The organism is Bacteroides sp. AM23-12 (assembly GCF_003434395.1).
GTDB classification, from domain to species: Bacteria; Bacteroidota; Bacteroidia; order Bacteroidales; family Bacteroidaceae; genus Bacteroides; species Bacteroides thetaiotaomicron.
This window is the reverse complement of sequence record NZ_QTLF01000011.1, coordinates 1-115,343: the sequence shown is the minus strand read 5'-3', so window position 1 is coordinate 115,343 and position 115,343 is coordinate 1. Positions and strand designations below refer to the sequence as shown.

The window sequence follows — 115,343 nt, the reverse complement described above, 5'->3', positions numbered from 1 at the left end:
TGTCTGAAACAATTGTCATACACCATTTTCGTGTTCTCGTTACCCCACTTGCTTTGGAAATAGGCGATAGCTCTTTCCAGATACTGAGGTGAGTCTCTGAGTGAAACTAGATTCATACGTTTATTGTATTGTTTATATTTAATATTGCCAAAGTTATAAAAGTATTTTTGAAAACCAATAGGTTGCCTGTTTTATCTGACTAATTCTGTATATTTGCAAGTATGTTCTGCTTATTAAATAACATCATAATATATATGGAGAATAAAGAATTGCGTGAAAGAATGCTTTCGGGAAAAATGTATAATGACTTGTCTGTAGAACTGGTTCAAAGAAGAGAACAAGCTGTTTTCCTGACCAATGATTATAATTCCACTTATGGAAAGCCTAAAGAAGTTCGGGAGGCATTGTTGCGTAAACTATTGAGGCGTATTGGCAGTAGTGTTCATTTTGAACCGAATTTCCGGTGTGGGTTTGGATTCAATATCAGTATCGGCAATAATTTCTTCGCCAATTTTGATTGCATCATGTTGGACGGAAATCTCATTACGATAGGTGACAATGTATTATTAGGGCCCCGTGTCGGTTTATATACGGCCAATCATGCGCTCGATCCGCAGGAACGTCTTATGGGCGGATGCTATGCCCATCCGATTGTCATTGAAGATAATGTGTGGGTAGGTGCCGGCGTTCATATAATGGGTGGGGTTACTGTCGGGAGAAATTCAGTAATCGGTGCGGGCAGTGTGGTGACAAAGAGCACTCCGGAGAATGTAATTGCCGCAGGTGTTCCCTGTAAAGTTATTCGGGAAATAACCGATGAAGACAAGACCGGTTTTCGGCTTTAGTATTCTACGGATGATCTAGCTCGCTACTTACTGAAATTTAAGGATCGCTACGCAATTCTTTGTCCCGCAATATGCGAAAGATTATTCGTCTGACTATAGTTGAACTTTCGTCTGACAGCTGTTTCTTTTTCGTCTAACAACTGTCAGACGAAAGTTCAACTATAGTCAGACGAATACTTTTATGTAATCTTGATGCTAGAGTTTAGCAAAGTCGTCCACAAGTTTCCTTGATTTTATCCTAACTATATATCCTTTGTTTAATGCTGATTACCATAATTTGCAATCTATCCATTCTAGTTTGTCGAATAGCCATAATTCAAAAAAGAACAAGATAAATGGGAGGACAATGATGAAGGCCATAGTCACTCCACTACTTTTCGAGTGTCGGTAATGATTGATAATAGCTCTTTTTCTGTCTTTACGGTAACGGAAAAATATGAAAATGTAAGGCAATAAAAGAATCAGTACTTGATAAAATATGACCGCATTGTCTCCAAAGTGATGGGTTACACTCGTTAATCCAAATGCCGGAAAAGCTACGATCATTATCCAATACTCCAGTAAAATGAATGCACCGGAGCATCTGAAGGCTTTCTTGCTCCATTGTTCACCCTTAAAATACAGATAATCGAAGAAATAATATCTGTATTTGGGAGGATGTAACCTTTGTTTTACACGTTCGAAATAATTATCTGTTTTATTCGTACCTTTTTTCATTTAATTGATTAATAGTAATTACATATTACAACTTACTCGACGTATTTAGTAAGTCTCTCTGTTTAAAAAAGAATTGAGCCATTTTTGAGAGAATTCTTCTTGCTCACGAGTATTCGGAAATTCTTGAATCTCTGCATAATCAAATATCGTTGCGATATCTTTTTTTAATGCAGGTTTTCCAAGAGTCAGGATATATACCTTATTGGAGGTACTCATCATTCCCGATTGATGTGCATTTCTCATAGCACCATAACATTTCATTCCAATACCTTTTGACAATAGTATATCTCGTAACTTTTGAAATGTCGGGAATATATCCTCTTCCTGTACTTCAAACAGATGATTGTCTAATGAAACAGACATGATAAATGAATCATCTTCTATGATGTTTATAGTTAGATCAAATACTGTATTATCTGATAACCTGACTGCTACTACTTTCTCTTCATATTCTTCCATATCATTTATTATTATGTTTTCGTCCTGGCCATTGATTCGCTTGTTATCGGTTTATTGGTTACTTATATCCGTAAATTACAAATGTATGTTCATCGGCTTTCTCAAAAGGTATATGGAATTTATGGAGAATGTCTAGTAACATACTTGATTTATCTATGATTTCAGGTTCCACTAACCTCCCTCTGCGAACGGCATATAAAGGCTGAATAGCAATCCATTCAATCTTAAAGAATGGTGGCAAACTATATTCATAGTTTTCATATATAAATTCCCAACTTCCCAAATATGTTGGTACTTGTTCAAATATTGGAGAGTATGTGATATTGTCTGTCAACAATTGAATATTATATGCCGGTTCAAACTCCGGTATAGACAAAATTGCAGTTTGCAGTTCCAGCCATTTAGTATCATTCATGACGGGAGATAGCTGCCTTTGTTCTATTATCTTGCTTGCTAATGCTTTCAAGTCTATATAGCTTGCTATAAACTCTTTATATTGGGTGTATACCTTATTTATATCATACTTTTCCATACATTTGTTTGTTTTGGATTACTGCTAATGGGTTTGTGAATAACTGACCGTTAGGGCAGTTCATTCGTTTGTTACCAATATTTCAATCTCCACTTACCCAAATTGTGTTTTTATCTATTATCATAGGACGCAAATTCTTAACAAACTCTATTATAATTTTCATTGATTGTTTCTCCGACGTCTTTATATAATCATTTGCCAAATTAATAAGTAATTCAAGATTTTGAGGTATCAATCTTATATCTCCATATTCATCAATACTCAATCCTGTCTTTGCATGAAACTGCGAAAAGACGGGTTGTAATATTCTCAATTCAACATCATTCAAAGCGAAGTGATGATTATTCATTGTATTGCTAAAATCTAACATTTCAATTATTTGTTTATTGGTAATGAATAAATAACCACACTCAACGAGTAGTGGTTATTCCAGTAACTGATACCTATAAGGTGCGTTTACTGAATTCTATTTTTCAATTCTATATATGCTACTGACAAAGTTATGAAACTATTAATGAAAAACAATCTAGCGTCCATTTTATTTTATTTACATGACGGACATCGTTATAATATGTATATATTAGCCATTCACTGAAAAAATGACCTTTTCTTAAAAAGAGGATATTTACACAGGCACTAAAGACCGTAATTACATACAGACTGAAAGGATATTTATCTTACCAATTCCACATCTTGTCTACAAATGAGGCGTGTTCGTCTCATTTGAAAGACCAGCAATGCAGTATCCCTTATCTTCGTGTCGAAATAAAAAACAGAATAAGTCATGAAGATGAATAAAACTATGTTGTTAGGGGAAGTAGCAAACCGTTCGGGGATTCCGGCAGATGAATGCGGAGTAGTACTTAAAACTTTTGAAAGAGTTCTTTGCGAAGAACTCACACGGAAACTGTACCGTTATGGAGGATGGATATTGCTGTTGATCGGTTTGTGTGTATCAGCCTTTGCTTTCGGGCAAACATCGGAGCGGAAAGGGCGTCCGGTCCAGACCATTCGTGGGGTGGTTGTTGACGGAGATTCCAAATATCCTATACCGTATGCGACAGTAAGATTGTCAGATAAAGAGGGGATGGGGACGACAACCGACAGTCTGGGACGTTTCACCATTCCGCAGGTTCCCGTCGGGAGACATACGATAGAGGCAGCGTTCATGGGATATGAACCCGGCATTTTCAGAGAAATACTGGTGACTTCCGCAAAGGAGGTCTATTTGGAAATACCTTTGAAAGAAAGCGTCAACGAACTGAGTGAAGTAGTGGTCCGTGCGCGGACGAACAAAGAAGAAGCGATGAATAAGATGGCAACTACCGGAGCACGTATGCTGAGCGTGGAAGAAGCGAGCCGTTATGCAGGCGGATTCGACGACCCTGCACGTCTGGTTTCCGCTTTTGCCGGAGTGGCGCCCAGCGTCTCTTCGAATGGCATTTCGATTCATAGCAATGCACCCCATCTGTTGCAATGGAGGCTGGAGGATGTAGAAATCCCGAATCCGAATCACTTTGCGGATATTGCCACATTGGGTGGAGGAATCCTTTCTTCCCTTAGCTCACAGGTACTCGGAAATTCCGATTTCTTCACCGGAGCTTTTCCGGCTGAATATGGAAATGCAGTGTCCGGCGTGTTCGACATGAAGCTGCGCAACGGTAACAATCAAAAGAACGAAAACACGATTCAAGTGGGAATCATGGGAATTGACGTTGCTTCCGAAGGTCCTTTGAGCAAGAAGCATAAAGCCTCGTATATCTTCAATTATCGTTACTCTACCACAGGACTACTGAATCTTGACGGTGGAACGATGGACTATCAGGACCTGAACTTCAAACTAAACTTTCCCACAAAGATGGCCGGGACTTTCTCGGTATGGGGAACCAGCCTGATAGACAAATTTAAGAGTGACATGGAGAGGAATCCTGAGAAATGGGAATATCTGGGCGACCGCAGCGAATCACGTGACAAGCAGTATATGGCCGCCGGAGGTATCAGTCACCGTTACTTTTTCAATAGTGACGCATCACTGAAAACAACCGTTGCCGCTACCTACTCGCAGTTGGACGGAGGCGCTTCCATGTTCAATCATGCGTTGGAATCGACTCCTTATATGGACCTTGAATCAAGGCATACCAACCTGATACTGACCAGCACCTTCAACCGTAAATTCAGCAACCGCTTTACCAATAAGACAGGATTTACTTATACTGCCATGTTTTATGACATGAACCTTGCCATAGCTCCATACGAAGCTCAGCTGCTGGAAACGGTATCGAAGGGAGATGGCAATACGAGTCTGATTTCTGCTTACAATAGTTCTTCTGTCGGACTGAGCGACCGTTGGGCTCTCAACGCCGGTATCTATGGACAATACCTGACGCTGAATAATAAATGGTCTGTCGAACCCCGTGCCGGACTGAAATGGCAAGCTACCCCGAAAGCGACCTTTGCTTTAGCTTACGGCATATACAGCCGAATGGAGAAAATGGACGTCTACTTTGTGAAAACGAAGAGCACGGGAAATCAATCCGTCAACAAGAACCTCGACTTCACCAAGGCGCAGCACATCATGTTGTCTTTCGGCTATAAGATTTCGGACCGCATGAATCTGAAAATAGAACCTTATGTACAGTTTCTGCACGATGTACCGGTAATGGCGGACAGTTCCTATTCCGTACTCAACCGCTCCGACTTTTATGTAGAAGATGCGCTTGTCAACAAAGGAAGAGGCCGGAATATCGGGATTGACATAACCCTCGAACGCTTTCTGGAAAAAGGACTTTATTACATGATCTCCGGTTCGTTGTTCGACTCCCGTTACCGTGGCGGAGACGGTGTATGGTACAACACGAAGTTCAACCGCAACTATGTCATCAACGGACTGATCGGCAAAGAATGGATGCTGGGACGCAACAAACAGAATATTTTTAGCATCAACCTGAAACTGACCTTGCAGGGCGGCGACCGCTATTCCCCGATTGATATGGAAGCAACCATGAAGCATCCGGACAAGGAAGTGCAGTACGACGAAAGGAAGGCATTCTCCAAACAGTATTCGCCCATGTTTATCGGCAATTATACCGTCAGCTATCGCATCAACAAGAAAAAAGTATCTCATGAATTTGCTGTGAAGGGCTTGAACTTTATGGGCACGAAAGAGCACTACGGACATGAGTATAACGTGAAAACCGGAAAGATAGACGCAACCGACGGCTCTACCGTTCTGACTAATGTGAGTTATAAGCTTGAATTTTAGATATCCGGTATAGAGACCTTAACGGAAAATGTTTTATCTTCGTACCCAATGAAGCATATGGCAACTGAAACAACTGCAGCAGGCAACGAATCGACCTTTTTATATAGATTGCTCGTAAGTCCGGCATTCCGATGGATGCGGTATCTGATACTTGTCATGGTGTTGGGCACTATCTCCTTCAATCAGGTGTTCATCATTTTTATGGACTATCGGGATATATTGGGCGTATGGATTTATGTGTTCACGTTTATATATATGCTCACATACGTCGGTGTTATCTGCCTGAATCTTTTCTGGTTATTCCCGAAATATTTATTGAAAAGGCATTATATGGCTTATCTGTCAGTGCTGTCTGTGGCGATGGTCATTGCGCTGCTGATACAGATGGTCATAGAATACCTTGCTTACTCCCATTGGCCGCAGCTTCATGCGCGGGGATCGTATTTCTCGGTTCCCATGCTGATGGACTACATTTCTTCTTTTATGCTGTCAACGCTTTGCATGATAGGAGGAACGATGACTTTGCTTCTGAAAGAATGGATGATTGAGAATCAGCGTGTTTCACAGATGGAAAAGGCGCACGTACTGTCCGAAGTGGAACAGCTCAAAGAACAGGTCAGCCCCGAACTTCTTTTCAAAACGTTGCATCATTCGGGTGAACTGACATTGACCAAGCCGGAAAAGGCTTCGAAGATGTTGATGAAGCTGAGCCAGTTGCTGCGCTATCAGTTATATGATTGCAGTCGGCGAAAAGTATTGCTCAGCAGTGAAATCACCTTCCTTACCAACTATCTGATGTTGGAGCAAAGCTCTCTTCCGCAATTCCGTTATCAGTTTACTTCGGAAGGGGAGGTGAACAGGATGCTGGTTCCTCCTTTGCTCTTCATTCCTTTCGTGCAGCATATCATGGGGTTGACGCACGAACAGCAGATATCACTTCCTGTCTCTCTGGACATTCATCTGAAAGCGGAGAAGGGTACGATTGTATTCACTTGTATGTGCCCGCAACTTAATCTCGTAAACAGGGGACTGGAACGGATCAGACAAAGGCTGGACTTATTATATGGCGAGCGCTACGGAATATCTTTGACTACAGAAGGTGTAAGACTGGAACTGAATGGAGGGGAACAATGAAAATAAATACAAACGATAAAAATACGCTTGACAGGAATCCCGATGACGGAACCATGAACGGCAAAAGTGTCACCGCTTTTCTGCTAAGTCCTCATTGCAGGATATACAGACATATCCTCTTGCAGATAGTTGTCCTGCTGATTACCATCAATGTCTTCTGGTACGAGCCTTTGCAGATGGTCTCTTTCTTGAAACGCTTTGGAGGCTGCCTTGTATATTTTTTGTCTATGAATGCGGTGATATATACCAATCTGTACGTCCTGGTTCCTTCTTTTCTGCTAAAGAACCGTTTGGGTGGTTATGTTCTGGCTGCGATAGTTACCAACTTAGTGGTCATCCTTTTCCTTTCAGTTACGCAGGGAATGCTTTTTGAAGTTATTTTGCCTGTCAGGAATCCCGATGGATTTGCTACTTTCATCAATACCTTTTCGGGGATACTCACTATGGGGTTTGTCACCGCAGGTTCGGCAGCTATTTCATTGTTCACTCATTGGCTGCGTCATAATCTGCGCATTGATCAGCTGGAATCTACCACTTTGCAATCGGAACTGAAGTTCCTTAAGAGCCAGATTAATCCGCACTTTCTGTTCAATATGCTGAATAACGCCAATGTACTGATAAAGCGGAATCCGGAAGAAGCTTCCAAAGTTCTTTTCAAACTGGAAGATTTGCTGCGGTATCAGATAAATGACAGTTCGCGCGAAAGGGTTGCTTTAGCCTCGGATATCCGTTTTCTGAACGACTATCTGAATCTGGAAAAGATACGCCGGGATCATTTTCAGTTTACAATGGAGCAGGAAGGGGACATTGACTCCATCTGGATTCAGCCGTTATTGTTTATCCCGTTTGTGGAGAATGCGGTAAAGCATAGTTTTGATAGCGAACATCCTTCGTCTGTACACCTTTCTTTTAAGGTAGAGGAGAATCAGTTGGAGTTCCGTTGTGAAAATACGATGCCGGCGGTTGCTGTCAGCAACAAGGTAGGAGGGATCGGACTTGCGAATATTCAGCGTAGATTAGGATTGTTATATCCCGATTGTTATGAATTGGAGCAGATAGAGAATGAAAATCGGTATATGGTAACTTTATGTATAACGTTATGAATTGTATTATTGTAGACGATGAACCATTGGCACGTGAGGCTATGAAATTGCTGATAGAGGAGGCGGAATGCCTTCAGCTGGTGGGAAGTTTTAACAGTGCCGCCACGGCTTCCGACTTTATGGAGCAGCACGTAGTAGACCTTGTCTTTCTGGATATTCAAATGCCCGGCATTACGGGAATTGAGTTTGCCCGTACCATTTCCAAACGGACATTGGTAATCTTTACCACTGCCTATACGGAGTATGCACTGGATAGCTACGAAGTGGACGCAATAGATTATCTGATAAAGCCAGTGGAGGCGGAGCGCTTTCAGAAGGCGGTTGAGAAGGCGCAGTCTTATCATTCTTTATTGTTACAGGAGGAAAAGGAAGCCATTGAGACGATTGTAGCAGCTGAGTATTTCTTTGTAAAGGCGGAACGCAGATACTTCAAGGTTAACTTTTCTGATATCCTTTTGGTGGAAGGTTTGAAAGATTATGTGATTCTACAGTTGGGCGAACAGCGCATCATCACCCGTATGAGTCTGAAAGCGGTCTTTGATTTATTGCCGAAGGACTCTTTTTTACGGGTTAATAAGTCGTATATAGTTAACACAACTCATATTGATTCGTTCGACAACAATGATATATTTATCAAGTCGTACGAGATTGCTATCGGGAATAGTTATCGGGATGACTTCTTTGAAGGATTCGTGATGAAACAACAAAGATGGTGACAGATCATTGAGATGTTTTTTATGTCATATATATCCGTTAGTCTTTAATCTGATACTATATCGGAAGATAAAGGGGAGCTTATAAAAGAACCTGTCCTCTGTCAGTCATAAAAATACTGATAGAGGGCAGTTACTTATCAAGAGAAAAAGTCGAAATTAGTTTATTTAGCTTCGTTGTTCTGTTTCAAAAGAAATTCGTCGATTGCTTTCTTCAACTGGTCTTTGGGCAAAGCCCCTTGCGTGATTCTCGGTTCTTCCTTCATCGGAATCAGTAACAGGGTGGGGATGCTGCGGATACCGAATGCGGCAGCCAGTTCCTTTTCCTGGTCCACATCAATCTGATAGATGTCCACCTTACCGCTATATTCTTTGCTCAGTTCTTCCAGAACAGGATGCAGCGCTTTACACGGTCCGCACCATGTTGCATAGAAATCGACGATTGCCGGACGTTTGCCTTCAAATTTCCAATCATTCGGATTGGCTTCAAAATCATATACTTTCTTTAAAAACTCTGCTTTATTTAATGATACTACTTCCATTTTATTGTCCTCCTTTGTTGGTTCATTACTCTTTTTATTTTCTCCGCCATTTCCCGCACAGGCTGTGGTGGCCAGTACGATAGCGAAAGCGCTCATAATGCTTTTAATCAGTTTCATAAATCTTTTCGGTTTATTTGTTTTCTATGTTGCAAAGGTAAGGCGAAATAGCTTCCCGTGAAATAGCGATTTGACTGGAACACTTGGCAAAATTTCCCATCACTGCTCCTTTAACGCTAAAAAATGTCTTTTTATCTTTGGAAGTAATAAAAATATGCACTACTTTTGTTGCGATAAAATGAGTATTCACCCTTTAAAATGATGGAAAGGGTATTAATTATGTTGGAGCTATAATATTTTCAAATTAGGACTAAGTTGTCTCGTCGGGAAGACGGGGCTTTGCGACATCTTGTTTTTTACGTTTACCGCAACTCTGCTGCTGGCGGTTATAGTTGATTAGTCCTGCAATCACATTTTTATTTTTCAAATTATTCACTTCAATGCTGTGGATGGATGTTTTGTATCCGTATCCGAAGCATTGGCATACTGTGTATAACCTTACTTTCTGCTGTTGAGGCGGACGGGGTGTAGTATGCGAACAGAAAAAAAGTATGGGGATACGATTAAAAGATTTAAGTAAACTGGGATATCGGGATAATGTAGCCCGTAGTCTGGTAGTAGACATTGTAGGCAAATATTGCAAACATGACACGAAGGAACAGATTGCAATGACTTTGAGCAATATACTCGAACATCCCGAATCTTATAAAAACAATGAAATATGGAGTAAGCTGGCGGAACGCCTGTCGCCTACTATTCTTGCGAAAGAGTTCGTAGCTTACGACTTACGGGAAGAGCCATTGATGTATAAAACTTATGGAGGTAAGTTTATCGAGACTCTTGCCAAACAACAGATGAATCTGGCTATGCGCCTGCCTGTAACGGTCGGCGGAGCGTTGATGCCCGATGCGCACGCCGGTTATGGATTGCCTATCGGTGGGGTGCTGGCTACTGATAATGCCGTGATACCGTATGCTGTCGGGGTTGATATCGGTTGCCGGATGAGTCTGACGGTATTTGATGCGAAAGCAGACTTCCTGAAACGATATTCTTATCAGATAAAGGAGGCTTTGAAAGACTTTACACATTTCGGAATGGATGGCGGCCTGGGCTTTGAACAGGAGCATGAAGTGCTGGACCGGGAAGAATTTCGGTTGACTCCTTTATTAAAGGATTTGCAAGGAAAGGCCGTGCGGCAACTCGGAAGCTCCGGAGGTGGGAATCACTTTGTGGAGTTCGGTGAAATTGCTTTGCAGGCGGATAATGTGCTGAATCTTCCGGAGGGGAGTTATGTTGCTTTGCTGTCTCATTCCGGTTCACGTGGCTTGGGTGCTGCTATTGCCAAACATTACAGTCTGTTGGCCCGTGAAGTCTGCAAACTTCCTCGGGAGGCGCAGCATTTTGCATGGCTGAGTCTGGACTCCGAAGAAGGGCAGGAGTATTGGATGAGTATGAATCTGGCAGGAGACTATGCCCGTGCCTGTCACGAGCGTATTCACCTGAATCTGGCTAAGGCATTGGGACTGAAACCTGTTGCGAATGTCAACAACCATCACAACTTTGCGTGGAAAGAGGAGATAGCTCCGGGACGTATGGCGATTGTGCATCGCAAAGGGGCAACTCCTGCACAAAAGGGACAGGCGGGTCTGATTCCCGGAAGTATGGCTACGGCAGGTTATCTGGTTTGTGGCAAAGGGGTGGAAGCATCCTTGTGCTCTGCTTCTCATGGAGCCGGAAGAGCGATGTCCCGTCAGAAAGCAAAGGAGAGTTTCACTCAGTCGGCTTTGAAAAAGATGCTGTCGCAGGCAGACGTGACATTGATAGGCGGAAGTATCGAGGAAATACCTCTGGCATATAAAGACATCGACCGCGTGATGTACACACAGGAGACTTTGGTGGAAGTGCAAGGTAGATTTATGCCTCGCATCGTACGAATGAATAAAGAATAAGGCGATGAAGGAGAAAGTCTATTTACAGATAACTTCCGGCAGGGGACCTGCGGAATGTTGCCGGGTGGTGGCATTGGTACTCGAAAGAATAGTAAGACAGGCGCAGGCAAGCGGACTGAAAGTAGAAATGGTAGAACGTGAAGTGGGGCCGGTCAACCGGACACTGCTTTCGGCTACCATTGCTCTTCAAGGCGCAGCGAGCGGAGAACTGGCGGATGAATGGGAGGGAACGGTGCAATGGATTGCCCAAAGCCCGTATCGCATTTATCACAAGCGGAAAAACTGGTTTGTCGGTGTGCATTCGTTTGTGTTGTCGGAGAGTCAGGAGGCTACAGAAAGAGATTTCCGCTATGAAACCTTACGGGCTTCCGGTCCGGGCGGGCAGCATGTCAACAAGACAGAGTCCGCGGTCCGTGCCGTTCACATCCCGTCCGGGATGAGTGTGGTAGCTTCCGACCAACGTTCACAATGGCAGAACAAGAAGCTGGCAACGGAACGCCTGTTGGTGAAACTTTCGTCATGGACGATGGAACAGGCGATGATTCAGGCGCAGGAAAACTGGAGTAATCATAATCATCTTCAACGGGGGAATCCCGTGAAGGTGATTCGGGAACCGCTGATTTAGCTGTGAGTAATAAAAAATATATAAAGTGACTAAAAAGTCGGTTCTATCTCCCATTCCCCTCCCTTCGGGAAGGAAGGGTGGCTGAAAGTCGGGGTGGTAGGTGGATGCATAGATTGATGATAATCAAAGTTATATGCTTACCTACCACCTCCCCCTGCGGGGACTCCTCCTTCCCGAAGGAGGAGAGTTTGAGGTTACTACCGACTTTTTAGTTCGCCTTTATGTATGCAGGATAATGTCACTATATCAAGGCGATAGTGTCATTATCCTGTTATTATTCTTTCGGGTGGTTAACTGAAAATATAAACGATAATTCCTGTAATCACCACATATGCCAGTGCATACGGGATAGCAGCTTTCAGTATTTCCCCTTCCTTTCCCTGCTGGTTTCCAGCAGAAGTCGCAATGGCGATACTTTGCGGAGAAATAATCTTACCGCCTGTCGCACCTACCGTATTTGCAGCTGACAGCCAGTCCGGACTGACATGAATCTGTCCTGCCACACTTGCCTGTAACTTTCCGAAAAGGATGTTGGAGGAGGTATCACTTCCTGTAATAAATGTCCCCAGGCAGCCGATGACCGGAGCAAACAGCGGATACAAGCTTCCGGTAGCAGTAGCCAGTGCCGTAGCGATGACAGCAATCATTCCCGAAGTATCCATAATGGTGGATAATCCCACGAGACAGATCACGGTAATAAAGGTTTTCTTTAATTGCTTCACCGTATTCCAAAGAACGATAAACAGCTCTTTGACTTTGGCACCCTGTATCAACCCACCGATAAAAGTACCGAGGAAGAGTAGTACACCTGCATGGGTCAACCACGAGATTGTATAGTTTACGGTAGTAGCATTGACAGGCAGACTGATTCTTGTAACCCAGTTATTCTCCAATGTACTTCTCAAACTCGGGAAAAGCGGACTGGTGAGGATGATCAGGAACAAAATCAGTAAATAGATGCTCCATGCATTCAGTATATCTTTGGTTTTCAGCGTACTTTTCCGAGCCTTTTCTTCTTTCGATGCGGTCAGTTTTCCATAGAGAACGATGACAATGATAGAAAGAATACTTCCGATAATGGCAGGCGATTCTGCCCCCATATATCTGGCAGCCAGATATTGTCCGACCAAAGAAACACCTCCGACCAGCAGGGCCAGAAATATATTCTTCGGGAGTGCTTTCAGTTTAGGATTGGTGAGGAAAAGCAAGACCAGCGGAATCAGAAACATGAGTACCGATAATTGCAATACAACGTTCGTACTGAGTTGTAGCACATCCAGATTCGTTTCCTTTGCCAACACCAATACCGGAGTTCCGATAGCACCGAAAGCCGTAGCGACACTGTTGGCTATCAGACTGACAGTCGCCGAAAATATCGGCTTGAATCCTAGACTGATAAGAATCGCCGCCGGAATAGCAACCGCCGTTCCGAATCCTGCCATCGCTTCCAGTAATCCTCCGAATCCCCAAGTCAGCAGCAATACCTGAATACTTTTATCCGTAGAGATGGAAGCGAACTGTTGTTTGATAATCTCCATCTTTTCCGTTTTCAGTAATACGTTATAACTGAAAATAGCCATCAGAATGATGATTAAAATAGGAGAGACCGCTTTCAGTGCTCCATATAAAAAGGAATAAAACAGATTGTCTACAGAAAAGGCAAAACCGAAAAGAGCGATCAGCATGGTTACAATCAACGAGATAATACTGCTCTTGTCGCCGGACATCTTGAAAAACGCCATCAATACAATTAATAGCAATACCGGAATAATAGCAAGGATTAGTGTCATAATTCTAAATTTTAAATAGTCAACTTTTGGTGAATACTTAATATAACAAAACAAAAGGTCGTTTTGATGGATATGTGACTCTAATTTTATCCAACTTCTTTTTGTGAATGTGTCAAAAATATATTCAGGCACGGATTTCACAGATTAACACGGTTTTAAGAGTTAGGTAACCCCAAACCGTGAAATCCGTGTAATCCGTGCCTGAAAAATCGTTTTAAGTGACTTCCGTCCCTTCTGCTATTACTTGCTCATTTTCATATTCATGATCTGTTGCAACTGTTTCAAGTTTGCCTGAGCAGCTTCATTTCCTAATTTGGCAGCTTGTTCAAAGGCTGCTGTAGCACGTTGAATATCTCCGTTTAAGAAGTTATACACGCCTGTATTATTCAGAAATTCGGCAGTGGTATGATCCGCTTTTTCCATATATTTCAATGCGGTATTGATATCCTTCTGTGACAAGGCGACAGCCGCTGCATTCAGATTGGCTACAGCATCCGTCGGATACATACGTACGGCAATATCAAATACATCTACAAAGTCCTTGCTGCCTTTCGGATAACTATTGGCTACCTGATACATCTCGTTCAGACTCAGATATTTCGGATTTTCACGGATGATGATACGTCCTTGTTCCACATCGAAGTTGACCACTGTGTAGTCGATTTTGCAGTTTACTTTACGCAGTCCCGGATAAATCTCTTTCAGCATAGTGCGATAAGGAGCGCCGCCGCCGACTTTCATGATTTCCTGTTTACGTTTCACGTCATTCGTTGTATTTTTGATGATATTCAGGAAGGTTTCCTTATCCTTCATCGAAGAGGATTCGAGAGCTTTCACCAGTCCGTCCCAGTTCTCTCCACCGAAAGTCACTTTATACAGTTTGGCAGATGCCTTTTCGTTCTTGACCAGATAATCTTTTAGAGCTTCCGCACGTTTTTTAGAGAGTTGCTCGTTGAAAGCCAGCGGCCCTTCGGGAGAAGCGAATCCTTCGATGCTGATGCTTTGTACGGTCAGATTCTTGTCATTCTGAATTTTATCAAACATAGAATGAATATTCACCAGTTCGGAGTGATTGTTCATGAAGTCGGTAAGGATGACAGATTTGTTGACGGGGAAGTCCAGATGAGCTTCGTATTGCTCACTGCGGTTTTTCACCACTTCCACTGTAGGCTGGATGTAGGCTACGATAGGAGACATGGCACTCAGTCGTTTGGCTTCGGTAGATACATCGTTCGTTATCAGTTCCTGCGCGTTCATTTCCTGATAGTTGCCGCATCCGCATAGGTTCTCTACCAGTTGCAGGGATGCGTTTGCCATCCATGGCTGATAAGGAATGACCTGCGTATAATTAAACGTTTCTCTTTTATTATAAGGTACGATGATAGCCGTGGGTTCCTGTTTGCTGATCGCTAGTCCACGTAGATAGGCTTTCTCGCGTCTTTTGCCGTTGACGATAATCTCCTGTAGCGGGATATTATGTTGTCCGTCCGTCAGCAGGGGGATCAGGCTGAGACTACGTGCCGAGCCGATGGTTAGGTTTGCCATGTCGACCGTCATGCCGACATAAAGCGAGTTTCCTTGTTGCCATAAGGATACATTCGAAAGCGTGAGCGCATCATTCAGAAATTTCTGTGCATGAGCCGGAAGTATGGTGGCTGCAAGAGCTATAAATAGATAGATAAGTTTTCTTTTCATCATTGTAAGTTTTAGAAAGTTCGATTATTTGATGACATAAATGAAGCTGAGGCCGATTTTGGTCGGACCGAAATAGTTGCGGGTGTTGTGCCCGAGTTTTTCACCTCCGTCACCGCGGGCATATTTATCATATTTCAGACGGGCGTAACCGACTCCGACGGTTGCTTCCATGCTCCAGCGTTTGCTGATAATCCACTGGTATCCGTAAGAGATGCCGGCTCCGTACAGACTGCCGTCATAGCGGTCGTGCCCCATTCCGAATATATTCAGGTTGCTGACATTCATTTCTCCGTAGTGTCCGTGCAGGCCGAAGAAACTTCCGTTGAAACGTTCGCAGAGCCAGTAGCGCAATTCCGGTTGTACGAGCCAGTGCTTGATCTGGCGGTCGTTGCCAAACTTCCACGGATTGTAGTTGCCGGATACATCGAGGGTGATTTTCTTTGCCAGTCCGACTTCGAATCCCAGGTTGGGAGTGCTCGTAGCCCAGTAGAGGGCATTGGTCTTGATGGCGAATTTGGGTAAATAGGTTTCATTCCGTTGTACTTGCGCATACGCACTTGTACCCAATACGAGCAGGAAACCGGCTGCTAATAAAAGTTTAATTGTTCTCATTTTTGTTAGGGTCTAGGTTTTATTAAAATGATATGCGATAAACACATGATTGTGTGACTTTGTTGTGTAAACCCGTAGAAAAGATTCCTTGCCCGTATCCGCCATAAAGATGTTTAAGGGCATAAATGCTAACAAATTCGGCAAATGATACGTTTACTATATAAAAATACCTTTGTGTAATCAATATGACAACTAATTAATTTATTACTGACTATTTTTACACATAACATTAATACAAACAGCCTATGAAAGAGCTTATCAAGAATCTGGAAGAACTGAACAGGAAAGCAGAAAAAGGTGGCGGGGATGCCCGTATTGAGAAACAGCACTCTGTGGGCAAACTGACCGCCCGTGAACGCATTGACTTACTTCTGGAAAAGGGGTCGTTTATCGAACTTGATAAACTGGTGACCCACCGGTGTACCGACTTCGGTATGGAAAAACAGAAATTCTCCGGTGACGGGGTAGTGACTGGTTACGGAATGATTGGCAAACGGCTGGTCTATGTTTTTGCACAGGACTTCACCGTATTCGGAGGGGCTCTTTCGGAGACACACGCCAAGAAGATTTGCAAAGTGATGGACATGGCGATGCAGATGGGAGCGCCTATTATCGGACTCAATGATTCCGGTGGTGCGCGCATTCAGGAAGGTGTCCGTTCTTTGGCAGGATATGCGGAGATTTTCCTTCGCAATTCCATGGCTTCGGGAGTCATTCCGCAGATCAGTGCTATCATGGGTCCGTGTGCCGGTGGTGCCGTTTATTCTCCTGCACTGACCGATTTTATTCTGATGGTCAAGAACTCCGGCTATATGTTTATCACCGGACCGGACGTAGTCAAGAGTGTGACACAGGAAGAAGTAAGCAAGGAAGATCTGGGTGGAGTGGGCATCCACATGACAAAGTCCGGCGTGGCGCATCTATCGGCCGAAAATGATATTGAATGTATCAATTACATCCGCGAACTTATTTCTTATCTGCCGGGCAACAATATGGAAGAGCCTCCTTTTGTTGTCACCAACGACTCGCCGACCCGCCTGACACCCGAACTGTCCGACTTGGTGCCTACCAATCCGAATCAACCTTATAATATAAAGGAGATGATAGAAGCGGTGGCCGACGATAATAACTTCTTTGAACTTCAGGCGGAATTTGCCGCGAACATCGTCACCGGATATATCCGTCTGAACGGAAAGACGATAGGGGTGGTAGCCAATCAGCCGCTGGTGCTGGCAGGAACACTGGACATCAATGCCTCTATAAAGGCTGCCCGTTTCGTTCGCTTCTGCGATGCTTTCAATATACCTTTGCTGACTCTGGTCGATGTTCCGGGATTCCTTCCGGGAGTAGATCAGGAATATGGCGGAATCATCCGTAATGGTGCGAAACTGCTTTATGCTTACTGCGAAGCTACCGTGCCGAAAGTGACCGTTATCACCCGTAAGGCTTACGGAGGCGCTTATGATGTGATGAGTTCCAAGCATATCCGTGGCGATGTCAATCTGGCTTTCCCCACTGCCGAAATCGCTGTGATGGGACCGGACGGGGCCGTAAATATCCTATTCAAGAAAGAGATCGAAAAGTCACAGACTCCCGAAGAAAGGCGAAAGGAACTTCAGAGCGATTATCGTGAAAAGTTTGCCAATCCTTACCGCGCAGCGGAACTGGGCTATGTGGATGAAGTGATCGATCCGGCCGTTACCCGTTTGCGCCTGATACGCAGTTTCGAAATGCTGGCCAACAAACGTCAGTCCAATCCGCCTAAGAAACACTCGAACATTCCACTTTAATAAATGGAAAATGGAAAGTTGAAAGTTGAAAATGGAGAGTGATAAATTAAAAGAAACAGATTATGATAAAGAAAATATTAGTTGCTAATCGTGGAGAGATAGCCATGCGCATCTTCCGTACTTGTCGGGTGATGGATATTTCGACGGTGGCTGTTTACACGCATGTAGACAGGGGGGCTTTGCATGTTCGCTATGCGGAGGAGGCTTATTGCATCTCCAATTCGCCGGAGGATACTTCTTATTTGAAGCCGGAGTTGATACTGGCCATTGCCAAAAAGACCGGAGCCGCCATTCATCCGGGATATGGGTTCTTGTCAGAGAATGCCGACTTTGCCCGTCGTTGCGAAGAAGAAGGAGTGATCTTTATCGGGCCCGGTGCCGATATTATTGCTAAGATGGGGATCAAGACTGAGGCACGCAAAATCATGCGTGAAGCGGGGCTGCCCATCGTTCCCGGAACGGAAACTCCCGTGCAGGGGATCGAAGAAGTGAAGAAGGTTGCTAAGGAAGTAGGTTATCCTATTATGTTGAAAGCGCTTGCCGGAGGAGGCGGAAAGGGGATGCGTCTGGTCCGTTCCGAAGAAGAAGCGGAAACGGCTCTTCGTTTGTCTCAGTCCGAGGCGGGTACTTCTTTTGGTAATGATGCGGTCTATATAGAGAAATATATCGAGAATCCGCACCATATCGAGGTGCAGATTATGGGAGATAAATATGGCAATGTGGTTCATCTGGGCGAGCGTGAATGTTCCATTCAGCGACGTAATCAGAAGGTAATCGAGGAGTCTCCGTCACCGTTTGTGAAAGACGAAACCCGTAAGAAGATGCTGAAAGTAGCCGTAGAGGCTTGCAAGCGGATCGGTTATTACAGTGCCGGCACGCTGGAGTTCATGATGGATAAAGACCAGAACTTCTATTTCCTTGAAATGAATACCCGTTTGCAGGTAGAACATCCGGTGACGGAGGAATGTACCGGCGTCGATCTGGTGCGTGACATGATCACGGTGGCTGCGGGCAATCCGTTGCCGTATAAGCAGGAAGATATAAAATTCAGCGGAGCTGCCATCGAATGCCGTATCTACGCCGAAGATCCGGAGAATAACTTTATGCCTTCTCCCGGAGTGATAACTGTTCGTGAAGCTCCCGAAGGCCGTAACCTCCGTCTGGACAGTGCCGCCTATGCCGGATTCGAAGTTTCACTGCATTATGATCCGATGATTGCCAAGCTCTGCTGCTGGGGGCGTACCCGTGAATCCGCCATCTCCAACATGGCACGTGCCTTGCGTGAGTATAAGATTCTGGGCATCAAGACGACGATTCCTTTCCATCAGCGTGTGTTGAAGAATGCCGCTTTCCTCGAAGGAAAATATGATACGACTTTTATCGATACCCGTTTTGACAAGGAGGACTTGAAGCGTCGTCAGAATACTGATCCGACTGTTGCCGTGATCGCTGCCGCCGTAAGGCATTACGAGAGGGAGAAAGAAGCTGCATCCCGTGCCACCACGCTCCCTGTAGTGGGCGAATCTCTCTGGAAGTATTATGGCAAGTTGCAGATGACTGCCAATAATTATTGAATAGGTGGAGAGTTGAGAGTTGAAAATTGAAAGTTAAGTTGGTCATTCATTAAAATTAGAAAGATATGGGTACATCGTTAGCGACTTATTATGCCAAGCTTCTGGATATGCCGGACAGTGAATATAAGGTAGAGATTCTGGAAGACGGACCGATCAAGAAAATAGCGGTCAACGGTAAAATATATGAGGTCGATTATAATATGGGAGGCGACTCCATTCATTCGATCATCATTGATCATCACTCGCATGGAGTGCAGATTTCCCCTTCTTCCAATAATTCTTATACCATTATGAATAAGGGTGAGCTTTATCAGATAGAGCTACAGGGAGAGATGGAAAAGATACATAATGCCCGTGCCGGTACGGAAGCCGTAGGGCGTCAGGTGGTACAGGCTCCGATGCCGGGGGTGATCCTGAAAATATATGTGAAGAAGGGAGACGAAGTCAAGCGTGGAGACCCGCTTTGCGTATTGGTGGCCATGAAAATGGAAAACGAGATTCGTTCTGTCACCGATGGAGTAGTGAAAGAAGTCTTTGTCGAAGCCGGTATGAAGGTCGGTTTGAACGACCGGATTATGGTGATTGAATGATTCTCAAAAAAAATAAAGGTGTTTTACGTACTTATCTCAAAAGTTTTCTTTACTTTTGGCAGATAAGTACGTATTTATATCCGGATGTCTTATGAACAACGAACAAACAAAAGAAGCACTGAAAGAGGAATTGGAGTTGCTTAGAAAAGAAAATGAGCAACTGAAGCGACAACTTCGATCTCTGGAACAGAATAAACAACCCGAAGAAAGCTCCACCAGCTTTCAGGAAAGGTATGCCGTTAAAATATTAAATTCCTTACCGGATATGCTGACTGTGTTCAACCACGACGAAGTGGGAATTGAAGTCGTATCCAATGAAGAAACCAATCATGTCGGGATATCCAACAAAGATTTTGAAGGAATGCACATGCGCCAGATGGTGCCTCCCGAAGCCTATCAGAACATCCATGCCAATATGCAGAAAGTGATCGCCACGCGGACTGTTTCGGCAGCGCATCACGACATGGATTTCAATGGCTCTCACCATTACTACGGGAACCGGATTTTTCCGTTGGATGAAGAATACGTTCTGATTATGTGTCGTGACATCACGGAGAGAGTGGCCACCCAGCAACAGCTGGAGATATTTAAAAGCGTACTCGACAAAGTCAGTGACAGCATTCTTGCCGTTTCCAGTGACGGAACGCTGGTATATGCCAACAAGCAATTTATGGAAGAGTATGGTGTCACCCAGCAGATGGGTACCCAGAAAATATACAACCTGCCCGTCTCTATGCGCACGCGCGGAGTTATGGGAAGCCAAACTGAAAGATATACGCGATAATGGCGGTAGCTTTTCATACCGTGCAGCGTATGTGCGCAAAGGTGAGGAGAAAAACAGAGTACACCAAGTCTCTACCTACCTTACACAGGAGGATGATACGGAGCTTATCTGGTTTTTTACGCAGGACATTACCGATGTAATAAAGAAGCGGGATGAACTTCGTGAATTGAATCTCCTGCTGGACGGTATTCTGAATAATATCCCTGTCTATCTGTATGTGAAAGATCCCGAGGACGATTTCAGATATCTGTATTGGAACAAGGCATTTGCCGAACATTCCAAGATTCCTGCCTCCCGGGCAATCGGCCGAACAGACTTTGAGATCTTTCCGGAGCGTGCAGATGCCGAAAGGTTCCGCAGGGATGATTTGGAATTGATCCGGACGCATGAACGGATCGATATGCAGGAGACCTACGTGGCGGCCACCGGCGAGACCCGTATTGTGCAGACACTGAAAGCGCTTGTCCCGATGGAAGGGCGCGAACCGCTTCTGATCGGTATCTCCTGGGATATCACTAACTTTCAGAATATCGAGCAGGAACTGATTAAGGCACGCATCAAGGCAGAGCAATCCGACAGATTAAAAACCGCCTTTCTTGCAAATATGAGCCATGAAATCCGGACACCGCTGAATGCGATTGTCGGTTTCTCCAATTTGTTGCCTTCTGCCGAAACCCTTGAAGAAGAAAAACTCTATTCGAGCATTATCAATCAGAACTCAGAGATCCTGTTGCAGCTGATTAATGACATCTTGGACTTGTCTAAGATAGAAGCCGGTACATTGGAATACGTCAGACAGCCGATGAACCTGGGTGAAATATGTCGGAATATCTATCAGATTCATAAGGATCGTGTGCAGGAAGGGGTTACCCTTATTCTGGATAATCAAGACGAAGACCTGATTATTGAAGAAGACCGGAACCGCATTGCGCAGGTTATCACTAACTTCCTCACCAATGCCGGTAAATTCACGCTTTCCGGTGAAATCCGCTTTGGCTTTAAAGTCAATAATCAATGTATCCGTTTTTATGTGAAGGATACAGGTATCGGAATAGCTCCCGATAAGGTGGGACATATTTTCGACCGTTTTGTCAAATTGAACTCATTTGCGCAGGGGACAGGTCTCGGACTTGCCATCTGCCGGATGATCATAGAAAAGATAGGAGGGGAGATCGGAGTCACTTCGGAAATAGGCAAAGGATCGACTTTCTACTTTACGATACCTTATAAAGAAAGCTCAGATGACCGTATTGCATTTTCCGAGGCTTCGGAAACGAAATACATCAGCCACACCATCAAGAGGATGCAGAAGATCAAGAAGATTCTGGTAGCTGAAGATGTGGACAGCAACTTTGTACTGATCAAGAATATGATTGGCAAAGATTACACTCTGTTATGGGCGAAAGATGGCTTTGAGGCGGTGGAGATGTATAAACAGTTCCAGCCGGATTTGATTCTGATGGATATCAAGATGCCTCGTATGGGTGGACTGGAGGCTACCCGCATCATTCGTTCCTATTCGAAGGAGATTCCTGTCATTGCGCTGACTGCCTATGCTTTCGAAGCGGACAAGGAGCAGGCTTTGGAAGCCGGCTGCAATGACTTTGTCACGAAGCCGGTTTCAAAAGCAGCATTGGAAGAGGCGTTGGGGAAGTGTTGCGGGTAGTAACTACAAGTGATTATATTATACTCATTTTCCTATTTCGGGAACTAATAAGAACTTTGTTTCCGGAAAGTACTTTTCGAGCCAAGCTCGTATAAACTCCATCGTATCATCTTGAATTGTTTTATCCTCTACCGTCGGATAGAGATTATAAAGTACTGTATCCAGCACAATGTCCCGTTTCTGTATGGCTTCAAGACTCAGAAGAGTATGATTGATGCTGCCTAGCTTTCCGGAAGTCACGAAGATAAGCGGATATTTCTCCTGTGCGATATATTCAATTGTCAGGAGCTCCGTAGTCAGAGGAACCATCAGACCGCCCGCGCCTTCAAGCAGAACACAGTCATACCGTTCGCTTAATACTTCGGTAGCATGCTTGATCTTGTCGAAATCAATGGGACGATGATCCAGTCGGGAAGCCAGATGGGGGGAGGCGGGATAAGAAAAGATCTCCGGCATGGTCAGCCCTTCCTGATCTTCCTGGGTGAAAGGGATTTCCATAATGCGCCGATGCAGGTCTATATCTTCGGAATGCCCCACATTTCCTGTTTGGATAAACTTCTGCGTAATGGTTCTTTTGCCGTTTTTATTCCATTCGCGTGCCAGGTAGCCGGTCGCGTAACTTTTGCCGGCATCGGTATCGATACCGCTTACAAAATATACATTCTGTTTCATACTTTTTTCTTTTTTGCTATGATATAAATAGGGTGATATGTCAGGGACACTGAAGTGCCCTGTGTAAATTCTTGTGTGTAACGTTCGCAAAAATGCTGCAAATCACGACGGGTCCAAGTCTGTTTCTCATGCTTCGGATAGAGGGATGATTGCGCTGACAAACCATTCACCCCCGTCTGCTTCAGATGATACAGCACTTTCATCGGATCCTCGAAAGAAAGGGGGATCAGCTCTTCTTCTGAGTACAGTATATCAAAGTGAAGAGACAGGGCTGCTTCAAGCTCTTCCCTTGAACGATAGGGTAGTCCCTTTCCGGTAAGCTCACGTATCTCTTTCATATTCTTTTTCCCAAAAGTACTGAAAGCAAAGTATCCCTGACTGTGAAGCAATGTATTACACCTTTTGAAGAACTCCTCCGGCGAGTCGAACCATTGCAAAGCGGAACAGGAAGTAATCAACGTACTTTTATCCGGAAAAGAAATCGTCTCCGCATCTCCGGAAAGAAAAGAGACTTGTTTCTCTCTTAATAAATCTTCGCAGCAATACCTCATCTCCGGACATAAGTCATTCAGAAGCAACTCTTCCGGACGAAGGGTGCGGAGCAACATTCGGGAGTAAATGCCCGTTCCGCATCCGAACTCAATCACTTTCGGACAGGGAGAGGGAATATGTTTCTGGAGCAGGCGGATCATTTTATTTGCTATCTGCCGTTGTACATTTGCTTCACGGGGATAGGTGGAGATGGCTTTTGAGAAACGTTCTGCAATAATTGTCTTATTCATTGATCAATGATTATTTAATGTTCATGATTACCTCATTAAAAAGCTCCTGCTGATAATGGGCAGCTTCGACGTGCAGGAGGGAGACTGCCTTGTTTCTCCATGCCTGCTCTTGATGGTCCGGAAGGAAAATCCGATCGTTATCTCCGATGATGGCTGTTTGCCAGACAAACTCCGAAGGGAGGGATGACAAGTATTGCTGCCGGATGGCGGCAAGCTCTTCTTTCAGTTCTTCAACCGGACGTTTGGGAGCTATTGTCTGAAAAGCCTTGTAATCAGCAGCAGAACCACACATTCTTCGCTGAAATTTCAGTAGGGTTTGTGCGTTCAGTCCTTGCAGGGTGCCTTCAAAAACGGATGGCGTAATTCCTTTCGTTTCGTGTATCGGATAAAGTGTTCCGTTGATGGCGGTACTTTGGGAAACAGGCAGGGAGGGATATTGCTTCATTACCTGCGAAGCCGCCCAGACTCCCATTGACCATGCGATCAGCGAAATCTTGGAATATGCCTGTATTAAAGTCGTATCGAATTCCAGCGAACGATAATCGTAACAAATCATCCAGTCACATTCCGCCGGATGGATATGTCGGAAAGGCGTTTCGTCCATTCCCCATCCTGCGAAGAATAGTAGAAGGTGCTTTCCATTGTTCCTGATAATAAAAGTCTGCTTCATCCGTTAATGATTTCTATAAGTGTATCGATTTCTTTTTCTGTGATGTCCGCTGTCAATGAGAAGCGGATACGGGAAGTCCCTTCGGGTACTGTAGGCGGGCGTACCGGCAGGGCATAGAATCCCTTGCGTTGCAATTCTTCTGCCTTCCTGATGGTATCTTCGCTTGCTCCGACCACCATCGGCACGATGTGGCTGACGGAAGGACAGTTATATCCTTTCTCGGTCAGTGCTTCTTTCAGTTTCCTGCTGATTTGCAGCAGATGCTCCCTTTTGCTCCGGAAATCAGCGAAGTGTTTCAGTACCCATGCGGTCCACTGGATATTGACAGGAGGAAGGGCCGTTGTGAAGATAAAGGTACGCATCTTATTGATCAGATATTCCCGGATGGTCTGTCGGCAGATGATATATGCGCCGGCGGATGCTGCCGCCTTCCCGAAAGTTCCTACCAGAAAGTCGATGTCGTTGATGCAGTTTTGTTCTTCGGCACATCCTAAGCCTTTCTCGCCCCGTGCTCCGAAAGCGTGGGCTTCGTCTACATAGAGAAGAAGGTTAGCGTAATCGTGTTTCAATCGTACCAGCGCTTGCAGGTCGGCTTCGTCTCCGTCCATGCTGAAGATACTCTCGGTAACGATGATTATCTTCTCATACATACCGTGGTTTTCTTCAAGAAGACGCCGGAGCTGGGCTAAGTCATTGTGCCGGTACCGGATACATTTGGCAGATGATAATCTGATTCCGTCTATCAGGCTGGCATGTACGAGTTTGTCCGCAAGGATCAATGTACGGGCATCACTGACGGCAGGAAGTATCCCTGTGTTGGCGTGGTATCCGCTATTGAACAGAAGGGCGCTTTCTGCTCCGAACATAGTGGCCAGTTGCTGTTCCAGTTCCTGATAGGCAGTGAAGTTGCCTGTCAGCAGGCGGGAGGAAGAGGAAGTGGGCAGAAAGGTTTCCGGAGTGATGGTCTTTAAGAACGCTTCTCTTAAAGACACCTCATTGGCTAACCCCAGATAATCATTGGATGATAAGTTCAGCATCCGTCGTCCGTCTACTGTCACGTCTCTTCCATTATGAATCAACTGTGGGAGAGAACGGTAATTCTTCTTCTCTTTTAAAGTCAGAAGTTCTTGATTGATAGAGTCTAAAATCATAATCTATTCATTTTTTGAGAAGATAGTTAAGTTACATCTCTCTGACTATTTTAAGTACTCCGGAAGTCAGTTTACTTAATTGCTCCGGAGAGATGATGAACGGGGGCATCAGGTAGACCAGTTTTCCGAACGGACGTACCCAGATACCTTCTTCTACGAAGCGGCGTTGCATATATGCCATGCTCACCGAACGTTCTGTCTGGATGACTCCTATGGCTCCTAATATCCGTACATCCGCTACTTGCGGAAACTTGCGGGCGGGAGCCAGTTCTTCTTTTAACTGAGCTTCGATTCGTTTCACATTCTCTGCCCAGCCGGAGTCGAGCAGCAACCGGACAGAAGCACACGCCACCGCACACGCGAGCGGATTCCCCATAAAGGTAGGACCGTGCATAAAAGCCTTTGGGGCATGATTGGAGATAGTATCTGCTATCTGATTGCTTGCCAATACTGCAGACAGTGTCATGTATCCTCCGGTCAGTGCCTTTCCGATGCACATGATGTCCGGTTCCACTCCGGCATGTTCCCAGGCAAAGAGTTTGCCGGTGCGTCCGAATCCTGTGGCTATTTCGTCGAAGATCAGGAGGATATCGTGTTCTTTGCAGAGTTTTTCCGCTTCACGCAGATACTGCGGGTGATAAAACCACATACCGCCTGCTCCCTGAACAATGGGTTCGAGGATGAGCGCCGCCAGTTCTTTGGAGTGTTTCTCTATCGTTTCCCGCAGGGGGATGATCTCGTCCGGATTCCATTCTCCGTCAAATCGCGAAGAGGGGGCCGGAACGAAATATCGGACAGGAAGCGATGAACCGAAAAGACTGTGCATCCCGGTAACGGGATCGCATACGGACATGGCATTCCAAGTGTCACCGTGATAACCGGAACGGATGGTTACGAAATTGTTTTTGTCGGGCTTTCCGGCTGCATACCAATATTGCACGGCCATCTTCAAGGCAACTTCTACCGCCACCGAACCGGAATCCGCATAAAATATCTTTTGCATGGATGGGGGAACCAAGGGCAACAGCAGTTTGCCTAACTCGATGGCCGGATCATGAGTCAGTCCTCCGAACATGACATGGGACATCTTGTCTAACTGGTCTTTTGCCGCCTGATTCAATACTGGATGATTGTATCCGTGCACAGCACACCACCAGGACGACATTCCCTCGATGAGTGTCCGCCCGTCTTCGAGTGTGATCGTTGCTCCGTCCGCCCGCTTTACTTTGTAGACAGGCAATGGATCGGTAGTAGAAGTATAAGGATGCCACAAATGCTCGCGGTCAAACTGGGAGTCGGCGAAGTGGTAACCTTCTTCCAGAATCATCTTCTTGTCGTCGGAAACCTTGGAACCGAGTGTGGTCAGCAAATCACCCACGATGGCGGAATTGATGCCGACAAACAAGGCTTTGCGCATGGCTTCGGGAGTGAGCTGCGAACGTCCTCCTGCGAAACGCAGGAAAGCGGTAGGATTGATGAAGCGGAACAGGGCGATGGTTCGCAGGATTTCTTCTTCGCTCAATGCCTTTTCATTTTCCAGTGGAGTTCCGGGGATCGGACTTAGCAGGTTGATGGGGATGGACTGTACATTCAATTCCGCCAAAGTGAAAGCAAATTCAATACGTTGTTCCATTGTTTCTCCCATGCCGATGATGCCACCGCAGCAGATATCCATCCCTACCCGGCGGGCGGCGTCGAGAGTGGCCAGCTTCTGCTCTTGTGTATGTGTGGAGCAGAGTGTGGGGAAATAGGAAGGAGCTGTTTCGAGGTTGCAGTGATAGCGGGTGATTCCGGCTGTGTGCAAGGCGCGGAGTTCTTCTTCGTTGAGTAATCCAAGGGATGCACAAAGTTGGATGGACGAATGTTTCCGCATAAGGCGGGCCGCATCGCAAAGTTGACTGATCTGTTTGGGAGAAGGTTTTCGTCCGCTGGTGACAAGGGAGAAACGGTTGACGTCTTGACTTTCGTTGTATTTTGCCTGTCGGAGACATTCTTCAGCGGGCAGGAGATCGTAAATCTCGGCTTGAGTCTTGTAGTGAGAGGATTGTGCGCACCATTTGCAGTTCTCCGGACACCGGCCGGACTTGGCGTTGATGATGGAACACATATCGAACTCGTGCGAAGCACAGGTGATGGTAATCTCATGCGCGGCGGCATAAAGCGCCTCGCTGTCGGCCATGTTGGCCAGCCAAGTGGCTTGGGCGGACGATATGTCGAAGCCTGCCAGTACTTGGTCTTTGATTTCTTGAAGTGTCATAAATGTATGATAAGGGATAGTAACTTTTGCATTCTGCTTGCGAAGAGCCACATCTACCACATTGGTATGCAGATGACCGATCTGAAATTCACGTCCCATACTCGCAAATGCGGCATAGTTCTTCCTGCCCCAGTAGCGGAAGCGGGAAAGAAGGGAACGTGTGGTCTGTATGTGGCGTTGTTTCTTCATCAGGTTCTTGTTTTTTGAAGTTAAGAACGGGGCAAATGTACAAAGATTCTTTGGATAAGCAAGCGATACAATAATATACTGCAAATATACACCCTTACCTTGTATCGTTTATACACATCCTTTATCTTGTATTTTTTCTTCTATACTCCTTGCGTAAATTGAAATTGAATCCGACGTATATCTGAAGCGTTCCGAACCCGTTGTCCAGTGAAAAATTATTCCGGTGGTAATTGTAGTTCTTTCCGACAAATGAAGTGCCGACGAAATATTTTCCGTTATTATAGACAACTCCCGCACGGATCAAAAAATCCAGGTTAAAATTGCCGTACCATGTCTTCCCTTCGTGGGTTTCTGCATCTACATCGGAGGCTTTGTAGGCTATGGCGGGAGTGAGAGACAGGCATGCCAGACAGTTGCGGGCAAATACCCAGTTATAGGCATAACCGAAACTGATATTGGCATTGGTGTATTTTATATTGTTGACTTTCATGGCAGGATTCATCGCTTCCAGTATGAAAGCCGGAAGTTCTGCATAGTCGAACTCAAGATTATGTTTTGAAATGGAAAAGCCTGCGATAAACGAACCTGCATTCCTGCGCTGATTGGTTGACTGGCTGAAAGCGGCAGGGTAGGAGAATTTGCGGTTGTTGAAGATATAGTATAGGTTCAATCCCTTGATATCTACTTTTATTCCATTGAACTTTTCGGAGTAATTGGCGGGGACATCTTCCGGGAAACCGTTGATCTTATGAATCTTATAGTTGTTACCTGTGCGACGGTAGAAGATGTCCACTCCCAGCTTGGAACTGTATAGACTTAAATCGAACTCTGTTCCCTTGTTCCTTCGGTTGGTCTTCCGGTAAATGTCGTCCACGTCTACAGACCATCCCAGGAAGATCCATCGCCAGCCGAAGTACAATCCTATCTTGTTATGCGGATTGGGAGAGAAACTCAGCTTCTGCGGTTGGGGCAGATTGCTGGTAACGGAATAATATTCAAAGTTGCTGAAATGGGTAGTCATCAATGCGTAATTATACCGGTTGGGACTGATGTAAAGGGTGTCGAAGTCACTGAAATTCATGAACTTCCTGATCGCTCTCTTAAAAGCGCTTGGTTTGGCCGGTATCACAGAATCAGTTTGCAGACTATCGCTCATAAGGGTATCTCTCCTTTCAGCCTGGGCCTGTAAGGAGAGTGACAGAAACAGAAAAAGAGATAGAACAATTTGCTTCATCCTGTGATTTTTCGTTGTTATGATTGATGCTGTTCGTTTCACGAATGTACTACCTTTCGTTGATTTATACTAATAATCGTCTAAAAAAATGTTTCGTTTCCTAAACAAATGAGATATGTATTCTGTTAGTTAGAACAAGCAAATAAATCCTAAGCCACAAAATTATGAGAATCTATTTACGTTTATTAGTGGCGTTTCTATTGCTTTCTGCCGGCAATGTAGTGTATGCAGAAGCACAACAAGAGAAACGCGTAACGGGTACTGTGACTTCTGAAGGAGAGCCTTTACCCGGTGTTTCCGTACAAGTGAAAGGGGCCTCTTCCGGCACCATTACCGATATCGATGGAAACTATTCAATTGAAGCCCCTGCCAATGGGACTATCGTGTTCCGCTTTGTAGGATTGCGGACAGTGGAACAAGCGGTGAACAACCGGAATGTGATCAATGTCACAATGGAATCGGAGAGCAAAGAACTGGAAGAAGTGATGGTTGTAGCTTATGCTACTGCCAAGAAATATAGTTTTACCGGAGCTGCCTCGACTATGAAGGCGGGAGAGATCGAGAAGTTACAGACTTCCAGCGTATCTCGTGTACTTGAAGGTACGGTATCCGGTGTGCAAGCCAGTGCTTCCAGCGGTCAGCCCGGTACGGATGCCGAAATCCGTATTCGTGGTATCGGTTCGATCAATGCCTCCAGTGCCCCGTTGTATGTGGTTGATGGCGTACCTTTTGATGGCAGCGTCAACTCGATCAATCCTGATGACATCGCTTCCATGACTGTACTGAAAGATGCTGCATCTGCTGCTCTGTACGGTTCGCGTGGTGCAAACGGTGTGATTATCATTACTACGAAACAAGGACAGCAGGACTCGAAAGCTACTGTCAAGGTGAAAGCTACACTGGGTGGTTCCAGTCGTGCGGTACGCGATTATGACCGTGTCAATACCAATCAGTATTTCGAACTTTACTGGGAAGCGCTTCGCAACCAGTATGCCAAGAGTTCTGATTATACCCCTGCCACCGCAGCTACGCAGGCTTCTAAAGACTTGGTTACAAAATTGATGGGAGGCGGTCCGAATCCTTACGGCACACAATATCCGCAACCTGTGGGGACAGACGGAAAGCTGGCAGCAGGTGCTCGTCCGTTATGGAACTCCGACTGGAGTGACGCGATGGAGCAGCAAGCGCTTCGTACCGAACTGAATCTGAGTGTTTCCGGTGGTGGAAAGGCTAATCAATACTTCTTTTCTGCCGGCTACCTGAACGATAAAGGTATTGCACTCGAATCCGGCTACCAACGTTTCAACCTTCGTTCGAACGTGACCAGTGAAATGACTTCCTGGCTGAAAGGAAGCATCAACCTGAGTTTTGCCCATTCCATGCAGAATTATCCGGTTTCTTCGGATTCCAAAACAAGCAACGTGATTACGGCAGGACGTACTATGCCCGGATTTTATCCTATTTGTGAAATGAATACGGACGGCAGCTACAAGCTGGATGACAATGGGGATCGTATCTACGATTTCGGTTCATACCGTCCTTCCGGTTCTATGGCTAACTGGAACTTGCCGGCTACCTTGCCTTTGGATAAATCGGAACGGATGAAAGATGAATTTTCCGGTCGTACTTATCTCGAAGCTACGATCATCGAAGGGCTGAAATTCAAGACAAGTTTCAACTTCGACCTGATCAACTATAATACGCTGGATTATACGAATCCGAAAATCGGTCCGGCTCTGGAAAACGGAGGTGGTTCCAGCCGCTTGAACTCACGTACTTTTTCATGGACATGGAACAACATCGCGTCGTATGATAAAACCATCGGTGATCATCACTTTAATGTGCTTGCCGGAATGGAAGCCTATTCGTACCGTTATGATGAACTGACTGCTTCACGTACGAAGATGGCACAGCCCGATATGCCCGAACTGGTAGTCGGCTCACAGTTGACAGGCGGTTCCGGTTATCGTATCGATTATGCTTTGGTGGGATATCTCACCCAGGCGCTTTATGACTATCAGAATAAATACTTTTTCTCCGCTTCCTTTCGTCGTGACGGTTCTTCCCGTTTTGCACCGGAGACTCGCTGGGGGAACTTCTGGTCTTTGGGAACTTCATGGCGTATCGACCGTGAAAGTTTTATGGCTTCCACTGCCAACTGGCTTTCTGCTCTGACATTAAAGATGAGCTACGGTGCACAGGGAAATGATAATCTGGGTACTTATTATGCAAGCAAGGGACTTTATACCATCGTTTCCAATCTCGGAGAGAATGCCTTGGTTTCCGACCGTATGGCTACTCCGAACCTGAAATGGGAGACGAACCTGAACTTTAACGTCGGCGTTGATTTCTCACTGTTTAACAACCGTTTTTCCGGTTCGTTCGACTTCTTTACGCGTCGTTCCAAAGACTTACTTTATTCCCGTCCGATCGCTCCTTCCTTAGGATATGGCTCTATTGATGAGAATGTAGGCGCATTGAAGAATACAGGTATTGAGATGGTGCTGAACGGAACCATTATCAATCAGAATGGATGGGTATGGAAACTCGGAATGAACCTGACGCATTATAAGAATAAGGTGACGGAACTTCCGCTGAAGGATATGCCGCAAAGTGGCGTAAATAAATTGCAGGTAGGACGGTCAGTCTATGACTTCTATATGAAAGAATGGGCGGGAGTAGACCCTGACAACGGTAATCCGCTGTGGTATATGGATGAGAAAGATGCCAATGATAATTTGACCGGAAAACGTGTCACAACAAGCGACTATGCTTCGGCAAATTATTATTACGTCAATAAATCTTCCCTCCCGAAAGTTTATGGTGGTTTCAATACATCGCTTTCATGGAAAGGGTTCGATCTGTCCGCCATCTTTGCTTATAGCATCGGCGGATATATCTACAACCGTGATATTACTATGATTCTGCACAACGGAAGTTTGGAAGGCCGTGACTGGTCTACGGAGATATTGAAGAGATGGACACCGGAAAACCGTTATACAGACGTGCCTGCTTTGAGCACTACTTCCAATAACTGGAACTCAGCTTCCACCCGTTTCTTGCAGAACAATTCATATATGAGACTGAAAAACCTGACGCTATCTTACGATCTGCCGAAACAGTGGATCAGCAAACTGGCATTGAGCAGTGTTCAGGTGTTTGTGCAGGGCGATAACCTGTTCACTATTCACCGGAATCAGGGACTTGACCCTGAACAGGGAATCACGGGTATCACTTATTACCGTTATCCGGCTATGCGAACTATTTCCGGAGGTATCAATCTATCTTTCTAAAATTACACGATATATGAAAAAGATAAAAATTCAATCTATACTTACTGCTGTTGCCGGACTGTTTCTGGCGACAAGTTGTAGCAGTAGCTTTCTGGATACGGAACCTACGGATGCGGTAAGCTCTGATCAGGTAGCAGTAGCCGGAAATGCAGAACGTCTCTTCAACGGAGCTTGGTATAACCTGTTTGAATACGGCACGACGTATGCCAATATTGGTTATCGGGCACTTCAATGTCAGGATGATATGATGGCAAGCGATGTTGTCTCCCGTCCGAAATATGGGTTCAATTCTTCCTATCAGTTTAATGATGTGGCGATTCCTTCCGATGGAAGAACTTCGTTTGCCTGGTATCTGATCTATAAGACAATTGATAACTGCAACACTGCCATTTCGATTAAGGGTGACTCCGAGGAACTGCGGCAGGCACAGGGACAGGCATTGGCTTTGCGTGCCTTTTGTTATCTGCATTTGGTACAGCATTATCAGTTTACATATTTGAAAGATAAAGATGCTCCCTGTGTGCCTATATATACGGAACCGACTACAAGCGGTACCAAGCCGAAAGGCAAATCGACAGTGGCGCAAGTTTATCAGCAGATCTTTGATGATTTGAATCTTGCACAGGATTATCTGACAAACTACGTCCGCAAGGGAGACGGGCAGAAATTCAAACCGAATACGGATGTTGTCAACGGTCTTATGGCACGTGCTTACTTATTGACAGGACAATGGGGAGAGGCCGCCAAAGCTGCCGAAGCTGCACGCAAAGGATATTCATTAATGACTACCACTGCCGAGTACGAAGGTTTTAATAATATTTCCAATAAGGAATGGATTTGGGGATCTCCTCAAACACTTTCGCAATCGGATGCAAGTTATAATTTCTACTATCTGGATGCAACGTATGTCGGAGCTTACAGTAGCTTTATGGCCGACCCGCACTTGATGGATACTTTTGTTAAAGGTGACATCCGTCTGCCTCTTTTCCAATGGATGCGTGAAGGATATCTGGGTTATAAGAAATTCCATATGCGTTCGGATGATACTGCAGATCTGGTACTGATGCGTTCGGCAGAAATGTATCTGATAGAAGCGGAAGCCAAGGTCAGAGATGGAGTAGCACTGGATCAGGCTGTTGCCCCATTGAATACATTACGTACTGCCCGTGGCGTAGGTAATTATGATGTGACAGGGAAAACAAAAGAGCAGGTGATTGACGAAATTCTGATGGAGCGCCGACGCGAACTTTGGGGAGAAGGATTCGGTATAACGGATGTACTCCGTAATCAGAAGGCGGTAGAACGCATGGCTTTATCTGAGGATATGCAGAAAACGGAAGTGGATTGCTGGCAGGAAGGCGGCAGTTTTGCGAAAAGAAATCCGTTAGGACATTGGTTCCTTAATTTTCCGGATGGTAAAGCGTTCTCAGCGAACAGTTCTTATTATCTGTATGCTATCCCTGAAAAAGAGATTAATGCAAACCCTAACTTATAAATAGCTCTCTTAATTTTTTGACTTTGACCTTAACTTGTAGACCGGTATACGTCGTGACGATGCATACCGGTCGTTTTTTTATACCTGTATCTTCTGTTTCTTTAAATTGGGCAAAAAGAACGTGACTAATCCCAATAACGGCATATAAGCGCAAACGTTATAAACCGACTCAATTCCAAATTTATCAGCCATATTGCCAAGTACAGCCGAAGCGATACCTGCTACTCCAAAGGCAAAACCAAAGAAAAGACCGGAAATCAACCCTAACTTGGTAGGGAGCAGCTCTTGCGCATAAAGCAGGATAGCCGGAAAAGCAGACGAAAGCATCAGCCCTACACAAAAACTTAAAATGATGGTCCATGCTAAAGTGGCATGCGGCATCAGTAAGCTAAAAGGTGCAGCTCCTAAGATAGAAGCCCAAATCACATATTTACGTCCTACACGGTCGCCGATAGGACCGCCGAGCAATGTTCCGATAGCAGTAGCTACCAGAAAAATAAATAAGTATAATTGAGATTCCTGTACAGTTACATTGAATTTATGAATCAAGTAGAATGTATAATAACTGGTAAGGCTTGCCATATAAATATACTTTGAGAAGATTAATATCAGTAGGATGCCGATAGATAAAGCAGTCTTATCCATCGGTAAAGGCAAATGTACAGCCTTTTTCACTGTAGCCTTTTGCTCTTTCATTCGGTTGAGATAAGATTTGTACCATTTGCAGATCGGGTACATGACACCGATAGCAGCCAAAGCAAAAAGCGCAAAAACGGCCAGATGCTCTCTGCCATAAGGAGCCACCAGCAAAGCTACCAATAAAGGACCTAGTGAACCTCCTAAATTGCCTCCTACCTGAAATAACGATTGTGCCAGTCCCCGTTTCCCACCCGAAGCAAGAAAAGTAATACGCGATGCCTCCGGATGCAAGACGGAAGAACCGATTCCGATCAGAAAAACAGAGATCAGCATCCAATAAAGATTGTTGGAGAATGCCAGATTGATCATTCCTATCATTGTAAAGCTCATTCCGATAGGTAGTGACCAGGCAACGGGATGTTTATCGAAGATGATTCCGGTGATTGGCTGGAATACCGAAGCCGAGAGTTGATAAACCAGTGTGATAAGGCCGATCTGTGCAAAGTTGAGTCCCAAATCGTCTTTGAATAATGGATAGGCTGCCGATATAACGGACTGCAAAAGATCATTGAGACAATGCGAAAGGCTTAATGCGATGAGGATAGAAAACGTAATTCTTCCTACGGGTTGTTCCTGATTCTGTACCATAATACCTATTCTTTTGAAATGTTCCTGAAAAAATGACTGCAAAGGTACGTAAACTTCCCGTTTCTCAATATATTTGTCACTATTAAATCTATAAGTAATGAAGAAAGTAGTAGTAGCGATGGATTCTTTCAAAGGGTGTCTTTCCTCATCAGAGGTGGAAAAGGCGGTGGAAGAAGGCATAAAGCTGGTTTGTCCGGATTGTGAAGTCATTCGTTTTCCGATAGCCGACGGAGGTGAGGGAATATTGACTGTCTTGGTAGAAGCAACACGAGGCACTTATCAGAAGATCATAGCGAATGATCCTTTGATGCGCCCGATAGAAACCACTTATGGAGTTTCGGGTGATAAACGCGTTGCTTTTATTGAGATGGCCACCGTGAATGGTCTGCCGCTATTATCAGAAACTGAACGAAATCCGATGCTGACCACTACTTATGGAACCGGTGAATTGATATTGCACGCTATTGAACAGGGATATCGGGAATTTGTCATTGGTATCGGAGGAAGTGCTACGAATGATGCCGGAGTAGGTATGTTACAAGCATTAGGAGCCCGATTTCTCAATAAGGATGGAGCAGTCTTGGGAGAAGGAGGCGAAATCCTGCATCGAATTGCCGCTATTGATTTTTCTTCCGTTCACCCTGCACTTGAAGATACTCGTTTCACGATAGCCTGTGATGTACGAAATCCCTTTTGTGGTCCGGAAGGCGCTGCGCATGTTTTTGCCCGGCAGAAGGGGGCGGATGATGCAATGATAGAGAAATTAGATGCGGGTATGCAGTCTTTTTCCCGATTGATCCATTCAACTACCGGAAGAGAAATCACTCACGTTCCCGGAGCAGGAGCTGCCGGAGGCTTGGGAGGTGCTTTTCTTGCTTTTCTGAATGCTGAACTAAAGCCCGGCATTGATTTACTGCTCCAAACATTGAAATTTAGTGAGAAAATAAAAGGTGCTGATCTGATCATAACCGGTGAGGGGAGAACAGACCGTCAATCTTTAATGGGAAAAGTACCTTCCGGAATATTAGAAGAGGCGAAACGACAAGGGATACCGGTCATTGTTGTGGCAGGCAGCATAGAGGATACGGAAATTCTGAATCAGGCAGGTTTTCAAGGTCTCTTTTCTATCATTCCTTCGCCCATGTCTTTAGAAACAGCCATGAAGCCGGAAGTCGCTAAGAAAAATATTTGCCGGACTGTTGCTCAAATTATCTCTTTAGTGAATTTATAGTGGCGTTTGGAGTGTAAATTGTCGTTAATTCATTTTTGACTTACTGAACTATTCGTGGTACCTGATGTTGTTAAATAAAAAAGGAGGATAAAATGGGCTTTATTTGGTATATTATTATTGGTATTATAGCCGGCTTTCTTGCAGGTAAGATAATGCGTGGCGGAGGTTTTGGCCTTATTATAAATTTGTTACTTGGTATTCTCGGAGGAGTGCTGGGCGGTTGGGTATTTGCCCTTTTCGGACTTGCGGCTTCGGGATTGATTGGAAGTTTGATAACTTCTACCGTAGGAGCTATTCTGGTATTATGGATTGCTTCTTTATTCTCGAAATCTAAATAAAGATTTTATATAATTTATTTTTAATCTAAAAACAGAACTTAATTATGGAATGTAGACATGGGAATTTCTGGATTGGACTTGGAATTGGTTCAATCCTTGGTGCAGTAGCTTATCGTCTTTCACGTACAGCAAAAGCCAGACAGTTGGAAAGTGATATTTATAACGCTATTCACCGTATCGGTCGTGATGCTGAAATAGCAGCAGCCGAAGCTGAAAGAAAAGCGATGAATCTTGGCTTAAAAGCTGTTGAAACAGGAGCTAAAGTCGCAGATAAAGTAGCTGAAGAGGCTGATAAAGCAGTTGGAAAAGCAAAAGAAAAATGGGAGAAATAATCATCCTTGAAAGTGGTAATCAGGTTTAAAATAACCGGTTATCACTTTTCTTTTATACTAATAGCTTTCTTCTTGAAAATTTACCTTAACCAAATACTGTCACTATCCCTCATATCTGTTTATGCATAAACAAATCAGTGTGTGCCCGTACACATTTTACCTTTTATATCCCTCTTTTTGTTTCTTTTCACAGATAAAAAGCTTTTCTGTCATGGTGTTTATTACCTCCCAAACATATATTTGATGGCTTTTTCCATTATTTTTCTTATGTTTAACAACATACGTATTACTTGCCTTCCTTTATTAAATATCTGAATATCATATTTATAGCATTTTTATAGTAGAACGTGTGTGCGCACACACTTTTGCTTAATTCAATAATTCATTTTACATTTGTCGTCGAAAAACAAGATACTTATCAGTAAATGGACAAAGAATTCTCAAATATTCGTATTGTAGACATCGCCAAGATGGCGGGAGTCTCTGTCGGTACGGTAGACCGGGTGATTCACAATCGTGGACGGGTATCTGAAGAGAACAGGAAGAAAGTTCAGACTATTCTGGAAATGGTTCATTATCAGCCGAATCTGATGGCGCGTTCGTTGGCATCTAAAAAACAATATCATTTTGTGGCAATTACTCCTTCTTTTACGCACGGAGAATATTGGGAAGCTATTTCCGATGGTATCGATAAGGCGGCTTCAGAGATGGAATCTTATAATATAACGATCACTAAACTCTTTTTCGATCAATACAATAACAAGACATTTGATGATATTGTCCGCAACCTGTTGGATGAAAAAGTAGATGGGGTATTGATTGCAACACTGTTTACCGACTCTGTTATACGGCTTTCGCAAGAGCTTGACAGGAATGAAATTCCCTATGTTTATGTTGACTCCAATATTGAAGGGCAACATCAGTTGGCATATTTCGGAACGGAGTCTTATGATGCCGGAGTGATTGCTGCGCGATTATTGACAGACAAGATTTCTTCGACTTCGGATATTCTGATGGCACGAATTATTCATAGTGGAAAAAACGACTCAAATCAAGGAAAAAACCGGAGAGAAGGCTTTTGTCATTATCTGAAAGAAACAGGATTTACCGGAAATTTGCATGAAGTAGAATTGAAAATCAATGATTCGGTTTACAATTTTATCAAACTGGATGAAATCTTTGAAGCGAATGCAACTATAGAAGGAGGAATCATCTTTAATTCAACTTGCTATATCTTAGGAAACTACCTGAAAGCAAGAGGAATGCAAAAAGTAAAATTGGTTGGCTACGATCTTATTGAAAGGAATACTCAACTGCTCTCCGATGGTGTTATCACTGCATTAGTTGCACAGCGCCCCGAACGACAGGGGTACGATGGCATTAAGTCATTGTGCAATCATTTGCTGTTCAAGCAGAACCCCGAAAAGGTGAACCTGATGCCGATTGATATTCTTCTAAAAGAAAATCTGAAATATTATCTGAACAATAAGTTATAAACCATATAAATAAAAGAACCATGAACGAATTATTTAACGTAAAGGACAAAGTTGTTGTTATCACCGGTGGAGCCGGAATCTTAGGTAAGGGTATCGCTGCATACTTAGCTAAAGAAGGAGCTAAAGTTGTTGTACTCGATAGAAGCGAAGAAGCAGGTAAGGCATTGGTAGAAAGTATCAAAGCTGAAGGAAATGAAGCTATGTTCCTGTATACGGACGTAATGGACAAAGAAGTGCTGGAAGGTAACAAAGTGGAGATCATGAAAGCCTATGGACGTATTGACGTATTGCTGAACGCTGCCGGAGGTAATATGGCAGGCGCAACAATTGCTCCGGACAAAACTTTCTTTGACTTGCAGATTGATGCCTTTAAGAAAGTGGTGGATCTGAATCTGTTTGGTACGGTATTGCCTACAATGGTATTTGCTGAAATCATGGTAGAACAGAAGAAAGGTTCTATCGTAAACTTCTGTTCCGAATCAGCTCTTCGTCCGTTGACACGTGTGGTTGGTTACGGAGCTGCAAAAGCTGCTATTGCTAACTTCACTAAATATATGGCTGGCGAACTGGCTTTGAAATTCGGTAACGGTCTTCGTGTAAATGCTATTGCCCCGGGATTCTTCCTGACTGACCAGAACCGTGCGCTGTTGACAAACCCTGATGGTTCTCTGACTGACCGTTCTAAGACAATTCTTGCTCATACTCCGTTCAATCGTTTCGGTGAACCGGAAGATCTTTACGGAACTATTCATTATCTGATCAGTGATGCTTCTAACTTCGTAACAGGTACAGTAGCTGTTATCGACGGAGGTTTCGACGCATTCTCCATTTAATACTTATTACTTATTACTTAATACTTATCATATTATGTATCTATGTGAACAAACTTGGCGCTGGTATGGTCCGAATGACCCAGTAAGCTTGTGGGATATCAAACAGGCAGGCGCTACCGGTATAGTAAACGCACTTCATCACATTCCGAACGGCGAAGTGTGGACAGTAGAAGAAATCATGAAGCGTAAGCAAATGATTGAAGAAGTGGGCCTGACTTGGTCTGTTGTAGAAAGTGTACCTGTGCACGAACATATCAAGACACAGACCGGTGATTTCTTGAAATATATTGAAAACTATAAGGAAAGCATCCGTAATCTGGCTAAATGTGGTGTAATGGTAGTTACCTATAACTTTATGCCTGTATTGGACTGGACACGTACGGACCTTGCCTATACAATGCCTGACGGTTCTAAGGCTCTTCGCTTTGAGAGGGCGGCCTTCCTTGCTTTCGACCTCTTTATTCTGAAACGTCCGAATGCTGAAAAAGACTATACTCCGGAAGAAATAGCTAAAGCAAAAGCCCGTTTCGAACAAATGAGTGAAGACGATAAGAAATTGTTGGTTCGTAATATGATTGCCGGACTTCCGGGATCGGAAGAAAGTTTCACTGTAGAACAGTTCCAGGAAGCATTGGATCGTTATAATGATATCGATGCTGAGAAACTTCGTTCTAACTTGATCTTCTTCCTGAAAGAAATTGCGCCTGTGGCTGATGAGGTAGGAGTGAAGCTGGTGATTCATCCGGACGATCCTCCTTATACAATTTTAGGTTTACCGCGTATTCTAAGTACGGAAGAAGACTTTAAAAAACTGATTGAAGCCGTTCCTAACGAATCTAACGGTCTTTGCTTGTGTACAGGTTCTTTCGGTGTACGTGCTGACAATGACCTTGCAGGTATGATGGAGCGTTTTGGCGATCGTGTCAACTTTGTACACTTGCGTAGTACGCAGCGTGACGAAGAAGGAAACTTCTATGAAGCTAACCACCTGGAAGGAAATGTAGATATGTACAACGTAATGAAGAGCCTGATTCTTCTGCAACAACGTCGTAAATGTTCTATCGCTATGCGTCCGGACCACGGTCATCAGATGATTGATGATCTGAAGAAGAAGACAAATCCGGGATATTCCTGCTTAGGCCGCCTGCGTGGATTGGCAGAACTTCGCGGTTTGGAAATGGGTATTGCAAAGTCTATTCTATAAGCAGAATTCATAATTAGCAATCTATTTTAAAGACACTACGGCTATTATTGACAGTAATAATAGTGGTAGTGTCTTTTATATTGCTCATTTACGGAGCTTTCGTATTAAAATAAGCTTCCGGTGTGCAAATCAACTTTTGGCTTTTTAGGCTCGGGGATGATGAGCAAGGCTATTTGTGCACAAGCCTCAGCATCGGCGAGAGCATGGTGATGATTGGTTAAATCATATCCGCATCGGGCTGCCACCGTATGTAGCTGATGATTGGGCAACTCTTTTCCAAACACTTTCCGTGAAGTGCGGCAAGTACAATAAAACTTATAATTGGGATAAGTCATTTCGTATAGCTCGTGAACAGCTTTCAGACAGCCCTCATCAAAAGGACTGTTGTGGGCAACAAGGGGAAGACCGTCTATAAGCGGTTTTATTTCTGCCCATACATCAGGAAAATCTTCCGCTTCTTCCGTATCTGCGTAAGTCAGTCCGTGAACAGCTGTTGTCCATTGCGTATAATAGTTGGGGCAAGGACGGATCAGACGATAGATTTTCTTAACGATTTTTCCGTTCCTCACGATGACAACCCCTACGCTGCATACGCTGGTGCGCTTTCCGTTGGCTGTTTCAAAGTCGATAGCTGCAAAGTCCTTCATGCGTTTTGCTGTTTTTTGAAACACAAATGTACATGATATTTTTTGCAAAATACATGAATTAGCATTTATTCTCTTTATATTTGCGTATAAAATAGACCGATGTACACAGAATATCAGCCCTCTCGTCTACTCGCTCCCTATATCGATAATTATTGGGAATTTAAGGGAACTCCGGAATATGGCATGCGTATCCATATTTTGCCGGATGGTTGTACCGATTTTATTTTTACGTTGGGAGAAGCAGTGAGTAAGGTAAAAGAAGAAACGCTGGTCATGCAGCCTTATCGTTCTTACTTTGTGGGTCCGATGACGAAATATTCGGAGCTTGTCACTTATGCCGAATTCGTTCATCAGTTTGGCGTTCGTTTTCTGCCTTGTGGGTTATCTGGATTTACAAAGTTGCCTTTGCATGAGTTTGCGAATTACAGAGTCAGTACGAATGAAATGCAGGCGGTTTTTGACAGTACCTTTATCGAGAGGTTATGTGAGCAGAATGATGTCCGGGGACGGATTCAGGTCGTTGAAGAATATCTCCTGGCGTATCTTGCACATAACTATCAGCCTGTTGATACCCAAGTTGCCGCAGCGGTGAATATAATCAATCAGTCCGCAGGGAAGCGTTCTGTTCGTAGTCTGATGGATGAGGTATGCCTGTGCCAGCGTCATTTTGAACGGAAGTTTAAATATAACACCGGATTCACCCCTAAAGAATATAGCCGCATTGTTAAATTCAAGAATGCAGTAGAATTACTGAGAAACACGACCTTTGTCAACCTGCTGACTACCGCCATCGACGCAGGATATTATGACCTGGCACATTTCTCAAAAGAAATCAAAACATTGTCGGGCAATACACCTTCATCATTCCTTTCGCTTACAGTTCCGGAGGATATAACGCTGACTTATATCGAACCTTAGCACCGGATTAGTAAAAGTCGATTTTTTACAATAGAACGGACATCTGTGCCGTTATCTTTGTGGCGAAATAAAATAAATACAATAAGATTATGTCAACAAAAACTATGAAAGAAAAAGCGGTGGAGTTATTGCAGAAATGCGAAGTTGTCACCCTTGCTTCTGTGAACAAGGAAGGCTATCCCCGTCCTGTGCCAATGAGTAAAATCGCAGCAGAAGGAATTTCCACTATCTGGATGTCCACCGGAGCGGATTCATTGAAGACTATTGATTTTTTATCGAATCCGAAAGCAGGATTATGTTTTCAGGAGAAGGGGGACAGTGTGGCATTGATGGGAGAAGTAGAAGTCGTGACAGACGAGAAACTGAAGCAGGAACTTTGGCAGGACTGGTTTATCGAACACTTTCCCGGTGGTCCTACAGATCCGGGTTATGTATTGCTAAAGTTTACCGCCAATCACGCAACCTACTGGATTGAAGGCACTTTTATTCATAAAAAGCTTGACTAATCTTGGTTTAGAGCGATTATAAAATTGACAGGTAACGGTACATTTGTGTACGAAAAAAGAGAAAGACATTCCCAAAGTAAGGATTGTTTTTCTCTTTTATGTTTAGGCTGGAAGACGTGGTTTTCGTCTATCTGACATTCATTTAGAATTCAAACTTTTCCAGTTTCATTTCAGCTAATTCCTGAATGATACCTACGTATTGTGCAAAATGAGCGGTTTTCTCGTGTGCAGCCAGTACTTCAGCATTCTGCCATGTTTCGCAAATCATGAAAACATCACGGCGGGTACTGCTTTCAAAAGTATCATAAGCAATGCATCCTTCTTCTTTCAAAGAGCAGGCAGTCAGTTCTTTTGCTGCCTCAATCGCTTTTTCGCGGTTTGTTTCGTTTACACGAACAAAAACATTTAATCTGATCATAGTTCTTTTATTATTTATGTGATTAAAAAGAATGGTTTCATCACTGTGTTTGTGAAGAACCGAAGGCAAAGATAGTATTTTTCTGTAGCTTCCCGCAGGCTGTTTTCAAATTTTCATATAAACTTCATATAATCATAAAAAATCGGTTATATTTGCATCTGAATTCTAAAAGCAACTATTTTGGGCACCATTCTTAAATTTGTTATAGCTTAATATTAGCCTCATAAACCACAGGCTAATTTCTTTCGTTTGAGTACTTCTACTTGAACCGGTTTTTCATTTTATCAATTTTATTATTCACTGCATCGTTTTTTAAAGACGAGTGCAATTTGGTATTCAGGCTTTTAGTCAGACTCCTTATGATGATTCGAAAGCTGTGGGTACATTGAGAATGAATGGAAAATTTCGTAAGAAATAGTAAGCTGAACATAGAAAAAGAAATTAAAAGGATTGAGCAACAGCCGATTGCCCCTCTTGAGCGGATAAAGCAGATAATAGATGTCATACAGACATCACTTACTTTGCTGAAAAGGGCAGTTGCCGAATATCAATTTCAGAACCCTGAAGAAGAAATTCAGTTCTTTAAAGTCTGGAAACCGCAGATTTCCGGCTTGCTGATGTTTTATATCCGTTTATATCAGATTGAAAAGAACCGTGTCGGCAAATCCCTGTCGGCTCAATGCAAATATTTAAAGATGGAACTGGAGAATATACAGAAGTCATTTTTGAATAATAGCTTCTATGATTATTATCGTGCCGGTCAGACCGAACTTGATAACCACTATTTTATCCGTGAGAATTATGATATTCTTTCCGATGTTCATTGTCATTTGCTGGACAGGGATCCTTCTTTTACCACCTTACACGATTCAAGCGTTGCAATGATTCTGGCGAATAGTCATTTGATAGAATATGTATCAGACGAGATCGATTCGCTGTCAGACAAACTGCATCTTAAATTCACCTCCATAGTAGACAGTAAATTGCTGCAATGGACGGATAGTAAAGTCGCCTTGGTTGAATTCATCTATGCGATCTATGCGGGCAAATGCTTTAATAATGGAAATACCAGTCTGAAAGACATCGCTTTTTGTTGCGAGGTACTTTTCAATATCGAGATTGGGGACTTTTATCGTATCTTCTTGGAAATCAGGAATCGGAAGAAGAACAGGACACAATTTCTTGATAAGTTGAAGGATAAAATACAGAAGATGATGGATGAGCTCGACAGATAAATTTCACGCCATCTTGTGACATCTTGTGAATTTTATAAATGGCTTATATCCAACTTTGCTTTATGGATACAACATTTACATGGGAGATAAAGGCAAAGAATTCTCCTTTATTAATTAAGAAATGCAGTCATTGCGATAGTGACCGGTTTTACTGCAGTGATAAGTTTAGAATGAATGCGCAGAAAAAGAACATCGATGTCTGGCTGATATATCGGTGTGTGAAATGCGATAATACTTGCAACATTACTTTGCTGTCACGTACCAAATCGGATTTGATAGATAAAGTCCTGTTTCATAGCTTTTCCATGAACGATCGGAAAGCAGTCTGGAAATATGCTTTTTCTGCCGAACTTGCCGGCAGGAATCATTTGAAAACGGATTATGATAGTGTAGAATATGAGGTTACGGATAACTTCTCGAAAGAAGATATAATCCGTGTGCCCGATGCAACCATAAAGATTCAAATCAAATATGAGTTTGAATTTAATCTGAAATTGTCGTCTTTATTAAAAAGGAATTTTCTTCTTTCCAGCACTCAGCTAAGGCGTCTGTTTGAACAGGGAGTGATTTCGCTTCTTTCCGGTAAAGAGCCGCAGAAATATAAAGTAAAGGACGGAGATATCCTGTTGATGGATAAAGAACATTTGCTTGTTATGATGGACTTTGTGGATAGCTTTATGGTAAAAACAGGCATTGATTGATTTTTTATTACTACATTTGTCTGATATGGGACAGGGAATTCAGAAACTAAGTACTATTATAAATTCAGAGATATGAGAAAGTTGTTTTTATTAGCTATTGTTTTATGTGTATGGAGTGTTGTTGCCGATGCTCAGGAGAGTGAGAGAAGATATATTGAGGTAACCGGTTCTTCTGAAATAGAAGTTGTGCCGGATGAGATTCATCTTTTGATTCAGATAAAGGAATATTGGAAAGAGGAATTTGTGCCGAATTCCAAGCCGGAAGATTATAAAACGAAAGTTCCGTTGGAATGGATTGAAAAAGATTTGCGTCGGGTGCTAAGTAGGGCAGGAATTTCGGATGAGGCTATTCGTGTGCAGGAAATTGGAGACTATTGGCGTCAGAAAGGAAAAGAATTTCTGATAGGTAAGCAACTGGACATCCGGTTTACTGACTTCGAAAAGATAAATGCCGTTATTAAGAAGATTGATACGAAAGGTATCGAGTCCATGCGTATCGGGGAGCTGAAGCACAAGGATTTGCCGAACTATCGGAAACAAGGTAAGATAGAAGCATTGAAAGCAGCACGTGAAAAGGCATCTTATCTTGTGGAAGCTATGGGACAAAAACTGGGTGAGGTCATTCGTATTGTCGAACCGGCTTCGAGCTATGTAAGTCCTTATTCTCTTTATCAGGCACAGAGTAATGTCAGTATGGGGACAGCTGCCACTGAGCAATATCGCGTTATTAAATTGCGGTATGAGATGACGGCGCGTTTTGCTATTGAATAATTTTTTTCTTGCTAAGAATTACAGTTCGCATTACATAAAACTGTACCTTTGTATGCGATGAGCTATTCGTCTGACAGCTGTTGAACTTTCGTCTGACAACTGTTATCTTTTCGTCTAACAACTGTCAGACGAAAAAGAAACAGTTGTCAGACGATTATTTTTATGCTAAACTAAAGTTAAGGTTTAGTATAAGAGGACTGAAATGTTAGCGAATAAACTGATAGACACATAAACAACTAATAAAAAATATACTAATGAGTGCATTTTATGATTTGTATGAGACTCCGGACCCTAATGATACAGGGGAGAAACAACCCCTTCATGTCCGCATTGTTCCGAGTGGAACTTATTCGAAAAAAGATTTTATAGAACGCGTATCCCGTCACCAACCTTTTCCGCACAATATAATTGAAGGAGTACTTGGCGCTGTAGTTGATGAACTGGCCGAAGCCTTGGCGGATGGATACATCGTGGAATTGGGCGAACTTGGACATTTCAGCATTTCGTTGAAGTGTACCCATAAAGTGATGACTAAGAAAGAAATTCGCGCCGAGTCTATCCGTTTTGACAATGTTCATTTACGTACTTCCAAAGAATTTAAAAAGAAAATAAAGCGGGAGATAGAACTTGAACGAGTTGAGAACTCCAATGAAAAAACTCACAATGCTAAAATATCCATTGAAGACCGTCTCCAAATGTTGCAGGAATTTCTGAAGAAAAACGGAGGAATCACGCGTATAGAATATAGCAGACTGACCGGACTCCCCCGATTGAAAGCAATTGATGATTTGAATACTTTCATCAAGGAGGGAACTCTTCGCAAGAGGGGAGCAGGACGAACTGTCTTTTATGTGTGGAAACAGGAAGAATGATATTATAACAGAAAACCATCTTTCTTTTTGCTAACAATTTTGTATCTTTGTGTGTATATAGAGAAAATAGTAAGATTATGGCAAGAATAACAATACCTTATGCAGTAGCTGATTTCATAGATTTGCGTGAACGAGGTTTTTATTATGTGGATAAAACAGATTATATTCCTAAATTAGAGGATTATAATGCTCCTATACTTCTCCTAATGAAATAATACGTAATGAACTATTGCAGTCACTTAAAATACAAATATGAAAACAAAGAAATTATTAGGAATATTTTTTCTATTCCTTTGCACAATTACCCTTGTAAGTTGTGGAGACGATGAAAAGCAAGAAATATATTCTCTGTCATTTGAGAAAGGATATTATGAGCGTCCTTTGTTGGGAGCAAAAAATATCCCCGTCAGAGGTGGTAATAGAGACTATACCGTAACCGTTCAAAATACAGATGTTTTAAGCATAGATATTGATTTATCAAGTCCGATAGATATGGGTAATTTAGTTGTGAAACCCAAACAAAAAGGAGAAACCACCATTACTGTCAAGGATAATGTAACTAACGAAACGGTTGATTTAAAAATAAAAATAGTCGATAGTTATTTGAACCTGAAAGTTGCACATCCTGCACAAGTACCCTACACCGGAGGTGAAAATCTATTTTTTATAAATAATTCAGATAGGGATTTTTATCTTTTCGATGAAAAAATGGAAAAGAAAGAATGTACGGGAAATTACCAGTTTCTTATTAAAAACAGTACTTGTTATATGATATTGAATTTTGATAAGGAGCTGAACGATAAAAGAACCTATGAATACAATATATCTAATACATCAGAACGTATGTTTACTCTTATAGAAATATTGTTAGGTATTGACTGGAATATGAAAGCTGATTTAATTAATAGATCAACAAGGTCAGCATCTCCTGTGACAATGAATGCGGTAGATACAGAAACAAATATAATTCAGTATTTTGTGGCAGGCTCAAACGATATACCTGAAAATATATTGGATTAGAATCGGTTATTACTATTCTTTTAATAACACATATTAAGTCAGATAATTTGCACCTTTTGTTTCATACGAGTATCTTTGCTTCACTATTCTGTTAAAACGATAGGGGAGAATGTATCACAAGAGAAAAATAAGAGCATACATAGCATGGATGTTATTCATGACATTCATTCCCTTCTTTGTAGTGAAAACCTTTCACTATCATGGAAGTGAAGATGAAACGTCATGCTCTCATGCCGAACATTCCCGGAGTCATGCCGAGGATTGTGCCATATGTAAATACTCCCTTTCTCTCTTTACAGAACCTCAGTCGGTAGAATTTCACTGTATATTGACGCTCGTTCCTTACGAGCCGATTACTTATCAGGATAAGGTTGTCTGCAAACGAACTTATTCGCATCACCTACGAGCGCCTCCTGCCGCATAATTACATATTCATATTTTCTAGGAAGACAGGTTCATTGTAACTTGTCCTCACATTCATTTTACACATTATATAAAAGATTGTAATTGATGCGTATCGGAATTATTTCGGGCGTAATAGGGTTGTTTGTAACCTTACCCGTCCACGCACAGAAGTCCGATTCAATCAAGAGTATGCTTTTGCCTGATGTTGTTGTGACCGAGTCGTACCAACAGCGTCAAGCCAAGAAGTCTGCACTTACGGTTGAAGTGATAGAACAGGATTTTCTGCGCAAACATTTTACGGGAAACTTCATGCAGGCAATGGAGAATATTCCCGGAGTACAAGCTATGGACATAGGCTCCGGCTTCTCCAAACCGATGATTCGGGGGATGGGATTCAACCGGATAGCCGTATTGGAAAACGGAATCAAGCAGGAAGGCCAGCAATGGGGAGCCGACCACGGACTGGAACTGGATGCCTTTAATATCGAAGCAGTCAATGTCTTGAAAGGTCCTTCCTCACTGCTTTACGGCAGTGATGCCATGGGCGGAGTGATTGATATAGCCTCTCCTCCCATACCTTCTGCGAATATGCTCTTCGGCGATGTCACCCTATTGGGCAAATCCGTCAACGGAACACTGGCAGGTTCGCTGATGCTGGGACTTAAAAAGAATGCCTGGTATGTGCAAATCCGTTATTCCGAACAGCACTTCGGTGATTACCGCATCCCTACGGATACCATTGTCTACCTGACTCAGAAAATGCCCGTCTATGGGCGTAAACTGAAAAATACGGCAGGAGTGGAACGCAATATCGGCCTTTTCACCCAATATCAGCGAAAAGGCTATAAAGCAGACTATTCCATCAGTAATGTCTATCAGAAGACGGGGTTCTTTCCGGGCGCACACGGTGTCCCCGACGCATCGCGCGTAGAAGATGACGGAGACAGCCGGAATATCGAACTGCCTTACAGCAAGGTAAATCATCTGAAAGTAACCACACATCAGCAATATGCTTGGGAGAAACTGATCCTGTCCGGTGATTTGGGATTTCAGAATAACCATCGGGAGGAATGGAGTGCTTTTCATACTCATTACGGCTCCCAGCCTGCGCCGGAGAAGGACCCGGATAAAGAACTGGCTTTCGATCTGAACACATACAGTGCTTCGGTAAAAGCCCGCTTTATTGGCTCTTCTTCATGGGAGCATACGTTGGGGTGGGATGGGCAACATCAGCAGAACGACATTTCCGGCTATTCATTCTTGTTGCCGGAATACCATCGTTCTACTACCGGATTGCTCTGGCTTACGACGTATAAGCCTAATAACATTCTCTCTGTCAGTGGAGGCGTGCGATATGATTATGGTTATATTGGCATCTCTCCGCACGAGGACGTTTATCTGGCGGATTACCTTCGGAGGCAAGGATATGATGATGAACAAGTAGAGTCCTATAAATGGAACAGTCATGCCGTCCGAAAGCATTTCGGTGACTATTCCTTTTCTTTGGGACTGGTATGGACACCCTCCGTTCAGCACATGGTGAAAGTGAACATCGGACGTAGCTTCCGCCTCCCCGGAGCCAATGAACTGGCTGCTAACGGTGTACATCACGGCACTTTCCGTCACGAGCAGGGAGATGCTTCTCTGAAATCCGAGCAAGGATGGCAGATGGATGCTTCCTACAACCTGCGATATCACGGACTTTCCGTTTCCGTGTCTCCTTTTGTCAGTTGGTTCAGTAACTACATCTTTCTGCGTCCCACAGGCGAATGGTCAGTTCTGCCGCATGCCGGACAGATTTACCGCTACACGGGAGCCGAAGCACTGTTTGCCGGAACGGAGGCTACGATAGACATTAACTTTCTGCGTCACTTCAATTACCGTATCTCCGGAGAATACGTCTACACCTACAACTGTGACGAGCATATTCCGTTAAGTTTTTCTCCGCCGTTCGGTATGCGGAATACGTTGACATGGCAAAGAAAACACTATATGCTTTATGCGGAGTGGCAACTTATTGCCCGTCAGAACCGTGTAGACCGTAATGAGGACCGTACACCGGGGGCTAACCTGTTTCATTTGGGTGGCTCGCTGAATATTCCGGTTGGCAGGACTAACGAGATAGAAATAACCCTGACCGCCCGTAATATCTTCAATACCAGATATTACAATCATCTTAGTTTTTACAGGAAAGTAGAAATTCCGGAACCGGGACGAAACTTCCAATTATTAATCAAAATTCCATTTAAAAAATTACTGTAATGAAAACAAAACTTTACCTCCCGATCATCAGCCTTCTGGCAATGTCTGTATTTGCATTTATTTCTTGTGACGATTCGGATAGCGATACCACCAAACCGGTGATTGAACTAAGTGAACCGGAAGAAGGGCAAGAACTGAAAATTGGCGACGAGCACGGAGTACATTTTGAAATGGATCTGTCGGACGACGTCATGTTAAAGTCATATATGATTGAAATACATAGTAATTTCGACCACCATTCGCATGGAAAGAGCAGGGCTGCCGCTACGGACGAAGCCACTGTCGATTTCAGTTTCAACAGGTCTTATGATATCTCCGGAAAGAAAACGGCGCACATCCATCACCACGATATTATAATTCCGGCGAATGCTACTCCGGGCGATTATCATCTGATGGTTTATTGCACGGATGCCGCAGGAAACGAAACCTACATTGCGCGCAATATTGTACTGAGCACTACCGCCGAAGGGGACGATCATCATCACGATGAATAAATAAAATAGCCAGCCTGCCATGCAAAACGGGGGCGGGATGGAGTATCTTTTTTCTCTTATTAATCAGTGTTCGTATAATTTTCTTTAAAAGGTGTAATAGTTATTACACCTTTTGTGTTTCCAAAGCTTTACTTTTGTGAAAAATACTTTTCACTATGATGAAGTTACCATTTATAAACCGAATTTTTCCTTCGTACAGATCGAAGATAATAGCCGTTATCATTGGCGGTATTATTGTAGGCGGAGGAGCTTTATTTATGTACATGCTTCGGGCACATACGTATCTGGGCGATGATCCGGCAGCGTGTGTGAATTGTCACATCATGTCTCCTTATTATGCCACATGGTTTCACAGTTCACATGCACGGGATGCCACCTGTAACGATTGTCATGTTCCTCACGAGAACATTGTAAAGAAATGGACATTCAAAGGAATGGATGGTATGAAGCATGTCGCAGCTTTCCTTACCAAAAGTGAGCCACAAGTGATAGAGGCCCACGAGGCCAGTTCGCAGGTGATTATGAACAATTGTATTCGTTGCCATACACAACTGAATACGGAGTTTGTAAAAACAGGAAAGATAGATTATATGATGTCTATGGTGGGAGAAGGAAAGGCTTGCTGGGACTGTCATCGGGATGTACCTCATGGTGGTAAGAATTCGTTGTCCGCTACTCCGGCAGCTATCGTCCCTCTTTCCGAATCGCCTGTACCGGAATGGCTCCGGAAGATGGTTAATAATAAGGAATAAGCATATACATAACTACGTAATAAAATAATAAAACCGATATACAATGGAAAAGAAATTAAAATCATGGCAAGGATGGCTGTTGTTCGGAGGTTCAATGGTCGTTGTTTTTGTTTTAGGATTATGTGTTTCTGCGTTGATGGAGAGGAGGGCGGAAGTCGCCAGTATCTTTAATAACCGCAAAACTGTCATTAAAGGTATTGAAGCACGCAACGAACTGTTTAAAGATGATTTTCCCCGCGAATATCAGACTTGGACGGAAACGGCAAAGACTGATTTTGAAAGCGAGTTTAATGGCAATGTCGCTGTTGATGCTTTGGAAAAACGTCCGGAAATGGTTATTCTGTGGGCAGGATATGCATTTTCAAAAGACTATTCCACTCCGCGCGGACATATGCATGCTATCGAGGATATTACGGCGTCACTTCGTACCGGTTCTCCTGCAGGTCCGCACGATGGCCCTCAGCCTTCTACTTGCTGGACTTGTAAGAGTCCGGATGTTCCCCGCATGATGGAAGCATTGGGAGTCGATTCTTTCTATAATAACAAATGGGCTGCCTTTGGTGATGAAATCGTGAATCCGATCGGCTGTTCCGACTGCCACGATCCGGAAACAATGAATCTTCATATCAGCCGTCCGGCATTGATTGAAGCTTTCCAGCGTCAGGGAAAAGATATCACAAAAGCTACTCCACAGGAAATGCGTTCATTGGTCTGTGCGCAGTGCCACGTAGAATATTACTTTAAGGGTGACGGTAAATATTTGACTTTCCCGTGGGATAAAGGTTTCACTGTAGAAGACATGGAAGCATATTATGATGAGGCAGGTTTCTATGATTACATTCATAAGTTAAGCCGTACTCCGATCTTGAAAGCCCAGCATCCCGACTATGAAATAGCTCAGATGGGTATTCACGGGCAAAGGGGCGTTTCTTGTGCCGATTGTCATATGCCTTATAAGAGTGAAGGGGGCGTGAAATTCAGTGACCATCACATTCAGAGCCCATTGGCAATGATTGACCGCACCTGTCAGACTTGTCATCGTGAGAGTGAAGAAACATTACGTAACAATGTGTACGAGCGTCAGCGCAAGGCAAATGAAATCCGTAACCGTCTGGAGCAGGAACTGGCAAAGGCGCATATCGAAGCAAAATTTGCCTGGGATAAGGGTGCTACAGAAGATCAGATGAAAGATGTGCTTGCATTGATTCGTCAGGCACAATGGCGTTGGGACTTCGGTGTGGCATCACATGGAGGTTCTTTCCATGCACCGCAGGAGATTCAGAGAATTCTTTCTCATGGTCTGGACCGTGCTATGCAGGCTCGTCTGGCTGTATCCAAAGTTTTAGCGAAGCATGGGTATACGGAAGACGTTCCGATGCCGGACATTTCAACGAAGGCCAAAGCGCAGAAATATATCGGTCTTGATATGGATGCTGAAAGAGCTGCTAAGGAGAAATTCCTGAAAACGACCGTTCCGGCATGGCTGGAGAAGGCAAAGGCAAACGGACGTCTGGCACAAAAGTAAAATAGGGATATATGTGGAGCAAACCGTGGAGTTATAAAGAAGGGCTGGTGATTGGTGCGGGATTACTGGTGATAGGTATTTTGTTGCAAATGGCAGTGGGAGCCATCAACTGGAGCCTGTTTGCCTGTCCGGTCAATGTGATTGTGTTAATGGTTTATATCATTGCGCTGGTAACCATGCACCTTCTTCGTAAACGTGTGTATCTGTTTGGATGGTTGAGCCATTATTCCGCTGCCGTTTCTTCCTTGATATGGGTAGTCGGCATGACGGTGATAATGGGACTTATCCGGCAGGCTCCTTCCGGTCATGCTTCCAATGATATACTGGGATTTTCGCAGATGATTTCGTCCTGGCCTTTCGTCCTGCTTTACTTTTGGATGGTCACTGCATTGGGATTGACTATACTCCGTGCCAGCTTTCCATTCAGGATTGGCAGACTATCCTTTCTTCTCAATCACGTAGGATTGTTCGTGGCATTGATTACGGCTACTTTGGGAAATGCTGATATGCAACGCTTGAAGATGACTACCCGAATGGGAAACGCAGAATGGAGGGCTACCGATGATAAAGGAAAATTGATAGAACTTCCGTTGGCTATCGAACTGAAGGATTTTACGATTGATGAATATCCTCCGAAACTGATGCTGATTGACAATGAAACGGGGGGAGTACTTCCCGAAAAGTCTCCTGTGCATTTCCTGCTTGAAGACGGAGTTTCCGAGGGCAGTCTGCTGGATTGGGACTTGTTTGTCGAACAGTCTATTCCGATGGCTGCTTCCGTAGCTACAGAAGACACACTGAAATTTACAGATTTCCATTCGATGGGAGCGACATATGCAGTGCATCTGAAGGCCGTCAACCGAAAGAACAAACAGACGAAAGAAGGCTGGGTGAGCTGTGGTAGTTTTCTCTTTCCTTATAAGGCGTTGCGTCTCGACTCTCTGACGAGTCTGGTGATGCCGGAACGGGAACCGCAACGTTTTGCTTCGGAAGTAAAAGTCTACACACAGGAAGGAACGATAACGGAGAGTACGATTGAAGTAAATCGTCCGATGGAGATAGCAGGATGGAAAATTTATCAGCTTAGCTATGATGAGTCGAAAGGTCGCTGGAGCGATATCAGTGTCTTTGAGCTGGTTCGCGATCCGTGGTTGCCTGTAGTATATGCAGGGATTATCATGATGATGCTCGGAGCAATTTGTCTGTTTGTCAATGCACAAAAGAGGAAAGAGGAGGACAAGGAATGAGTTGGGAACATTTTATATGGTTTGCGATAGCCGCATTGATTTGCTGGAGCTTGGGCGCGTTTGCTGCCTGGAAAGGAAAGAAGCTGGTATGGGCTTATGGATTTACCTTGTTGGGGCTGGTCATCTTTTTCAGTTTTATCCTCGGTATGTGGATTTCTCTGGAACGTCCTCCGATGCGGACGATGGGAGAGACACGTCTGTGGTATTCTTTCTTCCTTCCATTGGCGGGTTTGATAACGTACGTGCGTTGGAAATATAAATGGATTCTTAGTTTCAGTTGCATTCTCTCACTGGTATTTATCTGTATCAATATCTTTAAACCGGAGATTCACAATAAAACGCTGATGCCTGCTTTGCAAAGTCCGTGGTTTGCCCCTCATGTCATAGTGTATATGTTTGCTTATGCGATGTTGGGAGCTGCGGTGGTCATGGCTGTCTATCTGCTTTGGTTCAAAAAGAAAGATATTGAACGGAAAGAGATGGACTTATGCGATAACCTGACTTATGTGGGCTTGGCATTTATGACATTGGGAATGCTGACGGGAGCTATCTGGGCGAAAGAAGCGTGGGGGCACTACTGGGCTTGGGACCCGAAAGAGACATGGGCGGCAGCTACTTGGTTCTCCTATCTGGTATATATCCATTTCAGGCTGGGCAGACCGTTGAAGAGTCGTCTGGCATTAGTCATTCTGTTAGTATCATTTGTCTTATTACAAATGTGTTGGTATGGAATCAATTACCTTCCATCGGCACAAGGAGTTAGTGTACATACTTATAACTTAAATTGAAATATCAATGAAAACATTTTATTGGTCATTCGTTCTTATGCTATTGCCAAGCATGGCATACACACAAACTACGGAGAAGGAAAATGAATTTTCGATGTCTATGCAAATCAGACCTCGTGCGGAGTATCGAAACGGTGCTATAGTCCCTCGCAATGAAGGGCAGAAGGCTGCATCATTCATTAATAACCGTGCCCGTTTGTCACTGGACTACAAGCGCTCGGACCTTGAAATCAAGATGTCGGCACAGCATGTTGGAGTATGGGGGCAAGATCCGCAGATTGACAAGAATGGTCGCTTTATCTTGAATGAGGCATGGGCAAAGCTGGATTTTGGAAAAGGCTTCTTTGTACAGTTAGGTCGTCAGACGTTAGTTTATGATGATGAACGTATTTTGGGCGGACTGGACTGGAATGTGGCAGGCCGTTATCATGATGCGTTGAAACTGGGATATGCCAATAAGAATAATGAAATACATGCTATTCTGGCTTTCAACCAGAATGATGAAAAAACGGCAGGTGGTACTTATTACAATTCTTCTATTGGTCAGCCTTACAAGAATATGCAGACTGTGTGGTATCACTATAAAGCAGATAAGACTCCGTTCGGGGCTTCTTTACTGTTTATGAATTTAGGGCTGGAGACGGGGAATCAGCTTACACAAGATTCTCACACTCGCTATTTGCAAACGATGGGAACTTATCTTACATATAAAAATAGTGGCTGGAACCTGGATGGTGCTTTCTATTATCAAACAGGTAAAAATAAGAATGCAGAGAGCGTTTCCGCTTTTATGGCAAGTGCTACGGCAGCTTATGCGTTCAATAAGACATGGGGAATGGTTGTAAGTTTTGATTATTTGAGCGGAAATGAAGAAGGTAGTAGTAAATTTAAGGCTTTTGACCCTCTTTATGGGACGCATCATAAATTCTATGGCAGCATGGATTATTTCTACGCTTCTGCATTCAACAAAGGATTTGCTCCCGGATTAATAGATGGTCGTCTTGGGGCTCGTTTCCGTGCATCTGCCAAGGTAGATATGGAACTCAATTATCATTATTTTGCTACTGCTACTGAAGTAGATTTTAAAGAAGATTTGAAGAAGTCACTCGGTTCGGAAGTTGACTATCAGATCAATTGGTCCGTAATGAAAGATGTGAAACTCTCTGCCGGTTATTCTTTTATGCTTGGAACGAAGACGATGGATGCTGTGAAAGGCGGAAATCATAAGAGCTGGCAAGACTGGGGATGGGTATCTGTCAATATCAACCCGAAAGTGTTTTTTACAAAATGGTAATTGAAACCTAGCTAGGATTCAGATTAAACCGTTGATAGAATATAAAAAGTGGCACAGCATTAAATTTAGGCTGTGCCACTTTCTTTTTATTATAAGTATTTCTCCAGCGCCATTTTATTCAGAATCTCGATCTTTTTTCCTTCCATTGTGATCAGTCCTTCCTTGATTATCTTATTGATTTCTTTGGATAAAGCAGGACGTGATACATTCAGGTACTCGGCAAGCTGTGACTGGGTATGCATGATCTCTACAATCAGAGAATCTTTTTTCTTATGTTCGAATAAGTAAACAATAAACCTTTCGCGTACAGTCTTGCGCGACAGAGGTTTCAAACGTGATACGGTACATATATTGCAATTTCCGGCGATGCAAAGAAAATTGTGCAACACCTGCGGGTCCTGACTGATGACTTTAAAAGTGGAATCTTTGGTTGCCATGAGTACCACGCTGTCTTCCAAAGCAGTAAAAGTAGCTGGCAACGTATTGTTTGAATTGAAAAGGTGAGGGGTGGCAAAGGTACGTGGTGCGATGATATACTCAATCATCACTTCGTTCCCCAATCCGTCAATGATATCCGTGCGTAGTTTTCCTTCCAATAACACATATAGTTTGTTGCAAGGTGTACCTTGCGTAACAACTATTTCTTTTTTATCCGCTGCATAGATAACGAAATCCAGTTTATCCAACAGAGATTCCTTAATGTTCAGAGGTAAATCCCGAAATAAAGGGATTTGAAATAATTTTTCTTTATGTGCGTTGGTCAGTTGTATTTTTTTCATTGCATTATGTTGTTCGTATCATGGGCAAAGATATGAATTATATATGGGCAGAGAAAATCTTTTTTTATGTTTGTGCCGCCGAAAGACCGATTATGGATGAGATGAAAAGGATATTGATAAAAAGTAAAAATGGCAGAAAATGTTTGAATCAGTAATTAGGGTACACATCTCTGTAATTTATCTACATTTGCTATATGATAAATTGTCTATTTTTGCAGAGTGAAAAAGCTGATTAATGAAATTCAAAAAATAAAAGTAATAAAGTTATGGCTAAAAAAGTTCTGATTATTTCGTCCAGTCCGCGAAAGGGCGGTAATTCTGATATGCTTTGTGACGAATTTATGAAAGGTGTCCTCGAAACAGGCAATGAAGTAGAAAAGATTTTTCTGAAAGAGAAAGCAATTCATCCTTGTACGGGATGTAGTGTTTGCAGCATGTATGGCAAACCCTGCCCCCAGAAAGATGATGCCGCAGGAATTGTAGAGAAAATGATTGCTACTGATGTCATCGTAATGGCAACACCTGTTTATTTCTATACGATGTGCGGACAGATGAAGATTATGATTGACCGTTGTTGTGCACGTTATACGGAAATAACGAATAAGGAATTTTATTTCATTATTGCAGCGGCGGAGAATGATAAGGGGATGATGGAACGTACGATTGATGGTTTCCGTGGCTTCCTCGATTGTCTGGAAAATCCGCAGGAAAAAGGAGTGATTTATGGAATAGGTGCCTGGAAGGTAGGAGAAATAAAAGATACTCCCTATATGCAGGAAGCCTATGAGATGGGAAAAATGGTGTAAACGTTCGCTTTAGGTAAACATTTCCCGTCATATATAACAACCTTTCAGGATGGTGTCACTATGCTGAGTATATAGTGACGCTATACCTGTAGGATAGTGACACTAAAGCAGTATGATAGTGACACTATAGTAATGGGATAGTGACACTATCTTTTTGTCTGGATTTAATGAGAGAAGTTTAGTTTAACGATTCTGTTACAATAATCTTCTTTCGTTCGATTCCAGCTCCAATAAAGTCTTTTTAGCTACAAGACCACCGGCATATCCGGTTAGTTTATGATCGCTGCCAATCACCCTGTGACAAGGAATAAGTATTGAAATCGAATTTGCTCCATTCGAAGAGGCTACTGCACGGATAGCTTTAGGATTATCCAGTCTCTGTGATAATTGAGCATAAGATATCGTTGTTCCGTAGGGAATGTTTAATAATTCATTCCATACACTCTTTTGAAACTCTGTCCCGATAAGAAGCAGAGGAATATCAAACGTAGTCCTTTGACGGGAAAAATACTCATCTAGCTGACTGATCGTTTGCGTTATCACTTCAGAGTTTTCTATTGCGTACTGAGCATTTAACGCTTTTTGTATTCGTTTATCGATTGCTGCTCTGCGTTCTTCACTCACCACCCAGTCACACATACAGAGCTTGTTCTCGAAAGAACCGAGTATCAATGTCCCGCATGGAGATTGATAGTACTGTATCTGAACTGTATTTGCTTTACCTTTTGTTTCTTTCTCCATTTTGATTCTTTATTTAAAGGGTTTGATATGGATGTAAAAGTAATTATTTGTATTCAAACTACAAAATGAATAATTCGGCAATAGAAGCCTGAAACAAAATCTTTTACCCTTACAGTCGATTTAAATTGATTGATTACTTGTTCTGCCGTAGAATTATTATAATTTTGTAGCAGAACTTTTTATTTCGTATTATTTGATTAAGAACCAAACCACATGAACTATAAAATAACGACTCTTGTAGAAAATTGTGTCTATGGACGTAAATTGCAGGCAGAACATGGGCTTTCCCTCTATATTGAGACACCGGAAAACAGATTACTTTTTGATGCGGGAGCTTCCGATTTATTTATCCGTAACGCTCGTTTGTTACATATCGATCTTCAGAAAGTAGATTATCTGGTATTATCTCACGGGCATAGTGATCATACAGGTGGGCTACGTTATTTTATGGAATTGAATACGAAAGCGACAATTGTCTGTAAACGTGAAGTTTTCTTTCCCAAGTTCAAGGATGAACGTGAAAACGGGATGAAGCATATCCATTCAATCGACCTGTCCCGTTTCTATTTTATTGATGGGCAGACTGAACTGGTTTCCGGAGTATTTCTTCTGCCTGCTGTCGATATTATCAATAGTGAGGATACTCACTTTGAACGATTTTGGGTTCAGAAGGACGATGGTTGTAAAATACCGGATACTTTTCAGGATGAGTTGGTTATGGTGCTGGTTAATTCAGGAGGGCTTGTCGTTTTAAGTGCCTGTTCTCACCGGGGCATTACAAATATATTGCGGACAGTACGAACGGCATTTTCAAAACTTCCCTGCAATCTGCTTTTAGGAGGCTTTCATATTCATAATGCAGAAGAATCCAAATATCAGGTTATTGCTGATTATTTGCACGAATATTTACCTCAAAAGATAGGTGTCTGCCATTGTACGGGAGTAGATAAATATGCTTCTTTTTATAAAGATTTTGGCGACAGGATATTCTATAACTATACAGGAAAACAAATAGAGACAAGTATTTAAGAACAAAATATATAATAATTTGATATGAAGAAACTTATAACTTCTTTAGCGCTGGTACTGACTGCATTATCCAGCTATGCTATTACCCCTTTGTGGATGCGTGATGCACGTATCTCACCGGATGGAAAGGAAATCGTCTTTTGTTATAAAGGCGACATTTACAAAGTCCCCGTTCAAGGGGGAACCGCTACCCAATTAACAACACAAGCTTCTTATGAGGCTAATCCTGTTTGGTCGCCAGATGGTAAACAAATCGCGTTTGCCAGCGACCGGAATGGGAACTTCGATCTCTTTATCATGTCTGCCGATGGAGGAACTGCACGTCGGTTGACTTATCATTCTGCCTCGGAGATTCCTTCGGCTTTCACTCCGGATGGTAAATTTGTACTTTTCTCCGCCTCCATTCAGGACCCTGCGGAAAGTGCCCTTTTTCCTACCGGAGCCATGACGGAATTATATAAAGTTCCGGTTACCGGAGGACGTACCGAACAAGTGCTGGCTACTCCTGCCGAATGGGTTTGCTTTGATAAATCGGGAAAAAACTTCCTTTATCAGGACCGTAAAGGTTTTGAAGATGAATGGAGAAAACACCATACCTCATCTATAACAAGAGACATTTGGCTATACGATGTTTCGACCGGGAAACATGCCAATCTGACCAATCGGGAAGGAGAAGACCGTAATCCGGTATATGCACCGGATGGTAATTCGGTCTATTTTCTAAGTGAGCGCAATGGCGGTTCATTTAATGTATATAACTTTACCCTGAACACTCCGCAGGAAGTGAAAGCCATCACCACTTTCCGCACGCATCCGGTACGTTTCTTGTCAATCAGCGATAAAGGAACTTTGTGCTATACGTATGACGGAGAACTTTATACACAAGACCCCAATGCCCGCCCGAAGAAAGTAAATGTTGATCTTGTGCGTGATGATGAAAAAGAGATTGCTACTCTCAGATTTTCTCAGGGTGCGACTTCTGCTTCTGTGTCTCCGGATGGTAAGCAGGTGGCTTTTATTGTGCGAGGTGATGTTTTTGTAACTTCAACCGATTATGCTACAACCAAGCAAATAACAAATACTCCGGCAAAGGAATCCGGTGTATCTTTTGCTCCCGACAACCGTACACTGGTTTATGCCAGCGAGCGGACCGGCAACTGGCAACTTTATACCGCTAAGATAGCTCGTAAAGAAGAGGCGAATTTCCCTAACGCCACTCTTATTGAAGAGGAAGTATTGCTCCCCTCCAAAACCGTAGAACGTGCTTACCCGCAATACTCTCCGGATGGTAAGGAACTGGCTTTTATCGAAGACCGTAACCGGTTGATGGTACTCGACCTGAAAACCCAAAAAGTACGTCAGGTGACAGACGGTTCTACATGGTACAATACAGGAGGCGGATTCGATTACGAATGGTCGCCCGATGGCAAGTGGTTTACGCTTGAGTTTATCGGCAATCGTCATGATCCCTATTCGGATATCGGTATTGTCAGTGCACAGGGAGGTACTATCACTAATCTGACTAACAGCGGTTATATTAGCGGCTCTCCACGTTGGGTACTGGATGGAAATGCCATTCTGTTCCAGACCGAGCGTTATGGTATGCGTGCCCATGCTTCCTGGGGATCACAACAGGATGTGATGCTGGTATTCTTGAATCAGGATGCTTACGACCGTTACCGTTTGAGTAAAGAGGACTTCGAACTGCTCAAAGAATTTGAAAAGGAGCAGAAGAAAGCAAAGGAGAAAGACGGTGATAAGAAAAAGGACGGAAGTCAGTCTAAAAAAGATAAGGCAGACAAAGAAGGAGATAAGGAGGATACCGAAAAGGACAAGGCAGACAAGAAAGATATTGTTGTAGAACTCAGCGGTATTGAGGACCGTATTGTACGCCTGACTCCTAACTCTTCTGATTTAGGTAGTGCTATTCTTTCCAAAGATGGAGAAAATCTGTATTACTTTTCAGCTTTCGAAGAGGGGTATGACCTTTGGAAAATGAATCTTCGTGAAAAAGGCACGAAGCGTCTCCATAAACTTAATTCCGGCTGGTCATCACTGATGCTGGATAAAAAAGGAGATATCTTCTTGCTGGGAAGCAGAAATATGCAGAAAATGGACGCGAAGTCGGATGCTCTGAAACCTATCAGTTATCAGGCTGAAATGAAAATGGATTTGGCAGCCGAACGTGAGGCGATGTTCGATCATGTATATAAACAGCATCAAAAACGCTTCTATAATCTTAATATGCATGGAGTGGACTGGAATGCCATGACAGCTGCCTATCGTAAATTTCTGCCGCATATTGATAATAACTATGACTTTGCAGAATTATTGAGCGAATGGTTAGGTGAACTGAATGTTTCGCATACCGGAGGACGCTATTCTCCGAGGGGCAATGGAGATGTAACCTCTAATCTGGGCTTATTGTTTGACTGGAATTATCAGGGAAAGGGTATGCAGATTGCTGAAATTGTAGAGAAAGGTCCGTTCGATCATTCCCGTACCAAAGTAAAGGCAGGGTGTATTATAGAAAAAATCAACGGGGAAGAAATAACTCCGGATAAGGACATCACTGATCTTTTGAATAATAAGGCAGGGAAGAAAACACTGGTTTCGCTGTACAACCCGCAGAATAAGGAACGTTGGGAAGAAGTGGTAAAACCTGTCACAAGCGGACAACTTAATGGCTTATTATATAAACGTTGGGTAAAACAACGTGCTGAGGATGTGGAGAAATGGTCTGGCGGTCGTTTGGGATACGTTCATATTCAATCTATGGGAGATGGAAGTTTCCGTACTGTTTACTCGGATATTCTGGGAAAATACAATAACTGTGACGGAATTGTGATCGATACCCGTTTTAACGGAGGCGGTCGTCTGCATGAAGATATTGAAATACTTTTCAGCGGTCAGAAATATTTCACTCAGGTGGTACGCGGACGTGAAGCCTGTGATATGCCAAGTCGTCGTTGGAACAAGCCTTCTATTATGTTGCAGTGTGAAGCCAATTATTCGAATGCGCATGGTACCCCGTGGGTGTACAAGCATCAGAATATTGGAAAACTGGTAGGTATGCCTGTTCCGGGAACTATGACAAGTGTGTCTTGGGAAACTTTGCAGGATCCTTCATTGGTATTTGGGATTCCTATCATCGGTTATCGTCTACCGGATGGCAGTTATCTGGAAAATACTCAGTTGGAACCTGATATCAAGGTTGCCAACAGCCCGGAAACTGTAGTGAAAGGAGAGGACACGCAACTCAAAATGGCTGTGGATGAATTGCTTAAAGAAATAGATAGCCGGAAGAAATAGACATCCTTTCCTCCTTTAGAAAAAATAATTTTAGTCTCACTCTACTCTATTTAAACTTCTTGCAATCAGTGGCATACCGAATGAAGGTGTGTCAAAAGTAACTAAACTCTCCTCCTTCCCGAAGGAGGAGAGTTTAGTTACTTTTGACTTTTGACATACCTACATTGTTTTTTGAGCTGTCTCTCACTTTTTTCCTCAATGCCCGTCCTTCTCGTGACAAAGTACCTTCCATGAGATGCGATTTACCGCTTCTTTGCCTGTCACATACTCTGACTTAGTGTGTTTAACAATAGGTGTTCGTGTTTTATTTCACCGGCATCTTCATTGTTCCACTCGGGTGAACAGTACTTATTACCCGGGTGAACAGTTCAGTTCACTCCAGTGCAATGATCAGTCTACCCGGGTGGAACGATGAAGATGTCGGTGAGATAACACAATGATGTATATAGGATAACGTATGGGATACAGTGACTTAACATACAAACAACAGATGGCTTTAAACAGATATAGCGCACTACATCTAATGTACTCACTGTGATGTATCCAAACATCCCTCGAAGTACCAACTTATTTTTAAGCATTACTATATAGTCAGGCAGATGGAAACGTTGCTGGTAGTGAGCTGGAGAAAACTTATTTCAATACAGGTAATAATTTGTAGAGAGTCTTCCTTGTCATTATTTTCTGATTCAGGAAGCTGACGATATATCCGGTGATGCAGGCGGCGATAAGAGACCCCTCGCGAACACCTTCGATGCATTGCGAAAGCAGGAGAGAGAGTATGACTGCCAGAGTGACCAGCGTAACATCAAAACAGACTTTGAACTTTCCGAACTCTTTGTTATAACGGCGGGAGGCGTATTTTACGAAAGCCTCTGCACTCATCATTGCTACTTTGGGTTTGAGTTCGAGTACGACTCCTATGGATTGTATCATGCATCCTGTGAGTAATAAGGCTATTGATATCCCGTAATTGTCGGGATGCAGATTACTGGTGAGTGCCATATTAAAATCAATGAATGCTGAAAAGATAAAAGAGAACGGCAATTGAAGGAGTATTTCAATGGTGTCCTGTCGGGTCTTATTTTTTCTGATGATCCAGAACTGTCCCAGAATAAGCAGCATATTGATCAGAAACGTACAAGTTCCTAATGATAAAGGGCTGTTCAGGCTTAACACATAATTGATGCTGGATATAGGTGTGGTTCCTAATGCGGAACGTACAATCAACACTATTCCGGCAGCCAGAAAATACAATTCGATAACAAATACCAAATACCTTTTAAAAACGTCTTTCATTCCCATATCTTATCTATCTTATATAATCGTATTGTTCTTCATTCTATAAAGAAGAATATGCAAAGGTCCCGTTTTTTTGTCTGATATAAGTTATCCGATTCCACACAGTTTTTGTCATATCCGAAACAAATTGTACTTTTACGTCGAAAAGAAGGAGGTATAAATGGTAAAATCTCGTATTTTTGATAATAAGCAGTTATTAAAGGAACATCCGGAAATTCCTCATTATAAAGAGGAGGTAGTCTGCTTTATGAGTGAATATAAGGACAGGAGCTATCCGGAAAACGAACGTTACTTTAATCGTGAACTTTATATGATACTCGTTCTTGAAGGTCGTTCCGAGATTTTGTTGAATGGGGAATTTCTTGTGATAGAGCCTGATATGTTGCTTGTTCATGGAGCGAATTATCTCACCGACCATCTTTATTCGAGTCCGGATATTAAGTTTATCACCCTCTCCATTTCCGAATCCATGCGGACAGATGACTCTTATCTTACCCAGATAACGGCTATTCTGTTGGCAACGATGAGGCAGAATAAGCAATATACCATACAGCTGACAGCATACGAAGCTCAAATCATTCGTAATGAACTGGAAGTGTTGATGCATTTGCTGAATATAAAACATCAGTTTCTTTTCCGGCGAATACAGGCGGCTTGCAATGCCTTATTTTTGGATATAGCCGATTTTCTTTCCCGAAAGACCATCATAAAAAAGGAGGTCAGTCGTAAAGACCATGTTTTACAGGAATTTCATGCGCTTGTTACCCGAAACTTCAGAGAAGAGCATTTCGTTAGTTTCTATGCGGATAAGCTGGCCATCAGTGAGCAGTACCTTGCGCGTATCGTTCGTGCCGGAACGGGAAAAAGTGTGAATACGATTATTAATGAGTTATTGATCATGGAAGCCCGAACCTTGCTGAGTTCCACTAAATCTACGGTAGGGGATATTGCTTCTCAGTTGGGCTTTAGCGATGCTGCCGGTTTCTGTAAGTTTTTCAAGAGAAATATGGGGCAGACTCCTCTCAATTATCGGAAGGGATTATGGATTTAAGTGAAAATGAATGCAGGTTGATGTGATCCCATAACGAACGGATACATCAACCTACATGAAATATATAATGAACTGGTTTTGACTTATCAGCCAATGAGTGATAGGATATCTTCTACGATCTGTTCATCCGTCAGATGGTTGGCACGAAGCAGTTCCTGTATATCATAACGGTCTACAAATTCTTTTTTAGCTCCATAGTTGAGCACTTTCATATCTGTAGCGCCATAGTAACGGGCAATCTTTTCACCGAAACCACCATCCAGAACTCCGTCTTCCAGTGTAATCACTAATTCGTGGTCGGCTTTCAGTTCGTCCATCAGTTCGCTGTCTACACCTGTGATGTAGCGGGGATTGATAAGGGTGGCATCAATGTTGGCTTTATCTTTCAGCAGTGACAGAACCGATTGCCCTAATCCGAAGAAGGAGCCTAATGCAAGAATTGCTACTTTGGAGCCGCGGTGGGCGACTTTATAACGATTGAGATTGCTATAGTCGGATTCCACCGGTTCACCGCAACTGATTACATCTGTGGCAGGTACACGGATAGCCACCGGATGCTCATTTTGGCGGATGCTCCATTCCAGCATGGCTAGATATTCCTCTTTACAGGTAGGTGCCAGATAGACCATATTGGGGATATTGCTGATAAGTGGAATATCGAAGAAACAGAGGTGGGTTACATCATTCATACCGGATAACGTCCCCCAGAATACTAACAGAACTGCCGGATTATTATTGATGCAGAGATCTTGCGATAGCTGGTCGTAAGAGCGTTGTATAAAGGTGCTGTACACTCCGTAAACCGGTTTTCCGCCATTGGCTGCGATACCGGAAGCAAGTGCCACTGCATGCTCTTCGGCAATACCGACATCTACAAACTGCTTGCCTGCTTCCTGACGACGGTCGGGAGTGAAGCCCAGAACAGCGGGGGTGCCCGAAGTAATAGTAACTACACGCTTGTCTTCTTTCATCTTTTTCAGCAGATATTGAGCGGTTACTTCACTATAATCTTCTGCGTCGTCGTTCATTTTTGATTCTCCGGTTTCTAGATCAAACGGAGTACGCCAGTGATAGGTCTCCTTGTCCTGTTCTGCAGGCTCGTAACCTTTGCCTTTTAATGTATTGATGTGGACTAGTATCGGATGCTGTATATCTTTAACTTTGGAGAAAGCCTCGATCAGTGCTTCCACATGGTTGCCGTCATTCACGTACATATAGTCCAGCCCCATCGCTTTGAAGAAGTTGCATTCACATTGACCGTTACTGTCGCGCAAATCTTTCAGATTCTTGTATAAACCTCCGTGATTTTCGGCAATGGACATCTGATTGTCATTGACAATAATAATCATGTTAGTTCCGAGTTCTGCTACGTAGTCCAGTCCCTCGAAGGCTTCGCCTCCGCTTAGTGAACCGTCGCCTATTACAGCGATGATATTTTCGTTGCCACCTGTCAGGTCACGTCCTTTTGCCAGTCCGCTTGCCAAGCTGATCGAAGTAGAAGTATGACCGATCACAAAGAAATCATGTTCACTTTCCTGTGGTTCTGAGTAGCCGGATACATGGTCATATTCAGCAGGATGGAGAAAAGCATCTTTACGTCCGGTCAGCATCTTATGTACGTAACTCTGATGTGATACATCATATACAATTTTATCTTTCGGTGAATTGAAAACATAGTGCAGGGCAATGGTCGCTTCTACCATTCCGAAGTTAGGGCCGAAGTGCCCGCCATGTTCACTCAGTTTTTGTAAGAGGGATGCACGGATTTCGTGACTTAAATCATTCAGTTCCTGAAACGATAACTTCTTTACGTCTGCGGGAGAGTAAATATTTTCTAAATACATATCAAATTGTTTTTTTATGTTTATACCTATATTTTTATTTCACTGCAAAGATACTGCCGGATTTGAAATCTGTTTGTATATGAATTACGGATTCTTTTACCTATATTACAGTTCCGCTAAAAATGGGCTTGATAAAACATAAAATATGACTTCCTCTATATCAACCATGTGCTCTTTTGCAAGCTTGATTCTTTTCTCCTGAATATACTTTGGATAAGGTATCACGCACGCGTAATCATTATATATAATAGTATATACTCTTATGTGCGGCAAAAAGATAAAACCGATAATCCGTAATTGGGGTAATAATGTCAGTAATTCATCTACAAACACTCTCTTTATTTCACCGTATTTTTGCAATGTAGAAAGTAGACAATCAATTCATTAATAATTAAATGTAAGAGATATGAAACGAATATTATTATTAACCGCTGTATTTATTATGATGCTTGGAACCAGTTTTTCTTTCGCACAGGCTGATGCGGATAATTTTTATAAAAGTGATTGGGTAAAGGTAGAAAAGGTTTCTTTTTCTAACCAGTATAAAATGAAAGTAGCCGGCAACTTGTTTTTGCCGAAGACCATGAAAGAGGGAGAGAAATATCCTGCCATTATTGTCGGACATCCGATGGGAGCGGTCAAGGAACAGAGTGCGAACCTGTACGCTACCAAAATGGCGGAGCGTGGTTTTGTAACGCTGTCCATCGACTTGTCTTTTTGGGGTGCAAGTGAAGGTGAGCCGCGCAATGCTGTTTTGCCGGAGGTATATGCGGAGGATTTCAGTGCCGCAGTAGATTTTCTGGGTACACGTCCGTTCGTTGACCGGAATAATATTGGTGTAATCGGAATTTGTGGCAGCGGAAGTTTCGCTATCAGTGCGGCCAAGATAGAACCTCGTCTGAAAGCGATTGCAACCATCAGCATGTACAATATGGGTACAGCCAGTCGTAACGGACTGAAACATGCGCTGACTCTGGAACAACGGAAACAAATCATGGCTGAGGCAGCAGAACAGCGCTATGCAGAGTTTTTGGGCGGAGAAACTAAATATACCGGTGGCACTGTACACGAAGTGACAGAAAACTCCGGTCCGATAGAACGCGAATTTTATGAGTTCTACCGTACTCAGAGGGGAGAGTTTACTCCCGAAGGAGCAACCCCGATGACTACCACACATCCTACGCTTTCGAGCAATGTGAAATTCATGAATTTCTATCCTTTCGCAGATATTGAGACTATTTCGCCCCGTCCTATGCTTTTCATAACCGGAGAAAATGCCCACTCACGCGAATTTAGTGAAGATGCCTACCGACTGGCTGCTGAGCCCAAAGAACTGTATATTGTACCCGGTGCAGGTCATGTAGACCTTTACGACCGTGTGGGTCTTATACCATTCGATAAATTGGAATCCTTTTTTAAGGAATATCTGAAAAAATAAGCATGAACAGGAAAAACAGATAACTATTTAAATAAAAGACAATCGAATCATGAAACAAATTAAAAATACACATTACGAAGGCGAACGTCCTTTGTTCGCATCCCACGGGCTTTATCTGGAAGAAGTAACCATTCATGCCGGCGAATCGGCATTGAAAGAGTGCAGTGATATAGAAGCGGTAAACTGTCGTTTCGAGGGAAAATATCCGTTTTGGCACAATGATGGTTTTGTAGTTAAAAATTGCCTTTTTACCGAAGGAGCACGTGCCGCACTCTGGTACTCCAGAAATCTGAAGATGAAGGATACATTAGTGGAAGCACCGAAGATGTTTCGCGAAATGGACGGAGTCGAACTCGAAAATGTACAGTTGCCCAATGCTTTGGAAACACTCTGGTATTGCCGGAATGTGGAACTGAACAATGTGAAGATAGATAAAGGAGACTATCTCTTTATACACGGAGAAGATATCCGCATCAAGAATTTTGTATTGAATGGCAATTACTCCTTCCAATATTGCAAGAACGTAGAAATCCGTCATGCTGAAATCCATTCGAAGGATGCATTTTGGAATACGGAGAATGTGACAGTCTACGATTCTGTGCTGGATGGAGAATATCTGGGATGGCATTCTAAAAACTTACGTTTGGTGAACTGCAAAATTTCGGGTACACAACCGCTTTGCTACGCACACGACCTGATAATGGAAAATTGCACGATGGCGGATGATGCAGACCTTGCTTTCGAACACAGTAGTGTGAAGGCAACGATTAAAGGCCCGGTTCACAGCGTGAAGAATCCCCGTACGGGAAACATTGTTGCCGAAAGTTTCGGGACAATCATCCTGGACGAGAACCTCAAAGCTCCGGGAAACTGCGAATTGAAACTTTGGGACGGACTGACTTGTTTTGATTGAAATATATGAAGTACAACTTCGATGAAATTGTTCTACGCAGAGGTACAAATTCCTATAAATGGGATTCTGCCGGAGATGCGGATGTATTACCAATGTGGGTAGCTGATATGGATTTCCGTACAGCTCCCTCTGTGGTGGAAGCGTTGAAAAGGCGGGTGGAACATGGTATCTTCGGATATGTGCGTGTGCCCGATGCTTACTATGAGGCGATAACAGGATGGTTTGCCGGACGTCATGGCTGGCAGATTGAAAAAGAATGGATTATTTATACGACTGGAGTAGTACCGGCCCTGTCAGCTGTCATCAAGGCGCTGACAACTCCCGGTGATAAAGTAATCGTGCAGACACCTGTCTATAACTGCTTTTTCTCCTCCATCCGCAATAACGGATGTGAGGTTGTTGCAAATCCATTGATTTACATGAACGGAACGTATCAGATAGACTTTATTGATTTGGAACGAAAGGCGGCTGACCCGAGTGTAAAAGTCCTGCTATTATGCAATCCGCACAATCCTGCCGGAAGAGTCTGGACAAAGCAGGAACTGACTCGCTTGGGGGAAATCTGCCTTCGGAATAATGTATGGGTAGTAGCAGACGAGATTCATTGCGAACTTGTCTTTCCGGGACATACTTATATCCCTTTTGCATCTGTCTCAGAAGAGTTTCTGATGCATTCCGTTACTTGCACCTCGCCTAGTAAAGCCTTTAATCTGGCGGGGCTTCAGATTGCCAATATTGTTTCTGCCGACGCTGATATCCGTATGAAAATAAACAAAGCAATCAATATAAATGAAGTCTGTGATGTAAACCCGTTTGGTGTAGAAGCCTTGATAGCTGCCTACAATGACGGTGCGGAATGGCTGGAAGAACTTAACCAATACCTGTTTGCCAACTACCATTGTTTAAGGGCTTACTTTGATAAATATCTTCCCGAATTTCCGGTGATGCCATTAGAAGGCACCTACTTGGTATGGGTAGATTGCTCGGCTTTGAAACAATCGTCGGAGAATATAGTGAAAACTCTGCTGGAGAAGGAAAAACTTTGGGTGAACGAAGGCAATCTGTATGGAGAAGCTGGTGAAGGATTCGTCCGCATCAATATCGCTTGTCCGCGGCAACGGCTGATAGAAGGACTGAACAGAATGAGGCGGGCGTTATCATCGCCTATTACCTCATTCACCTAACCAAGATAGCGTTTTAGGATTGCAGACGAAATTTATTGGGAGTCATCCCGACAACCCGTTTGAACATCCGGCTAAGGTGCTGTGGATATTGGAATCCGATTTCGTAAGCAATCTGGCTGGTAGTCTTGTCCGTAGACAACAGCTGCTCCTTCACTAATCCGATCATTTTATCCTGAATATATTCAGAGACGGTTTTACCGGTCTGTTTACGTACCATGTCACTGAAATAGTTAACGGAAAGGAATACTTTATCAGCGAAGTACTTGACCGATGGCAACCCTTGATTTTGCGGGGCATCTCCTTCGAAATATTCGTTGAGCAGATGTTCGAAGCGGACAATGATGTCTTTGTTTACTCCGTTTCGTGTGTCGAACTGGCGTTCGTAAAAGCGCATACAATAGTCGAGCAGTAATCCTATGTTGGCGCAGATCAGTCGGCGGCTGTGCTTGTCGATGGAATGTTCCAGTTCGATGGTGATTTTTTGCAGGCAGTCCATCACAGTTTGCCGTTCTTCTTCGGAAATGTGGAGTGCTTCGTTGGTTTCGTAGGAGAAGAAGGAGTATTTTTTTATTTCTTGTCCGAGCGCAGTGCCACGTATAAGGTCGGGATGAAAAAGAATACCATGCGCGTTGGGCTGGATATTTGGCAGCATTTCCAGGTCGGTGATTTGTCCGGGAGCAAAACAGACGATGGTTCCGTCTTGGTAGTCGTAATATTGTCGTCCGTATTTAATATCACCACATTTTACATTTTTCAAGTATAGTGCATACACTTCGTAACGAAACCACGCACGTGTGGGCCACGTAGTGGATTTGGCCAGATCAATGATGCTGACTAACGGATGTCTGGTTTCAAGCCCGAAGATTTCGTTGTAACGGTCAACGTTGTCTATTACAATCATTTCTTTAGTATTCTCTTCCATATCACAATCTGTTTTTTAATGCGTTACAAATATAATTCTTTTCTCTTTAAAATTTTTACTCTCCCATCAAAATCCATGATTGGGGTATAAATATCTGTAAATCGTCTACATCCGGGCTGGTCCATTCCCCGTAACTTTGTAACCGGTAATTTAACATTGAAAAGAGATAGCAATATGAAAAAGATTCTATTAATTCCATTGATGATGCTGACGATGATGCCGATGGCGGCTTGCGACGGCTCAAACGCTGATCCGATTCTTCCGGAACAGCCGGGACAACCGGGAAATTCCGATGGTGGAGACGAGGACGATTCTACAGACCCGACAAACCCCATTCCGGGTGGTAACGGGCGATATCTGGTACTTTACTGTTCGCGTACCGGCAGCACGGAGCGTATGGCGCAACAGATTCAGCAAACACTCGATTGCGATATCCTGGAAGTGGTACCGCAAACCCCTTATGAAAGCGATTATAATGGGATGCTCAACCGTGCACAGGAAGAACTGGCTGCTATCCGTCAGGGGAATTATCCGGCGATTAAAACTTCGGTTGAAGATTTTGGCAACTATGATATCGTGTTTGTCGGCTATCCGATTTGGTACGGTAGCATGGCCACGCCGATGCAGACGTTCCTGCATAATCATGCTTCGAAACTTGCAGGTAAGCGTATCGCTCTTTTTGCCAGCAGTGGCAGCAGCGGCATCTCTGCATCAGTTGACGAGGTGCGAACGCTTTGCTCCGGTGCCACTTTCACCGAAACATTGCTTCTGACTTCTTCGACACTTTCGCAGATGGGAAACCGGATACGGACATGGCTCGAAACACTCGGTGCGAGTCGGGAAAACAATCATCCGTCCACTTCTATGAATGTGAAGATTACAGTCGGTAACCGTACCATTACTGCTACGATGGAAGACAATGCCGCAGCGCAAGACTTTCTTTCGCGTCTGCCGCTTGAAGTGACGCTGAATGATTATAATAATATCACAGAGAAAATTTTCTATCCGTCGCCTGCACTGACTACGACAGGAGTGACCCGTGGCTGTGCGCCTGTTCCCGGTGATATTACAATCTATGTGCCGTGGAATAATGTGGCGATCTTCTGTAAAAGCGGGTCGCAAAGCAATGACTTGATAAAGATTGGCCGCATTGACGGTGATGGAATAGATGCATTGAACGTTCCGGGCAATGTGGCAGTGAAATTCGAACGACAATCATGATTGATGCTACGCCACTCATTCCCGGACTGAAGATGAAGTAAATGACAGGCAGTACTATAAATCCGTAATTTTGGTTTTTATATCCGTAACTTGTATTATAAAGAGTTGGATCAGAACAGCTAATTTTGCATTATCGGCGAGTTCTTAAATAGTAAACCATAGACGTCACAGTATGAGAGAATTATATTTTATTTTTGTAACAGTCATCGGATTTCTGCAAATCCCGATGCAATCTATAAATGCACAGAGTATGAAAAAAGAAGAAGTACCTCAGAACATCAGCGCATTTCCGTTAGGAAAGGAAAATACGGGATTCAAGCAATATTTTACAGGAGAATCCTGGCTGGCACCGCTGACCGGTAACAAAGACTTGAATGTACCCATGTCCAACGTTACTTTTGAACCCGGTTGCCGAAATAACTGGCACAGCCATACGGGCGGACAAATCCTCATTGCTGTCGGAGGTGTGGGATATTATCAGGAACGTGGCAAAGCGGCACGCCGCCTGCTCCCCGGTGATGTGGTTGAAATAGCACCGGACATAGAACATTGGCACGGTGCCGCCCCCGATAGTTGGTTTTCGCATCTGGCTATCGGCTGTAATCCGCAGACCAACAAGAATATTTGGCTGGAACGGGTAGACGACCGGCAGTATGCCGAAGCTATGAAAGGTAACGGAGGAACCGGATTAAGCGCCACCGACCCCGAACTGGATGCAATATTCGGCAATTTCACAAAGGAGGTGCAGCAATACGGCAACCTGGATACTAAAACCCGCCTTATGATAACATTGGCATCCAATATTGCTTCACAGGCACAGACCGAATACCGGATGATGCTTGAAAGCGCTCTCAATGCAGGTATTACTCCGATAGAAATAAAGGAAATCCTTTACCAGGCAGTAGCCTATGCAGGCATGGCTAAAGTGATGGACTTTGTCGGCATCACTAATGAGGTGCTGCTTGCCCACGGTGTACGTCTGCCTTTAGAGGGACAAGCGGTCGTTTCTGCCGAAACCCGTTTCGACAAAGGACTGGCGTTGCAGAAATCCATTTTCGGCGAACGGATAGACCAAATGCATAAAAACGCTCCCGAAAACCAAAAGCATATCCAGCGTTATCTCTCCGCCAACTGCTTCGGAGACTACCAGACACGCGGTGGACTGGACGTGAAGACACGGGAACTGCTGACGTTCTCCATCCTTGTTTCCTTGGGAGGCTGTGAATCACAGGTGAAAGGGCACATACAGGGAAATGTCAATGTAGGTAATAGTAAAGATACCTTGCTGGCTGTCGTGACGCAGCTCTTGCCTTACATCGGCTATCCGCGCACTCTCAATGCCATAGCTTGTTTGAATGAAGTGATTCCGGAAGATAAATGAATTTAAAATAAGGAAATACATGCGTGATATATATACTGACCGAACTGTTGGATGGGGGGATTTATATATATTAACTATGTTCTGTTTTTAAGATTTTTATTGGGCGAATCAGATATCTTTTAAAGTCAGATAGAGAGAGTACTGCATAAAATTATGAATAAATATCTAGTTTAAAGCTCTGCTAGTGCAAAGAAATTGATTATTTATGCATAATAACTAGCAGTGTTTGTGTCTGTTTATTTTAAAGGAACACTTCGTTCCTTTAAAAGAAACGGAATGTTGGTCGGTGAGGAAGCTACTAAACCTTTAAAAGGAGTGAATGAATTTCTATTTTGTCTGTATAGATTCCCTGGTTTACTTTATTTTATGAAAGGAAAGGAACTGTTAATTTGAATAGATTATATTCCTTTTTGTAACCATTCTAAATGAATTTGAACTAAAATTGTTTCCTATTGAAGGATAAAGCTTAATATAACTATTCTTTGAATACTTCTAAAATAAAAATCCTGCCGTTTTCTGTATCTATCATTAGGCTTTCTTGCATATTTTGCATAAGAAACAAGTTAGATGGTCGTTATTTCATATATGTGCTGTTTTTTAGATTTTAAGACTGTAAAATAGATGTTAATGCAAAACTAAAACTACGAACTATTTTTTTATAGGATATGTTTTTTTTGAGTGAATAGCAAACAAAACTTCACATAAATATTTTTAATTATGAAAAGAACTATTATTTTATTAGCTTGTGCATTAGGTATATTTACTGCAAATGCTCAATCGGTGGTAGAAAGTACTAAATTTACAGATAACTGGTCTGTAGGAATCAATGCTGGTGCGATTACACCTCTCACTCACAGTGCTTTTTTCAAGAGTATGCGCCCTGCTTTTGGAGTAGGGTTCTCTAAACAGTTAACACCTAATTTCGGTTTGGGATTTCAAGGTATGGGGTATGTTAATACTACCCGGAGTAAGACAGCTTTTGATGTTTCTGATGTAAGTTTATTGGGAAAGGTCAATCTGATGAATTTGTTTGGAAGCTATTTGGGTACTCCGCGTGTCTTTGAAATAGAAGCTGTGGCCGGAATGGGTTGGTTACATTATTATGCAAGCGGCGATGGAGACCAGAATTCCTGGTCCACCCGTTTTGGAATGAATTTTAATTTTAACCTTGGAGAAAGTAAGGCCTGGACCCTTGGACTTCAACCAGCTATCGTGTACGATATGCAAGGTGATTTTAATAGAGCAAAAAGCCGTTTTAATGTCAATAGTGCGGCTTTTGAAATAACAGCCGGGCTGACTTATCATTTCAAAACAAGTAACGGAAACCATTACTTCACCAAAGTGAAAGTTTATAATCAGGCAGAAATTGATGATCTGAATTCTTCTATCAATGCCCTACGCGGTGAAGTGAATAATAAAAACAGTGAACTGAATAATGCTGTCCAAAGAATCAGTGGATTGCAGCGTGATCTGGAAGATTGCCGCACAAAGACTGTTCCCGCTGCTGTGGTAAAGACAAGCAGGGTTCCGGAATCTATCATTACCTTTAGACAAGGCCGCTCGGTGGTAGATGCTTCGCAACTTCCGAATGTGGAACGTGTAGCTTCTTATATGAAGAAACATCCTGATACAAGAGTCGTTATCAAAGGATATGCTTCTCCAGAAGGTAGTATAGAAGTAAATGATAGAATAGCAAAAGCGCGTGCCGAGGCTGTGAAGAATATTTTAGTCAAGAAATATAAGATTAATATAGACCGCATAATGGCCGAAGGCCAAGGAGTAGGCGATATGTTCACTGAACCGGATTGGAATCGTGTAAGTATCTGTACTATCGAAGATTAATGACTTAGAAGTTCTCTTTTCAATTAAATAGATTATTAACTTAATACCTGAATTATGAAAAAGTTATTATTATCAGTAATGGTTGCACTTGCAGCTTTAGGAATGAATGCCCAGACAAAAAAGGGAGAAGGTTCGTTGATGGGAAGTCTTGGATATCAAACCAATTATGAAAGGTTCGGTTTGCAGGCACAGGGACGTTATGTGATAGCTGACAATCTTCGGATTGCGCCTGATCTCACATTTTTCTTTCCGAAAGATAAAGTGACGGGATTGGATGTAAATGTAAACTTTCATTATGTCTTCAATTTCAGTAAAGACGGGCAAGGATTCTCTGTCTATCCGCTTGCGGGAATAGGCATGCAGAATAATTTCTATGGAAAACAGAAAGTGGAAGTTGACGGTGTGACTACCGAATTAGATAGAAGCAATACTACAAAGTTTGCTTTCAATCTCGGAGGCGGTATTACGTTACCTTTATCAGAACGTAGTTATTTAAATGCAGAGGCGAAATTCATGTTTGCCAACGATGATAATGTCGTCATCATGTTGGGTTATGGTTATAAATTTTGATTCTTGATGTGTGCCGGACAGCTTTTTGGTGCTGTCCGGCCTATTAAAATATAGATGTACATCTCAACCAACCTGAATTATTAACTTTAAAATGAATCAATTATGTTTTATCATGTAAAAGATTTGCAATTCAATGCCCGCGTATCCAAACCGGACCCGCGTTTTGCCCGTATATTGCTCGAAGCATTCGGCGGTGCTAACGGTGAATTAACCTCAGCCATGCAGTATTTTGTACAGGCTTTTAGTTGTCATAATCCGTTTCCTGATAAGTATGATATGCTTATGGATATCGCTACGGAAGAATTGACGCATCTCGAAATAGTAGGAGCTACCATACAAATGCTTCTCGGTCCGGTAAACGGTAAAATGAAGGATGCTGTTGAAACGATGGAGATTAGCAAATTAATGGAAGGTAAATCTGCAAAAGAGGAATATATCCATCAGGCATTTACCAATCCCCAATGTGTAGTTGTTGCTCCCGGCAGTCCTATGCTGACAGATAGTAACGGGAATCCTTGGTGTGCTACATATGTATCTGCCAATGCGGAATTGACGGTGGACCTTCAGTCTAATATGGCTAATGAGTGTCGTGCCAAAATAGGATATGAAAATCTGCTTTCGTTTACAGAGGATCCATTTGTCAAAGAAACCCTTACTTTCCTTATGACTCGTGAGATTACTCATTTTCAACAGTTTGAAGCTGCACTGTCAACTATCCAGCCCAACTTCCCTCCCGGTACTTTACAAACTTCACCTAAATATAGTAATCTTTATTTTAACTTGTCAAAGGGTGGAGATTCCCGTGGTCCTTGGAACGAAGGTGAGAGCACGAGACTGAAAGAAGAATGGCAATATATTGATGATCCATTGCAAGAAGTAAGAAATACGAATGGATTGGTGGACAGAAAGCCGGAAGGTACCGAGCGTACCGAAAAGCAAGTACGTGCAATGGACCAAAAGCTAGCGAAAGAACGTAGCAGCCAGGTTCTGTCGGCAACTCCTGATAAGGATTTGACATGGTGTGACTACCAGAAATCTACATCTTTTGGTAAAAAGTCGGATAAGAAATAAGATTACCATTTCTTAAATGAATCTTTTATATTATTCCCGGTCGAAGAATTCGAAGATATCTTTTACCGGGAATTTAAGTTCTTACCTAAATATAACAATTTAATCGGGAATATATAAGATAATTATTATTTATAGCATGGGTGATGGCATGTGCTATTACCTTGGTAATGACATCTTGCGGGGATAAAAATACTCAAGACAAGGTTAACATCCGTATCGAGAATGTGAAAAAAGATACAGAGAGAACTCTTTTTATTTAGGTTTCCAGTTTGTATAGCTCCAACTTGAATTGGTTTAAATACCAGCAATTCCCATCACATGTTTTTTTGGAAAGGGCTCCGAAGATTGTCCGACTCATACATCTGTTGCCAAACAGATTACTACAACGTAATCTGTATGCTTCAATAGCGAGTGACCTTTCTACCATACGCCCTTTAGTATATGCATCCGAACACATTCTGTGTATATCATCATAGTCAGGATGATTAAGAAGAAATAGATTGTCATTATTTTCCATATTTATATATTTTAAAAGTCTTATATTTAGTAAAACATCTTGCTTGTAATAGAAGTTTGTCAGAAGAATATAATCATTCTTAAAATCGTAATAATTTAGTTGGATCATATTCTGAAAGTTATGAAAGTGTGATATAAAACGAAATATGTGTTAAACGCAAGTGCTAAAATAGAACTAAATGATACTGAATGGTGTTTATTTTTAAATGAATGACATTATTAATAGTTGAATGAAAAACAGGATCTAAATTAGCGAGATGTTTGGATAGCTTGTTCTTTGGTTTATAAACTAAATAGAAAATGCAGTTTTGGTTTGAGAAAAATATGAACCTTTTTTGAAATGTAAATATAAACCTAAATTTTAAACATTATGAGTGTAATTTGGTACATTATTATTGGAATCGTTTCCGGTTTTATAGCCGGGAAGATTATGAGAGGAGGAGGTTTCGGTCTCCTGATTAACCTTCTTGTAGGTATCATTGGTGGTCTCTTGGGAGGCTGGGTATTCGGACTGCTGGGTATTGCTACTGGTGGCATTTTGGGTAGTCTTATTACTTCGGTTGTAGGTGCAGTATTGCTTTTATGGATTGTATCTTTATTCAGAAGGCATCCGAACGAAGGGTGAAGAACTTTGATTTATTAATAATTTAAACTAAAACTTGATTATGGAAAGAGGAAAATCTAATTTAATTATTGGGCTGGGAGTAGGCTCGGTAGTTGGAGCGCTTGTTTATCATTTTTGGTGTTCTCCTAAGGGCAAGAAGATGAAAGAAAAAGTAAATCATGCCTTTCAGAAAGTAACTGGTGAAGGCATAAACATGATTGATACGGTGAATGATAAAGTATTGGATGCTGGGGTTGAAGTGGCCGATAAGGTAGCGGACGGAACCTTTCATATAGCAGAAAAAGCAGATGATGTAAGAAACAAAGTTCATACTTTCTCGGATAAAGCAAAAAAATAGCTAGGTGTTTGTTGTTCAAAAGTGGGAGGACGGTGTAAATGATAGCTGTTCTCCCCTTTTTGTCATAAACAATCAGAGAGAGTGGAAACGACATTATTTTATATGTTTAACCGTTAACACAATTAATTATGAAAACCGGTAGTTTTAATTTATGGATCAGGCTGACACTAGGTTCAGCAATAGGAGCGCTTATTTATCATCTCTCGCCAGAATCTAAAACAAAGAAATTACGGAAAATGGTGCGTGCAAAACAGCATAGAAGAGAAAATGATGTAAAAAGTGAAATCTATACACTTTCTGCCGATGCCCGGAGGTAAGTAGCTGATTAATCGTTTGTCACTAAGTCCGGCTGTATTCGGTTGCCGGAACTTAGTGACACTACCCACCCTATGTAAGCGATTTCTTTTCTTCGTGTATCTCTATTATTTTAGTTGCCACCGCATATTCGTCAGGGAAAATCTTCCCTCCCAGCTCATTTGCCCAAGCCTTGGTAAATTCTGCACCTGTATATATGATAATGGCAGAGTAGTAAATCCATATGATGAAAATAGCCATGAATGCCGCAGCTCCGTAAACTGTTTCAATGTTTGCAATAGCTATATAGAACGATATTCCCCACTGACCTGCCAATAATAGTACAGTAGTTACGACTGCTCCGATAAATACGTCTTTACTTTTAATCTTTGCATCGGGTAGTATTTTAAAGATTAGTGTGAATATGATAGTTGTTACTACTATGTTAACAAATATGCCTATAACTTTTACTAATGATTCGGCTACATCCGGATTGTTGGCAATATATCTGTTACTCAAATCTGTGATAAGGTTAGTAATGGTAAATGTGATCAATAAAATGAAAGCAAATACGAGGATAACAGAAAAAGAGAGTAATCGGTTTTTAATATATTTAAGCCAACTTTTCCGGGGGACTGCCTTTATGCCCCAAATAGTATTCAGTGAACTCTGAATTTCTGCAAAGACAGTAGTTGCACTAAATATAGTAACTCCAACGCTAATAATTGTTGCAAAAGAAGATACGTCTGCTTCTGTCGCGTTCTCGATGATGGATCGGAGCGCCTCGACAACTTTTGGACCTACGACTGGTTCTATCTGGGTATATAATTGATCAGTTAGATCAATCTGAAGAAAGACTCCAATAGTAATTAATAGAGAAAATAATGGAATGATAGAAAATAGGGTAGCGTATGCCAAAGATGCACTCAGTCTCATTACATTGTCATCAACAAATCCTTGAACCGTATCTTTTATTATTTTAAAGGCTAAGGATAGTTTTTGTTTACTTGTAGATAAGGTATTCATTTTTCTTGTTTTTATTGTCTTAACGAATGGATTTAATTATTTGTTCGAATGGAGATGCTGTTGTTGATCATAGGTTCTATGAGACTTTTAAATATCAAATAGTTGTTAATTCAGATAGATGGTCGTGAACTAATATTTGATATAGTATGTTGTTTAAAGTGAATAACAAAATAAATTATAAACTAAAAAATTAGGCATGAGCAGATAAAACATTTCTAATGATTTAGCAAATGGAACATTACAATTTAAAACGTATGATTATGAAGAAATCTATTATTTTATTAGCTATGGTATTGGGTGCATTTACAGCAAATGCTCAATCCGTTGTAGAAGGTACAAAACTTACAGATAATTGGTCTGTAGAAGTAAATGCCGGTGCAATCACTCCTCTTACTCACAGCGCTTTCTTTAAGAATGCACGCCCCGGATTTGGAATTGGGGTTTCAAAACAATTGACTCCTATTTTTGGTTTAGGATTGCAGGGAATGGGATATATTAATACTACTTCAAGTAAAACGGCTTTTGATGCTTCAGACATTAGTCTGTTGGGTAAAGTAAACTTGATGAACTTATTTGCAGGTTATAATGGCACTCCTCGTTTGTTTGAGGTAGAAGCTGTAGCTGGAGCAGGCTGGCTACATTATTATGTGAATGGTGATGGCGACCAAAACTCATGGTCAACTCGTTTCGGATTGAATCTGAACTTTAATCTAGGCGAAAGCAAGGCCTGGACGTTGGGACTGAAACCTGCCATCGTATATGATATGCAAGGGGATTTCAACCAGGCAAAAAGCCGTTTCAATGCTAATAATGCAGCATTTGAACTGACTGCCGGACTAACTTACCACTTCAAGAGTAGTACAGGAAACCGTTACTTCACTAAAGTAAGAGTTTACAACCAGGGAGAAATCGACGATCTGAATGCTTCTATCAATGCCCTCCGCGGACAGGTGAACAATAAGGACGGTGAACTCAACAGTGCTAATCAGAGAATCAGCGGGTTGCAGCAAGAACTGGAAGAATGCCGTACCAAGGTCGTTCCGGTGGAGACTGTAGTGAAAACTGCCCGTGTTCCTGAATCTATCATTACTTTCAGACAGGGTAAATCATCGGTTGACGCTTCACAGTTGCCGAATGTGGAACGCGTAGCTTCTTATCTGAAGAAATATGCTGATGCAAAAGTAGTGATCAAGGGGTATGCTTCTCCGGAAGGCAGCGTCGAAGTCAATGCAAGAATTGCTGCTGCGCGTGCGGAAGCCGTAAAGACTATCTTGGTCAATAAATACAAAATCAATGCTTCTCGTATCACTGCCGAAGGTCAGGGCGTAGGTGACATGTTTACCGAACCGGATTGGAACCGTGTAAGTATATGTACGATTGAAGACTAAAAACAAGAGATGTAAATAGAATGGTGAGGGCTGCTCCGTGAAAGGGCAGCCCTTGCTGTATATATTCATTTATGACCTTCAGTTTGTGAATAAGTAATAGTAATATCTGTCGGACGGGCAGGAGATGATAGCAGAAAATCGGGCAAAGTCATTGTTTGTCTATCTAAAGTGACTACTTTTGGCAAACCATACTATTAAGGTATGGCTGAAGATGATGAAAGAGCAGAATATACCCCAGGACAGTTTGATAGCCGGCTATCTTCCGGCAGATTATTGCGATTCTTTTTCAAGGAATGTGGTCAGTGAAAAAGCAATCACTTCCGACGAGTTCTTTGATATGGCTTTTAACCACTCTCCGGCGTGGGTGAATGGGCTGATGAAGTTAAGGAATACGATAGTCAAACCGTTAGGTCTGGAAGTTGGTATGCGCTTTGCCGATACGATATGTGAGCAGAATGCACAGGAGATTGTTTTCGGTATGCCCGATAAACACCTGACGTTTCATGCTGCCTTATGGTGTGGAGAGAAGGAGTCCGGTGGGCAGACGTTTACAATCACGACCGTTGTAAAGTTCAATAACCGACTGGGCCGGTTGTACTTCTTCTTTATTCGTCCTTTTCATAAAGTCATCATCCGTTCTATGCTGAAAAGGGTAGCAAAACGATTGAAATAAAACAGCTTATGGATATAAATGATATCATAGACTCTATTTACAAGTTGCCGGATGCTTCAAAGGAGGCTTTACTGAGCGATGCTCCCGAAGTAGCCTATCCTAAAGGCTTCCATCTGTTCCGGGCAAACCATAAAAGCTCTAAGTTCTATCTGATGAAGAAAGGGATGCTGCATGCCTATACTCATCAGTCGGATAAGAAGGTTACCTTCTGGTTCGGGAAAGAAGGGGATGCAATCTTCCCTTTGCAAACTCTTTATGATAATCGGGCAGGATATGAGAATATTGAACTTTTGGAAGATAGTGTCCTGTATGAACTCAGTGTCGATAAACTGCACAATCTCTATCTGGAAGATATACATATAGCCAACTGGGGACGGAAGTTTGCCGAGAGAGAATACATCAAATCGGAAAAGCTGTTTATATCAAGGCAATTCAAAACTTCATTGGAGAGGTATCAGGAACTGATATCCGAATATTCCGATATACTTCAACGTGTGCCATTGGGTATTATAGCTTCCTATTTAGGCATCTCACAGGTCAATCTAAGCAGAATTCGTGCGAAGATAAGATGATTTTTTAAACTTTGTAAAATCCCTTTTTTACAAATGTAAAATGAAGGGCGCCGGAAATTCATGACCTTTGCAATCAAAAAAAGGAAGTGTTATGAATTGGATTCTTTTGATTTTGGCAGGATGCCTTGAATTGGTCTTTACTTTCTGTTTGGGAAAAATAAACAGAGTAGTAGGAGCAGAGAAATATATGTGGTCATTAGGGCTGCTGATATCCCTGTGTGTCAGTATGCTCCTTCTGATAAGGGTTACCAAAGCATTGCCCGTTGGTACGGCTTATGCTATATGGACCGGTATCGGTGCCGCCGGTACGGTGCTGATCGGTATCTTTTTCTTTAAAGAGCCGGCAAGCTGGGGCAGAATTTTCTTCATCTTCACATTGATTTGCTCCATTGTCGGTCTGAAATTGGTATCACATTGATACCTTATGGTATCATAAAAAAATAATTATCGATTATAATTTGGTAGTTATGAAAACAAAGCCCATATTTGCACCCCAAAAATAGGGACAGGCATAGAAAATCCTCATCGGAGGGTGCTATAATAGATAATTATAGTGCTGGATAAGATGAATGGTGTGAATCATTCAGCTTGTCCGGCACTTTTTTATTTTGTAACAAGTAAGATAAGAGGAGTAAGTATTGAAAAACTATGAAAGAGTTAAATTTGACACAAGGGAGTGTTCCGAAAGTATTACTGCAATTTGTGGTTCCTTTTCTGATTGCCAATGTGCTTCAGGCACTTTATGGCGGGGCCGACCTTTTTGTGGTAGGACAATACGATGATTCTGCAAGTGTGGCGGCTGTGGCCATCGGCAGTCAGGTGATGCAGACAATCACTGGGATTATTCTTGGCATTACGACAGGAACAACCGTTCTGATTGCCATAGCTACCGGAGCAAAGGATGACAAGAAAGTAGCTTTCACCATCGGTTCGTCCGTATGGTTGTTTTCAATAATCGGAGTGCTGCTTACTTTGGTCATGGTGTTTTTTCATGGTCGGATAGCAGAGTTGATGCATACGCCGATAGAGGCGATGGCGGATACGAAAAGTTACATCCTTGTATGTTCGGCCGGGATATTGTTTATAGTAGGATATAACGTCGTATGCGGTATTCTGCGCGGGTTGGGAGACTCCAGAACGCCGCTTTATTTTGTAGCACTGGCGTGTGTGATTAATATTGTACTCGATTTTATACTGGTAGGATATTTCCATTTGGGAGCTACAGGAGCGGCAGTTGCCACCATAACGGCGCAAGGAGTCAGCTTCATGATCTCTCTTTGGTTCTTATATCGGCACGGATTTCATTTTGAGTTTACCCGGAAAGATATCCGGCTGAACCGGAACCTGGCCAAGAAAGTCATGACATTGGGAGCGCCTATTGCGTTGCAGGATGCGCTGATCAATATCTCGTTTCTGATCATCACCGTTATAGTCAATCAGATGGGAGTGATCGCATCGGCTTCTTTGGGTGTCGTAGAGAAGATTATAGTGTTTGCCATGCTGCCTCCGATGGCAATCTCATCGGCAGTAGCGACGATGACGGCACAGAACTACGGAGCCGGACTTATACAACGGATGAACCGCTGTCTGGCTTCGGGGATAGGAATTGCACTTGTTTTCGGTGTATCGGTTTGTGTGTATTCACAATTCCTGCCGGAAACGCTTACCGCGTTCTTTACCAAAGATGCTGCGGTGGTATCAATGGCGGCGGAGTATCTGCGGGGATATAGTATCGACTGTATCGTTGTAAGTTTTGTGTTCTGCATAAACTCTTACTTCAGCGGACAGGGAAATTCATTATTCCCGATGATTCACAGTCTGATAGCGACTTTCCTGTTCCGGATTCCGTTGTCGTACTGGTTTAGTCAGATAGACAGTTCTTCCCTGTTTATCATGGGTTTTGCACCGCCTGTTTCAACAGTGGTTTCATTGTTAATCTGTATTTGGTATTTAAGATATACCCGGAAGAAAGTTTATTTGAAAGGCACCATGATGCCTGCTATGTCGAATTAGGTGTTTTTAAGTGGATATATTAACTAAAATCAATTTGTATGGAAGCTTATTTGAAGAAACTCTGTTTTGAGTATCAGGTTGAAGAAAAGGAAGTGAAAGAGCTGTTGGCTCGTATGGAAAGAGTGTATCTGGATAAAGGAGAAACGATTGCTTCTGCTACAATGCCCGAGCAGAGCTTGTACATTATCGTTTCCGGTATCCTGCATACATTTACTACCCGGCAGGGAGAGGACAAAACCGTCAGATTCCTGTCCGAAGGTGACGCTATATTGTGCTACAATACAAGTAAGCATTCTGTCAAAACACTGACAAGGTGTGTGGCCTATTACATCAGCGAAGATGAGATCGAGGAATTGTGTGCAACGTCCATCACGTTTTCCAATCTGATTCGTCAGATGATGGAATATCAGTTTTACCTTAAAGAGGAAATGAGTGTGAATGCACGTAAACTGACGATCAGGGAAAGATACCTTTCTTTATTATCAGAAATTCCCGATATTCTGTACAGAGTCCCTTTGAAGTACATTACTTATTATTTAGGGGCCGATGTGACAAGTCTGGGATATCTGGCCGGAAGCTGTAAATAAGAAATGTCTCATTCTCTATATTTGAAGATATTCCTTGTTGAATAGTCTATTCTTACCCCGGTGCTTCTCAAAACCGGAAAGTCTTTGGATCATTTGATAAGGAATATTATTTTTGTAATTGAAATGAAAAATCTGATTCCCCGATATACTTTCTATAAGAATAAGTATGGAAGTGAACTTTTGATAGATGTCGTCGAACTGAAATACGTAAAGAAGTTCCTCTCTCAGAGTTCTGTCCACACGCTGACTTACTATGATATCACGTTTGTCACAGAAGGGGAGGGCAAGTTTTCGATAGATAATCAGACTAACGAGGCGGCTTCCCGTGACGTGTTTTTCTCTAAACCGGGAGAGATTCGGAACTGGGATACCCGCCACATAGTCAATGGTTATGCTTTGATCTTTGAAGATGAGTTTTTATCTTCTCTTTTTAAGGATTCTCTCTTTGTGCAGCATCTTTCATTCTTCCAGTCGGGAAAGACATCATCCAAATTACAGTTGCCGGATGAACTTTATATGCGTATCCTTCAGATATTGCACAATATTAAAACGGAGATTGATACATACAAACAGAATGATGTGTATGTATTAAGGGCATTACTTTATGAAGTCTTGATGTTGTTGGACCGGGAATATAAGAAAGTGAATATGGAAGAAGAAACTACATCCAAAGAGGTTGGTAATATCCATATTGACAAATTTATGAAGTTGGTTGAGAGCCATCTGAAAGAGCAGCATTCTGTTCAATATTATGCGGATAAACTTTGTATTACCCCGAATTATCTGAATGAGATTGTAACCTCTACAAAAGGGATTAGTGCGAAGCAATATATCCGGAATAAAGTAATGGATGAGGCTAAGAGACTGCTTACTTATACAGATTTCCCTATATCGGATATTGCGTTTGAACTTCATTTCTCAACCGTCTCTTATTTTATCCGTAGCTTCCGGCAATATACTGGAACAACGCCATTACTTTATCGAAGAACGCATAAACCGTAAAAAGTGATATTTCTCCCTTTCTTTCTGTTGCACTGATTGTCTTCTATATCCCTACTTTCGCATCAGATAATAACCAATTAAAATTATTGAACGATGAGAGATGCGGAAAAAACAGTAGGGAACATGATTGATAAGCTGAAAACGGCCTTTATCGGTTCCATAGACAGTGAAGGATTTCCTAATATGAAAGCTATGTTACAACCCCGAAAGAGGGAAGGGATAAAGACGATTTATCTGACTACAAATACTTCGTCAATGCGTGTGGTCCAATATCGTGAGAACAATCATGCCTGTATTTATTTTTGTGATACGCGGTTCTTTAGAGGGGTGATGCTGCGCGGTACTATGGAAGTGCTGACCGATCCTGCCAGTAAGGAGATGATATGGCAGGAAGGGGATACGATGTATTATCCCGAAGGAGTGACAGACCCCGATTATTGTGTTTTAAAATTTACAGCGATTTCCGGAAGGTTTTACAGTAACTTTAAGTCGGAAAGTTTCACTGTTGAATAGAATCAGTAATAATGGTTGAACAACCCGTAATTTATCTACTGTCAGATGTATGTTTCTTCCTTAATTTTGTACTGCAATAAGATCAATTCGACTATCGATCTTGTTATTGATAGGTATATAGGTATTGAATATAATAATTAAAAGTACATTTATGGAAACAATAAGATTGAACAACGGTGTTGAAATGCCGATTTTAGGCTATGGTGTATATCAGGTGACTCCTGAAGAGTGTGAGCGCTGTGTGCTGGATGCTATTAGTGTCGGTTATCGTTCTATTGATACAGCACAGGCATATTATAATGAAGAAGGAGTGGGTAATGCAGTCAGGAAATGCGGGGTACCACGTGAAGAACTGTTTATCACCACGAAAGTATGGATTTCGAACGGTGGATACGAAAAAGCAAAAGTTTCTATTGACGAATCCTTGCGTAAGCTCCAAAGTGATTATGTTGATTTGCTGCTTATTCATCAGCCTTTCAATGATTACTATGGTACATACCGTGCCATGGAAGAGGCTTACAAGGACGGAAAAGCTCGTGCCATTGGCGTCAGCAATTTCTATCCGGATCGTTTTATCGACCTGGCGGAATTTTGTGAGATTAAACCGGCGGTGAATCAAGTTGAAACACACGTCTTCAACCAGCAAGTGAAACCGCAGGAGATTATGAAGAAATACGGTACGAAGGTCATGTCATGGGGACCATTTGCGGAAGGACGCAATAATTTTTTCTCTAATGAAGTATTGAAAGCAATTGGAGAACGGTATGGAAAATCGGTTGCACAGGTAGCTCTGCGCTTTCTTATTCAGCGTGATATCATCGTTATCCCGAAATCGACTCGCAAGGAACGCATGATAGAAAACTTCGATGTATTTGACTTCACCTTGTCTGCAAAGGATATGGAAGAGATTGCCGGACTCGATAAAAGAGAAAGTCTGTTCTTCTCCCATTATGACCCTGAAATGGTTAACTTTCTGATTAATTTATAATAGAGAGAATATGTAGGCGGAAGATGTTTAGAAAAGAATCGTCAGGAAAGATTAATCTCTTCTGACGATTCGGAATATTGGAACGTAGCGAAAAATGGAACTTTATTATCCCAATGTTCTCCGTATGTTTTGTCTATTTGGGTATGAGGCTATTTTTATATCTAATGTTAGTTATCCGGTAATTGTTAAACTTAACCTTGCTTTTATTACTCCGGACAGAATCCGTTTTTATAAAACAGATAACTTTTTTCTATTGCTTCGGCTGTATCAGCTTCTAATGCATATAGTATTTCCCTGCAAAATTCCAGTTGTCCGGTTCCGTTAGCGGTTATGATCTTTCCATCTCTTACAGCTTGCTGATCAACGTAGTTCGAATCACCTGTATATCTCTCTCCGACATGTTGTTTCAGATAATCGATTGTATTACTCGTATGCTTTACGTTATTGAGAAATCCATGCATAGCAAGGAAAACGGAAGCATTGCATATTCCGCCAACCACTTTCTTATCTTTGATAGCTTTTTCTACCAGCGGGACTATTAATTCAGCTTCTGGTGAAAACCAGCTCATGCCGCCAATTAATATCAGACCTGCATAATCTTCCGGCATATCTTTCAAATCATAATCAGGCAATACTCTGAATCCCCCTATTGAAGAGACAGGCTCTTTGGTTATAGACAAGGTTTTCACTTTATAAGGAACAGGACTTCCGGGCATAACACCCTGATTTAGGCAGGCAGCTATAAATGCGCCTTCCCAGTCGGCGAACTCATTTAATAATACAAAAATTACTTCTTTCATATATCATTCTATTTTCTTTATGTATGCAAAGGTGCTATTTAAAATTGAATAACCCAGATGATGCAGTGAATTATTATCTTTTTTATATATGACTTTATAGGTCTGATGTCCGATGGCGGGTAACAGAATGTTTAAGATATCCGTCAGTCTTAGTCGTAGACTGTAGCTGTTAGCGATCTTGGTTTCGTGTAATGCATAAAAAAAAAGTCTTTGATTATCAATGTAATCAAAGACTTTTTTACTTTCTTAAGAAGCGGTGCGTACGGGACTCGAACCCGTGACCCCATGCGTGACAGGCATGTATTCTAACCAACTGAACTAACGCACCAAATATTAAAGACTAATTCATTTTATTTCTCTTTGCTTCTTACTTAAAAGAAGCGGTCCGGACGGGACTCGAACCCGCGACCCCATGCGTGACAGGCATGTATTCTAACCAACTGAACTACCGAACCAGAATTTCATTTTGTTAATCTGCATCTCTCTCGATTGCGGGTGCAAAGGTAGTTGTTTTTTGTAAATCTGCAAATGTTTTGATGAAACTTTTTTCCAATAAAAAGCAAGAAAAAAGCTTAGTGTCTCATTTTGAGTACTTTTATAATGAAAAAAAATATTAGTTTTTTCTTCAGTCAGGATGGTGACACTATCCGGTCGTCATAGTGACACTATCACGATGGGATAGTGTCATTATCCGGAGGCGATAGTGTCACTATCCTGAAGTTTGTCATCTTCTTCTTTGGAAATAGTCTTGGATATCTTTCTATCTGTAAGAAATCACCGTTTTTATATCAACTTTCTGCTTGAATAATTCGTAGTTTTGCAATAAATCGTTATTTTTGCGCACTAAAATTAGATAGGTGGAAGAATTTCCGCCCGGAATAGTAAATTAGTAAAAAGAATGATGACTACAGCCAAACTGTTATTGCACTGTCCCGACAAACCGGGAATCCTCGCGGAAGTGACAGACTTTATTACGGTAAACAAAGGAAATATTATCTATCTGGATCAGTATGTAGACCATGTGGAGAACATCTTCTTCATGCGTATAGAATGGGAATTGAAAGATTTTCTGGTTCCGCAGGAAAAGATTGAAGATTATTTCAGAACGCTATATGGGCAGAAGTATGAAATGGATTTCCGTCTTTATTTCTCGGATGTGAAACCGCGTATGGCTATATTCGTTTCTAAAATGTCTCATTGCCTGTTCGATATGTTGGCTCGCTACACGGCAGGAGAGTGGAACGTGGAGATACCTCTTATTATAAGCAACCATCCGGACTTGCAGCACGTGGCAGAGCGTTTCGGTATTCCTTTCTATTTGTTCCCCATCACCAAGGAGACCAAAGAAGAACAGGAACGCAAAGAAATGGAATTGCTTGCCAAACATAAAATTACATTCATCGTGTTGGCACGTTATATGCAAGTGATTTCCGAACAGATGATCAATGCGTATCCAAATAAGATTATCAATATCCATCATTCCTTCCTACCGGCATTTGTGGGGGCAAAACCTTATCATGCCGCATTCCAGCGTGGAGTGAAAATTATCGGTGCGACCAGCCATTATGTGACGACTGAGCTGGATGCAGGTCCGATCATCGAGCAGGATGTAGTACGCATTACACATAAGGACTCTATAGAAGATCTTGTAAATAAAGGAAAGGACCTGGAAAAAATTGTTCTTTCGCGTGCGGTACAAAAGCATATCGAACGTAAGATTTTGGCTTATAAAAATAAAACAGTAATATTTAGCTGATGAAAGTAGCAGTTGTAAAATACAATGCCGGGAATATCCGTTCTGTGGACTATGCTCTGAAGCGGTTGGGAGTAGAAGCAGTGATTACTGCCGATAAAGAAATACTTCAATCTGCCGATAAAGTGATTTTCCCCGGAGTAGGAGAGGCGGGAACTACCATGAATCACCTGAAAGCAACAGGGCTCGACGAACTGATCAAGAATCTGCGTCAGCCTGTGTTCGGAATTTGCCTCGGTATGCAGCTGATGTGCCGGCATTCTGAAGAAGGTGGGGTGGACTGCCTGAATATCTTTGATGTAGACGTGAAGCGTTTTGTTCCGCAGAAGCATGAAGATAAAGTGCCGCATATGGGCTGGAATACGATTGGTAAGACAAACAGCAAACTGTTCGAAGGATTCACCGAAGAAGAGTTTGTCTACTTTGTACACAGTTTCTATGTGCCGGTTTGTGACTTCACTGCTGCTGAAACCGATTATATCCATCCGTTCAGCGCGGCATTGCATAAAGATAACTTTTATGCCACCCAGTTCCATCCGGAGAAAAGCGGGAAGACAGGTGAAAGGATTCTGAGGAACTTTCTGGATCTCTAATAAACGTTGCAACAGTTTATAATAAACTCCGCTATAGTTTATAATAAACTCGGTCATCGTTTATAATAAACTATTTCCGTCTTTTCGGAGAAGAAGAAAAGGACAGGTATAAGAAGATGGAGTGAACAGCTAAAATAGTAAATCGTAAATGATCAAATTGTATATAAACAGATGATAGAAATTATTCCAGCCATTGATATTATTGACGGGAAATGTGTACGCCTTTCTCAGGGAGATTACGATAGTAAGAAGGTCTATAACGAAAATCCGGTGGAAGTAGCCAGGGAGTTTGAAGCGAACGGGGTTCGCAGGCTTCATGTGGTAGATCTGGACGGAGCCGCTTCTCACCACGTAGTCAATCATCGGGTATTGGAGCAGATTGCTACGTGTACCTCTTTAATAGTAGATTTTGGCGGTGGAGTAAAGAGTGACGAAGATTTGAAAATAGCTTTTGAAAGCGGTGCTCAGATGGTGACAGGCGGAAGCGTTGCCGTGAAAGATCCGGAGCTGTTCTGCCATTGGCTGGAAGTATATGGCAGTGAGAAAATAATCCTCGGAGCAGACGTCAAGGAACATAAGATTGCTGTAAACGGCTGGAAAGACGAAAGCGCCTGTGAGCTTTTCCCATTTCTCGAAGACTATATAAATAAAGGTATTCAGAAAGTTATTTGTACTGATATTAGTTGTGATGGAATGCTGAAAGGTCCTTCTATAGATTTGTATAAAGAAATGCTGGAGAAGTTTCCGAATCTCTACCTGATGGCTAGTGGCGGAGTGAGCAATGTGGATGACATAATCGCCTTGAATGAAGCCGGAGTTCCCGGAGTCATCTTCGGTAAAGCATTGTACGAAGGGCATATAACGTTGAAAGATTTGCGTATATTTTTATAATCAGGAGTGCTAAAATGAAAGGAAGAACCCTGTTATAATGAAAAATAAGGAAGCAGGTTCTCGGATTAGTAGAATCTAAATTGTCAAATAGTAAATAAGATAGAATTGTGTTAGCAAAAAGAATCATACCCTGTCTGGATATAAAAGACGGACAGACCGTAAAAGGAACGAACTTTGTCAATTTGCGCCAGGCCGGTGATCCGGTAGAGCTGGGGCGGGCTTACAGCGAACAAGGAGCAGATGAACTTGTGTTTCTGGATATTACCGCAAGTCATGAAGGACGTAAGACTTTCACGGAACTGGTAAAGCGGATTGCTGCCAATATCAATATCCCGTTTACCGTGGGCGGTGGCATCAATGAATTGAGCGATGTAGATCGCCTGCTGAATGCCGGAGCGGATAAGATCTCGATCAATTCTTCCGCCATTCGCAACCCTCAGCTGATTGATGACATTGCCAAGAACTTCGGTTCTCAGGTTTGTGTTCTGGCAGTAGATGCCAAGCAAACAGAAAACAGCTGGAAGTGTTATCTGAACGGCGGGCGTATCGAAACCGATAAAGAATTGCTGGCATGGACCAAAGAGGCTCAGGAGCGTGGAGCAGGCGAAATCCTGTTTACGAGCATGAACCATGATGGGGTGAAGACCGGTTATGCGAACGAGGCGCTTGCTTCCTTGGCCGATCAACTCTCTATTCCCGTGATCGCTTCGGGTGGGGCAGGGCTGAAAGAACACTTCCGTGATGCTTTTTTAGTAGGAAAAGCAGATGCGGCGTTGGCTGCCAGCGTTTTTCATTTCGGAGAAATTAAAATTCCCGAATTAAAATCGTATCTTTGCGGCGAAGGAATAACCATCAGAGGGTGAGGCGGCATGGGCTCACACAAACGGTATAGTAAATTGAAATAGTAATTAGAACTTAATATAAGATGGAATTGGATTTCGATAAGATGAACGGACTTGTTCCGGCTATCATACAGGACAACGAGACACGCAAAGTCTTGATGCTGGGCTTTATGAATAAGGAAGCCTATGATAAAACGGTGGAAACCGGAAAAGTAACTTTCTTCAGCCGTACCAAAAATCGTCTTTGGACGAAAGGAGAAGAAAGCGGCAACTTCCTTCATGTGGTATCTATCAAAGCGGATTGTGACAACGATACCCTGTTGATCCAGGCAGATCCGGCAGGTCCTGTTTGTCATACAGGCACAGATACTTGCTGGGGTGAGAAAAACGAAGAACCGGTTATGTTCCTGAAAGCATTGCAGGATTTCATTGACAAACGTCACGAAGAAATGCCCCAAGGTTCTTACACCACCAGCCTGTTCGAATCCGGAATCAACAAGATCGCTCAGAAAGTAGGTGAGGAAGCTGTCGAAACAGTGATCGAAGCTACGAATGGAACAAACGAACGTCTGATCTATGAAGGAGCCGACCTGATTTATCACATGATTGTATTATTAACTTCAAAAGGCTATCGGATCGAAGACCTTGCACGCGAATTGCAGGAAAGACATAGCAGTACATGGAAGAAGCATTAATTCAATATAAAAACGTAGAAATCCATCAACAGGAACTCTGTGTACTGAGCGATGTCAATCTGGAATTGCACAAAGGAGAGTTCGTCTATCTGATCGGGAAGGTAGGTTCGGGGAAAACGAGCCTGCTCAAAACCTTTTACGGCGAACTGGACGTAATCGACGGCGAAGCGGAAGTGCTGGGCTATAATATGCGTTCAATCAAACGCAAGCATATCCCTCAGTTGAGAAGAAAGCTGGGAATTGTGTTTCAGGACTTTCAGCTGCTGACGGACCGTACCGTTTACAACAATCTGGAATTTGTGCTTCGTGCCACTGGCTGGAAGAACAAACGGGAAATTCAGGAAAGAATAGAGGAAGTGCTCGACCTCGTGGGAATGTCCAACAAGGGCTATAAACTCCCCAACGAACTTTCCGGCGGCGAACAGCAACGCATCGTGATCGCACGTGCCGTGCTCAATTCTCCGGCTATTATCCTGGCAGACGAGCCGACCGGAAATCTGGATGTGGAAACAGGCAAGTCCATCGTTGAATTGTTGCACAACATCTGCGAATCCGGTTCGTCCGTAGTGATGACGACGCACAATCTGCAATTGCTGAAAGAATATCCCGGCAGTGTATACCGCTGTTCCGAACATCGTATAACGGATGTGACAGATGAATACATGCCCAGACAGAGAACAATAGAAATAGATTTAAATATAGATAACTAAAACAGTAACGAAAATGAAAGTTTTAAAGTTTGGAGGAACTTCCGTGGGTTCTGCTCAGCGGATGAAGGAAGTAGCCAAATTGATTACCGATGGTGAACAGAAGATTGTTGTCCTTTCTGCAATGTCAGGAACAACAAATACATTGGTGGAAATTTCGGACTATCTGTATAAGAAGAATCCGGAGGGTGCCAACGAGATTATCAATAAGCTGGAATCAAAATATAAACAGCACGTTGATGAGCTTTTTGCAACTCAGGAATATAAACAGAAAGGTCTGGAAGTCATCAAGTCTCACTTCGACTACATCCGCTCCTATACTAAAGACCTTTTCACTTTGTTCGAAGAGAAAGTGGTTTTGGCACAGGGAGAGCTTATTTCTACGGCTATGGTCAACTTCTACCTGCAGGAATGCGGTGTGAAGTCCGTATTGCTTCCGGCTTTGGAATTCATGCGTACTGACAAGAACGCGGAACCGGACCCTGTATATATTAAGGAGAAACTGCAGACACAACTGGAACTGTATCCGGATATGGAGATTTACATCACACAAGGTTTCATCTGCCGCAATGCTTACGGTGAGATAGACAACCTGCAGCGTGGTGGCAGCGATTACACCGCATCCTTGATCGGTGCTGCCGTAAAGGCTTCCGAAATCCAGATATGGACGGACATCGACGGTATGCACAATAACGACCCGCGCATTGTGGACAAGACAGCTCCGGTTCGTCAGCTGCATTTCGAAGAAGCAGCCGAGCTGGCTTACTTCGGTGCAAAAATCCTGCACCCGACTTGCATCCAGCCTGCTAAATATGCCAATATACCTGTACGTCTGCTGAATACAATGGACCCGGATGCTCCCGGAACACTAATTTCTAATGACACGGAGAAAGGTAAGATTAAAGCCGTAGCTGCCAAAAACAATATTACAGCTATCAAGATCAAATCAAGCCGTATGTTGCTTGCTCATGGTTTCCTGCGTAAAGTATTCGAGATTTTTGAAAGCTATCAGACTTCTATTGACATGATCTGTACCTCAGAGGTCGGTGTATCTGTTACAATAGACAACACCAAGCATCTGAACGAGATTCTGGACGACCTGAAAAAATACGGTACTGTCACTGTTGACAAGGATATGTGTATTATCTGTGTAGTAGGTGACCTGGAATGGGAGAATGTCGGTTTCGAAGCTAAAGCGCTTGATGCGATGCGGGACATACCTGTGCGAATGATTTCCTTTGGAGGAAGTAACTACAACATTTCCTTCCTTATCCGGGATTGCGATAAGAAGACGGCGTTGCAGTCGCTGAGCGATATGCTTTTCAACAACAAATAATTCCACAAATAATACGAGCGCTTTTATTGATACTGATAAAAGCGCTCTTTTTAACTAACTAAACAAGTTTCTTGAATTATGAAAGGAATATTTCCAATCGATAAATTCCGTACTTTGCAGACACCTTTCTATTATTATGATACGAAAGTGCTGCGTGATACATTGTCGGCTATTAACCAAGAGGTTGCCAAATATCCTAGCTATTCCGTACATTATGCCGTGAAGGCGAATGCCAATCCGAAAGTACTTACCATTATCCGTGAAAGCGGAATGGGAGCAGACTGCGTGAGTGGCGGAGAAATCCGTGCCGCTGTCCGTGCCGGATTCCCTGCCAATAAAATCGTTTTTGCCGGAGTCGGGAAAGCGGATTGGGAGATCAACCTCGGACTGGAATATGGCATCTTCTGTTTCAATGTAGAGTCTATCCCCGAACTGGAAGTCATCAACGAACTGGCTGCCGCTCAAAATAAGATCGCTAATGTCGCTTTCCGTATCAATCCGGATGTCGGGGCGCATACGCACGCCAATATCACCACCGGTCTGGCTGAAAACAAATTCGGTATCAGTATGCAGGACATGGACAGGGTGATCGATGTGGCTTTGGAAATGAAGAATGTAAAATTCATCGGTCTGCACTTCCATATCGGTTCACAGATATTGGATATGGGCGATTTCATCGCTCTTTGTAACCGGGTGAATGAATTGCAGGACAAGCTCGAAGCCCGCCGTATTCTGGTAGAGCATATCAATGTCGGTGGTGGTCTGGGCATTGACTACGGTCATCCGAACCGCCAGTCCGTTCCGGACTTCAAAAGCTATTTTGCTACCTATGCCGGACAGCTGAAACTGCGTCCTTATCAGACATTGCACTTTGAATTGGGACGTGCGGTGGTAGGACAGTGCGGCTCTCTGATATCGAAAGTGCTGTATGTAAAGCAGGGAACGAAGAAGAAATTTGCCATCCTCGATGCAGGTATGACAGACCTGATTCGTCCGGCTTTGTATCAGGCTTACCACAAGATGGAAAACATTACTTCGGAAGAACCTGTAGAGGCTTATGACGTAGTAGGTCCGATCTGTGAATCATCAGACGTTTTCGGTAAAGCGATTGACCTGAACAAAGTGAAGCGGGGGGACCTGATTGCACTTCGTTCCGCAGGTGCCTACGGTGAGATTATGGCATCCGGATACAACTGTCGTGAACTGCCGAAAGGATACACTTCGGACGAGCTGGTGTAAATAAAATGTGAATGTAGTTTAAAAATGCAGGGAGCTTGGAACAATTTTAACTGAAATCTTGTTATTTTTGTAATGAGTTCAAAAGAAAACTACATTAACAACTTAATAAAAATATACGATTATGATTTCAGAAAAATTACAGAAAGCAATCAATGAGCAGATCACTGCTGAAATGTGGTCTTCTAACCTGTATCTGGCAATGTCTTTCTACTTTGAGAAAGAAGGTTTCAGTGGCTTTGCACATTGGATGAAGAAACAATCTCAGGAAGAAATGGGACATGCTTATGCAATGGCCGATTACATCATCAAACGTGGCGGAACTGCTATAGTTGACAAGATTGATGTGGTTCCCAATGGCTGGGGTACTCCGCTGGAAGTGTTTGAACACGTTTACAAACACGAATGCCATGTATCTGCATTGGTAGACAAGCTGGTAGATGTGGCTGCTGCTGAAAAAGATAAAGCTACTCAGGATTTCTTGTGGGGATTTGTCCGCGAACAGGTAGAAGAAGAAGCTACTGCACAGGGAATTGTGGATAAAATCAAGAAAGCTGGTGATACCGGTATTTTCTTTGTTGATTCACAACTGGGACAACGCTGATAATGATCTGAAAAATAGAAAATTATATAAGAGAAGCTGTTTGGGTTTATATTCAGACAGCTTCTTTTTTTATCTTACTTATCAACTTCCCTGCCGGGCTATTTCTTTATCTTTCCTTTTTCCATAGCTCCCAGATAAATCTCCAGCGAGCGGGTAGAAATCTGTATTTCGCGGAAGGATACACCCAAAGAAGCGATTAACAGTATCAATGCCAGTCCGAATACATAAACCGATAACAACTGCAGTCCGATGTAAATAAGAAACATACTGACTACACAGAAAAAGAGGCTTGCTATCCCCAGTCCCTGCATCGTGCGTGTCAGATTCAACCGTTTCCTCAAATTCTCGATTTGTGCTACCGTGATATCCGTAGGATTTTCCATATAGCGGTCCCGCAACTGTCGCACCAGCTGCGCATACGATAAAAAACGATTGGTATAAGCCAGCAAAATCAGCGAAACAGCCGAAAAAAGCAAAGCAGGAGTAGTGAGCGTAAGTTCTTCCATCTTGAAAAATAGGTAATAGGTAATAAATAATAGGTAATAAGTAATAGGTAATAAGTAATAGGTCATGCGGGTAAAGCTACCGGCAGCTACGATTATTACCTATTACCTATTACTTATTACTTATTTCAAGGTTCCCAGTTCTTTGCCAACCTTAATAAAAGCAGCGATACATTTGTCGAGGTGTGCTTTCTCGTGTCCGGCAGAGATTTGTACACGGATACGTGCCTGTTCTTTCGGAACGACCGGATAATAGAATCCCGTCACATAAATGCCTTCTTCCTGCATGCGTGCGGCATAAATCTGAGAGAGTTTGGCATCATACAACATAACGGCGCAGATGGCACTTTGTGTCGGTTTGATGTCAAATCCGGCAGCTGTCATTTGGTCACGGAAATAGTTTACATTCTCTACCAGCTTGTCATGCAGCGCATTGCTTTCTTTCAGCATCTTGAATACTTCGAGACTTGCACCGATGATACCCGGAGCCAACGAGTTGGAGAACAGATAAGGACGGCTGCGCTGACGCAGTAAGTCGATGATCTCCTTGCGGCCGGTGGTAAATCCTCCCAATGCGCCTCCGAAAGCCTTGCCCAGTGTTCCCGTATAGATGTCTACGCGTCCGTAAGTCTTGTACAGTTCGCTGACGCCGTGGCCCGTAGCGCCAACCACACCTGCAGAGTGCGATTCGTCCACCATTACGAGTGCATCATATTTCTCGGCCAGGTCACAGATCTGATCCATAGGTGCTACATTTCCGTCCATAGAGAATACACCGTCGGTAACAACGATACGGAAACGTTGTGCCTGAGCTTCTTGCAAGCATCTTTCCAGATCCTTCATATCCGCGTTGGCATAGCGATAGCGTTTCGCTTTGCAAAGACGTACGCCGTCGATGATAGAAGCATGGTTCAGAGAGTCCGAGATGATGGCGTCTTCTTCGCTGAAAAGCGGTTCGAACACACCTCCGTTGGCGTCGAAACAGGCTGCATACAGAATGGTGTCTTCTGTCTGGAAATAATCAGAGATAGCAGCTTCCAGTTCCTTATGTATATCTTGCGTTCCGCAGATGAAGCGGACAGATGACATACCAAATCCACGGCGCTCCATCATTTCTTGAGAAGCTTTAATCAGACGGGGGTGATTGGACAGTCCCAGATAGTTGTTGGCGCAGAAATTCAGCACTTCTTTTCCTTTTACAGTGATGGCAGCTTGCTGCGCACTTTCGATCAGTCGTTCTTCTTTGTAAAGTCCGGCTTCCTTAATTTCAGCCAGTGTCTGGCTGAGGTGTTCTTTCATTTTACCGTACATAATGTTTGAGTGATTAAGTTAATGGTGCAAAGGACACGATTTTTCTTGGAATAAACAATATCTTTTTGATTTAAATCTGAAAAAAAAGTGCTTACTTTGCGCACTATTTAGCTTAACACTTTTATTTAAAAGGAAAAATGAAACACATTTTGATTATTGGAGCCACCGGACAAATAGGATCCGAGTTGACGATGGAGTTACGCAGGCGTTATGGAAACACAAACGTAGTAGCAGGTTACATCCAGGGTGCAGAGCCCAAAGGAGAGTTAAAAGAGTCGGGACCGTCGGCAGTTGTCGATGTAACGAATGGTGAAATGATTGAATCGGTGGTGAAGGAATACCACATTGATACCATATATAATTTGGCTGCACTGCTATCGGTGGTGGCTGAGTCCAAGCCGAAGCTAGCCTGGAAAATTGGTATTGACGGACTGTGGAATGTTTTGGAAGTGGCGCGTGAGCAGGGATGTGCGGTATTTACCCCCAGTTCTATCGGATCGTTCGGTGCAAGCACGCCTCATACACAGACACCACAGGATACTATCCAGCGTCCCCGTACTATGTATGGAGTCACCAAGGTAACGACAGAGTTGCTGAGTGACTACTATTTTAACAAATACGGTGTTGACACACGTGCTGTCCGTTTCCCGGGCATCATTTCGAACGTGACCCCTCCGGGAGGAGGAACCACCGATTATGCTGTCGATATTTATTATTCGGCAGTAAGAGGAGAAAAATTTGTGTGCCCTATCAAAGAAGGCACTTTAATGGATATGATGTATATGCCGGACGCGCTGAACGCAGCAATCATGCTGATGGAAGCAGATCCGACCAAGCTGATACACCGCAACGCTTTCAATATCGCCTCTATGAGTTTCGACCCTGAGACGATTTTCCATGCCATCAAGAAGCATGTGCCCGCGTTCGAGATGATCTATGATGTAGATCCTTTGAAGCAGCGCATAGCCGACAGCTGGCCCGATAGTCTGGATGACACTTGCGCCCGCGAGGAGTGGGGGTGGAAGCCGGCTTACGATCTGGAAAGCATGACGGTGGATATGCTTGAAAAGCTAAGAGAGAAACTGAAAAAATGAAAAAACTAATTGCGGGGGTTCTGGTGCTCACTATCCTTGGTTCCTGTGGAAACAAGAAAACGAACATCGACCCCTTTGCATCTATCACTCAAGAGGTGGATTCTATCCGGCACAAAGCCGATTCGATCCATCAGGAGGAATTGCCGGAAGAGCCCAAACCTACAGAAGCGGACGAATCTTTCGACGATTTTATCTATAATTTTGCTTCCGATGATGCCTTGCAGCGTCAGCGTGTCAAGTTTCCGTTGCCCTATTACAAGGGAGATGAGAAAACCAATATCGAAGAACGCAACTGGAAGCATGATGACTTATTTACCAAACAGCATTATTATACGCTCCTGTTTGATAAAGAAGAAGACATGGATTTGGTGGGGGACACCTCACTGACCTCCGTTCAGGTGGAATGGATATTCGTGAAAACCCGAATGGTGAAAAAGTATTATTTTGAGCGTATCAAAGGGGCATGGATACTGGAGGCTATCAATCTGCGCCCTGTTGAGCGGAATGAAAATGAAGACTTTGTGGAGTTTCTCAGTCATTTTGCTGCCGACAGCCTTTTTCAAAGCCGGCGTGTGCAGGAGCCTCTGGCTTTTGTCACCTCAGATCCGGACGATGACTTCTCTATTCTGGAGACTTCTCTTGATTTGAACCAGTGGTTTGCTTTCAAGCCGGCATTGCCTACAGACCGCCTTTCGAATATCAATTACGGACAGCGGAATGATGATAACTCGCCGACAAAGATTCTCGCCTTGAAAGGAATCGGAAACGGCTTCTCTAATATTCTATATTTCAGGCGGAAAGCAGGCGAATGGCAACTGTATAAGTTTGAAGATACCAGTATTTAGCAACGAAAAAACGGAAGATATGTATTCTCTTTTATCACACAATACGTTCGGCATTGATGTCTATGCCGAACGGTTTCAGGAATATGCTTCGGTAGAAGAACTGAAGACATTGATAGCTCAAGGTGCCCTTACGACACCTTTTTTGCATATAGGCGGCGGAAGCAACCTGCTTTTTGTCAAAGACTATGAAGGGCTGGTCTTACATTCCCGCATCGAAGGGATCGAGGTGACGGAAGAGGACGAACGGAGTGTAGCCGTACGGGTAGGAGCAGGCGTGGTCTGGGATGACTTTGTAGGCTATTGCGTAGAGCATGGCTGGTATGGAACGGAAAATCTCTCCCTTATTCCCGGTGAAGTGGGAGCGAGTGCCGTGCAGAATATCGGTGCCTATGGCGTGGAAGTGAAAGACCTGATCACCTCTGTCGAAACAGTGAACATTCACGGTGAGGAGCGTGTTTATGCTGTAGATGAATGTGGCTATGCCTATCGCGACAGCATTTTCAAACGCCCGGAGAATAAATCCGTATTTGTGACCTATGTCTGCTTCCGGCTCAGTAAGGAAGAACGGTATACATTAGATTACGGCACCATCCGTCAGGAGCTCGAAAAATATCCCGAACTGACCTTGCCGATCCTCCGGAAAGTGATTATCGATATCCGTGAAAGCAAATTGCCCGACCCGAAAGTGATGGGAAATGCCGGCAGTTTCTTTATGAATCCCATCGTTCCGCGCGAAAAACTGGAAGCCTTGCAGCAGGAATTTCCCCGAATCCCCTTCTACGAACTGAATGACGGACGAGTGAAGATTCCGGCAGGATGGATGATTGATCAGTGCGGCTGGAAAGGAAAAGCATTAGGTCCGGCGGCAGTGCATGACAAACAGGCCTTGGTGCTCGTCAATCGGGGCGGAGCGAAAGGCAGCGACGTCCTTGCGCTTTCGGATGCAGTGCGGGCTTCTGTTCGTGCGAAATTCGGCATAGACATTCATCCGGAAGTAAATTTGGTTGGAAAATGAAAGTAAGAATACTTGGAAGCGGAACATCGACGGGAGTTCCTCAGATTGGATGTACCTGTCCGGTCTGCACTTCTGCCGATCCGAAAGATAATCGTCTGCGTGCGTCTGCGATCGTTGAGACGGAAGATGCGCGGATACTTATAGACTGCGGGCCCGATTTTCGGGCGCAGGTGTTACACCTTCCTTTTGAGAAGATAGACGGTGTGCTCATTACGCACGAACATTATGACCACGTGGGCGGGCTGGATGATTTGCGTCCGTTTTGCCGCTTCGGGGCGGTTCCTATCTATGCCGAAGAATATGTGGCACGCGCATTGCGTTTGCGGATGCCTTATTGTTTTGTCGATCACCGTTATCCCGGTGTTCCTGATATTCCCTTGCAGGAAATTGAGGTCGGGCACGCCTTTTCCATCCACCATACGGAAGTGGTGCCTTTGCGGGTGATGCATGGTCGGCTGCCGATTTTGGGCTACCGTATCGGCAGGCTGGGGTATATCACGGATATGCTGACCATGCCCGAAGAATCGTATGAACAATTGGAAGGGATAGATGTTCTGATTATGAATGCGCTTCGTATCGCTCCTCATCCTACTCACCAGAATCTGGAGGAGGCATTGAAGGTGGCAGAACGTATTCGGGCAAAGGAGACATACTTCATCCACATGAGTCATGATATGGGGCTGCACAAGAAGGTAGAGAAGGAGCTTCCTGAAAATATTCACCTTACATATGACGGAATGGAAATCATTTTCTGATTATTGGTGATTTTTTTAGCAAAAGTTTTGTTTTCTTTGTAGAAATTATTATTTTTGCCCCTAGCCGATAAACAGCAAATATTATGAAACTTCGTACGATAGTGAAAATAGCGATCACTTCTTCTGTTGTACTTTTGTGCTCAGGTTTTGCGTTGTACTCTTTTTTTAGGTTGTCGGCTGCCGAAGATCAGAAAGATTTTGATCTCTATACCTTGGTTCCGTCCTCTGTTTCAGCAGTGTTTGCGACGGAAGATGTAGCCGAATTTGTAATGGAAGTGGATGAGCTGACCTGTAGTCGGGATCACCAGTATCTTTATGTTTCCAAACTCTTTTCTTATCTGAAACAATATCTTTATTCTCTTCTCGAAGATGCTCCTCACGGTCTGAGCAGGCAAATGAATCAGATGCTGATCAGTTTCCATGAGCCGGACAATGATCGTAATCAGGTGCTTTACTGCCGGTTGGGGAATGGAGACCGTGCGCTGATCGACCGTTTTGTGCAGAAATATGTTTCGTCGGGCTATCCTCCGAAAACATTCGATTATAAGGGTGAAGATATCATTATCTATCCGATGGCGGACGGTGATTTTCTCGCCTGCTATCTGACGGAAGACTTTCTGGTGCTCAGTTGTCAGAAAAAGCTGATAGAGGAGGTGATAGATATCCGCAAAACCGGCAAGTCGCTGGCTGCCGACTCTGCTTTTAAAGAAGTGCGGGCGCCGAAGAAAAGTCCGACTGTTGCTACCGTCTACACTCGTCTGGCAGGAATGATGGGATGGACGGAGTTTGATATGAAGCTGAAGGATGATTTCATTTATTTCTCCGGAGTCAGCCATTATGTAGATACTTGTTTTAACTTTATAAATGTAATCCGCCAGCAGGAATCTGTCAAAGGATTTCCGGGCGAGACACTGCCTTCCACTGCTTTTTATTTCAGTAAACAGGGCATTACGGACTGGGCATCCCTGCTTTCCTATGGCGGTACGCAGGAATATGCGACGGCAGGCAGAACGAGTGAAGTGCTGAATCGGGATCGGGAATTGTCACGTTATCTGGCAGAGAATACGGGGCAGGATTTGGTGGCTTGTCTTTTCCAGCGGGAAGACTCTCTGATGGGGCCTGCGGCTGTTTTAAGTCTCTCGGTGATGGATGTGGCTGAGGCGGAAAGGATGTTGCGCTCTTTGGTAAATACGGCTCCGGCAGAGGAAGGAACAGGCCGGAATTCACGTATAACTTTTTGTTATACTCCCTCTAAAGCATACCCTGTGTACAGGTTGCCTCAAACAACGTTGTTTACGCAACTAACCAGTTTTGTAGAGCCGTCCTTGCATGTTTTCGCTACATTTTATGGCGGACGTTTACTGCTTGCCCCCGATGAAGATAGTTTGTCACGATATATCCGCCAGCTGGATAATGACGAAGTGCTTGACGGCGCTTTGGCTTATCGGGCGGGGACGGACGGATTGTCCGATTCGTATCATTTCATGTTGATGGCGGACTTTGGACACGTACTCGAACAGTCCGGACATCAGGTTCATTATGTGCCGGAATTCTTTCTCCGCAACTCCGAATTTTTCCGTAATTTCATTCTTTTTGCGCAGTTTACTTGTGCGGACGGGGTGGTTTATCCCAACATTGTTTTGAAGTATAAATCCGAATAGAATTCGATGAAAAAAACAGGCGAAAAATAGAGGGGAAAAACAACTCTTAATTTGTGAAACTAAAAGCTCTGAAACGCCTTCTGGCAGGGCGCGAAAACCGAATGGAAACCAGTAGAGTAGAGAAGAGTATATAATTCTATTCTAAAGAAATAGAATTAATAAGAAAAAAAATAGAGAATTTTGCCGCCGCTGATTCACTTTTTATTCCATTCCGTAAGATGCCTTTGAGAGAATTCATGAAGGGGTGTCAAAAGAACTAAAGTGGGGGCTAAAAAATCGATTCCATCTCGAATGGGGGTGACTAAAAAGTCGATTCTATCTCTATTCTCCTCCTTCGGGAAGGAGGAGTGGTCGAAGACCGAGGTGGTAGGAGAAATAATGTTTGTTCCTATTTCTTTGTAAATGACAGGATTATGTATTCACCTACCACCTCCCCCTACGGGTACTCCTCCTTCCTGAAGGAGGAGAGTTTAGTTACTATTGACTTTTGGCATACCTTCATGGGGGCTTTTCCGTCTCGCTGTCCAATCTCCTTCGTCTCGCTGCTCAATTCCTTTCGCCTCGCTGCTCAGTCCTTTTCGCCTCGCTGCTGAATCCGCATTGGCCCCGAGGTGAATTCACTTCAGCTCGGTGTCTGGTTACTGCAGGGGACAGTCATAAAAAAAACTCCCGGCAGAAATAGTTCCATCGGGAGTTTTTTATGCAGATTGTTTTTAATTCTTAGAACGGCAGGTCGTCTTTTGCGTCACCCATCGTGAAATCCGGGGTAGCAGACGGAGCCGGGGGAGGAACGGGGGCACCCGGAGCCATAGGAGCACCTGCGCCTACACGTTCAACTTTCCATGCACGGATACTGTTGAACCAGCGGTCGTTCCACTGACGGGCGTCAACGTCGAATGATACGGTCAGTTCTTCGCCCATCTGAATGTTGAACTGTTCGATTTTGTCGGCGCCAAATACGTCGAAACACATTTTGCGCGGATATTGGTCATGGTTTTCGATTACGAACTCTTGTGATTTCCACTCGTTGCCGCTAGTCTTTGAAACTCCACCTCTCGGAGGGAGGATAGCGATGATTTTTCCTGTAAATTCCATTGCGATAATTTTAAATTCTGCGGCGAAGTTACAATTTTTTAGGAATATCCCTCACACAATGCTTGTTTTTTCTTTCGTTTTCTTGGGCAGCACGAATCTTTTTTCGTAACTTTGTGCGATATATAATTCAAAACTTAAATACTCGAAAATATATGAAATTTATCGTTTCAAGTACTGCTCTTTCCAGCCATTTACAGGCTATCAGTCGTGTAATTAACTCAAAGAATGCGCTGCCTATTCTCGATTGTTTTCTCTTCGAATTGGAAGACGGAACATTGTCTGTGACTGTTTCTGACAGTGAAACGACCATGGTGACAACCGTTGAGGTAAATGAAAGCGATACAAACGGGCGTTTTGCCGTAGTAGCGAAAACATTGCTTGATGCACTGAAAGAAATTCCGGAACAACCGTTGACATTTTACGTCAACACGGACAATTATGAAATCACCGTGCAGTATCAGAACGGAAAATATAGTCTGATGGGACAGAATGCTGACGAATTTCCGCAGTCGGCTGTGCTGGGCGAAAATGCAGTCCGCGTGGAGATGGAAGCAGGTGTACTGCTGGGTGGCATCAACCGTTCGGTATTCGCAACTGCCGACGACGAACTCCGTCCGGTAATGAACGGTATATATTTCGATATTACAACAGAAGACATCACGATGGTGGCATCGGACGGTCATAAGCTGGTACGTTGCAAAACGCTGGCTGCCAAAGGAAACGAACGTGCCGCGTTCATCCTTCCGAAGAAGCCCGCTACATTGCTGAAAAACCTGCTTCCGAAAGAACAGGGAACAGTAACCATCGAATTTGACGAACGCAACGCTGTGTTTATGCTGGAAAGCTACCGCATGGTCTGCCGTCTGATCGAAGGACGCTATCCGAACTACAACTCGGTAATTCCGCAGAACAACCCTCATAAAGTGACTGTAGACCGTCAGCAACTGATCGGAGCTTTGCGCCGCGTGTCTATCTTCTCTTCGCAGGCAAGCAGTTTGATCAAACTGCGTATGCAGGAGAATCAGATTGTGATTTCCGCACAGGACATCGATTTCTCCACTTCTGCCGAAGAAACACAAGTTTGCCAATATTCGGGTGCCGCTATGAGCATCGGATTCAAGTCTACTTTCCTCATCGATATCCTGAACAATATTTCGGCCGATGAAGTGGTAATCGAGCTTGCCGACCCGTCGCGTGCCGGAGTCATTGTGCCGGTAGAACAGGAAGAAAATGAAGACTTGCTGATGCTGCTGATGCCGATGATGCTGAACGATTAATTAATTATTTAATGGATAATTGAGAATGGATAATGGATAATGAGCTGCGCTGTCAGTGGTCAGGAGTTATCCATTTTTTATGTTTCCTATCCATTATCAATTCTCCATTATCCATTATCCATTAAAGAAAGAAATGAAATTAAATTTGAAAAACCCGATTGTGTTCTTCGATCTGGAGACAACGGGAACCAATATCAACACAGACCGGATCGTTGAAATTTGCTATCTGAAAGTATATCCTAACGGGAATGAGGAAACGAAAACAATGCGTATCAATCCCGAAATGCATATTCCTGAAGCTTCTTCTGCCGTACATGGCATTTATGATGCCGATGTAGCGGACTGTCCGACTTTCAAGGAGGTGGCAAAGAATGTGGCCCGTGACATTGAAGGCTGCGATTTGGCAGGATTCAACTCTAATCGCTTCGATATTCCGGTATTGGCAGAGGAATTTCTTCGTGCCGGTGTAGATATCGATATGACGAAGCGCAAGTTTGTCGATGTACAGGTGATTTTCCACAAGATGGAGCAACGTACCCTTTCGGCTGCCTATAAGTTCTATTGCGAAAAGAGTCTGGAAGACGCCCATACGGCCGAGGCCGATACACGTGCCACTTATGAGGTGCTGAAAGCACAGCTCGACCGCTATCCGGATCTTCAGAACGACATCGCCTTCCTGGCAGAATATTCAAGTTTCACTAAGAATGTGGACTTTGCCGGCCGGATGGTGTATGACGACAATGGTGTGGAAGTATTTAATTTCGGAAAATATAAAGGAATGTCTGTAGCCGAGGTACTGAAGAAAGACCCCGGATACTACAGCTGGATTTTAAACAGTGATTTCACGTTGAATACCAAGGCGGTGCTGACTAAAATCCGTCTGCGTGAAATGAGTAATTTGATTACAAAATAATGCTAAAAGGAAAAAAGATAATTCTTGGAATAACCGGTAGCATCGCTGCTTATAAGGCTTGTTACATTATCCGCGGACTGATAAAGCAGGGAGCGGAAGTGCAGGTGGTCATTACTCCGGCGGGAAAAGAATTTATTACTCCCATCACTCTTTCGGCTTTGACCAGTAAGCCGGTCATCAGCGAGTTTTTTGCCCAACGGGACGGTACGTGGAACAGCCATGTGGACTTGGGTCTGTGGGCGGATGCCATGCTGATCGCACCCGCTACCGCCTCCACCATCGGAAAGATGGCGAACGGGATAGCAGACAATATGCTGATAACCACTTATCTTTCGGCCAAAGCTCCGGTATTCATTGCACCGGCTATGGACCTCGATATGTATGCACATCCTTCTACACAGAAGAATCTGGATATATTGCGTTCCTATGGCAACCGCATCATTGAGCCCGCAACGGGTGAACTTGCCAGCCATCTGGTCGGCAAAGGGCGTATGGAAGAACCGGAAAACATTATCCGAGTGCTGGACGAGTTTTTCTCTGCGAGTGCCGAACTTCAGGGAAGGAAAATTATGATAACTGCCGGACCGACTTACGAAAAGATCGATCCGGTCCGTTTTATCGGCAATTATTCTTCCGGTAAGATGGGATTTGCTTTGGCGGAAGAATGTGCCCGTCGTGGGGCAGAGGTGACGTTGATCGCCGGACCGGTGCAACTGAAAACGCAGCATTCGCGTATCCACCGGATAGATGTGGAATCTGCTCAGGAAATGTATGAGGCAGCGCAAACCTGTTTCCCGACTTCCGACGTGGGGGTTCTTTGTGCGGCAGTCGCCGATTTCCGCCCGGAAACGGTGGCCGGCAAAAAGATCAAACGGGAGAAGGAAGAAGAACTGACCTTGCATCTTCAGGCTACGCAGGACATTGCTGCAAGTCTGGGAAAGATCAAAGAAGACAATCAACTGTTAGTGGGGTTTGCCCTCGAAACAAATAACGAACAGCAGAATGCCGAAGGAAAGCTCGAACGTAAAAACTTTGACTTTATCGTCCTCAACTCTCTGAATGATGCGGGAGCCGGCTTCCGTCACGATACAAACAAGATTAGCATTATTGATCGCAAAGGTCGCGAGGATTATCCTCTGAAGCCCAAACAGGAAGTAGCGCAAGACATCATCAACCATCTGATTGCCGTCTTGACTCACTGATCTTTATTTTTTAGGTTTAATTTTTAATTTACAGAAGGTGTTACGTTCACTTTATATTCAGAATTACGCATTGATAGAAAAACTGGATATCGGTTTTGAAACAGGCTTCTCGGTCATCACAGGCGAGACGGGGGCCGGAAAATCGATTATTCTGGGAGCCATCGGTCTGCTGCTCGGACAGCGTGCCGATGTGAAAGCGATTCGTCGTGGAGCTTCTAAATGTATTATCGAAGCACGTTTTGATATCTCGGCTTACGGTATGCGCCCGTTTTTTGAAGAGAACGAACTGGAATACGACGACGAGGAATGTATCCTGCGGCGCGAAGTGCAGGCGTCCGGCAAAAGCCGCGCATTCATTAATGATACGCCTGCTTCGCTGGCACAGGTGAAGGAATTGGGCGAACAACTGATCGATGTACATTCGCAGCATCAGAATCTTTTGCTCAATAAAGAAGGTTTCCAACTGAATGTACTCGATATTCTGGCTCATAACGATGATGCGCTGGAGAAGTATCATTTACTGTATAATGAATGGAAGCTGCTCGACCGTGAATTGTCCGAGCTGACGGCACTTGCCGAGCAAAGCCGGACGGATGAGGACTATCTTCGTTTCCAGCTGGAACAACTGGAGGAAGCTCATCTGGTGGAAGGGGAGCAGAGCGAACTGGAGCAGGAGGCGGAAACTCTGAGTCATGCCGAGGAGATCAAAGCGGGGCTTTATCGTATCGAACAGTCTTTTTTCTCGGACGAAGGCGGACTGCTTTCTTTCCTGAAAGATAATCTGAATACGCTGAATAATCTGAAAAAGGTGTATCAGCCTGCCGGAGAACTGAGCGACCGCATGGAAAGTGCCTACATCGAACTGAAAGATATTTCGCAGGAAGTCTCAGCGCAGGGAGAATCCATCGAGTTTAATCCTACCCGTCTGGACGAAGTGAACGATCGTCTGAATCTGATTTACTCCCTGCAACAGAAGCATCGGGTACAGACACTTGAAGAATTGATGGCCTTGGCAGACCAATATCGCAGTAAGTTGTCCGAGATCACCTCTTATGATGATCGCATAGCCGAACTGACTGCCCGCAAGGAAGCCCAGTATGAACGGGTGAAGAAGCAAGCTGCCGTGCTGACAAAAGCCCGTGCGGCAGCCGCCCGTGAAGTGGAGAAACAACTGGCTGAACGGCTGGTCCCGCTGGGTATGCCCAACGTCCGCTTCCAAGTGGAAATGGGGTTGAAGAAAGAACCGGGCATACAGGGGGAGGATACTGTCAACTTCCTGTTCTCCGCCAACAAGAACGGAACGTTGCAAAGCATATCTTCCGTTGCTTCCGGAGGTGAAATCGCGCGTGTGATGCTTTCTATCAAAGCGATGATCGCCGGTGCGGTGAAACTGCCTACGATTGTATTTGATGAGATCGATACCGGAGTTTCCGGTGAAATAGCCGACCGTATGGCGGATATGATGCAGGAAATGGGTGACTGCAACCGTCAGGTGATCAGTATCACACATCTGCCTCAGATCGCAGCTCGCGGGCGTGCTCATTATAAAGTATATAAGAAGGACAGCGATACGGAAACGAACAGCCATATCCGCCGTCTCACCGATGAAGAACGGGTAGAGGAGATCGCTCACATGCTGAGCGGAGCCACATTGACCGAGGCTGCCCTCAGCAATGCGAAGGCCCTGTTGGCCCGTACTTCATAATCCATAATTCAAAATTTATAATTCAAAATTACAATGACCGATAAAAGTGAAATGATTTTCGGCGTCCGTGCCGTCATAGAGGCCATTCAGGCTGGAAAAGAGATTGATAAGATCCTCGTTAAGAAAGACATTCAAAGTGATCTTTCCAAAGAGCTTTTCGCAGCATTGAAAGGATTGCTGATTCCTGTTCAGCGTGTGCCGGTGGAACGTATCAACCGCATCACACGGAAGAATCATCAGGGTGTGGTTGCCTTCATTTCCTCTGTGACCTATCAGAAGACGGAAGACCTCGTTCCTTTCTTATTCGAGCAAGGCAAGAATCCGTTTTTTGTGATGTTGGATGGCATAACGGATGTGCGTAACTTTGGTGCGATAGCCCGTACCTGCGAATGTGCCGCGGTGGATGCGGTGATTATTCCTGCGCGTGGCAGCGTATCGGTGAATGCCGATGCCATGAAGACTTCCGCAGGTGCGTTGCATACATTGCCTGTCTGCCGTGAACAGAATCTGCGTGCGACTTTGCAGTATCTCAAGGACAGCGGTTTCCGTATCGTTGCCGCTACCGAGAAAGGAGATTATGACTATACGAAAGCCGATTATACGGGACCGATGTGTATCATCATGGGAGCGGAGGACACCGGTGTATCATATGATCATCTGGCTCTCTGTGACGAATGGGTGAAGATACCGATGCTGGGAACTATCGAATCTCTGAATGTTTCCGTAGCTGCCGGTATTTTGATTTATGAAGCTGTGAAACAAAGAAACAACGACTGATATGAAGAAACTTTTAATCTTACCTTTAGCGCTTTTCCTCTTGGTACAGAGCGGTCTGGCGCAAACCCCGAAATGGGTGGAGAAGGCGAAACGTGCTGTTTTCTCAGTAATAACTTATGATAAGAATGACAAGATGCTGAATACCGGAAACGGATTTTTCGTATCCGAAGACGGACTGGCTCTCTCTGACTACAGTCTCTTCAAAGGGGCTGAGCGTGCGGTGATTGTCACAGCCGAAGGCAAGCAAATGCCGGTCAGCCTGATTTTGGGGGCAGATGATATGTACGATGTGATCAAGTTTCGTGTGGCCATCACCGAGAAGAAAGTGCCGTCACTGGTAGTGGCGACTACTGCTCCGGCTGCAGGCGCTGACGCATGGATGCTTCCTTATTCTACGCAGAAGAGCATTGCCTGCGTTTCGGGTAAAGTGAAGGATGTATCGAAGATTGCCGGAGAATACCATTACTATACCTTGAGTATGCAGATGAAAGACAAGATGGTGAGTTGTCCGGTGATGAATGCGGAAGGCCAGGTGTTCGGTATTTCACAGAAGTCCTCCGGTGCGGATACGGTAACGACTTGTTATGCGGCAGGGGCAGCTTTTGCAATGTCGCAGAAGATTAGTGCTCTGTCTTTGGGAGACGTTGCTCTGAAGAATATCGGTATCCGGAAAGGATTGCCCGAAGCGGAGGATCAGGCATTGGTGTATCTGTTTATGGCTTCCACGCAGATGTCGGCTGATGAATATGAGAAATTGCTGGACGATTTCATTCGCCAGTTCCCCAGCAGTACCGATGGATATATCCGTCGTGCCAACTATTACGTAGCAAAAGGTAAGGATGACCAGTCTTATTTTGACAAGGCTGTAGCCGACTTTAATCAAGCCTTGAAGGTGGCGGCTAAAAAGGATGATGTGTATTATAATATCGCCAAGCTGATATACGGTTATCAGCTCTCGAAACCAGAAACGACTTATAAAGACTGGACGTATGATACGGCTTTGAAGAATCTCCGTCAGGCGATGGCTATCGATCCTTTGCCCGTTTATACGCAGTTGGAAGGAGATATACTTTTTGCACAGCAGGACTATGCAGGTGCTTTGGCCGCTTATGAGAAGGTGAATGCCAGCAATCTGGCTTCAGCAGCCTCATTCTTTAGTGCCGCCAAGACGAAAGAATTGCTGAAGGCAGATGCCAAAGAAGTGTTGGCATTGATGGACAGTTGCATTGCTCGTTGTCCGCAGCCTGTCACGGCAAATTTTGCCCCTTATCTGCTGGAACGTGCACAGATGTATATGAATAACGATCAGGCAAGAAATGCAATGCTCGATTATGATGCTTATTATAAGGCTGTGAACGGACAGGTCAATGACCTTTTCTATTATTATCGTGAGCAGGCTGCGTTGAAAGCCCGCCAATATCAGCGTGCATTGGATGATATCGTGAAAGCGATTGAATTGAGTCCCAAAGATCTGACTTATCGGGCAGAACATGCAGTGGTTAATCTGCGTGTAGGACGTTACGAAGAATCCATGAAGATACTGAATGAAATTCTGAAAGACGAGCCGAAATATGGGGAAGCATACCGGTTGTTGGGTCTTTGTCAGATACAGTTGAAGAAGACGGACGAAGCTTGCGGAAACTTCAATAAAGCGAAAGAGCTGGGTGATCCGAATGTGGATGAACTTATAAAGAAATATTGTAAATAAGCGGAGGCGCTCGGAAAGAATTACGTCTTACTTTCTTTTCGGGCTCCTTAGTAGTAAAAATAAACCCCTGCCGGCTTCTACAGTCGGCAGGGGTTCTCGTTTTTGGGGACGTTTGTAAAATACTCTCTCTCTCTAATTTCTCCCCACTTGTCAAGTTCAGGTTTCAGGTCTTAATATGATATATAGGTTTGATTCTTTTTTTCTCCCGTTTATAAGTTAAATGCAGCAGTTTATAGAATACTGCATCCTTTCTTTATTTTTTTTCTCAGAATAGTTATTTTTTTTCTTTTCATGGTAAAATCTTCTGATAGAGGTGGAGTCTTTAATTCTTTTTTAGGGGCTGGGTAATGAAAATATCGAATATTTCATTGTTCGTAAATGGTATAATAAATAGGTGTTGAAAATGAAACAAACAGATATTTCCCTCTAATTATGGTCGTTTAACGAAAATATTATTGTTTTTTATTTGCGTATATTGGTAAATATGGTCATCTTTGCACCGTTATTCGTTTCTGTTTGTTAAAGAATAACGAATAAGTGTGGGGTAAATAGATGATTTTTAGTAAAAAAGACATTCAAGAAGTTCTGCCGGCAGATGTGACTGGCAGGAGCGTAGCGCACCCTAAACGTTGGTTGGTGGCTTTAGTACGTATTTCTCATGAGAAGAAAACGAGTGAGCGACTATCTAAAATGGGTATCGAAAACTTCCTTCCTGTTCAGCAAGAAGTACATCAATGGAGTGATCGTCGAAAGGTAGTCGAGCGTGTTCTTCTTCCGATGATGATATTTGTGCATGTCGATATGTATGAACAGAAAGAAGTTTTGACATTGGGCTCTATCAGCCGATATATGGTATTGCGTGGAGAAAGTACTCCTGCTGTCATTCCGGATGAACAGATGCACCGCTTTAAATTTATGCTAGACTATTCGGACGAGGCGATTAATATGAGTACGACTCCCTTGTCACCAGGAACCAAGATTAAGGTTATCAAAGGGCCATTATCCGGACTTCAGGGAGAATTGGTTACAGTAAATGGAAAATCGAAAGTAGCAGTCCGGCTAACTATGTTGGGATGTGCTTTTGTAGATATACCAGTAGGGTGTGTAGAGCCTCTGGAGAAATAAGGGTTTAAATATAAGTGAAACAAGCATTAAGTGAATAAAAGGGGTATGGTGAGTTTTTTACTACAAGAAAATATTGATGAACTGCAACATCTGGCAGATCATTTACTTCACATCGGTGATAAAAATGGGTATGTATACGCCGATGACCTTTCCGCCTTACAACGATCCATCCACAAACAGATAAACGATTTATATTCACAAC

The 115,343-nt window shown here is 43.3% G+C and carries 108 protein-coding genes, 2 tRNA genes and 2 pseudogenes (1 of these 112 running past the window's edge); 81 read left to right on the top strand and 31 right to left on the bottom strand.

The genetic code is table 11. From position 1 onward, the window contains the following. Positions 1 to 116, bottom strand: the beginning of a protein-coding gene (locus tag DW640_RS11970) for a GNAT family N-acetyltransferase (protein ID WP_117578226.1). 340 nt of this gene lie to the left of the window's left edge; the window shows 116 of its 456 coding nt (coding positions 1-116); its start codon is at positions 114 to 116; its stop codon lies off the left edge, out of view. Positions 117 to 254: 138 nt separating this feature from the next. Here DW640_RS11970 and DW640_RS11965 point away from each other — a divergent pair, with 138 nt between their 5' ends. Next, on the top strand, positions 255 to 845 hold the full coding sequence (locus DW640_RS11965; RefSeq protein WP_199610355.1) for a sugar O-acetyltransferase: 591 nt from the start codon (positions 255 to 257) through the stop codon (positions 843 to 845). 267 nt (positions 846 to 1,112) lie between these two features. Here the strand turns inward: DW640_RS11965 and DW640_RS11960 are convergent, their stop codons facing one another. The 4 genes from DW640_RS11960 to DW640_RS11945 form a co-directional block, all read right to left on the bottom strand. After that, positions 1,113 to 1,562, bottom strand: a complete 450-nt coding sequence (locus DW640_RS11960) for a hypothetical protein (protein ID WP_117578224.1) — start codon at positions 1,560 to 1,562, stop codon at positions 1,113 to 1,115. Between the two features lie 45 nt (positions 1,563 to 1,607). Next, the gene (locus tag DW640_RS11955; RefSeq protein WP_117578222.1) at positions 1,608 to 2,021 is read right to left on the bottom strand and encodes a hypothetical protein; all 414 of its coding nucleotides are present in this window, start codon (positions 2,019 to 2,021) and stop codon (positions 1,608 to 1,610) included. 58 nt (positions 2,022 to 2,079) lie between these two features. Continuing rightward, the gene (locus tag DW640_RS11950) at positions 2,080 to 2,553 is read right to left on the bottom strand and encodes a DUF6678 family protein (RefSeq protein ID WP_117578220.1); all 474 of its coding nucleotides are present in this window, start codon (positions 2,551 to 2,553) and stop codon (positions 2,080 to 2,082) included. An 82-nt stretch (positions 2,554 to 2,635) separates the two neighbouring features. Further along, positions 2,636 to 2,923: a hypothetical protein gene (locus DW640_RS11945; protein ID WP_117578218.1), complete on the bottom strand. Its 288-nt coding sequence runs from the start codon at positions 2,921 to 2,923 to the stop codon at positions 2,636 to 2,638. Between the two features lie 414 nt (positions 2,924 to 3,337). On the opposite strand from DW640_RS11945, the gene DW640_RS11940 reads away from it, so the two are divergent. From DW640_RS11940 to DW640_RS11925, 4 genes are read left to right on the top strand one after another with little or no spacing between them, the layout of a single operon-like run. Next, positions 3,338 to 5,815 (top strand): TonB-dependent receptor, encoded by a 2,478-nt coding sequence (locus DW640_RS11940; protein WP_117578216.1) that lies wholly within the window; start codon positions 3,338 to 3,340, stop codon positions 5,813 to 5,815. Between the two features lie 57 nt (positions 5,816 to 5,872). Beyond that, positions 5,873 to 6,949 carry a sensor histidine kinase gene (locus DW640_RS11935; RefSeq protein WP_182014879.1) on the top strand — a complete coding sequence of 359 codons (1,077 nt, stop codon included), beginning with the start codon at positions 5,873 to 5,875 and terminating at the stop codon, positions 6,947 to 6,949. Continuing rightward, a complete protein-coding gene (locus DW640_RS11930) occupies positions 6,946 to 8,052 on the top strand; it encodes a sensor histidine kinase (protein WP_117578215.1) in 1,107 nt (368 codons plus the stop codon). Before DW640_RS11935 ends, DW640_RS11930 begins: the two co-directional genes overlap by 4 nt. Next, entirely contained in the window at positions 8,049 to 8,768 is a 720-nt protein-coding gene (locus tag DW640_RS11925) for a LytTR family DNA-binding domain-containing protein (protein WP_182014881.1), read from the top strand. The genes DW640_RS11930 and DW640_RS11925 overlap by 4 nt, the downstream gene beginning before the upstream one ends. Positions 8,769 to 8,929: 161 nt before the next feature. On the opposite strand, the gene trxA is transcribed toward DW640_RS11925, so the two are convergent. Further along, positions 8,930 to 9,424: a thioredoxin gene (trxA, locus tag DW640_RS11920; RefSeq protein WP_008762320.1), complete on the bottom strand. Its 495-nt coding sequence runs from the start codon at positions 9,422 to 9,424 to the stop codon at positions 8,930 to 8,932. 491 nt (positions 9,425 to 9,915) lie between these two features. Here trxA and DW640_RS11915 point away from each other — a divergent pair, with 491 nt between their 5' ends. Together DW640_RS11915 and prfH are read left to right on the top strand one after the other, a co-directional pair. Continuing rightward, positions 9,916 to 11,313 (top strand): RtcB family protein, encoded by a 1,398-nt coding sequence (locus tag DW640_RS11915; protein ID WP_117578211.1) that lies wholly within the window; start codon positions 9,916 to 9,918, stop codon positions 11,311 to 11,313. Positions 11,314 to 11,317: 4 nt separating this feature from the next. Further along, complete coding sequence (gene prfH, locus DW640_RS11910) at positions 11,318 to 11,938, top strand: peptide chain release factor H (RefSeq protein WP_117578209.1); 621 nt, start codon at positions 11,318 to 11,320, stop codon at positions 11,936 to 11,938. Between the two features lie 290 nt (positions 11,939 to 12,228). Here prfH and DW640_RS11905 read toward each other — a convergent pair whose 3' ends face one another. The 3 genes from DW640_RS11905 to DW640_RS11895 form a co-directional block, all read right to left on the bottom strand. Continuing rightward, positions 12,229 to 13,728 (bottom strand): L-lactate permease, encoded by a 1,500-nt coding sequence (locus tag DW640_RS11905; RefSeq protein ID WP_011107792.1) that lies wholly within the window; start codon positions 13,726 to 13,728, stop codon positions 12,229 to 12,231. A gap of 240 nt (positions 13,729 to 13,968) precedes the next feature. Next, entirely contained in the window at positions 13,969 to 15,423 is a 1,455-nt protein-coding gene (locus DW640_RS11900; protein ID WP_055299495.1) for a DUF3868 domain-containing protein, read from the bottom strand. 24 nt (positions 15,424 to 15,447) lie between these two features. Beyond that, entirely contained in the window at positions 15,448 to 16,035 is a 588-nt protein-coding gene (locus DW640_RS11895; RefSeq protein WP_011107790.1) for a DUF3575 domain-containing protein, read from the bottom strand. Positions 16,036 to 16,280: 245 nt separating this feature from the next. Between DW640_RS11895 and DW640_RS11890 the strand changes: the two genes are divergently transcribed. The 4 genes and pseudogenes from DW640_RS11890 to DW640_RS11875 all read left to right on the top strand — a co-directional run bounded on the left by DW640_RS11890 (position 16,281) and on the right by DW640_RS11875 (position 22,439). Further along, positions 16,281 to 17,825 carry an acyl-CoA carboxylase subunit beta gene (locus tag DW640_RS11890; RefSeq protein WP_008762326.1) on the top strand — a complete coding sequence of 515 codons (1,545 nt, stop codon included), beginning with the start codon at positions 16,281 to 16,283 and terminating at the stop codon, positions 17,823 to 17,825. A gap of 62 nt (positions 17,826 to 17,887) precedes the next feature. Continuing rightward, positions 17,888 to 19,399, top strand: a complete 1,512-nt coding sequence (gene accC / locus DW640_RS11885) for an acetyl-CoA carboxylase biotin carboxylase subunit (protein ID WP_011107789.1) — start codon at positions 17,888 to 17,890, stop codon at positions 19,397 to 19,399. A gap of 65 nt (positions 19,400 to 19,464) precedes the next feature. Beyond that, positions 19,465 to 19,989 carry a biotin/lipoyl-containing protein gene (locus tag DW640_RS11880; protein ID WP_011107788.1) on the top strand — a complete coding sequence of 175 codons (525 nt, stop codon included), beginning with the start codon at positions 19,465 to 19,467 and terminating at the stop codon, positions 19,987 to 19,989. Between the two features lie 91 nt (positions 19,990 to 20,080). Beyond that, positions 20,081 to 22,439, top strand: a pseudogene (locus DW640_RS11875) (PAS domain-containing protein). A gap of 24 nt (positions 22,440 to 22,463) precedes the next feature. On the opposite strand, the gene bioD reads toward DW640_RS11875, so the two are convergent. The 6 genes from bioD to DW640_RS11845 form a co-directional block, all read right to left on the bottom strand. Further along, the gene (gene bioD / locus DW640_RS11870) at positions 22,464 to 23,111 is read right to left on the bottom strand and encodes a dethiobiotin synthase (protein ID WP_016267157.1); all 648 of its coding nucleotides are present in this window, start codon (positions 23,109 to 23,111) and stop codon (positions 22,464 to 22,466) included. Next, complete coding sequence (gene bioC, locus DW640_RS11865) at positions 23,108 to 23,893, bottom strand: malonyl-ACP O-methyltransferase BioC (protein ID WP_011107785.1); 786 nt, start codon at positions 23,891 to 23,893, stop codon at positions 23,108 to 23,110. Before bioC ends, bioD begins: the two co-directional genes overlap by 4 nt. A gap of 10 nt (positions 23,894 to 23,903) precedes the next feature. Continuing rightward, positions 23,904 to 24,563: a DUF452 family protein gene (locus tag DW640_RS11860; protein ID WP_011107784.1), complete on the bottom strand. Its 660-nt coding sequence runs from the start codon at positions 24,561 to 24,563 to the stop codon at positions 23,904 to 23,906. Further along, positions 24,560 to 25,714: an 8-amino-7-oxononanoate synthase gene (locus DW640_RS11855; protein WP_011107783.1), complete on the bottom strand. Its 1,155-nt coding sequence runs from the start codon at positions 25,712 to 25,714 to the stop codon at positions 24,560 to 24,562. The genes DW640_RS11860 and DW640_RS11855 overlap by 4 nt, the downstream gene beginning before the upstream one ends. A gap of 31 nt (positions 25,715 to 25,745) precedes the next feature. Beyond that, entirely contained in the window at positions 25,746 to 28,160 is a 2,415-nt protein-coding gene (bioA, locus tag DW640_RS11850; RefSeq protein ID WP_011107782.1) for an adenosylmethionine--8-amino-7-oxononanoate transaminase, read from the bottom strand. Between the two features lie 121 nt (positions 28,161 to 28,281). Continuing rightward, a complete protein-coding gene (locus DW640_RS11845; RefSeq protein WP_011107781.1) occupies positions 28,282 to 29,394 on the bottom strand; it encodes a DUF4421 domain-containing protein in 1,113 nt (370 codons plus the stop codon). A gap of 164 nt (positions 29,395 to 29,558) precedes the next feature. Between DW640_RS11845 and DW640_RS11840 the strand changes: the two genes are divergently transcribed. Next, positions 29,559 to 32,687, top strand: a complete 3,129-nt coding sequence (locus DW640_RS11840; RefSeq protein ID WP_011107780.1) for a TonB-dependent receptor — start codon at positions 29,559 to 29,561, stop codon at positions 32,685 to 32,687. A gap of 13 nt (positions 32,688 to 32,700) precedes the next feature. Continuing rightward, complete coding sequence (locus DW640_RS11835; RefSeq protein WP_008762337.1) at positions 32,701 to 34,182, top strand: RagB/SusD family nutrient uptake outer membrane protein; 1,482 nt, start codon at positions 32,701 to 32,703, stop codon at positions 34,180 to 34,182. Between the two features lie 78 nt (positions 34,183 to 34,260). Here DW640_RS11835 and DW640_RS11830 read toward each other — a convergent pair whose 3' ends face one another. Next, a complete protein-coding gene (locus DW640_RS11830; protein WP_016267165.1) occupies positions 34,261 to 35,469 on the bottom strand; it encodes an MFS transporter in 1,209 nt (402 codons plus the stop codon). Between the two features lie 97 nt (positions 35,470 to 35,566). On the opposite strand from DW640_RS11830, the gene DW640_RS11825 reads away from it, so the two are divergent. The 6 genes from DW640_RS11825 to uxuA all read left to right on the top strand — a co-directional run bounded on the left by DW640_RS11825 (position 35,567) and on the right by uxuA (position 40,903). Next, on the top strand, positions 35,567 to 36,700 hold the full coding sequence (locus tag DW640_RS11825; protein WP_061474080.1) for a glycerate kinase: 1,134 nt from the start codon (positions 35,567 to 35,569) through the stop codon (positions 36,698 to 36,700). 92 nt (positions 36,701 to 36,792) lie between these two features. Continuing rightward, positions 36,793 to 37,038: a GlsB/YeaQ/YmgE family stress response membrane protein gene (locus DW640_RS11820; protein WP_008764857.1), complete on the top strand. Its 246-nt coding sequence runs from the start codon at positions 36,793 to 36,795 to the stop codon at positions 37,036 to 37,038. 44 nt (positions 37,039 to 37,082) lie between these two features. Next, positions 37,083 to 37,370, top strand: coding sequence for a YtxH domain-containing protein (locus DW640_RS11815; protein WP_008762341.1), 288 nt, complete (start codon positions 37,083 to 37,085; stop codon positions 37,368 to 37,370). Between the two features lie 425 nt (positions 37,371 to 37,795). Continuing rightward, positions 37,796 to 38,866: a substrate-binding domain-containing protein gene (locus DW640_RS11810; protein ID WP_061474082.1), complete on the top strand. Its 1,071-nt coding sequence runs from the start codon at positions 37,796 to 37,798 to the stop codon at positions 38,864 to 38,866. A gap of 20 nt (positions 38,867 to 38,886) precedes the next feature. Beyond that, a complete protein-coding gene (locus tag DW640_RS11805; RefSeq protein WP_008762343.1) occupies positions 38,887 to 39,699 on the top strand; it encodes an SDR family oxidoreductase in 813 nt (270 codons plus the stop codon). 34 nt (positions 39,700 to 39,733) lie between these two features. Further along, positions 39,734 to 40,903, top strand: a complete 1,170-nt coding sequence (uxuA, locus tag DW640_RS11800; protein WP_055221034.1) for a mannonate dehydratase — start codon at positions 39,734 to 39,736, stop codon at positions 40,901 to 40,903. 104 nt (positions 40,904 to 41,007) lie between these two features. Here uxuA and DW640_RS11795 read toward each other — a convergent pair whose 3' ends face one another. Further along, positions 41,008 to 41,550: a 3'-5' exonuclease gene (locus tag DW640_RS11795; protein WP_008762345.1), complete on the bottom strand. Its 543-nt coding sequence runs from the start codon at positions 41,548 to 41,550 to the stop codon at positions 41,008 to 41,010. A gap of 99 nt (positions 41,551 to 41,649) precedes the next feature. Here DW640_RS11795 and DW640_RS11790 point away from each other — a divergent pair, with 99 nt between their 5' ends. Together DW640_RS11790 and DW640_RS11785 are read left to right on the top strand one after the other, a co-directional pair. Beyond that, entirely contained in the window at positions 41,650 to 42,468 is an 819-nt protein-coding gene (locus DW640_RS11790; RefSeq protein WP_008764860.1) for a DUF6597 domain-containing transcriptional factor, read from the top strand. Between the two features lie 89 nt (positions 42,469 to 42,557). Continuing rightward, positions 42,558 to 42,974, top strand: coding sequence for a pyridoxamine 5'-phosphate oxidase family protein (locus DW640_RS11785; protein WP_011107774.1), 417 nt, complete (start codon positions 42,558 to 42,560; stop codon positions 42,972 to 42,974). A gap of 142 nt (positions 42,975 to 43,116) precedes the next feature. Here the strand turns inward: DW640_RS11785 and DW640_RS11780 are convergent, their stop codons facing one another. Beyond that, positions 43,117 to 43,392 carry a putative quinol monooxygenase gene (locus DW640_RS11780; RefSeq protein ID WP_008762348.1) on the bottom strand — a complete coding sequence of 92 codons (276 nt, stop codon included), beginning with the start codon at positions 43,390 to 43,392 and terminating at the stop codon, positions 43,117 to 43,119. Positions 43,393 to 43,787: 395 nt separating this feature from the next. On the opposite strand from DW640_RS11780, the gene DW640_RS11775 reads away from it, so the two are divergent. The 14 genes and pseudogenes from DW640_RS11775 to DW640_RS11710 all read left to right on the top strand — a co-directional run bounded on the left by DW640_RS11775 (position 43,788) and on the right by DW640_RS11710 (position 56,758). Further along, positions 43,788 to 44,627 (top strand): RteC domain-containing protein, encoded by an 840-nt coding sequence (locus DW640_RS11775; RefSeq protein ID WP_008764863.1) that lies wholly within the window; start codon positions 43,788 to 43,790, stop codon positions 44,625 to 44,627. Positions 44,628 to 44,689: 62 nt separating this feature from the next. Continuing rightward, positions 44,690 to 45,328 carry a DUF1062 domain-containing protein gene (locus tag DW640_RS11770; protein ID WP_187323737.1) on the top strand — a complete coding sequence of 213 codons (639 nt, stop codon included), beginning with the start codon at positions 44,690 to 44,692 and terminating at the stop codon, positions 45,326 to 45,328. Between the two features lie 72 nt (positions 45,329 to 45,400). Further along, entirely contained in the window at positions 45,401 to 46,099 is a 699-nt protein-coding gene (locus DW640_RS11765; protein ID WP_008762351.1) for an SIMPL domain-containing protein, read from the top strand. Between the two features lie 254 nt (positions 46,100 to 46,353). Then, a complete protein-coding gene (locus tag DW640_RS11760) occupies positions 46,354 to 46,971 on the top strand; it encodes an HU family DNA-binding protein (protein WP_117578205.1) in 618 nt (205 codons plus the stop codon). A 77-nt stretch (positions 46,972 to 47,048) separates the two neighbouring features. Continuing rightward, positions 47,049 to 47,174: pseudogene (locus DW640_RS11755) on the top strand (AAA family ATPase); the annotation flags it as partial. 49 nt (positions 47,175 to 47,223) lie between these two features. Continuing rightward, positions 47,224 to 47,991, top strand: coding sequence for a hypothetical protein (locus DW640_RS11750; RefSeq protein ID WP_053088262.1), 768 nt, complete (start codon positions 47,224 to 47,226; stop codon positions 47,989 to 47,991). Between the two features lie 109 nt (positions 47,992 to 48,100). Beyond that, positions 48,101 to 48,415: a hypothetical protein gene (locus DW640_RS11745; RefSeq protein ID WP_008762355.1), complete on the top strand. Its 315-nt coding sequence runs from the start codon at positions 48,101 to 48,103 to the stop codon at positions 48,413 to 48,415. 86 nt (positions 48,416 to 48,501) lie between these two features. Further along, on the top strand, positions 48,502 to 50,658 hold the full coding sequence (locus DW640_RS11740; protein WP_048692486.1) for a TonB-dependent receptor: 2,157 nt from the start codon (positions 48,502 to 48,504) through the stop codon (positions 50,656 to 50,658). Then, complete coding sequence (locus DW640_RS11735; RefSeq protein WP_016267177.1) at positions 50,658 to 51,152, top strand: DUF4625 domain-containing protein; 495 nt, start codon at positions 50,658 to 50,660, stop codon at positions 51,150 to 51,152. The genes DW640_RS11740 and DW640_RS11735 overlap by 1 nt, the downstream gene beginning before the upstream one ends. Positions 51,153 to 51,307: 155 nt before the next feature. Further along, complete coding sequence (nrfH, locus tag DW640_RS11730) at positions 51,308 to 51,904, top strand: cytochrome c nitrite reductase small subunit (RefSeq protein WP_117578203.1); 597 nt, start codon at positions 51,308 to 51,310, stop codon at positions 51,902 to 51,904. Positions 51,905 to 51,947: 43 nt separating this feature from the next. Further along, positions 51,948 to 53,429 (top strand): ammonia-forming cytochrome c nitrite reductase, encoded by a 1,482-nt coding sequence (nrfA, locus tag DW640_RS11725; RefSeq protein ID WP_113748362.1) that lies wholly within the window; start codon positions 51,948 to 51,950, stop codon positions 53,427 to 53,429. Positions 53,430 to 53,440: 11 nt separating this feature from the next. Beyond that, positions 53,441 to 54,676, top strand: a complete 1,236-nt coding sequence (locus DW640_RS11720; protein ID WP_113748363.1) for a cytochrome c biogenesis protein ResB — start codon at positions 53,441 to 53,443, stop codon at positions 54,674 to 54,676. After that, positions 54,673 to 55,464, top strand: coding sequence for a cytochrome c biogenesis protein (locus tag DW640_RS11715; protein ID WP_074856923.1), 792 nt, complete (start codon positions 54,673 to 54,675; stop codon positions 55,462 to 55,464). The genes DW640_RS11720 and DW640_RS11715 overlap by 4 nt, the downstream gene beginning before the upstream one ends. 7 nt (positions 55,465 to 55,471) lie before the next feature. After that, complete coding sequence (locus DW640_RS11710) at positions 55,472 to 56,758, top strand: alginate export family protein (RefSeq protein ID WP_117578201.1); 1,287 nt, start codon at positions 55,472 to 55,474, stop codon at positions 56,756 to 56,758. Positions 56,759 to 56,847: 89 nt separating this feature from the next. Here the strand turns inward: DW640_RS11710 and DW640_RS11705 are convergent, their stop codons facing one another. Beyond that, on the bottom strand, positions 56,848 to 57,537 hold the full coding sequence (locus tag DW640_RS11705; protein ID WP_117578199.1) for a Crp/Fnr family transcriptional regulator: 690 nt from the start codon (positions 57,535 to 57,537) through the stop codon (positions 56,848 to 56,850). 266 nt (positions 57,538 to 57,803) lie between these two features. On the opposite strand from DW640_RS11705, the gene DW640_RS11700 reads away from it, so the two are divergent. Continuing rightward, positions 57,804 to 58,343, top strand: coding sequence for a flavodoxin family protein (locus tag DW640_RS11700; RefSeq protein ID WP_117578197.1), 540 nt, complete (start codon positions 57,804 to 57,806; stop codon positions 58,341 to 58,343). Positions 58,344 to 58,538: 195 nt separating this feature from the next. On the opposite strand, the gene DW640_RS11695 is transcribed toward DW640_RS11700, so the two are convergent. Continuing rightward, a complete protein-coding gene (locus DW640_RS11695; RefSeq protein WP_117578195.1) occupies positions 58,539 to 59,084 on the bottom strand; it encodes a methylated-DNA--[protein]-cysteine S-methyltransferase in 546 nt (181 codons plus the stop codon). A gap of 213 nt (positions 59,085 to 59,297) precedes the next feature. On the opposite strand from DW640_RS11695, the gene DW640_RS11690 reads away from it, so the two are divergent. Further along, positions 59,298 to 60,113, top strand: a complete 816-nt coding sequence (locus DW640_RS11690) for an MBL fold metallo-hydrolase (protein ID WP_117578193.1) — start codon at positions 59,298 to 59,300, stop codon at positions 60,111 to 60,113. Between the two features lie 24 nt (positions 60,114 to 60,137). Then, positions 60,138 to 63,425 carry a S41 family peptidase gene (locus DW640_RS11685; RefSeq protein WP_117578191.1) on the top strand — a complete coding sequence of 1,096 codons (3,288 nt, stop codon included), beginning with the start codon at positions 60,138 to 60,140 and terminating at the stop codon, positions 63,423 to 63,425. Positions 63,426 to 64,058: 633 nt separating this feature from the next. On the opposite strand, the gene DW640_RS11680 is transcribed toward DW640_RS11685, so the two are convergent. Next, positions 64,059 to 64,730 (bottom strand): YitT family protein, encoded by a 672-nt coding sequence (locus DW640_RS11680; protein WP_117578189.1) that lies wholly within the window; start codon positions 64,728 to 64,730, stop codon positions 64,059 to 64,061. Positions 64,731 to 64,887: 157 nt separating this feature from the next. Between DW640_RS11680 and DW640_RS11675 the strand changes: the two genes are divergently transcribed. Beyond that, positions 64,888 to 65,778: an AraC family transcriptional regulator gene (locus DW640_RS11675; protein WP_074856935.1), complete on the top strand. Its 891-nt coding sequence runs from the start codon at positions 64,888 to 64,890 to the stop codon at positions 65,776 to 65,778. Positions 65,779 to 65,864: 86 nt separating this feature from the next. Here DW640_RS11675 and DW640_RS11670 read toward each other — a convergent pair whose 3' ends face one another. Then, positions 65,865 to 67,622, bottom strand: a complete 1,758-nt coding sequence (locus DW640_RS11670) for a 1-deoxy-D-xylulose-5-phosphate synthase (protein WP_117578187.1) — start codon at positions 67,620 to 67,622, stop codon at positions 65,865 to 65,867. A gap of 406 nt (positions 67,623 to 68,028) precedes the next feature. Between DW640_RS11670 and DW640_RS11660 the strand changes: the two genes are divergently transcribed. Genes DW640_RS11660 through DW640_RS11650 form a run of 3 tightly spaced genes read left to right on the top strand, consistent with a single transcriptional unit; the run spans position 68,029 to position 71,157 of the window. Beyond that, positions 68,029 to 69,060 carry an alpha/beta hydrolase gene (locus DW640_RS11660; protein WP_072067405.1) on the top strand — a complete coding sequence of 344 codons (1,032 nt, stop codon included), beginning with the start codon at positions 68,029 to 68,031 and terminating at the stop codon, positions 69,058 to 69,060. Between the two features lie 49 nt (positions 69,061 to 69,109). Then, complete coding sequence (locus DW640_RS11655) at positions 69,110 to 69,973, top strand: DUF3737 family protein (RefSeq protein WP_008764890.1); 864 nt, start codon at positions 69,110 to 69,112, stop codon at positions 69,971 to 69,973. Between the two features lie 5 nt (positions 69,974 to 69,978). Further along, positions 69,979 to 71,157 (top strand): MalY/PatB family protein, encoded by a 1,179-nt coding sequence (locus DW640_RS11650; protein ID WP_117578186.1) that lies wholly within the window; start codon positions 69,979 to 69,981, stop codon positions 71,155 to 71,157. Positions 71,158 to 71,170: 13 nt separating this feature from the next. Here DW640_RS11650 and DW640_RS11645 read toward each other — a convergent pair whose 3' ends face one another. Then, a complete protein-coding gene (locus DW640_RS11645; protein WP_117578184.1) occupies positions 71,171 to 72,079 on the bottom strand; it encodes an AraC family transcriptional regulator in 909 nt (302 codons plus the stop codon). A 174-nt stretch (positions 72,080 to 72,253) separates the two neighbouring features. On the opposite strand from DW640_RS11645, the gene DW640_RS11640 reads away from it, so the two are divergent. From DW640_RS11640 to DW640_RS11620, 5 genes are all read left to right on the top strand, one after another. Beyond that, positions 72,254 to 73,300 (top strand): cyclophilin-like fold protein, encoded by a 1,047-nt coding sequence (locus DW640_RS11640; RefSeq protein ID WP_117578182.1) that lies wholly within the window; start codon positions 72,254 to 72,256, stop codon positions 73,298 to 73,300. A gap of 172 nt (positions 73,301 to 73,472) precedes the next feature. After that, complete coding sequence (locus tag DW640_RS11635; protein WP_117578180.1) at positions 73,473 to 74,681, top strand: carboxymuconolactone decarboxylase family protein; 1,209 nt, start codon at positions 73,473 to 73,475, stop codon at positions 74,679 to 74,681. A gap of 717 nt (positions 74,682 to 75,398) precedes the next feature. After that, positions 75,399 to 76,523 (top strand): OmpA family protein, encoded by a 1,125-nt coding sequence (locus DW640_RS11630; protein ID WP_117578178.1) that lies wholly within the window; start codon positions 75,399 to 75,401, stop codon positions 76,521 to 76,523. Between the two features lie 54 nt (positions 76,524 to 76,577). Then, a complete protein-coding gene (locus DW640_RS11625; RefSeq protein WP_008762379.1) occupies positions 76,578 to 77,093 on the top strand; it encodes an outer membrane beta-barrel protein in 516 nt (171 codons plus the stop codon). 102 nt (positions 77,094 to 77,195) lie between these two features. Next, entirely contained in the window at positions 77,196 to 78,164 is a 969-nt protein-coding gene (locus tag DW640_RS11620) for a manganese catalase family protein (protein ID WP_008762380.1), read from the top strand. 256 nt (positions 78,165 to 78,420) lie between these two features. Here DW640_RS11620 and DW640_RS11615 read toward each other — a convergent pair whose 3' ends face one another. After that, positions 78,421 to 78,681 carry a hypothetical protein gene (locus DW640_RS11615; protein ID WP_008762381.1) on the bottom strand — a complete coding sequence of 87 codons (261 nt, stop codon included), beginning with the start codon at positions 78,679 to 78,681 and terminating at the stop codon, positions 78,421 to 78,423. Positions 78,682 to 79,050: 369 nt separating this feature from the next. Between DW640_RS11615 and DW640_RS11610 the strand changes: the two genes are divergently transcribed. From DW640_RS11610 to DW640_RS11600, 3 genes are all read left to right on the top strand, one after another. Continuing rightward, the gene (locus tag DW640_RS11610) at positions 79,051 to 79,305 is read left to right on the top strand and encodes a GlsB/YeaQ/YmgE family stress response membrane protein (protein WP_008762382.1); all 255 of its coding nucleotides are present in this window, start codon (positions 79,051 to 79,053) and stop codon (positions 79,303 to 79,305) included. Positions 79,306 to 79,345: 40 nt separating this feature from the next. Then, entirely contained in the window at positions 79,346 to 79,642 is a 297-nt protein-coding gene (locus DW640_RS11605) for a YtxH domain-containing protein (protein ID WP_022469990.1), read from the top strand. Positions 79,643 to 79,770: 128 nt separating this feature from the next. Then, a complete protein-coding gene (locus DW640_RS11600; RefSeq protein WP_022469991.1) occupies positions 79,771 to 79,959 on the top strand; it encodes a hypothetical protein in 189 nt (62 codons plus the stop codon). 70 nt (positions 79,960 to 80,029) lie between these two features. On the opposite strand, the gene DW640_RS11595 is transcribed toward DW640_RS11600, so the two are convergent. Continuing rightward, positions 80,030 to 80,962, bottom strand: a complete 933-nt coding sequence (locus DW640_RS11595) for a YihY/virulence factor BrkB family protein (protein WP_117578176.1) — start codon at positions 80,960 to 80,962, stop codon at positions 80,030 to 80,032. A gap of 254 nt (positions 80,963 to 81,216) precedes the next feature. On the opposite strand from DW640_RS11595, the gene DW640_RS11590 reads away from it, so the two are divergent. The 9 genes from DW640_RS11590 (at position 81,217) to DW640_RS11550 (ending at position 88,698) form a co-directional block, all read left to right on the top strand. Continuing rightward, positions 81,217 to 82,350, top strand: a complete 1,134-nt coding sequence (locus DW640_RS11590; RefSeq protein WP_170848625.1) for an OmpA family protein — start codon at positions 81,217 to 81,219, stop codon at positions 82,348 to 82,350. A gap of 211 nt (positions 82,351 to 82,561) precedes the next feature. Further along, a complete protein-coding gene (locus DW640_RS11585; protein ID WP_022469994.1) occupies positions 82,562 to 83,023 on the top strand; it encodes a DUF2867 domain-containing protein in 462 nt (153 codons plus the stop codon). Between the two features lie 8 nt (positions 83,024 to 83,031). After that, entirely contained in the window at positions 83,032 to 83,595 is a 564-nt protein-coding gene (locus DW640_RS11580) for a Crp/Fnr family transcriptional regulator (RefSeq protein WP_008762388.1), read from the top strand. Positions 83,596 to 83,686: 91 nt separating this feature from the next. Beyond that, positions 83,687 to 84,013, top strand: a complete 327-nt coding sequence (locus DW640_RS11575) for a multidrug efflux SMR transporter (protein WP_016267201.1) — start codon at positions 83,687 to 83,689, stop codon at positions 84,011 to 84,013. Between the two features lie 230 nt (positions 84,014 to 84,243). Continuing rightward, the gene (locus tag DW640_RS11570) at positions 84,244 to 85,608 is read left to right on the top strand and encodes an MATE family efflux transporter (RefSeq protein ID WP_117578174.1); all 1,365 of its coding nucleotides are present in this window, start codon (positions 84,244 to 84,246) and stop codon (positions 85,606 to 85,608) included. Positions 85,609 to 85,646: 38 nt separating this feature from the next. After that, on the top strand, positions 85,647 to 86,195 hold the full coding sequence (locus DW640_RS11565; RefSeq protein WP_008762391.1) for a Crp/Fnr family transcriptional regulator: 549 nt from the start codon (positions 85,647 to 85,649) through the stop codon (positions 86,193 to 86,195). A gap of 123 nt (positions 86,196 to 86,318) precedes the next feature. Further along, a complete protein-coding gene (locus DW640_RS11560; protein ID WP_117578242.1) occupies positions 86,319 to 87,197 on the top strand; it encodes an AraC family transcriptional regulator in 879 nt (292 codons plus the stop codon). Between the two features lie 93 nt (positions 87,198 to 87,290). Next, positions 87,291 to 87,710: a pyridoxamine 5'-phosphate oxidase family protein gene (locus DW640_RS11555; RefSeq protein WP_008762393.1), complete on the top strand. Its 420-nt coding sequence runs from the start codon at positions 87,291 to 87,293 to the stop codon at positions 87,708 to 87,710. A gap of 151 nt (positions 87,711 to 87,861) precedes the next feature. Further along, complete coding sequence (locus DW640_RS11550; RefSeq protein WP_048697733.1) at positions 87,862 to 88,698, top strand: aldo/keto reductase; 837 nt, start codon at positions 87,862 to 87,864, stop codon at positions 88,696 to 88,698. Between the two features lie 206 nt (positions 88,699 to 88,904). On the opposite strand, the gene DW640_RS11545 is transcribed toward DW640_RS11550, so the two are convergent. The 3 genes from DW640_RS11545 to DW640_RS11535 form a co-directional block, all read right to left on the bottom strand. Next, entirely contained in the window at positions 88,905 to 89,498 is a 594-nt protein-coding gene (locus DW640_RS11545; protein ID WP_008764908.1) for a type 1 glutamine amidotransferase family protein, read from the bottom strand. 254 nt (positions 89,499 to 89,752) lie between these two features. After that, positions 89,753 to 89,826, bottom strand: a tRNA-Asp gene (locus tag DW640_RS11540). Positions 89,827 to 89,879: 53 nt separating this feature from the next. Further along, a tRNA-Asp gene (locus tag DW640_RS11535) sits at positions 89,880 to 89,953 on the bottom strand. A gap of 443 nt (positions 89,954 to 90,396) precedes the next feature. On the opposite strand from DW640_RS11535, the gene purU reads away from it, so the two are divergent. The 9 genes from purU to DW640_RS11490 all read left to right on the top strand — a co-directional run bounded on the left by purU (position 90,397) and on the right by DW640_RS11490 (position 98,155). Further along, the gene (gene purU / locus DW640_RS11530) at positions 90,397 to 91,254 is read left to right on the top strand and encodes a formyltetrahydrofolate deformylase (protein ID WP_008762395.1); all 858 of its coding nucleotides are present in this window, start codon (positions 90,397 to 90,399) and stop codon (positions 91,252 to 91,254) included. Then, entirely contained in the window at positions 91,254 to 91,844 is a 591-nt protein-coding gene (hisH, locus tag DW640_RS11525; RefSeq protein ID WP_008762396.1) for an imidazole glycerol phosphate synthase subunit HisH, read from the top strand. Before purU ends, hisH begins: the two co-directional genes overlap by 1 nt. 171 nt (positions 91,845 to 92,015) lie before the next feature. Beyond that, a complete protein-coding gene (gene hisA / locus DW640_RS11520) occupies positions 92,016 to 92,735 on the top strand; it encodes a 1-(5-phosphoribosyl)-5-[(5-phosphoribosylamino)methylideneamino]imidazole-4-carboxamide isomerase (RefSeq protein ID WP_117578172.1) in 720 nt (239 codons plus the stop codon). Between the two features lie 107 nt (positions 92,736 to 92,842). After that, positions 92,843 to 93,598 carry an imidazole glycerol phosphate synthase subunit HisF gene (gene hisF, locus DW640_RS11515; protein ID WP_117578170.1) on the top strand — a complete coding sequence of 252 codons (756 nt, stop codon included), beginning with the start codon at positions 92,843 to 92,845 and terminating at the stop codon, positions 93,596 to 93,598. Between the two features lie 62 nt (positions 93,599 to 93,660). Further along, a complete protein-coding gene (gene hisIE / locus DW640_RS11510) occupies positions 93,661 to 94,272 on the top strand; it encodes a bifunctional phosphoribosyl-AMP cyclohydrolase/phosphoribosyl-ATP diphosphatase HisIE (RefSeq protein WP_008762399.1) in 612 nt (203 codons plus the stop codon). Beyond that, positions 94,257 to 94,982 (top strand): cell division ATP-binding protein FtsE, encoded by a 726-nt coding sequence (locus DW640_RS11505; RefSeq protein ID WP_008762400.1) that lies wholly within the window; start codon positions 94,257 to 94,259, stop codon positions 94,980 to 94,982. The genes hisIE and DW640_RS11505 overlap by 16 nt, the downstream gene beginning before the upstream one ends. 13 nt (positions 94,983 to 94,995) lie before the next feature. After that, complete coding sequence (locus DW640_RS11500; protein WP_008764912.1) at positions 94,996 to 96,315, top strand: aspartate kinase; 1,320 nt, start codon at positions 94,996 to 94,998, stop codon at positions 96,313 to 96,315. Positions 96,316 to 96,393: 78 nt separating this feature from the next. Continuing rightward, positions 96,394 to 97,554 carry a diaminopimelate decarboxylase gene (gene lysA, locus DW640_RS11495; protein WP_008762402.1) on the top strand — a complete coding sequence of 387 codons (1,161 nt, stop codon included), beginning with the start codon at positions 96,394 to 96,396 and terminating at the stop codon, positions 97,552 to 97,554. Between the two features lie 121 nt (positions 97,555 to 97,675). Then, positions 97,676 to 98,155 (top strand): ferritin, encoded by a 480-nt coding sequence (locus DW640_RS11490; protein ID WP_008762403.1) that lies wholly within the window; start codon positions 97,676 to 97,678, stop codon positions 98,153 to 98,155. A 98-nt stretch (positions 98,156 to 98,253) separates the two neighbouring features. Here DW640_RS11490 and DW640_RS11485 read toward each other — a convergent pair whose 3' ends face one another. Both DW640_RS11485 and kbl read right to left on the bottom strand, forming a co-directional pair. Then, positions 98,254 to 98,661 carry a DUF2721 domain-containing protein gene (locus DW640_RS11485; RefSeq protein ID WP_008762404.1) on the bottom strand — a complete coding sequence of 136 codons (408 nt, stop codon included), beginning with the start codon at positions 98,659 to 98,661 and terminating at the stop codon, positions 98,254 to 98,256. 120 nt (positions 98,662 to 98,781) lie between these two features. Next, on the bottom strand, positions 98,782 to 99,969 hold the full coding sequence (kbl, locus tag DW640_RS11480) for a glycine C-acetyltransferase (protein ID WP_008762405.1): 1,188 nt from the start codon (positions 99,967 to 99,969) through the stop codon (positions 98,782 to 98,784). 137 nt (positions 99,970 to 100,106) lie between these two features. On the opposite strand from kbl, the gene DW640_RS11475 reads away from it, so the two are divergent. From DW640_RS11475 to DW640_RS11455, 5 genes are all read left to right on the top strand, one after another. Then, positions 100,107 to 101,063 (top strand): NAD-dependent epimerase/dehydratase family protein, encoded by a 957-nt coding sequence (locus DW640_RS11475; RefSeq protein ID WP_008762406.1) that lies wholly within the window; start codon positions 100,107 to 100,109, stop codon positions 101,061 to 101,063. Further along, positions 101,060 to 101,908, top strand: a complete 849-nt coding sequence (locus DW640_RS11470) for a DUF4348 domain-containing protein (protein ID WP_117578168.1) — start codon at positions 101,060 to 101,062, stop codon at positions 101,906 to 101,908. Before DW640_RS11475 ends, DW640_RS11470 begins: the two co-directional genes overlap by 4 nt. 19 nt (positions 101,909 to 101,927) lie before the next feature. Continuing rightward, positions 101,928 to 102,923, top strand: coding sequence for a UDP-N-acetylmuramate dehydrogenase (murB, locus tag DW640_RS11465; protein ID WP_008764915.1), 996 nt, complete (start codon positions 101,928 to 101,930; stop codon positions 102,921 to 102,923). Then, the gene (locus DW640_RS11460; RefSeq protein ID WP_011107742.1) at positions 102,920 to 103,678 is read left to right on the top strand and encodes an MBL fold metallo-hydrolase; all 759 of its coding nucleotides are present in this window, start codon (positions 102,920 to 102,922) and stop codon (positions 103,676 to 103,678) included. Before murB ends, DW640_RS11460 begins: the two co-directional genes overlap by 4 nt. A gap of 83 nt (positions 103,679 to 103,761) precedes the next feature. Continuing rightward, complete coding sequence (locus DW640_RS11455) at positions 103,762 to 105,339, top strand: DUF3352 domain-containing protein (RefSeq protein WP_011107741.1); 1,578 nt, start codon at positions 103,762 to 103,764, stop codon at positions 105,337 to 105,339. 720 nt (positions 105,340 to 106,059) lie between these two features. On the opposite strand, the gene DW640_RS11450 is transcribed toward DW640_RS11455, so the two are convergent. Next, positions 106,060 to 106,434: a DUF3127 domain-containing protein gene (locus tag DW640_RS11450; protein ID WP_008764919.1), complete on the bottom strand. Its 375-nt coding sequence runs from the start codon at positions 106,432 to 106,434 to the stop codon at positions 106,060 to 106,062. A 152-nt stretch (positions 106,435 to 106,586) separates the two neighbouring features. Here DW640_RS11450 and dnaN point away from each other — a divergent pair, with 152 nt between their 5' ends. From dnaN to DW640_RS11410, 8 genes are all read left to right on the top strand, one after another. Then, positions 106,587 to 107,711 (top strand): DNA polymerase III subunit beta, encoded by a 1,125-nt coding sequence (dnaN, locus tag DW640_RS11445; protein ID WP_008762412.1) that lies wholly within the window; start codon positions 106,587 to 106,589, stop codon positions 107,709 to 107,711. A 133-nt stretch (positions 107,712 to 107,844) separates the two neighbouring features. Then, positions 107,845 to 108,624, top strand: a complete 780-nt coding sequence (locus DW640_RS11440) for a 3'-5' exonuclease (protein WP_008762413.1) — start codon at positions 107,845 to 107,847, stop codon at positions 108,622 to 108,624. Beyond that, a complete protein-coding gene (gene coaBC, locus DW640_RS11435) occupies positions 108,624 to 109,826 on the top strand; it encodes a bifunctional phosphopantothenoylcysteine decarboxylase/phosphopantothenate--cysteine ligase CoaBC (protein ID WP_117578166.1) in 1,203 nt (400 codons plus the stop codon). The genes DW640_RS11440 and coaBC overlap by 1 nt, the downstream gene beginning before the upstream one ends. A 37-nt stretch (positions 109,827 to 109,863) precedes the next feature. Then, positions 109,864 to 111,531: a DNA repair protein RecN gene (gene recN, locus DW640_RS11430; RefSeq protein WP_055220914.1), complete on the top strand. Its 1,668-nt coding sequence runs from the start codon at positions 109,864 to 109,866 to the stop codon at positions 111,529 to 111,531. A gap of 33 nt (positions 111,532 to 111,564) precedes the next feature. Then, the gene (gene rlmB / locus DW640_RS11425; protein ID WP_008762416.1) at positions 111,565 to 112,308 is read left to right on the top strand and encodes a 23S rRNA (guanosine(2251)-2'-O)-methyltransferase RlmB; all 744 of its coding nucleotides are present in this window, start codon (positions 111,565 to 111,567) and stop codon (positions 112,306 to 112,308) included. A 1-nt stretch (position 112,309) separates the two neighbouring features. After that, positions 112,310 to 114,016: a serine protease gene (locus tag DW640_RS11420; protein WP_008764922.1), complete on the top strand. Its 1,707-nt coding sequence runs from the start codon at positions 112,310 to 112,312 to the stop codon at positions 114,014 to 114,016. Between the two features lie 552 nt (positions 114,017 to 114,568). Further along, entirely contained in the window at positions 114,569 to 115,141 is a 573-nt protein-coding gene (locus DW640_RS11415; protein WP_008764923.1) for a UpxY family transcription antiterminator, read from the top strand. 45 nt (positions 115,142 to 115,186) lie between these two features. Beyond that, the coding region (locus tag DW640_RS11410; RefSeq protein WP_304466178.1) for a UpxZ family transcription anti-terminator antagonist at positions 115,187 to 115,343 on the top strand (157 nt) is incomplete at its 3' end.

What these genes read in the sequence shown, in the direction of transcription:
- DW640_RS11835 (WP_008762337.1), top strand. Translation starts at nt 32,701, where the DNA reads ATGAAAAAGATAAAAATTCAATCTATACTTACTGCTGTTGCCGGACTG.
- DW640_RS11420 (WP_008764922.1), top strand. Translation starts at nt 112,310, where the DNA reads ATGAAGAAACTTTTAATCTTACCTTTAGCGCTTTTCCTCTTGGTACAG.
- dnaN (WP_008762412.1), top strand. Translation starts at nt 106,587, where the DNA reads ATGAAATTTATCGTTTCAAGTACTGCTCTTTCCAGCCATTTACAGGCT.
- DW640_RS11460 (WP_011107742.1), top strand. Translation starts at nt 102,920, where the DNA reads ATGAAAGTAAGAATACTTGGAAGCGGAACATCGACGGGAGTTCCTCAG.
- DW640_RS11590 (WP_170848625.1), top strand. Translation starts at nt 81,217, where the DNA reads ATGATTATGAAGAAATCTATTATTTTATTAGCTATGGTATTGGGTGCA.
- hisH (WP_008762396.1), top strand. Translation starts at nt 91,254, where the DNA reads ATGAAAGTAGCAGTTGTAAAATACAATGCCGGGAATATCCGTTCTGTG.
- DW640_RS11845 (WP_011107781.1), bottom strand. Translation starts at nt 29,394, where the DNA reads ATGAAGCAAATTGTTCTATCTCTTTTTCTGTTTCTGTCACTCTCCTTA.
- DW640_RS11585 (WP_022469994.1), top strand. Translation starts at nt 82,562, where the DNA reads ATGATGAAAGAGCAGAATATACCCCAGGACAGTTTGATAGCCGGCTAT.
- DW640_RS11565 (WP_008762391.1), top strand. Translation starts at nt 85,647, where the DNA reads ATGGAAGCTTATTTGAAGAAACTCTGTTTTGAGTATCAGGTTGAAGAA.
- DW640_RS11785 (WP_011107774.1), top strand. Translation starts at nt 42,558, where the DNA reads ATGTCAACAAAAACTATGAAAGAAAAAGCGGTGGAGTTATTGCAGAAA.
- DW640_RS11450 (WP_008764919.1), bottom strand. Translation starts at nt 106,434, where the DNA reads ATGGAATTTACAGGAAAAATCATCGCTATCCTCCCTCCGAGAGGTGGA.
- DW640_RS11570 (WP_117578174.1), top strand. Translation starts at nt 84,244, where the DNA reads ATGAAAGAGTTAAATTTGACACAAGGGAGTGTTCCGAAAGTATTACTG.
- DW640_RS11615 (WP_008762381.1), bottom strand. Translation starts at nt 78,681, where the DNA reads ATGGAAAATAATGACAATCTATTTCTTCTTAATCATCCTGACTATGAT.
- accC (WP_011107789.1), top strand. Translation starts at nt 17,888, where the DNA reads ATGATAAAGAAAATATTAGTTGCTAATCGTGGAGAGATAGCCATGCGC.
- DW640_RS11955 (WP_117578222.1), bottom strand. Translation starts at nt 2,021, where the DNA reads ATGGAAGAATATGAAGAGAAAGTAGTAGCAGTCAGGTTATCAGATAAT.
- rlmB (WP_008762416.1), top strand. Translation starts at nt 111,565, where the DNA reads ATGACCGATAAAAGTGAAATGATTTTCGGCGTCCGTGCCGTCATAGAG.
- DW640_RS11710 (WP_117578201.1), top strand. Translation starts at nt 55,472, where the DNA reads ATGAAAACATTTTATTGGTCATTCGTTCTTATGCTATTGCCAAGCATG.
- kbl (WP_008762405.1), bottom strand. Translation starts at nt 99,969, where the DNA reads ATGTACGGTAAAATGAAAGAACACCTCAGCCAGACACTGGCTGAAATT.
- DW640_RS11760 (WP_117578205.1), top strand. Translation starts at nt 46,354, where the DNA reads ATGAGTGCATTTTATGATTTGTATGAGACTCCGGACCCTAATGATACA.
- DW640_RS11490 (WP_008762403.1), top strand. Translation starts at nt 97,676, where the DNA reads ATGATTTCAGAAAAATTACAGAAAGCAATCAATGAGCAGATCACTGCT.
- DW640_RS11935 (WP_182014879.1), top strand. Translation starts at nt 5,873, where the DNA reads ATGGCAACTGAAACAACTGCAGCAGGCAACGAATCGACCTTTTTATAT.
- DW640_RS11645 (WP_117578184.1), bottom strand. Translation starts at nt 72,079, where the DNA reads ATGGAAGAGAATACTAAAGAAATGATTGTAATAGACAACGTTGACCGT.
- DW640_RS11830 (WP_016267165.1), bottom strand. Translation starts at nt 35,469, where the DNA reads ATGGTACAGAATCAGGAACAACCCGTAGGAAGAATTACGTTTTCTATC.
- DW640_RS11605 (WP_022469990.1), top strand. Translation starts at nt 79,346, where the DNA reads ATGGAAAGAGGAAAATCTAATTTAATTATTGGGCTGGGAGTAGGCTCG.
- DW640_RS11735 (WP_016267177.1), top strand. Translation starts at nt 50,658, where the DNA reads ATGAAAACAAAACTTTACCTCCCGATCATCAGCCTTCTGGCAATGTCT.
- DW640_RS11685 (WP_117578191.1), top strand. Translation starts at nt 60,138, where the DNA reads ATGAAGAAACTTATAACTTCTTTAGCGCTGGTACTGACTGCATTATCC.
- DW640_RS11715 (WP_074856923.1), top strand. Translation starts at nt 54,673, where the DNA reads ATGAGTTGGGAACATTTTATATGGTTTGCGATAGCCGCATTGATTTGC.
- bioA (WP_011107782.1), bottom strand. Translation starts at nt 28,160, where the DNA reads ATGAAGAAACAACGCCACATACAGACCACACGTTCCCTTCTTTCCCGC.
- uxuA (WP_055221034.1), top strand. Translation starts at nt 39,734, where the DNA reads ATGTATCTATGTGAACAAACTTGGCGCTGGTATGGTCCGAATGACCCA.
- DW640_RS11470 (WP_117578168.1), top strand. Translation starts at nt 101,060, where the DNA reads ATGAAAAAACTAATTGCGGGGGTTCTGGTGCTCACTATCCTTGGTTCC.
- DW640_RS11500 (WP_008764912.1), top strand. Translation starts at nt 94,996, where the DNA reads ATGAAAGTTTTAAAGTTTGGAGGAACTTCCGTGGGTTCTGCTCAGCGG.
- DW640_RS11950 (WP_117578220.1), bottom strand. Translation starts at nt 2,553, where the DNA reads ATGGAAAAGTATGATATAAATAAGGTATACACCCAATATAAAGAGTTT.
- DW640_RS11720 (WP_113748363.1), top strand. Translation starts at nt 53,441, where the DNA reads ATGTGGAGCAAACCGTGGAGTTATAAAGAAGGGCTGGTGATTGGTGCG.
- DW640_RS11680 (WP_117578189.1), bottom strand. Translation starts at nt 64,730, where the DNA reads ATGGGAATGAAAGACGTTTTTAAAAGGTATTTGGTATTTGTTATCGAA.
- DW640_RS11660 (WP_072067405.1), top strand. Translation starts at nt 68,029, where the DNA reads ATGAAACGAATATTATTATTAACCGCTGTATTTATTATGATGCTTGGA.
- DW640_RS11765 (WP_008762351.1), top strand. Translation starts at nt 45,401, where the DNA reads ATGAGAAAGTTGTTTTTATTAGCTATTGTTTTATGTGTATGGAGTGTT.
- DW640_RS11670 (WP_117578187.1), bottom strand. Translation starts at nt 67,622, where the DNA reads ATGTATTTAGAAAATATTTACTCTCCCGCAGACGTAAAGAAGTTATCG.
- DW640_RS11560 (WP_117578242.1), top strand. Translation starts at nt 86,319, where the DNA reads ATGAAAAATCTGATTCCCCGATATACTTTCTATAAGAATAAGTATGGA.
- DW640_RS11945 (WP_117578218.1), bottom strand. Translation starts at nt 2,923, where the DNA reads ATGTTAGATTTTAGCAATACAATGAATAATCATCACTTCGCTTTGAAT.
- DW640_RS11795 (WP_008762345.1), bottom strand. Translation starts at nt 41,550, where the DNA reads ATGAAGGACTTTGCAGCTATCGACTTTGAAACAGCCAACGGAAAGCGC.
- lysA (WP_008762402.1), top strand. Translation starts at nt 96,394, where the DNA reads ATGAAAGGAATATTTCCAATCGATAAATTCCGTACTTTGCAGACACCT.
- DW640_RS11440 (WP_008762413.1), top strand. Translation starts at nt 107,845, where the DNA reads ATGAAATTAAATTTGAAAAACCCGATTGTGTTCTTCGATCTGGAGACA.
- bioD (WP_016267157.1), bottom strand. Translation starts at nt 23,111, where the DNA reads ATGAAACAGAATGTATATTTTGTAAGCGGTATCGATACCGATGCCGGC.
- DW640_RS11705 (WP_117578199.1), bottom strand. Translation starts at nt 57,537, where the DNA reads ATGAAAAAAATACAACTGACCAACGCACATAAAGAAAAATTATTTCAA.
- DW640_RS11780 (WP_008762348.1), bottom strand. Translation starts at nt 43,392, where the DNA reads ATGATCAGATTAAATGTTTTTGTTCGTGTAAACGAAACAAACCGCGAA.
- DW640_RS11965 (WP_199610355.1), top strand. Translation starts at nt 255, where the DNA reads ATGGAGAATAAAGAATTGCGTGAAAGAATGCTTTCGGGAAAAATGTAT.
- DW640_RS11555 (WP_008762393.1), top strand. Translation starts at nt 87,291, where the DNA reads ATGAGAGATGCGGAAAAAACAGTAGGGAACATGATTGATAAGCTGAAA.
- DW640_RS11900 (WP_055299495.1), bottom strand. Translation starts at nt 15,423, where the DNA reads ATGAAAAGAAAACTTATCTATCTATTTATAGCTCTTGCAGCCACCATA.
- DW640_RS11580 (WP_008762388.1), top strand. Translation starts at nt 83,032, where the DNA reads ATGGATATAAATGATATCATAGACTCTATTTACAAGTTGCCGGATGCT.
- DW640_RS11625 (WP_008762379.1), top strand. Translation starts at nt 76,578, where the DNA reads ATGAAAAAGTTATTATTATCAGTAATGGTTGCACTTGCAGCTTTAGGA.
- hisIE (WP_008762399.1), top strand. Translation starts at nt 93,661, where the DNA reads ATGGAATTGGATTTCGATAAGATGAACGGACTTGTTCCGGCTATCATA.
- DW640_RS11925 (WP_182014881.1), top strand. Translation starts at nt 8,049, where the DNA reads ATGAATTGTATTATTGTAGACGATGAACCATTGGCACGTGAGGCTATG.
- DW640_RS11770 (WP_187323737.1), top strand. Translation starts at nt 44,690, where the DNA reads ATGGATACAACATTTACATGGGAGATAAAGGCAAAGAATTCTCCTTTA.
- DW640_RS11695 (WP_117578195.1), bottom strand. Translation starts at nt 59,084, where the DNA reads ATGGAGAAAGAAACAAAAGGTAAAGCAAATACAGTTCAGATACAGTAC.
- DW640_RS11815 (WP_008762341.1), top strand. Translation starts at nt 37,083, where the DNA reads ATGGAATGTAGACATGGGAATTTCTGGATTGGACTTGGAATTGGTTCA.
- DW640_RS11810 (WP_061474082.1), top strand. Translation starts at nt 37,796, where the DNA reads ATGGACAAAGAATTCTCAAATATTCGTATTGTAGACATCGCCAAGATG.
- DW640_RS11825 (WP_061474080.1), top strand. Translation starts at nt 35,567, where the DNA reads ATGAAGAAAGTAGTAGTAGCGATGGATTCTTTCAAAGGGTGTCTTTCC.
- bioC (WP_011107785.1), bottom strand. Translation starts at nt 23,893, where the DNA reads ATGAATAAGACAATTATTGCAGAACGTTTCTCAAAAGCCATCTCCACC.
- DW640_RS11840 (WP_011107780.1), top strand. Translation starts at nt 29,559, where the DNA reads ATGAGAATCTATTTACGTTTATTAGTGGCGTTTCTATTGCTTTCTGCC.
- DW640_RS11820 (WP_008764857.1), top strand. Translation starts at nt 36,793, where the DNA reads ATGGGCTTTATTTGGTATATTATTATTGGTATTATAGCCGGCTTTCTT.
- DW640_RS11630 (WP_117578178.1), top strand. Translation starts at nt 75,399, where the DNA reads ATGAAAAGAACTATTATTTTATTAGCTTGTGCATTAGGTATATTTACT.
- DW640_RS11915 (WP_117578211.1), top strand. Translation starts at nt 9,916, where the DNA reads ATGGGGATACGATTAAAAGATTTAAGTAAACTGGGATATCGGGATAAT.
- DW640_RS11880 (WP_011107788.1), top strand. Translation starts at nt 19,465, where the DNA reads ATGGGTACATCGTTAGCGACTTATTATGCCAAGCTTCTGGATATGCCG.
- prfH (WP_117578209.1), top strand. Translation starts at nt 11,318, where the DNA reads ATGAAGGAGAAAGTCTATTTACAGATAACTTCCGGCAGGGGACCTGCG.
- DW640_RS11855 (WP_011107783.1), bottom strand. Translation starts at nt 25,714, where the DNA reads ATGATTTTAGACTCTATCAATCAAGAACTTCTGACTTTAAAAGAGAAG.
- DW640_RS11600 (WP_022469991.1), top strand. Translation starts at nt 79,771, where the DNA reads ATGAAAACCGGTAGTTTTAATTTATGGATCAGGCTGACACTAGGTTCA.
- DW640_RS11455 (WP_011107741.1), top strand. Translation starts at nt 103,762, where the DNA reads ATGAAACTTCGTACGATAGTGAAAATAGCGATCACTTCTTCTGTTGTA.
- DW640_RS11930 (WP_117578215.1), top strand. Translation starts at nt 6,946, where the DNA reads ATGAAAATAAATACAAACGATAAAAATACGCTTGACAGGAATCCCGAT.
- DW640_RS11475 (WP_008762406.1), top strand. Translation starts at nt 100,107, where the DNA reads ATGAAACACATTTTGATTATTGGAGCCACCGGACAAATAGGATCCGAG.
- DW640_RS11640 (WP_117578182.1), top strand. Translation starts at nt 72,254, where the DNA reads ATGAAAAAGATTCTATTAATTCCATTGATGATGCTGACGATGATGCCG.
- DW640_RS11610 (WP_008762382.1), top strand. Translation starts at nt 79,051, where the DNA reads ATGAGTGTAATTTGGTACATTATTATTGGAATCGTTTCCGGTTTTATA.
- DW640_RS11575 (WP_016267201.1), top strand. Translation starts at nt 83,687, where the DNA reads ATGAATTGGATTCTTTTGATTTTGGCAGGATGCCTTGAATTGGTCTTT.
- DW640_RS11505 (WP_008762400.1), top strand. Translation starts at nt 94,257, where the DNA reads ATGGAAGAAGCATTAATTCAATATAAAAACGTAGAAATCCATCAACAG.
- DW640_RS11545 (WP_008764908.1), bottom strand. Translation starts at nt 89,498, where the DNA reads ATGAAAGAAGTAATTTTTGTATTATTAAATGAGTTCGCCGACTGGGAA.
- DW640_RS11595 (WP_117578176.1), bottom strand. Translation starts at nt 80,962, where the DNA reads ATGAATACCTTATCTACAAGTAAACAAAAACTATCCTTAGCCTTTAAA.
- purU (WP_008762395.1), top strand. Translation starts at nt 90,397, where the DNA reads ATGATGACTACAGCCAAACTGTTATTGCACTGTCCCGACAAACCGGGA.
- DW640_RS11790 (WP_008764860.1), top strand. Translation starts at nt 41,650, where the DNA reads ATGTACACAGAATATCAGCCCTCTCGTCTACTCGCTCCCTATATCGAT.
- DW640_RS11860 (WP_011107784.1), bottom strand. Translation starts at nt 24,563, where the DNA reads ATGAAGCAGACTTTTATTATCAGGAACAATGGAAAGCACCTTCTACTA.
- coaBC (WP_117578166.1), top strand. Translation starts at nt 108,624, where the DNA reads ATGCTAAAAGGAAAAAAGATAATTCTTGGAATAACCGGTAGCATCGCT.
- DW640_RS11415 (WP_008764923.1), top strand. Translation starts at nt 114,569, where the DNA reads ATGATTTTTAGTAAAAAAGACATTCAAGAAGTTCTGCCGGCAGATGTG.
- DW640_RS11690 (WP_117578193.1), top strand. Translation starts at nt 59,298, where the DNA reads ATGAACTATAAAATAACGACTCTTGTAGAAAATTGTGTCTATGGACGT.
- DW640_RS11960 (WP_117578224.1), bottom strand. Translation starts at nt 1,562, where the DNA reads ATGAAAAAAGGTACGAATAAAACAGATAATTATTTCGAACGTGTAAAA.
- DW640_RS11805 (WP_008762343.1), top strand. Translation starts at nt 38,887, where the DNA reads ATGAACGAATTATTTAACGTAAAGGACAAAGTTGTTGTTATCACCGGT.
- DW640_RS11905 (WP_011107792.1), bottom strand. Translation starts at nt 13,728, where the DNA reads ATGACACTAATCCTTGCTATTATTCCGGTATTGCTATTAATTGTATTG.
- hisA (WP_117578172.1), top strand. Translation starts at nt 92,016, where the DNA reads ATGATAGAAATTATTCCAGCCATTGATATTATTGACGGGAAATGTGTA.
- DW640_RS11635 (WP_117578180.1), top strand. Translation starts at nt 73,473, where the DNA reads ATGAGAGAATTATATTTTATTTTTGTAACAGTCATCGGATTTCTGCAA.
- nrfH (WP_117578203.1), top strand. Translation starts at nt 51,308, where the DNA reads ATGATGAAGTTACCATTTATAAACCGAATTTTTCCTTCGTACAGATCG.
- DW640_RS11550 (WP_048697733.1), top strand. Translation starts at nt 87,862, where the DNA reads ATGGAAACAATAAGATTGAACAACGGTGTTGAAATGCCGATTTTAGGC.
- murB (WP_008764915.1), top strand. Translation starts at nt 101,928, where the DNA reads ATGTATTCTCTTTTATCACACAATACGTTCGGCATTGATGTCTATGCC.
- DW640_RS11620 (WP_008762380.1), top strand. Translation starts at nt 77,196, where the DNA reads ATGTTTTATCATGTAAAAGATTTGCAATTCAATGCCCGCGTATCCAAA.
- DW640_RS11940 (WP_117578216.1), top strand. Translation starts at nt 3,338, where the DNA reads ATGAAGATGAATAAAACTATGTTGTTAGGGGAAGTAGCAAACCGTTCG.
- DW640_RS11485 (WP_008762404.1), bottom strand. Translation starts at nt 98,661, where the DNA reads ATGGAAGAACTTACGCTCACTACTCCTGCTTTGCTTTTTTCGGCTGTT.
- DW640_RS11890 (WP_008762326.1), top strand. Translation starts at nt 16,281, where the DNA reads ATGAAAGAGCTTATCAAGAATCTGGAAGAACTGAACAGGAAAGCAGAA.
- DW640_RS11750 (WP_053088262.1), top strand. Translation starts at nt 47,224, where the DNA reads ATGAAAACAAAGAAATTATTAGGAATATTTTTTCTATTCCTTTGCACA.
- nrfA (WP_113748362.1), top strand. Translation starts at nt 51,948, where the DNA reads ATGGAAAAGAAATTAAAATCATGGCAAGGATGGCTGTTGTTCGGAGGT.
- DW640_RS11775 (WP_008764863.1), top strand. Translation starts at nt 43,788, where the DNA reads ATGGAAAATTTCGTAAGAAATAGTAAGCTGAACATAGAAAAAGAAATT.
- DW640_RS11655 (WP_008764890.1), top strand. Translation starts at nt 69,110, where the DNA reads ATGAAACAAATTAAAAATACACATTACGAAGGCGAACGTCCTTTGTTC.
- trxA (WP_008762320.1), bottom strand. Translation starts at nt 9,424, where the DNA reads ATGAAACTGATTAAAAGCATTATGAGCGCTTTCGCTATCGTACTGGCC.
- DW640_RS11700 (WP_117578197.1), top strand. Translation starts at nt 57,804, where the DNA reads ATGGCTAAAAAAGTTCTGATTATTTCGTCCAGTCCGCGAAAGGGCGGT.
- DW640_RS11675 (WP_074856935.1), top strand. Translation starts at nt 64,888, where the DNA reads ATGGTAAAATCTCGTATTTTTGATAATAAGCAGTTATTAAAGGAACAT.
- DW640_RS11895 (WP_011107790.1), bottom strand. Translation starts at nt 16,035, where the DNA reads ATGAGAACAATTAAACTTTTATTAGCAGCCGGTTTCCTGCTCGTATTG.
- DW640_RS11745 (WP_008762355.1), top strand. Translation starts at nt 48,101, where the DNA reads ATGTATCACAAGAGAAAAATAAGAGCATACATAGCATGGATGTTATTC.
- DW640_RS11650 (WP_117578186.1), top strand. Translation starts at nt 69,979, where the DNA reads ATGAAGTACAACTTCGATGAAATTGTTCTACGCAGAGGTACAAATTCC.
- DW640_RS11740 (WP_048692486.1), top strand. Translation starts at nt 48,502, where the DNA reads ATGCGTATCGGAATTATTTCGGGCGTAATAGGGTTGTTTGTAACCTTA.